Raw genomic sequence first — 88687 nt, 5'->3', positions numbered from 1 at the left:
GGCGCAGGGCGCGCAGCGCATTGGCGCACTGGCGGCGAGTGGTATTTGTCGTCTTCATCGGTCTGTTTCCCCTGCGGCCTACAGCATCTGCTGAATCTGTTGTTCCAGTTTCACCTGATCGACAGCAAACAGGCGGATCCCTTCCGCCAGTTTTTCCACTGCCATAGGATCCTGATGATGCTGCCAGAGAAACTCCGCCTGTGTCATCGGGCTGGGACGGGTTTCCGTCACGCAGCCGGGAGCCAGCTGACGGGTCAGCGCGCCTTCGCTGGCCGCCAGCTCGTCCAGCAGCGCCGGAGAGATGGTCAGGCGATCGCAGCCCGCCAGCGCCTGGATCTGCTCAATACGACGGAAGCTGGCGCCCATTACCACCGTGTCATAGCCATGGGATTTGTAATACTGATAAATCTGGCGCACGGAGACCACGCCCGGGTCGCTGTCCACCTGATAGGCTGACTGCGGCTGGTGCTTCTGATACCAGTCGTAGATGCGCCCCACAAAGGGCGAGATGAGAAAGACGCCCGCTTCGGCGCACGCCCGGGCCTGAGCGAAAGAAAACAGCAGCGTCAGGTTGCAGTTTATACCGCTCTGCTCCAGCTCTTCGGCAGCGCGAATGCCCTCCCAGGTGGCGGCGAGCTTAATTAAAATCCGCTCGGGACCAATGCCATTTTTTTCATATAACTGGATAAGCTTGCGCGCCTTCGCGACGCACATTCCGCGATCCCAGGCAAAGCGGGCATCCACTTCGGTGGAGATACGCCCGGGCACATGGCGCAGCACCTCGCTGCCGATATCCACTGCCACCTGATCGCAGGCGTTAATCAACTGCGTTTCTGCGCTGCCCCCCTGGCGGCGTGCCTTGCCAATCGCATCGGCAATCAGCGGCTGATACTGCGGCAACTGCGCGGCCTTCAGCACCAGCGAAGGGTTGGTGGTCGCATCCTGTGGAGCAAACTTTTTAATCGATTCAATATCGCCGGTATCAGCAACAACCGTGGTGTATTTTTTCAGTTCGTCTAACTGGCTCATCATCTGTTCCTTATCTTACGACTGCGGAGGTTAATCTCTGGCATGCTGGTGTTCGTAATAATCAATACGTTCCACTTTGGGCGCGGAGCCGCCGCCTTCATATTCGGACTCAAGCCATGCCTGAATAATTTTTTTGCCCAGCTCAGTGCCAATCACCCGCGCGCCGAGGGTAATAATCTGCGCGTTGTTACTTTTACGCGCTCGCTCAGCAGAGAAGGTATCGTGACACTGGGCGGCGCGGACCCCGGGGACTTTATTGGCCACAATACTCATCCCAATGCCGGTACCGCAGATCAGGATGCCGCGATCGTGTTCGCCCTGTTTAATCGACATCGCCACCGCATGGGCAACATCCGGATAAACGGTACTCCCCTGGCGTTTATCGCTGCTGTAATCCGCGACGTTAATTCCCAGCCCATTCAAATAAGCGACGATAGTATCGCGAAAAGCATAGGCGGCATCATCCGCACCAATAGCGATTGTTTTCATGGTTATTTCCTTAATTTAACAGTACGTCTTAATGACAATTCGGGTAAAACGAAATTTGATCGCCAGGCTGAATAATTTGTGGTGGTTCGCCGTAAAGGTGTACCGTCCCGGGTAATTCAGCGATATCTGCGCCATCAAAATTTAGCGTGATATGGCCAAGCTGTCGTAAATTTGCCGTTGCCACACTGCCTACCGCGGTCACCCGATAATTTTTATCATTTAATTTCATTCGCTGACCGGGCGATAACTCGGCGGTCAGTTCGCTGGCCTGGTGTACGGCGCAATAACTCGCAATATCGTCGGGAACGGCATCGGAGAATAAAATAAGCCGCTGCTCCCGCAGAGAGCACTCAACATATTCCCCGACGGCGGTAATTCGTAATGAATACAACGGCACGCTCATACTATTTGTGTCCTTTGGCGGCAGGGGAAGATAATGTCACGCTCTCTTCACTTTTCGCGTCTTGCAAAGGTTCAGCGGCTGGCGCCCGCTTTTTCAGCCGTTTATCAAACCAGGCGACCAGTATCGGCGCGGTGATCATGGTGATAATGCTCGCCGTCGCCAGCTGCGCGGTGGCAGCATCCACGTACATCGCCAGCGAAGGATCCGCCTGGGCAACCATCGCCGGCGTCAGCGCTGAGCTGGCGGCGGTGGTTCCCAGCGCGGCGCCCAGCGCGCTTTTCTTCTTCAAAAACAGGTTGTAGATAAAGTAGAACACAATCCCGGTGAGCGCGGAGATAATCCCCAACAGGATCCCGGACAGGCCGGCGGTAAACACTGTATTGATGCTGGAGTTGGCGCCGATGGCGAACGACATAATAATGATCACCAGCGGCTGCGCCGCGGCGCATAACTGTTTAAAACGTTCGTCCAGATTGCCCCACAGCATGCCAATCAGCAGCGGGATAAGCATCGACAGCAGCGCGGCGAAGGGAATATTGGCCAGGCCGCTGACGCCCAGCACCATCATGGTGACAAACGGACCATCCTTGATGCAGAACACGGAGATCGCCCCGGCATCACTGGCATCGCCATAGTTGCTGCACAATGCGATATAGAGGGAGCTGTTCGAGCTGGTCAGGCAGGCAATCAGCGCCAGGGTCGATATCCCGAGAAATCCGCTCGGGCCAAACAACGTTCCCGCGGCCCATACCGCCAGGGCCCCGGCCAGACATTTGAGAAACAGCAGCACCGCGCCTTTATAGAGCGGCAACCCGGCCTGACGGATATTGATCGAGGTTCCGCAAATGAGCAAAAATATGCCCATCATGGCGCTGGAACCGACTTTAAATAAAGCGGTGGTCGGGCCGCCAATACTGAGCACCTGGGGAGCAAAGGTATTAATCAATATTGCCACCAGCAGTGGAATAATGATTAGCCCACCGGGCACCTTATTCATTTTCTCAAGTATATTAATATTCATAGGGTGACTCTTAAATTAAGATTTAACAGAGATAACGACGCAATACTACCCTGACGACCATTACGTCGTTTATTAGTTATTAGATGACTGGGTTATTGCTGTGCTTCTTGATAAATTCGATCAACAATGGTGCTAATAATATCCTCCGGTCCGGTTAACCCTCCTTTTCCGACACAAATTAAGCCGGCATAATCGCCACCAATAATTCGCACCATATCGGTTTGTGGGATGACATAATCAATCATTTCTATTCCGGTGGCACCCAGCTCTTTTAGTACATTAACCATAGTGTCGCCGCCGGTCATATACAGTCCTTTAATTTCACCGGAGGCGCAGTTAAGCACCTCGCGCACAATACTGCCCAGCCCCTGGTTAATATTTTGCGCAGCCTCACCGTGGGCCAGAGCAAATCTCTGTTCCTCCTCCTGAAGGTTCAGCAACCGCCCGGTCAACGCGGACTCAAAAACAAAGAGCGCGTTGTGCTGCGCCGGAACGCACTGCCGGGCATGCTGTACCACGCGATTGACTTCAATTTCAGCGGCGTTTTTCCGGTCAACCAACAGCTCGGCATCCACCGGGATATGGCAGACCCGGGCATCCCTGGCGATTAAATACTGGAGCTGCTTTTTGGTTACGGGCGTTGCGCTGCCGGCGACGATCAGAATCGAGCCGCGCTGGCTGTCCGCTGTCAGGCTCGCGGGCGCACTGCTCCGCGCTTCGCGCATCAGACCGCGACGAACCGCCAGCCGTTCGGTAAAGGGCCCCGGATCGACGGCCAGTACGTTCCAGTTCAGGGCCACGACCGCCCCGGCGATGGCATCAACATCGTCGACGGTAATCGCATCGACCACTATCACCCGCACGCCGCGCTGCTGCTGTTCCTGTAAATCCTGCTGGATTTGCCCTTCGCCTTTCATCACCGACGTCAGCGCGATATGCCCGACCTGATGATGGGTCTGCGCCGCCAACAGTCCCGGCACCCACGACTCGGTGACCGGGGTACGTACATCGCGAGCCACATCGGTCCGCGACAGGGCTACCGAATCAATCACCGAATAACCGCCGACGAGAATACGCCGTGACTGCGGCATCGCCGGCACCACAACCGCCACCGTCTCCTGCGGCAGTTGTTCCAGCATGGCATCGATTTCAAATCCGATGCCGCCGCGCAGCGTGGTATCAATCCGCTTGGTGAAGTAGTGCGCGCCGCGAGCCTGCAGCTGTTTCACCGCAGCGCTCACTTTGTGCTGGGCCTCCGCTTTCGGCAATGGGCGGCTGTCGCTGCTGACCACCATCGCCGGATACTCTACCTCATTGCGGGCGAAGGATTCGGTATCGAAAAACGCGGCGGTTTTTAAACCGCTGCGCGCCAGCAGCACCCCGACGGTGGTCGCCCCGGTCAGATCGTCAGCCACGATCCCAAGCTTTCCGCCCTCCCCTTGCGGCCAGACCATCTCAATACAGGCAGGCGTTACCCCGGAGACGTAGATCCCTTCGAGTATAAATTCCGCCAGCGGGCCGCTTTTACCGGTGGGGTGCAGGTTAATGGTGGGAATTCCCCGCTTCGGATAGAGTCCGCAGCGCAACGTGCCGCCGCAGTCGATGACCATTAAACCAATCTCTTCCGCCGGCGGTTCGCCATTTTTGAATACATCAATGGAGGGCCAGCCGGTCAGTTCGCTCAGGCGGTCAACGACCGGAGGGCGGATGCCCCCGGTGATGTACGCAATCTTTTTCCCCTGACCCAGCGTGATAGTCAGTGGCCCGCCCCAGCCCTTACAGCCCTTGCTAATCAACAGATGTTTTTCCATTTCTCTGTCCTCGTGATTCGCATGAACCTCAGCGATTATTGATGCTTCATTTTCCAGTAACGGGCCGCCACCAGCGTCGACTCCAGCATACTGACGGTACCTGCCTTACCGGTACCGGCAATATCAAACGCCGTTCCATGGTCAACGGAGCTGCGCATAAACGGCAGACCGAAGGTAATGGTGATCGACCGTTCAAAGTCGAGGGTTTTGCAGGCGATATGCCCCTGATCGTGATACAGCGAGAGAATGGCGTCGTAGCGCCCCTGTTTGCCGAGATGGAACACGGAATCGGCCGGAACCGGCCCGATAGCGTTGATCCCCATCTCCTGAGCGGCTTTCACTGCCGGGATCAGATTGTCAGCCTCTTCGTGACCAAACAGACCGTTGTCGGAACCATGCGGGTTCAGCGCGGCCACGGCAATGCGCGGATTGTTGATGTTCAGGGCGGTAAATTCATGGTGGATCTGCTGAACGCAGGCCAGCACCCGCGCTTTGTTGGCATAGTCACAGGCTGCTTTTAGCGCCATATGACGACTCACGAAGAAGACGCGCAGGTTGTGGACGTGGAACATGGTCAGACCATAATCAGATTGGGTTTCCACCTGATAGATTTCGGTATGGCCCGGGAGCTTACATCCTGCCAGCTTGATGGCTTCCTTATGAATTGGTGCAGTCGAGACCACGTCGATCAGTCCCGCTTTGCCCAGCTCGATCGACTTCATCACATAGTCCAGCGACATTTGCCCCGCCAGCTTCTGCACCTTGCCCCATTCGATGCTGTCGCAATCGTAGTCGCCGGTTTCCAGAACATCCAGCGTCCCCCAGCTGAAACGGGCCTCCTGCGGATGGGCAATTTTATGGATAGCAAAATCGCAGCCCATGATTTTCATTGCCCGGGAGATAATCGGTACCGAGCCGATCAGGAACGGTTTGCACTCGTCATACACGCTTTTGTCCATCATGGTGGCCACGGTGATCTCGGGGCCGATCCCTGCCGGATCGCCGATGGTAATCGCCACAACGGGTTTTTTCTCTGCTGACATCATGCGCCTCTCATTGTCTCAGTTGATTGATCATATGTTCATTGCTAAATCATATGCACAAAACATTACCTGATGAATAACGCTTCATTGGTGATGGAGATCACATAAAAAAATTCATAGATTTTTTTTATCGAAAAATGTGATCTAACATATGTTCACTACGTGATAAAAAGTTCAACCTCAATACAGGGTATGGCACCCACATTTGGCAAGCGTTTGATTTTATTAACAGGAGAAGCAACGATGACCCCGATATGGTTAGGAACCAGCTGGAAAATGAATAAGCCGCTGTCGCAGGCCATGGCCTGGTGCGAAACGCTGGCAGCGCGGATGCCTGAGGGCTGTCACCCCGCTATTCAGCCCTTCGTCATTCCCCCCTTCACCGCGATCCAACCCGTCAGCCATTTTCTGCAAACGCATCAGTTACCGCTTCTGACCGGCGCGCAAAATATGCATGAAGCGGATCAGGGCGCCTGGACCGGGGAAATCTCAGCGGCCATGTTGGCAGAAACCGGCGCCACGCTTGTTGAGCTGGGACATTCAGAACGACGCGCCGCCTTCAATGAAAGCGATGCCGCGATTAATCGAAAAGTGCACAGCGCCTTAGGTCATGGCCTGCGCCCGCTGATCTGTATTGGCGATAGCGCCGAGGAGAAACGCTGGCAGGTGTCGCGGGAGAGCGTGGTGCGGCAGATGAAAATCGCCCTGTACGGCCTGAGCCACCAGCAGGCGCTGCAGACCCTGATTGCTTATGAACCAGTATGGGCCATTGGCGAACACGGCACCCCCGCCTCGCCGCAGGAGGCGGGCGTTATTCATCAGGCGTTGCGCCAGGCGCTCTGCGAGCTGTTTGGTCACGAGACGGGAACCCGTATCCCCCTGCTGTATGGCGGCAGCGTTACGCTGCAAAATGCGGTGGAACTGCTGCGCCAGCAGGAGATCAATGGGTTGTTTATCGGCCGCGCGGCCTGGGACGCGCAAGGATATTGCGACATTGTTCAACGCGTTACACAGGAATTTATTTCACAGGCGCAGTAATATAAAAGGGACATCAGAGATGGAAATGCCAGGCCATGATTGAACAAGACTCAGATTACGCCCTGCTCACTGAAATTGCGGTGGCTTATTACGACCAGGAACAAACGCAGGAAGAGATTGCCAGGCGATTTGGCATTTCACGTATCAAAGTCGGGCGCCTGCTGAAAAAAGCGCGTCAGGAAGGGATTGTTGAGATCAGCGTCAAATACCATCCGGTCTTCAGCTCCCAGATTGAGCAGCAGTTTATTTCGCACTTTGGCATTAAGCGCGCGCTGATTGCCCTGGATCACCATGATGAAGATGAGCAGCGCCAGCAGGTGGCGGCCCTGGTCAGTAACTATCTGGCTGGCGTGTTAAAAAACGATATGACCGTCACCGTTGGTCAGGGGCGCAATGTGGCCGCGGTGGCGAATCACGTCGGCGTATTTCCGGAGCGCCACTGCCGCTTTATCTGCGGCATCGGCGGAACCAAGCGCGACAATCAGCTGATTGACGCCGACCACATCAGCCGGAACCTGGCGCGCAAATTTAACGGCTTCAGCGAAACGCTTTACGCCCCGGCCTATGTGGAAACCCCGGAGCTGCGCGCCGCCTTTATGCAAAACCGCCTGATTAAGGCCACGCTCGAACAGGCCAGCAAAGCTGACGTGGCGATCATTGGCCTCGGCGATATGAATGAAAACAGCTTTATGGTCCAGCTCGGCTGGTTTACGCCGCAGGAAATTGCCACCGCGCGTCAGGAGCAGGGGGTGGTGGGCGATCTGGCGGGATACAGCTTTTTCAATATTCAGGGCAAACCCGTCGATACGGTGATGAATGACCGGGTCATTGGCTTAAGTCTCGAACAGCTGCGGGCCATTCCCTGCGTGATCGCTATCGCCTCGGAAAGCACGAAAGCGACGGCGATCCTGGGAGCATTACGCACCGGGGTTATCGATGTGCTGGCTACCAGCGCCTCGAACGCCCGTTCGGTCATTAATATGCAAAAGGCGCTATAGATAAGCCACGGCGCAGGCGGCGGCTCAGCGTCGACCGCCGTCGCGCTGGCCTTTGCCCTTCCCTTTTTCGGCTCGCCGCTGCATAAAATCTTCAATGATGCCGACGATCCCGTTGAGAGGTTTCCACAGTACCACCAGCAGCAGCATGGGGCCGTATATCCGCACACCCCCTGTCGCGACCTGACCGATGCACAGCAGGGCTAAGATATCCAGCAGCAGGCACAATGCGCTGCCAGTGCCGACGAACAGACACAGCAGGAAGAGGATCGGCCGGCTATCGGCGTGTAACGGTAAAGCGCGCTGGCTCCAGACGCCGACGATAATGGCCGCGATCAACATGATCGCTTCGATAACCAGCGGATTATGCATGGTCTGACTCCTGTCATGACGTATCATCCTTGTCAGCAGCGCGGCCGGCGGCGCTGGGCTACGCCCTGGCTACCGGCAGGCTGCTGCCGTTTACTGCGCATTTTCCTGCAACAGCTTATCGATAAAGGCGGGCACCACTTCGCTTGCCAGCCCGTAGTGCTTTTCGGCAAACTCGCTGCCCACCTGGCTGGGTTCCAGGTTCAGCTCAACGGTATGGGCGCCGTGCAGCCGCGCCTCGTGCACAAAGCCGGCCGCCGGATAGACATGGCCGGAGGTGCCGATGGCGATAAAAATATCCGCGTCGGCCAGCGCGCTGTAGATCTCATCCATCCCCAGCGGCATCTCGCCAAACCAGACCACGTGCGGACGCAGCGCCGCCGGGAACTGGCAGCAGTGGCATTTGTCCTCAGCGGTGACGTCGCCGGTCCACTCCAGCACCTGGCCGCTCCACGAACAGCGCACCTTCAGCAGTTCGCCGTGCATATGGATCACCCGGCGGTTGCCGGCGCGCTCGTGCAGATTATCAATATTCTGGGTGACCAGCAGAAAATGGTCGCCCAGCAGATCCTCCAGACGCGCCAGCGCCAGATGCGCCGCGTTCGGCGCGATCTCCGGGCTCTGCAGCTGGCGACGACGGGCGTTGTAGAACGCCTGCACCAGCGCCGGATCGCGGGCGAAGCCTTCCGGCGTCGCCACATCTTCTACCCGATGCTCTTCCCACAGGCCATCGGCCGCGCGGAAGGTTTTGATCCCCGACTCTGCCGAGATGCCCGCGCCGGTTAACACCACCACTCTCGGTTTTGCCATCGCTTCAGGTTTCATCCTGTCCTCCCTAAAGAAAATCCGCTGACGCAGACGGTCACGCAACCGACGTTTATTGCGACGAAAACGGCTCAATCGATGTAAACGGCGCGACTGCATAGCTACCTCTGTGGTTAATGGGTCAGATGAAGGAAAGCCGCACCGCGCATTCCCCCGGCATCGCCGTGGCGCGCGCGCTCAATGCGCGGTACCCTGGCGACCGGCAGAAGATGGCGCGGCAATCGCTGTGCCAGCCCTTCGCTAATGGCCGTAAAGTTAGATAATCCACCGCCGAGCACCAGCAAATCCGGGTCGACAATGGTCAGTATATTCCCCAGACACACCGCCAGCAGATCGAGATAGCGCTCAACGTGCGCCTGGGCGTGCGGATCGTGCTGCTGCCACTGCGCCACAATCTCCGGTGAGGAGAGCGATTGCTGATAAAAATGTTCGTACAGCCAGGCGAAACCGCGACCGGAGAGATAATTTTCAATGCAGCCCAGCTGGCCACAGCCGCAGCGCAGCAGCGGAAAATCGCGCCCGACCACCTCCAGGGCATCGACCGGCAGACGAATATGACCAAACTCGCCGGTGATATAGCTATGTCCGGTAATCGATTTACCGTTCAACACCAGGCCGCCGCCCACGCCGGTGCCGAGGATCAGCCCCATCACCAGCGGGTATTGCGTAAACTCATCGTCCCACGCTTCTGACAGCGCGAAACAGTTGGCGTCATTATCGAGGCGCACCTCGCGCCCCAGCCGCGCGCTGAGGTCGGCGCGCAGCGGCCGGCCGCTGGCGGCTGGCACGTTAGCGGCATACAGCGTGCCGTCTGCGGTTTCCGGCATCCCCGGAATACCGATCCCGACCGACCCCTGCTGGTCGAAGCGCTCATCGGCCTCGCGCACCAGCGCCTCTACCGCCTGGAGAAAATCCTCATAACTGCTTTTCGGCGTGGCGACGCGTTTTTCCCACTGCAGCCGCCGCTCCTGATTAAATACGCCCAGCGCTATCTTGCTGCCGCCAATGTCAAATCCATAATACATTTCAGCAATTCCTCTTGTGTCGTCAGCAAAGCCGACGATGACGATAAATTACTGGCCACTCAGCACCCTCGCCGGGTCGATACGGCTGGCGCGGCGGGCGGGATACCAGCTGGCCAGCAAACTCAGCAACAGTGCCGTCACCAGCACATAAAAGACGTCCAGCCAGTGCAGTTCTGACGGCAGGAAGTCAATAAAATAGATGTCGCCGGAGAGGAATTTATGCCCAATCAGGTATTCGATGCCGTTAATGATTGACGTCAGATTCAACGCGCAGATCACGCCGATCACCACCCCGAACAGGCTGCCTACCGATCCGGCTAATAAACCATACCACACGAAAATCGCGCGAATTAAGCCGTCTTTTGCGCCAAGCGTGCGCAGCACCGCAATATCACCGCTTTTGTCTTTGACCGCCATCACCAGCGTCGAGACGATGTTAAAACAGGCCACGCCGATCACCAGCACCATCGCCAGGTACATAATGGCGCGGATCATCTGGATGTCGCGATACATATAGCCATAGGTGCCGATCCAGCTCTTGATGTAGACGTAGCTGTTGGTCACCTCGCCGGCGTCGCGCACCAGCTTGTTCGCGTGAAAAACGTCGGTGACCTTGATGGCGATGCCGGTCACGCTGCCGCCCATCTCCAGATACTGCTGCGCATCCTGCATTGGGATCATGGCAAAACTATGATCGAGCTGGCCGCTCAGCTGTAAAATTCCGGTCACATGCAGCCTGACGCGTTTTGGCTGCAGCAGCTGATGGTCGGCGTCGGCGTTAGGGATCATGATCGACACCCAGTCCCCCTGCTTCACGTGCAGCGCATCGGCGACCCCTTTCCCCAGAATCACCTGCTGTTCGCCAGCCTTGAAGCCGGCCCACGCGTTGTTCTGAACGAAGGTAGGCAGCGCGCTGAGCCGGGTTTCCTGCTGCGGGTCGACGCCTTTCACCTGGATGGCGCGCATATTACTGCCGCTCTCCACCAGGCCGGTGAAGTTAATATAGGGCGCTGCCGCGACAATTCCCTTCACCTTCTGCACCTTCGCCAGCGCTTCCTGCCAGTTATTCCACGGCTGATTCACGGGTTCGATTTCACCGTGCGGCACCACCGCCAGCACGCGGTTGTTCAGCTCGCGCTCAAAGCCGTTCATCGCGCTGAGGCCGACGATCAGCACCGCCACTCCCAGCGCAATGCCGATGGTGGAGATCACCGAGATCAGCGACACCATGCCGCCGCGCCGCCGTCCGCGGCTGAAACGCAATGCAATCAGTAACGATAACGGAGACGCCATTACTCGGCCCCCATCAGGGTCAGGTCGGCGGTCAGGCGGCCATCGCGCATCTCCAGCTGGCGGCTCATGCGCTTCGCCAGCTGCAGGTCGTGGGTCACCACCAGAAACGCGGTGCGCTGCGCGACGTTCAGTTCGCCCAGCAGCTGGAAGATGCTGTCGGCGTTGCGGGCATCAAGGTTACCGGTCGGTTCATCCGCCAGCACCAGCCGCGGTTTATTCACCAGCGCGCGGGCAATCGCCACCCGCTGGCGTTCGCCGCCGGAGAGCTCCGACGGACGGTGATGGCTGCGGTGTTCAAGCCCGACCGCCTGCAGCATCGCTTTCGCCTGGCGTTCAATGTCCGCCGGCTTCTTTTTGCCAATCAGCAGCGGCATCGCCACGTTTTCCAGCGCGCTAAAGTCCGGCAGCAGATGGTGGAACTGATAGATAAAGCCCAGCTCGCGGTTACGCAGGTCGGCGCGCGCGGCGGTGGAGAGCTTACTCATCGGCTGGCCGGAGAAAATCACATCGCCAGAGGTGGGCGTATCCAGGCCGCCGAGCAGATGCAGCAGCGTACTTTTACCGGAGCCGGAGGTGCCGACAATGGCCATCATCTCGCCTTCGCCAATGCTGAAGCTGACATTGTGCAGGACATCGGTTTGCACATTGCCTTCCTGATAGCGTTTGCACAGGTTGTCGCATTGCAGCAGGATCTTATTCATAACGTAAAGCCTCAGCGGGTTGGGTGGCGGCAGCGCGCCAGGAAGGGTACAACGTAGACAACAGGGCCAGCACCATCGCCACCAGGGCGATAACAATGACCTGCAGCGGCTCAATAGCCACCGGCAGCGCCGCGCCGTCAAGGAAGGCGCCGATGATCGGCATTAAATTATTCAGCTGGCTGGCCAGCAGGGCGCCAAGCACCGCTCCCAGCAGCGCGCCGACGATCCCGGCGCTGGCACCCTGCACCATAAAGACGGCCATAATCTGCCGCGGCGTCAGCCCCTGAGTCTGCAGGATCGCCACTTCGCCCTGCTTCTCCATCACCATCATCCCCAGCGAGGTAATAATGTTGAAGGCCGCGACGGCGACGATCAGGCTCAGCAGCAGGCCCATCATGTTTTTCTCCATGCGCACAGCCTGGAACAGTTCGCCCTTGCGCTCGCGCCAGTCCTGCCACTGGGTACCTGGCGGCAGCGTCTGCTGGCTCAGGGTGTCGACCTGCAGCGGTTTATCCAGCCACAGGCGCCAGCCGGTGATATTGCCCAGCGGGTAGCGCATCAGACGGGAGGCGTCGTCGATATTGGTCAGCATCTGATAGCCATCGACTTCGCTGTTGGCGGCGAAGGTGCCGATGACCGTGAACAGACGCTGGCTCGGCACGCGGCCCATCGGCGTAAACTGACTGGCGGAAGGAACCATCACGCGGATTTTATCGCCGCGATTAACCCCCAGCTGGCCCGCCAGCTGCTCACCGAGAATAACGTTATATTTGCCCGCCTGCAGATCGCTCTGTTTGACGTTCACCAGGTACGGAGTCAGGGGATCGTTCTGCGCCGGATCAATGCCCAGCATCACCCCAACCGCCACGCTGCGCGCGCTCTGCAGCACCACGTCGCCGGTGGTGATCGGCGCTACGCGGGTCACGCCCTGGAGTTTCGCCTCGCGCTCCGGCAGTTGCTGAGGGTTCACCGAGCCTTGTTTAGCGCTAAGAATGGCCTGCGGCATCAGCCCCAGGATGTTGTTTTGCAGCTCGCGTTCAAAGCCGTTCATCACCGACAGGACCGTCACCAGCGCCATTACGCCAAGCGTAATACCGATAGTTGAGAGCCAGGAGACGAAACGACCGAAGCGGTCGGCTGCGCGCCCGCGCATATAGCGCAGGCCGATAAAGAGTGCGGCAGGTTGGTACATGTCATCCATCTGGTTGCTGATAGCCGATGCCCGAGTATATAAGCGATTAGGGGCAGCGTAAATGACTGATACCTGACGACTTTATTAGCAATAATCCTAAAAACCAAGCAAATACAAACGGATAGATAAGTACTTACTTATTTATCTTTACGCTTATCAACCGCGCTGACCTTTCTTCACCCAAAACCTGATGGCAATTCGGGTTGGCGAATCCAGGCCAATCGCGGATAATCTCACTATTGAATATCAGCGAGTTGCCCTCCATATCGGCAGAGCGAATCCCCAAGAGATCATGAAACCGTCTATGCCTGAACAATATCGATACTCATTGCCGGTCAAAGCCGGCGATCAGCGCCAGCTTGGCGAGTTGACCGGCGCAGCCTGCGCCACCCTGGTGGCGGAGATGGCCGAACGCCACAACGGCCCGGTGGTGCTGGTGGCGCCTGACATGCAAAACGCGCTGCGTCTGAACGACGAAATCAGGCAGTTTACCGACAGCATGGTGATGGGGCTGGCGGACTGGGAAACGCTCCCTTACGACAGCTTCTCGCCGCATCAGGACATCATCTCCTCCCGTCTTGCCACCCTTTACCAGTTACCCACTATGCAGCGCGGCGTGCTGATCGTCCCGGTCAGCACCCTGATGCAGCGCGTCTGTCCGCACAGTTTCCTTCACGGCCACGCGCTGGTGATGAAAAAGGGCCAGCGCCTGTCGCGCGATGCGCTGCGCGCTCAGCTGGAGGGCGCCGGCTACCGCCATGTCGATCAGGTGATGGAGCACGGCGAATATGCCACTCGCGGCGCGCTGCTCGACCTGTTCCCGATGGGCAGCGATCAGCCCTACCGCCTCGATTTCTTTGACGATGAAATCGACAGCCTGCGCCTGTTCGACGTCGACAGCCAGCGTACGCTGGAGGAAGTGGCGGCCATTAACCTGCTGCCGGCACACGAATTTCCCACCGACCAGACCGCCATCGAGCTGTTCCGCAGCCAGTGGCGCGATCGCTTTGAGGTGAAGCGCGATGCCGAACATATCTATCAGCAGGTCAGTAAAGGAACGCTACCTGCCGGTATCGAATACTGGCAGCCGCTGTTCTTCAGCGAGCCGCTGCCGCCGTTATTTAGCTATTTCCCGGCCAGCACGCTGATCGTCAACACTGGCGATCTGGAAGCCAGCGCGGAGCGATTCCAGAATGAAGCCCGGGCCCGTTTTGAAAACCGCGGCGTCGACCCGATGCGCCCGCTCCTGCCGCCTGAGCTGCTGTGGCTACGCAGCGATGAGCTGTTCAGCGAACTGAAAAAATGGCCGCGCGTGCAGCTGAAAACCGAGCGTCTGGCGGACAAAGCGGCGAATACCAATCTGGGCTACCAGACGCTGCCGGACCTCGCGGTGCAGGCACAAAACAAAGCGCCGCTGGATAATCTGCGTCGCTTCCTCGAAGCGTTTACCGGCCCGGTGATCTTCTCGGTGGAAAGCGAGGGTCGCCGTGAAGCGCTGAGCGAAATGCTGGCGCGGATCAAAGTTGCGCCAAAACACGTGCGGCGGCTGGAGGAAGCCACCGGCAGCGGCCGCTATCTGATGATTGGCGCCGCCGAGCACGGGTTTATCGACAGCCAGCGCGATCTGGCGCTGATTTGCGAGAGCGACCTGCTCGGCGAGCGGGTGGCGCGCCGTCGTCAGGATTCCCGTCGCACCATCAACCCTGACACTCTGATTCGCAACCTCGCCGAACTGCATATCGGCCAGCCGGTCGTTCACCTGGAACACGGCGTGGGCCGCTACGCGGGCATGACTACCCTGGAAGCCGGCGGCATCACCGGCGAATACCTGATGTTGACCTACGCCAACGATGCCAAATTGTACGTTCCGGTATCGTCCCTGCATCTTATCAGCCGCTACGCCGGCGGAGCGGAAGAGAACGCGCCGCTGCACAAGCTGGGCGGCGATGCCTGGACCCGGGCGCGACAAAAAGCGGCTGAGAAAGTACGCGACGTGGCGGCCGAGCTGCTGGATATCTACGCCCAGCGCGCGGCGAAAGCCGGCTTTGCCTTTAAGCATGACCGCGAACAATATCAGCTGTTCTGCGACGGCTTCCCGTTTGAAACCACGCCGGACCAGGCGCAGGCGATTAACGCCGTCCTCAGCGATATGTGCCAGCCGCTGGCCATGGACCGCCTGGTGTGCGGCGATGTGGGCTTCGGCAAGACCGAAGTGGCCATGCGCGCCGCCTTCCTCGCCGTGGAGAACCACAAGCAGGTGGCGGTGCTGGTGCCGACCACCCTGCTGGCTCAGCAGCACTATGACAACTTCCGCGATCGTTTCGCCAACTGGCCAGTACGCATCGAAATGCTCTCCCGTTTCCGCAGCGCTAAAGAGCAGGCGCAGATCCTTGAGCAGGCTGCGGAAGGCAAAATCGATATCTTAATCGGCACGCACAAGCTGTTGCAGAGCGAAGTGAAGCTGCGCGACCTCGGGCTGCTGATCGTCGACGAAGAGCACCGGTTTGGCGTTCGTCACAAAGAGCGCATCAAAGCGATGCGCGCCGATGTCGATATCCTGACCCTCACCGCCACACCGATCCCGCGAACGCTGAACATGGCGATGAGCGGGATGCGCGATCTGTCGATCATCGCCACGCCGCCGGCGCGCCGCCTGGCGGTGAAGACCTTTGTTCGCGAATATGACGCCCTGGTGGTGCGCGAGGCGATCCTGCGCGAAACGCTGCGCGGAGGCCAGGTCTACTATCTGTTTAATGACGTTAAGAACATCCAGAAAGCCGCCGACAAGCTGGCGGAGCTGGTGCCTGAGGCGCGGATCGCCATCGGTCACGGTCAGATGCGGGAGCGCGAACTGGAGCGGGTGATGAATGACTTCCATCACCAGCGCTTCAATGTGCTGGTGTGCACCACTATCATCGAAACTGGGATCGACATTCCCACCGCCAACACCATCATCATTGAACGCGCCGACCATTTTGGCCTCGCCCAGCTGCACCAGCTGCGCGGCCGCGTTGGCCGTTCGCATCACCAGGCCTATGCCTGGCTGCTGACGCCGCATCCGAAAGCGATGACTACCGATGCGCAGAAGCGCCTTGAAGCCATTGCCTCGCTGGAAGATCTCGGCGCCGGCTTTGCGCTGGCGACCCACGATCTGGAGATTCGCGGCGCCGGTGAACTGCTTGGCGAAGATCAGAGCGGCCAGATGGAAACCATCGGTTTCTCTCTGTATATGGAGCTGCTGGAAAACGCGGTGGATGCGCTGAAAGCCGGTCGCGAGCCGTCGCTGGAGGATCTCACCAGCCAGCAGACGGAGGTTGAACTGCGCATGCCTTCCCTGCTGCCTGACGATTTCATCCCCGACGTCAATACGCGACTGTCATTCTATAAGCGCATTGCCAGCGCCAAAAACGAACAGGATCTGGAGGAGATCAAAGTCGAGTTGATCGACCGTTTTGGCCGCCTGCCCGATGCCGCCCGCAATCTGCTGGATATCGCCCGTCTGCGTCAGCAGGCGCAGAAGCTGGGGATCCGTAAGCTGGAAAGCAACGAAAAAGGCGGTGTGATCGAATTTAACGAGAAAAACAACGTCAATCCGGTGTGGTTGATCGGCCTGCTGCAGAAGCAGCCGCAGCACTTCCGGCTTGACGGGCCGACGCGCCTGAAATTCATGCAGGATCTGGAAGAACGTAAGACGCGGATGGACTGGGTTCGTCAGTTTATGCGTCAGCTGGAAGAGAACGCCGTCGCCTGATTGACGGGAGATACGGCCCTCTGGCCGTATCTCTCTTCCTACATACCTGGCAATCTTTACAAACATTTTGCAATCCACCTGGATTTCCCCACACAGACTCACGCCATAATCTCATTTGCTTTTCGTATAAAAATAACCAGTTATATATTTTGGAGTTATGGTAATGAAAAACCGTTTCCCCGTGACGCTCTGGCTGACGCTGATCGCGCTGGTCGCCGCGCTGGCCCTCCCCGCGCGCGCTAATACCTGGCCCCTTCCCCCGCCGGGCAGCCGGCTGGTGGGTCAGAACCAGTTCCATGTGGTGCAGGATAACGGCGGTTCGCTGGAGGCGATTGCCAAAAAGTACAATGTCGGCTTTCTGGCCCTGCTGCAGGCCAATCCCGGGGTGGACCCTTATGTTCCGCGCGCCGGCAGCGTGCTGACCATCCCCCTGCAGACGCTGCTGCCCGATGCGCCGCGCGAAGGGCTGGTGATTAACCTCGCCGAACTGCGCCTCTACTATTACCCGCCGGGTAAGAATGAAGTGACCGTCTACCCGATCGGCATCGGCCAGTTGGGCGGAACCACCATCACGCCGACGATGGTCACGACCGTGTCCGACAAGCGGGCCAATCCGACCTGGACGCCAACCGCCAACATTCGCGCCCGCTACAAGGCGATGGGGATTGAGCTGCCGGCGGTGGTGCCTGCCGGTCCTGACAACCCGATGGGCCATCACGCCATCCGCCTCGCCGCCTATGGCGGAGTCTATCTCCTGCACGGCACCAATGCCGATTTCGGCATTGGCATGCGCGTCAGCTCCGGCTGCATTCGTCTGCGCGACAACGATATTAAGGCGCTGTACAACACCATCTCACCGGGCACTAAGGTGAATATTATCAACACGCCGATCAAAGTGTCGGAGGAGCCGGATGGCCGCCGTCTGGTCGAGGTTCACCAGCCGCTGTCAGAGCATATTGATGACGACCCGCAGACCCTGCCCATTACGCTTAACGCGGCCATGACCGCGTTCAAACAGGCGCCGCAGACCGACAGCATGGTGATGGAGCGCGCAATGAATTACCGCTCCGGTATGCCCATTGACGTCACTCGTCATGCCGCGCCCGGCCCGCAGTCGCTGTAAGCTCACGCAGCAGAAAGCAAAAAACCCGCCTGATGGCGGGTTTTTTGTTGGCAAGGGTCAAACAGGGGTACAACAGGGTCTTACTCATCGCTGACCGGTGAAGGGGGCCGGACAACGACGTTTCGGGCTTACTTATAGATAACAGCAGTACCGTGAAGGGTATTCGGACCGGTTACCGAAGTAATACGATATGAGGTGGCGCCCATCTCATCCGCTTTCTGCGCCAGCTGATCTTCCAGCGAGCCCAGGTTAGTCCCGGCAGAGGCAGAAATGGTGCCTACTTTATGCTGCCCGGCAGGGGTGGACTGCACTTCTACAGCGGCAAAGCTGGCGAAAGAGAGAGAGCTAAGAACGGCGGCAATAGCCAGAGTGTTAACGGTTTTCATGATTGTTATACCTGTGCAGATGAATTTTATAGTAGGGTCGCAAGCATTAACTTAACGATCGATAGGTAAATCATAATGTGATCCACATCACACGTCAACGCATTTTTATAACGATCGTTTAACTATTTATAAAATGCTTAAACTTCATACGCATATGAATTATTTATTTTTAAACCCACAGCGCTGGCTCCGGGGATCGTTTATTTTTATAATGGCCTTTCACCAAACCAACATAGGTACAACGGCATCATGACAACTGACGTTCAAAGTTGCGCCAAAAAAAGCCGTGGCCGACCGAAGGTGTTCGACAGGGATGCGGCGCTGGACAAAGCCATGACACTCTTCTGGCAGCACGGCTATGAGGCGACCTCGCTCGCCGATCTGGTCGAGGCGACAGGAGCAAAAGCCCCCACCCTGTATGCGGAATTTGTGAATAAAGAAGGACTATTCCGCGCAGTGTTGGATCGTTATATTTCGCGCTTTGCCGCGAAGCACGAAGCCGTGCTGTATGCCGAAGGGAAATCCGTCGATCGGGCGCTGCGGGAATACTTCACGGCCGTCGCTACCTGCTTCACCAGCAAAGACACGCCGGCCGGCTGCTTTATCATTAATACCTCCGCCGCCCTGGCCGCCTCCTCGACGGATATCGCCAATACCATCAAATCCCGCCATGCGATGCAGGAGCAGGCGCTAACCCAGTTTCTGCAGCAGCGGCAGGCGCAAGGCGAACTGCCCGCGGGCCGCGATGTCGCGCAGCTGGCGCAGTTTCTTAACTGTGTCCTGCAGGGGATGTCGATTAGCGCGCGGGAAGGCGCGGATTTCGACAAGCTGATGCAAATCACCGACACCACTCTCCGTCTCTGGCCGCAGGTTCTCGAGCCCTGATGCGCCCCGCTTCCGGCGGTATTCTGCCGCCGGATCCGCTCTCCCTCTCACGTTATCCCCACAAAATAGATTGATTTTTATTACCTTTTCTCGCGCAAGATAAACGCAAATGATATTGATTGCGATATTCATTATGTGCAAAATCCTTTTTTGAGTTTTTCAAGATGTTTCGCATTGTAACTAACGCCGGCCAGACATCGGCCTATAACAACGACAAAGCAACTCGCTCATAAAAGGAATGGATATGAAAAAGCGCCTCTGGGTGCTCCACCCTCTGCTGCTGGTCAGCACGCTGCCCGCGCTGGCGGCTCAGTCTGATGAAGACAGCATTATCGTTAGCGCAAACCGCACCCATCGCACCGTGGCCGAAATGGCCCAAACCACCTGGGTCATCGAGGGCCAGGAGATTGAGCAGCAGGTCCAGGGCGGAAAAGAGTTCAAAGACGTGCTGGCGCAGCTGATCCCCGGCATCGACGTCAGCAGCCAGGGGCGCACCAACTACGGGATGAACATGCGCGGACGCGCCATCGTGGTGCTGATCGACGGCGTCCGGCTCAATTCCTCACGCACCGACAGCCGCCAGCTCGACGCCATCGATCCGTTCAACATCGAACATATCGAAGTGATCTCCGGGGCCACCTCGCTGTACGGCGGCGGCAGTACCGGCGGGCTTATCAACATCGTCACCAAAAAAGGGCAGCAGGATCGCCAGGTCGATCTCGAGGTGGGCAGCAAGAGCGGTTTTGCCAACAGCAACGATCATGATGAGCGCGTCGCGGCGGCCGTCAGCGGCGGGACAGACCACGCATCCGGGCGCTTATCGGTGGCCTATCAGCGTTTTGGCGGCTGGTACGATGGTAATAATGATGCGCTGATCCTCGATAATACCCAAACGGGGCTCCAGCACTCTGATCGTCTGGACGTCATGGGGACGGGAACGATCGAGATCGACGACAACCGCCAGCTGCAGCTGGTCACCCAGTACTATAAAAGCCAGGGCGATGATGACTATGGCCTGTGGCTCGGGAAAAATATGTCCGCGGTCACCAGCGGCGGCAAAGCGTACACCACCGATGGGCTCAATTCCGATCGTATCCCCGGCACCGAGCGCCATCTGATCAGCCTCCAGTACTCCGATGCCGATTTCTTCGGCCAGAATCTGGTGAGCCAGGTGTACTATCGCGATGAGTCCCTCACCTTCTATCCATTCCCGACGCTCAGCAAAGGTCAGGTCAGCAGCTTCTCCTCGTCGCAGCAGGACACCGATCAGTATGGGGCAAAGCTGACCCTCAACAGCCAGCCGCTGACGGGATGGGATCTCACCTGGGGTCTCGACGCCGATCATGAGACCTTCAATGCCAACCAGATGTTCTTCGATCTGCAGCAATCGCTGGCGTCCGGCGGGCTGCACAACGAATCGATCTACACCACCGGCCGCTATCCGGGATACAGCATCTCCAACGTCGCGCCGTTCCTGCAGTCCAGCTACGATCTGAACGAGATCTTTACCGTCAGCGGCGGGGTACGATACCAGTGGACCGAAAATCGGGTTGACGACTTTGTCGGCTACGCCCAGCAACAGGATATCGCCAACGGCAAAGCGCGCTCCGCCGACGCTATCAAAGGCGGCAAAACCGATTACGATAACTTCCTGTTTAACGCCGGGATCGTGGCCCACCTGACCGAACGTCAGCAGACCTGGTTTAACTTCTCCCAGGGCGTCGAGCTGCCGGATCCCGGCAAATACTACGGCATCGGTAAATACGGCGCGGCGGTCAATGGCCATCTGCCGCTGATCTCCAGCGTCAACGTCGATGACTCGCCGCTGCAGGGGATCAAAGTTAACTCGTATGAGCTGGGCTGGCGCTATACCGGCGATAGTCTGCGTACCCAGCTGGCGGCGTATTACTCGACTTCAGATAAGACCATCGTCGTCAACCGCACCGACATGACCATTGACGTTCAGTCCGACAAACGGCGTATTTACGGCGTTGAGGGGGCGGTCGATTACTTTATTCCGGACAGCGACTGGAGCGTCGGCGGCAACTTCAACGTGCTGAAATCCCAGGTGCAGACCGATGGCCGCTGGCAAAAATGGGACGTTACCCTCGCCTCGCCGTCCAAAGCCACCGCCTGGGTGGGTTGGGCGCCGGATCCGTGGAGCCTGCGCGTGCAGAGCCAGCAGGTGTTTGACCTCAGCGACGCCGCCGGTAACAAGCTGGAAGGCTATAACACCGTTGATTTTATTGGCAGTTACGCGCTGCCGGTGGGGAAACTGACCTTCAGTATCGAAAACCTGCTTAATGAAGACTATGTCACCATCTGGGGCCAGCGCGCGCCGCTGCTCTACAGCCCGACCTACGGCAGTTCATCGCTGTACGAATACAAAGGCCGTGGCCGTACCTTCGGTCTGAACTACGCGTTAACTTTCTGATAAAAAAAGCCCCTCAGCCTGAGCGATTGAGGGGCTAATCACTACACAAATCTGTTTTTAGATTTTGTTGTTCAGGACCAGCTGGCCGTTGTTGTCCAGCGGGATCTGGCTGCCAGGATCGTGATCCATGCGGATTTTCCCCTGCTGATCGCCTATCTTATAGGTCACATCATAGCCCAGCATTTTATCGGATTTGTCATACACCGTTTTACAGCGCTGCTGGGTGGTGGTGTAAGTATCGTTGTCCTGCATCGCGCCCTGGATCTGGTTACCGGCATAGCCGCCGCCCAGCGCACCCACGACAGTCGCCACGCTGCGTCCGTGACCGCCGCCAAACTGGTGGCCAATCACCCCGCCCGCCACCGCGCCCAGCACGGAGCCAGCGATGCGGTTTTCATCCTGTACCGGACGACGATGGGTCACCGTGACATTGCGGCATTCCTGCCGCGGCGTTTTCACGGTTTCTTTAATCGGTGTACTGGAGACCACTTGCGCATACTGCGGGCCACGATCTAACACGTTGAGACCAGCGACAGCTGCAACGCCCAGCGCGGCAGCCACGCCTATCCCTATACCCGCCAACATAGATTTATTCACGGGAGATCCTCCTTTGTTGCTGTTGATACAATTTTGCAACCGGAGCCGGGAGGGCGCAAATCAGATAGTGGATGAAAAGTGCGAGAATTCGCTGCAAATCAAGGGGATTCAGAGGATTCCGAGCGGGATCGCCGCAGGTTTCAGCAGGTGAGCCCGGAGGCGCCGTCAAGGCGCGCTCCGGGTAGAGACAGGGATTAGTGCAGCTTCAGGCGCGGGCGAATGATGCGGTTGATGCGTCCGACCAGCATCATCAGGCCGGTCTTGAAGTAACCGTGCAGGGCAATCTGGTGCATACGGTACAGGGAAATGTACACGAAGCGCGCAATGCGCCCTTCCACCATCATCGAGCCGCGCATCAGGTTACCCATCAGGCTGCCGACAGTGGAGTAATTGGACAGCGACACCAGCGAGCCATGGTCTTTATAGGTGTACGCCTTCAGCGGTTTGCCTTTCATCTGCGCCAGGATGTTATTCAGCGCGCAGGTGGCCATCTGGTGCGCCGCCTGGGCACGCGGAGGAACAAACCCGCCTTCCGGACGCGCGCAGGAGGCGCAGTCGCCGATGGCAAAAATATCCGCATCGCGGGTGGTCTGCAGCGTCGGCTCGACTACCAGCTGATTGATACGGTTGGTTTCCAGGCCGCCGATCTCTTTCATGAAATCTGGCGCTTTGATCCCGGCCGCCCAGACCATCAGATCCGCTTCAATATATTCGCCATCTTTGGTATGCAGACCGCCTGCATCCGCGCTGGTGACCATGGTCTGCGTCAGCACCCGTACGCCCAGCTTGGTCAGCTCATTATGCGCCGCCCCGGAAATGCGCGGCGGCAGCGCCGGCAGAATACGCTCGCCCGCTTCGACCAGCGTGACGTTCAGCGCCTCGTTAGTCAGCCCTTTGTAGCCGTAGCTGTGCAGCTGTTTCACCGCATTATGCAGTTCAGCAGAGAGCTCCACGCCGGTGGCGCCGCCGCCGACGATGGCGATGTTCACTTTACCGTTGGCGCCGAGGTTGGCGGAGTATTTGAGGAACAGGTTGAGCATTTCCTGATGGAAACGACGCGCCTGATGCGGGTTGTCGAGGAAAATGCAGTTCTCTTTCACCCCAGGGGTGTTGAAGTCATTCGAGGTACTGCCCAGCGCCATCACCAGCGTGTCGTATGGCAGTTTACGCTCAGCCACCAGCAGCTCGCCTTTTTCATTGCGCAGCTCGCCGAGGGTAATGGTCTTCCCTTCGCGGTTGATATCGACGACTGACCCCAGCTGAAACTGGAAACCGTGGTTGCGGGCATGGGCCAGGTAGCTCAGCGCATCAACACCTTCATCCAGAGAACCGGTCGCCACTTCATGTAGCAGCGGCTTCCACAGATGGCTGTGGTTACGGTCCACCAGGGTGATTTTCGCTTTTTTATGGCGCCCTAACTTTTTCCCCAGCTGAGTGGCCAGTTCCAGTCCGCCAGCGCCACCACCCACAATTACGATTTTTTTCAATGGCGTAGTCATGTGTACCCCTAAAATTATTAACCAATTGTTAAATAAAAGTTATCTAAATAGCCTTTATTTAACAACAAGTTACGTCAATGAAACCATTCAGCACCGTCGAGAATACCATGAACGGTGCATTGGTCATACCAAAATTGATGTGCATCAAGTTTTGTCGCGTATTTTTTCAGCGAAAACCTATAAGTGTAGACATGAAAAAACCCGCGCGGAGAACCCGGCGCGGGTTTGGGAACAGGGGAAAAGGTTAACCGAGGGTTTTAAACGCTTTCAGCCGCTGCAGGTGCGGCGAGATATTTTTAAACTTATGGGTCTGCTCTTCATCCCAGATAATTTCATAATAATGGTGCAGAAGGTCAGCGGAACGCTGGCTGTCCAGCGCTTCGTCCTGCCGGGAAAGCACCACCAGGCAGCGATCGCGATTCTTCTCGCGGAAGTTAGTCACACACTTGGTGGCGATGTCAGCATACTCTTCCGGGCGGTCGATTTTGCCTTCCATGTTCTCGTGCGGAAACAGGTTAGGATTGAACACCGCCTGGCGAATATCACACAAAAAACCAATCCGCTCCGCCCAGTATCCGCCAAGCCCGACACCGCAGATCAGCGGCCGGTCATCAGCGGTAAGCTGCAGCATTTTATCGACCTCTTTCAGCAAATGCTGCATGTCGTGCTTGGGATGCCGCGTGCTGTAGCTTATCAACCGCACGTCCGGGTCGATAAACTGCAGTTGCATCACCTTCTCATGGTTACCGGGGCTGTTCGAGTCAAAACCGTGTAAATAGATAATCATCGCATCCTCACCATACAACAACGCCCCGCAGAGCGTTACGCGGACTTCGCCTCTTGCCAGCGCGCATGGAGCTGCTCCAGCTGGGCACTCACCGTTTTCCAACGGGCTGAATCCCTTAACTCCTGACGGGAAAAGGAACCTTTATGATACAATTTCGTAACACGCTCTGCTTTGATCGGCGACAGGTTATCCAGCACACTGACCGCGCCTTTACGATTATTGCAGACCAGTATCATATCGCAACCGGCGTCGAGCGACGCCTGTCCGCGTTCGGCATAGCTGCCCATGATCGCTGCCCCCTCCATCGACAGGTCGTCGGAGAAAATCACCCCGTCGAAGCCCAGCTCGCCGCGCAGCACCGTTTTTAACCAGTACGCTGAGCCGCTGGCCGGACGCGGGTCGAGCTCCGGGTAAATCACATGCGCCGGCATAATGGCATCCAGACGCTGCTCGGCGATAAGGCTTTTGAACACTGCCATATCGTGGTCGCGAATAACCGATGCCGGCCGCGGATCGAACGGAGTCTCTTTGTGTGAATCGGCGTTCACCGCCCCGTGACCCGGGAAGTGTTTGCCGGTGGTTTTCATGCCCGCGGCGTGCATACCGTCAATAAAGTGACGCGCCATCGCCAGCGCTTTTTGCGGATCTTCGTGATAAGAACGTTCGCCGATCGCGGCGCTAATGTGACCCACGTCCAGCACCGGCGCAAAGCTGATATCGATATCCATGGCGATCATTTCGCTGGCCATCAGCCAGCCGGCCTCGGCCGCCAGCTTGCCCCCTTCTTCCATTCCCAGCAGGGCGGCAAAAGACTGAGCCGCCGGTAAACGGGTAAAGCCTTCACGGAAACGCTGAACACGCCCCCCTTCCTGATCGACCGCCACCACCAGATGGTTCCGGGACGCGTCGCGGATCTGGCGCACCAGCTCCCGCAGCTGCGCCGGATCGTGATAATTCCGGGTAAAGAGGATCAACCCTCCCACCAGCGGATGCGCCAGAATCTCTCGCTCTTCCGCATCCAGTTCATACCCTTCGACATCCAACATCACTGGGCCCACACTGACCTCTCTTATCCTTTGCGTTCGTTGTCTAACTGACACCATGTTTCATCTGCCAGCGTGATAAATTGCCGCTCCCCGCTCTGCCGCCAGCGCATTTCATACCAGCCTGCCATCAACAGCAGTACCCACGGACGCCAGCGCGCAACCTGTCGCCAGAGCAGCTGCGCGTCGATGGCGGCCCGCCGGGCATACGCTGCCACCAGCTGACGGCGCTCGTCAGGGGTGACCCACACCGCGGCCAGCTCCAGCGCGATATCGCCATCACCGGCATATTCCCAGTCGATCAGCCTCAGGCCGGACTCGCTATGGATAATATTGCCGGCATGGATGTCCATATGCAGCGGCGCCAGCCGCAGAGGACGCGGTTCTCCCCGACGGCGCAGCCGCTGATGCCAGCGCAGCCACCGCGGCGTACGCCGTGCCGGATCGCACCTCTGCCAGTACTGGAGCAGCAGCGGCATGAGGCTAACACGCCAGCCAAACCGTGGTTGCTGATGCAAATCATACAATAAGCCTGACAGCTGCGGGGAGGCCGGTAACGCGCTTTTCACCTCACCCGCGCAATACTCCACCACCATCCAGCAGGGTGAATAAAACAACGGGGCTGGCGCCAGCCTGGCGGGCAGTTGGCGCAGCACATGATACTGGCGGCGAAAATAACAGGAAGCGGCAGACGGATCGTGCGGCTGGCGCAGCACGTGCCGACAGTCGCCGTCGCTGATAATCATACTGCCGCCGCTGAGGCCATGGTGGCTCAGCGAGGCGACAGGATGATAGCGGGGAAAGAAGCGCGACAAGAGTTCGTCGCGCGTCAGCTTATTGTTGCTGAACAGCACCTTTACCTGACCAGATAATCTCGCCGGTTTGCACCAGCATCAGCTGCATCTTCAGCTCGGGCGCGTTGACGTTGCCGGTAGCATTAGAGTAAAGCACATACTGCGCGCCTACGTTGCGGGCGATGCCCATGGCTTTGCTGCGGCTGCCAAGGCTATCCTGCGGCGACAGGCCCAGCTGTTGCTTGGCGACCGACAGCTGCTGCGCTGACACCAGGGTAAATTTGCCGTTACCGGCCAGCGCACTTCGTAGCGCGGTGGTGGCCTCTCCGGCGTTCAGCGAACCGTTGGTGCGGTTGTTTACGCTGTCAACCAGCAGAATACTGCCCGCATTGACCCCACCCGCCTGCAGCATCTGCCCGACCAGCGGCTGGACCGCGCCGTTCCAGTCATAATGACGCACGCGCGGCGCTGGCTGACCCGACTGCTGATCCTGATGCTCAATCGGCCCCGGCTGCGACGGTACGGATGGCACCGCCGGTACGGTCGGCACCGTTGGCTGCGGCTGCGCAGGCTGCTGCGGCTGTGGTTTGGCCTCTTCGACCGGCGCCGGCTGCTCACGTAACCCCGCACAGCCTGCGAGGAATATCGCCAGTGCTGTGATTAACGCATAGCGACACATTTTCATCATTATAATTACCCCTTACAGATAAAGATAAAGGCGGGCCTTATGCGCCCCCAGGATATTGGCGCTGCCGTACAACGTCACGGAAGAGCGAGCCGGAACCACAATGGTGCGCGGCGCCTCCAGAGGATGCATTTCGAGTCCGCGGGCGTCATACCAGAAAAAACGATAATGCACGGTGATCGGCTGCTGGCGCTCGTTGTACAGCGTTGAGGAGGCGGTGGCCTGGATCTCCGTCGCGACGACCGCGGGCTCGCTCGCGCTTATCCCGGCGGCCAGTACGCTCGATTCCATCACCAGCGCCTGCTGCTCAGACACAGGAATCTCCGGATGTGAACTACATCCGACCAGCAGCCCCGCCGCCAGACACGCGCCCAAGAGGGTCCTGAGCATGGCGTTAGCCTTTGTGCGCCAGCATCGGGCCCAGCGGACGGCCGCCCAGCAGATGCATATGGATGTGGTAAACTTCCTGGCCGCCGTGGCGGTTGCAGTTGACGATCAACCGGTAGCCATCGTCGGCGAGACCTTCATCGCGGGCAATCTTCGCCGCGACGGTCATCATCCGGCCCAGGGCCAGTTCATGTTCGGTGGTGACGTCATTTACGGTAGGAATCAGAACATTCGGGACAATCAGAATGTGGGTAGGTGCCTGCGGAGAGATATCGCGAAAAGCGGTCACCAGATCGTCCTGATAAACAATATCCGACGGGATTTCCCGGCGAATGATTTTGCTGAAAATCGTTTCTTCTGCCATGACTAATTCCTTATTAGTTTAATCCCATACGCTGGCCTGCTTCTGCAGATAAACGCGGACGCACAGGTTCAGATAAGAGTATGAGCGACATTCTCCCCCTCTTTCAACCTGAAAGCACTTTTTCTTATTCAACTATAGACTTAGCTGATGAGGGAATAAGCATTTGCCGGATAATTTTCAGGGTTATCGCCTGGAAAAGCCCCGACTGTAGACGTAAAAAAGGCAGCCATTTGGCTGCCTTAGTCTCCCCGATACTACGTCTTAACTGTTACGGATGTACTCATCCATTTCAGTTTTCAGGTTATCGGACTTGGTACCGAAGATGGCCTGTACGCCAGAACCTGCCACTACCACGCCAGCGGCGCCCAGTTTTTTCAGGCCAGCCTGGTCAACTTTCGCTACATCCGCCACGCTAACACGCAGACGAGTAATACATGCGTCGAGGTTGGTGATGTTCTCTTTACCGCCGAAAGCGGCAATCAGCGCCGGAGCCATCTCGCTGGTTGCGCCAGCTTTGCTCTCTTCGGTGGTATCTTCACGACCCGGTGTTTTCAGATCCAGAGCTTTAATCAGCACGCGGAAAATGACGTAGTACACGATCGCATAGCAGATACCGACAATCGGGAACAGCCACAGCTTGCTGCTGTTACCGGACAGCACGATAAAGTCGATCAGGCCGTGAGAGAACGATGTACCGTCACGCATACCCAGCAGGATACAGATCGGGAACGCCAGACCCGCCAGGATGGCGTGGATAACGTACAGGATCGGCGCCACGAACATGAACGAGAACTCGATCGGTTCGGTGATACCGGTCAGGAACGAGGTCAGCGCAGCAGAGATCATGATACCGCCCACTTTGGCGCGGTTTTCCGGTTTAGCAGAGTGCCAAATCGCAATAGCCGCCGCCGGCAGACCGTACATTTTGAACAGGAAGCCGCCAGACAGTTTGCCCGCGGTCGGGTCGCCTGCCATGTAACGCGGGATATCGCCGTGGAACACCTGACCAGCCGCGTTGGTGTATTCGCCGATCTGCATCTGGAAAGGAACGTTCCAGATATGATGCAGACCAAACGGCACCAGGCAACGCTCGATGAAACCGTAGATACCAAACGCCACTACCGGGTTCTGATAAGCAGCCCACTGGGAGAAGGTCTGGATCGCGGAACCGATCGGCGGCCAAATGAAGGAGAGGATCACGCCGGTAAAGATAGCGGCCAGACCGGAGATAATCGGCACAAAACGCTTGCCCGCAAAGAAGCCGAGATATTCTGGCAACTTAATGCGATAGAAGCGGTTAAACATGTACGCGGCGATAGCACCGGAGATAATACCGCCAAGCACGCCGGTATCAGCCAGGTGTTTTGCCGCAATCTCTTCAGCAGGTAAATGCAGCACCAGCGGCGCAACAACCGCCATGGTTTTCACCATGATGCCGTAAGCTACGACTGCAGCCAGTGCGGATACACCGTCGTTATTGGTGAAGCCGAGGGCGACACCGATAGCGAAGATCAGCGGCATGTTGGCGAAAACTGAACCGCCTGCTTCTGCCATAACGTGGGAGACCACGGCTGGCAGCCAGCTGAAGTTTGCGGAACCGACGCCCAGCAGGATACCTGCGATAGGCAGTACGGATACCGGCAGCATCAGCGATTTACCGACCTTCTGCAGGTTAGCAAATGCATTCTTAAACATAATTGAGAGTGCTCCTGAGTATTTGGTACTTTTTTACGTTTTCACGCATTGGCCCGGGGGGAGAACCGCGCCGTGGACAGGACATCTAAGCGCCCTTTATTTATTACACAGAGTAAAATAATTAACAGGATGATTGTTTGACGGCTATCACGTTTCAATCAGCCTTACGGTAAAAATTTACATCACCTTACATAAACTGTATCTGGATGTTGCAAAAAAACTTTCACCGCCACTTTTGTGGCGGTGAACTTTACTCGCTTTGACTATTAATTACGAGCCTTAAAATAATAAGCAGATCAAGCAGGTTGCAAGCGGGCGGGGTCAATGTGGAACAAAGTGGCAAAATTGTCGGTGGTCTGCCGGGCCAGCTCCTCCAGCGACACGCCTTTCAGCACCGCCATGTATTCCGCAACGTCACGCACCAGCGCCGGCTGGTTCTCTTTACCGCGATGGGGGACTGGCGCCAGGTACGGCGAGTCTGTCTCCACCAGCAGGCGATCCAGCGGAACATAGCGCGCCGCATCGCGTAGCTGCTCGGCGTTGCGGAACGTGACGATACCTGAAAACGAAATATAGAACCCCATGTCGAGCAATTTACCCGCGGTCTCCCTGTCTTCAGTGAAACAGTGTAGTACGCCACCGCAATCCGTCACCTTTTCTTCGCGCAAAATCGCCAAGGTGTCGGCGCGCGCGTCGCGAGTGTGGACGATCACCGGCTTATTCAGCTCACGGCCGATGCGAATGTGGTCGCGAAACGAGGTTTGCTGCTGGGCTTTAGTTTCCGGGGTATAGAAATAATCCAGACCGGTCTCCCCCATCGCTACAACGCCCTCTTCTGCCGCCAGCGCGCGAAGGGTCTCCACTTCGTAGGGTTCATCCTGGTTTAACGGGTGCACGCCGCAAGAGAAGACGACGTTGTCACGCGTCCCCACCAGCTCACGCATACTGCGGTAGCCAGGCAATGTTGTGGCGACCGCCAGGCAGAATTTCACATCGCGCGCGGCCGCTTTTGCCAGCACGTCGTCGACGTTTTTGTGCAGAGTTTGATAATCCAGACCATCAAGATGGCAGTGGGAGTCGACTAAAAACATAATGTCTCACTCAGAGATGCGAGACGGGTAAAACCGTCCCGGGTTGCAGGTAATGTTCCCAGCGCAGCAGGCGCTCGGTGAGCAGCAGTTCGCGGTTGACGCCGACGACGTTCAGCAATTGCTCGCGGCAGGTACAGACGTCATGGGCGATCGCCTGCAGCCGGGCGGCCGGCAGGCTGTGCGCCAGCTGCTCCAGCAGCGGCCAGACGTCCGGGTTACTTACCAGGGCAATCCCCTGCTGTCGTTTTTGCGCATCGACCAGCAGCGATGCCAGCCAGTGTAGGCGAACTGCCGCCTGTTCATGATTAAGTATCGCCAGCAGCGCCAGCCAGTCACCGCTCGCCAGAGTAGCCGACAGCGCCTGACACAGCTGCTGTCGCGCCGTCCACTGCGGCACCTGTAGTAGTTCGAGCGCCGCGGCCGGCGCGCCAGCGCACAAACGTAACGCCGTCAGCAACGCCTCCTGCGGCTGGTTCACTTCCCGCTCCAGCCAGGCCAGCGCATAAGATTCTGCAGGCGGCGCCAGATGGTACAGTCGACAGCGGCTGCGCAGGGTGGTCAGCAGACGCGCCGGCTCCTCGCAGGCGAGGAAGAACCAGGTATTCTCCGGCGGTTCTTCCAGGGTTTTCAGTAATGCGTTGGCGGCAGCATCGGTCAACAAGGCGGCATCGCTAATCCAGACCACTTTCGCTCCGCCGAGGCGCGCGCGCTCATAGAGTTTTTCGTTGACATCGCGCACCGCGTCAATACCCAGCGCACTCTTGCCTTTTTCGGGACTCAGCGAATAGTAATCCGGATGCGTGCCGGCCTGCATCAGCTGGCAGCTGTGGCAGTGACCACAGCTTTTATGCCCTTCGGGCTGACGGCACATCAGGAAGCGGCACAGCGCGTAAATTAACGCCTCGCCGCCCATCCCGCTCAGGGACTGTAACAGTAAGGCGTGGTGGCCTTGTCCGGCCTGATAGCTACCGACCAGTTGCTCGAACGCTGGGCGCAGCCACGGATACCATTTCATGCCGGCTGCTCCGCCATCCACTGGGCGATCGTGGCGCGAATGTCGTGAGCGACAGCCTCGAGCGGCTGGGTCGCGTCAACGGTGCGGATCGACGGGTCTGCAGCGGCCAGCTCAAGGTAGCGCGCGCGGGTGCGATTAAAGAAGTTCATCGACTCCTGCTCAATGCGATCAAGCTCGCCGCGCGCCCGGGCGCGCTGCAGCCCCACTTCCGGCGTGACGTCGAGGTACAGCGTCAGATTGGGGCGGAAATCGCCGAGTACCGCATCGCGCAGCGTCGCCAGCATCGTGCGGTCAATCCCGCGGCCGCCGCCCTGATAAGCCTGAGTCGACAGATCGTGGCGATCGCCGATCACCCACTGGCCGCGGGCCAGCGCGGGCTTAATCACGGTCTCCACCAGCTGGACACGTGCCGCGTAAAACATCAGCACTTCTGCTTTATCGTTAATGACTTCATCGCCTGTGGACTGGATATCCAGCACCAGGCTACGCAGTTTTTCGGCAAGGATGGTGCCCCCCGGCTCGCGGGTAAACACCATATCGTGAATACCTGCCGACTGCAGCGTCTCCACCACCAGTTGACGTGCGGTGGTCTTCCCGGCGCCCTCCAGCCCCTCGATGACGATATAGTTACTGCGCATTTTTTTCCTTAAGTACTTTCAGATAGTCCTGCACCGCGCGGTTATGGCTGACCAGGTTTGTGGTAAACGTATGGCCCCCTTTCCCGTCGGCGACAAAATAAAGGTAGGGCGTTTTCGCCGGATGGGCGGCCGCCTTCAGCGACGCCTCACCCGGCACCGCGATAGGGCCGGGCGGCAGGCCGCTGATGGTATAAGTATTGTATGCGGTCGGCGTTTCCAGATCCTTACGCGTTAACTTACCAGTATACCCCTCGCCCATCCCGTAGATCACGGTCGGATCGGTCTGTAAGCGCATACCGATGCGCAGGCGGTTAATAAACACCGAGGCGACGCGGTCGCGCTCTTCCGCCACTGCGGTCTCTTTTTCAATAATCGAAGCCATCGTCAGCAGCTGATTCTGATCGGCATAAGGCAGATTATCCATCCGCCCCTCCCAGATCTTCGCCACCTCGGTGACCATTTTCTGATGCGCGCGCTTGAGGATGGCGATATCGCTGGTATTGGCGGTGTACATCCAGGTATCCGGCCAGAACCAGCCCTCCACCCAGTCGGCATGCTCAAGCCCTAACGCCTTAGCCACTGTCGCGTAGCTATCGTCATCGAGAGTGTGCTTTACGTACGGGGCGTCACGCAGCTGGCGAAGGTAGTCGCTGACGCGCATGCCTTCGACAAAGCGCAGCGGAAACTGCGCCTCTTTACCGCTGGCCAGCAGCTGCAGCATCTCGCGCACCGTCATCTGCGGCGTGAAGCGATAGGTCCCGGCTTTGAAGTGAGACAGCTCAGGCTCTACCCGCAGCAGCCACTGGAAAACACGCGGGCGATTGATCACTTTCTCGCGATAAAGATCCTGGCCCAGCGCCAGACGACCGGTGCCGGCCTCCAGGGTGAAGATGGTCTCTTCTTTGATCAGCAGTTTGCTGTCCGCCAGCTGGCGTACTTTCCACATGCCTGCCGCCGCGGCGATGCCCAACACCACCACTAACAGCAGAATAAAACGTAACATTTTCTTCATACTAACCAGACAGCTCACACAAAGGGGCTAAAAAATGGTAAAGCTCGCGCGAGGACCAGACGGTCTCGTCCCAGCGACGAACCGGCACCAGCGGCATCAGCGCATTGCAGATCAGCACTTCATCGGCTTCCCGCAATGCTTCAGGACGCGCTGTCACTTCGACAACGCGAAACGTCGATGGTGCCAGCTGCGCGATACAGCGCTGGCGCATAATACCGTTGACCCCGGCGTAATCGAGTCGCGGAGTAAACACAACCTGTCCCTGACGCCAGAATAAATTCGCGGCACAGCATTCCGTAAGCCACCCGTCACTGTCAAGAACCAGCGCCTCATCGGCGTCCGTCTGTTCAAGATGAGAGCGGATCAGCACCTGCTCAAGGCGATTAAGATGCTTCAGCCCAGCCAGCCAGGGGTTGCGGCCCAGAGGCACCGGGCTCTGGGTCAGGGTAATACCCTCTTCCCGCCAGCGCGCATAATGTGCCGGGAACGGAGAGACGCTGAGAATACGCGTCGGCGACAGGCAGCCTGCCGTGCTGTATCCCCTCCCCCCGACGCCGCGAGTGAGGGTCACTTTCAACACACCCTGCGCATGCGGCCGCGCCAGACGCTGCATCTCATCGCTCAACGTCAGCCAGTCATCAAACGGGATGCGTAATTTTTCGCAGGTCGTCTGCAAACGCTGCAGATGGGCATCCAGTAGCACAACCAGCCCGTGCTGGATGCGGGCGGTGGTAAAACAGCCGTCGCCAAACTGGGTGGCGCGATCGTTCGCCGCCAGCGTGTCCTGTTCAACGCCATTTATCAACAACATAAAGGACTCCTTTTCACTGGTCAGTGAGTGTCTCAGGACCCAGGGCAGAGGACAAGCGGAGAAAACTGAATAAAAAAGGCCCGACAAACGGGCCTTTTGTTAAAGCAGTACCGGGGCAAGCCCTGTCACACTTTTTTGAAGATCAACGAACCGTTAGTGCCGCCAAAGCCGAAGGAGTTGCACAGAGTGTACTCCATACCGGAAACCTGACGCGCTTCGTGCGGAACGAAGTCGAGATCGCAGCCCTCATCCGGGTTGTCGAGGTTGATCGTCGGCGGAACCGCCTGATCGCGCAGCGCCAGGATAGAGTAGATCGATTCTACCGCCCCTGCCGCGCCCAGCAGATGCCCGGTCATGGATTTGGTGGAGCTCACCATGACGCGGCTCGCCGCATCACCGAAGACTGACTTAACGGCCTGCGCTTCTGCTTTATCGCCAGCCGGCGTCGAGGTGCCGTGGGCGTTGACGTAGCCGATCTGGCCCGGTTCGATGCCCGCATCGCGAATGGCATTCACCATCGCCAGCGCGGCGCCAGCGCCATCTTCCGGCGGAGACGTCATATGGTAAGCATCGCTGCTCATACCAAAGCCGACGATCTCAGCGTAAATTTTCGCGCCGCGTTTTTTCGCATGCTCGTACTCTTCCAGCACCACCATGCCCGCGCCGTCGCCCAGCACAAAGCCATCGCGATCTTTATCCCACGGACGGCTCGCCGCCTGCGGGTTGTCATTGCGCGTGGAGAGCGCACGCGCTGCGCCAAAGCCGCCCACGCCAAGCGGGGTACTGGCTTTCTCCGCACCGCCTGCCACCATCGCATCGGCATCGCCATAGGCGATGATGCGCGCGGCCTGGCCGATGTTGTGCACACCAGAAGTACATGCGGTCGCGATAGAGATACTTGGCCCACGCAGACCAAACATGATGGTCAGATGCCCGGCCACCATGTTAACAATTGTGGAGGGAACGAAGAATGGGCTGATCTTACGCGGTCCGCCGTTGACCAGCGAACTGTGGTTTTCTTCGATCAAGCCGAGGCCGCCAATACCAGAGCCGATAGCGGCGCCAATACGGGTTGCATTCTCTTCCGTCACTTCAAGGCCAGAATCCTGCATGGCCTGAACGCCAGCGACAATTCCATATTGAATGAAGGCATCCATCTTGCGCTGCTCTTTGCGCGAGATAATGTCATCACAGTTAAAATCCTTTACTAAGCCAGCAAATTTCGTTGCATAGGCGCTAGTATCGAAATGGTCGATCAGGCTGATGCCACTCTGACCGGCAAGGAGAGCTTTCCAGGTAGACTCTACGGTATTGCCGACAGGAGACAACATGCCCAGTCCGGTCACAACTACACGACGCTTAGACACGTTTGTCCTCCAGGGAGGGAAAATAGATTCTTGTGGGACAAAAAAAAGATAAAACTCAGGCGGTCGAATGACCGCCTGGAGATGTTCACTTACGCCTGGTGGCCGTTGATGTAATCAATGGCAGCCTGAACGGTGGTGATTTTCTCAGCTTCTTCGTCCGGAATCTCAGTATCAAACTCTTCTTCCAGAGCCATTACCAGCTCAACGGTGTCAAGAGAATCAGCGCCCAGGTCTTCAACGAAGGAAGCATTGTTGGTAACTTCTTCCTGCTTAACGCCCAGCTGCTCGCCGATAATTTTCTTAACGCGTTCTTCGATAGTGCTCATACTCTTAAATTTCCTATCAAAACTCGCTTTCGCGATGGTTTTCGTAGTGTATAAAATGTTGAAAAATTTGCAACTAAATCCCGGCAGGTCTTACCACGATTTTGCGCTATTTTGAGGCCGTTTGCCCTAAGAACGCAAATCTTTTCGCACAAAACCGCACATGAAACCGTGCGAGGTGCGCGGTTCCTGAACGTTTTGCACAAATCTCGGTCAGACCATGTACATTCCGCCGTTGACGTGCAGCGTTTCACCAGTGATGTAACTTGCTTCGTCAGAGGCTAAAAATGCAACCGCGCTGGCGATTTCATTTGGGGTGCCAAGGCGCCCCGCAGGAACTGCCGCCAGCGTACCCGCACGCTGCTCATCGGTCAGCGCACGCGTCATGTCCGTTTCAATAAAGCCCGGAGCAACAACGTTTACAGTAATACCGCGGGACGCAACTTCACGTGCCAGTGATTTACTGAAGCCGATCAGACCCGCTTTCGCCGCAGCGTAGTTAGCCTGACCCGCATTTCCCATGGTACCAACCACAGAACCGATAGTGATAATACGTCCATGACGCTTTTTCATCATAGCGCGCATTACCGCTTTTGACAGACGGAAAACCGATGACAGGTTGGTTTCGATAATATCGTTCCACTCGTCATCTTTCATGCGCATTAACAGGTTGTCACGAGTGATCCCGGCATTATTCACCAGGATATCAACTTCGCCAAACTCTGCGCGAACATTTTCCAGAACAGATTCAATAGATGCCGGGTCGGTCACATTCAACATCAGACCTTTACCGTTGGCGCCTAAATAGTCGCTGATGGCCTGCGCGCCGCTTTCGCTGGTCGCAGTACCGATAACTTTCGCGCCGCGGGCGGCGAGCGTTTCAGCGATTGCACGGCCAATACCGCGGCTTGCACCGGTAACCAGCGCGATTTTTCCTTCAAAACTCATGGTTTTCCTCTTTTATTGCTCAAGCGCCGCAGACATCGCCGCCGGCTCGTTAAGCGCGGAAGCGGTCAGGGTGTCAACAATACGTTTGGTCAGGCCGGTGAGGACTTTACCCGGGCCAACCTCATACAGGTGCGTTACGCCCTCGGCAGCCATCAACTCAACGGTTTTAGTCCATTGAACCGGGCTGTACAGCTGGCGCACCAGCGCGTCGCGAATGGCGTCGGGCGCGGTTTCGCACTTCACGTCGACGTTATTCACGACAGGAATCGTCGGCGCGTTGAAGGTGATTTTCTGCAGCTCTACCGCCAGTTTTTCTGCGGCTGGCTTCATCAGCGCGCAGTGGGACGGCACGCTCACCGGCAGCGGCAGTGCGCGCTTGGCACCAGCGGCTTTACAGGCAGCACCCGCACGTTCAACGGCCTCTTTGTGCCCGGCGATAACCACCTGGCCAGGCGAATTGTAGTTCACCGGAGAAACGACCTGCCCTTCGGCAGACTCTTCACAGGCTTTGGCGATAGAAGCGTCGTCCAGACCGATAATCGCGGACATGGCGCCGGTACCTTCCGGTACGGCCTCCTGCATGAATTTCCCGCGCAGTTCAACCAGGCGAACGGCATCAGCGAAATCGATAACGCCTGCGCAAACCAGCGCGGAGTATTCGCCGAGGCTGTGCCCCGCCAGCAGCGCCGGCGCTTTGCCGCCCTGCTGCTGCCAGACACGATACAGCGCCACAGAGGCGGTCAGCAGCGCCGGCTGGGTCTGCCAGGTTTTATTCAGCTCTTCTGCCGGCCCCTGCTGAACCAGCGCCCACAGATCGTAACCCAACGCTGCGGAAGCTTCACCGAAGGTCTCTTCAATCACCGGCCAGGTCGCCGCCATATCGGCCAGCATACCTACGGCCTGAGAACCCTGTCCCGGGAACACAAAAGCAAATTGCGTCATGTTTAAATCCTTATACTAAAAACGAACCAGCGCGGAACCCCAGGTGAAACCACCACCAAAGGCTTCCAGCAGAATCAGTTGACCACGTTGAATACGGCCATCGCGAACGGCCTCATCCAGCGCGCAAGGAACTGACGCCGCGGAGGTGTTACCGTGACGGTCAAGCGTCACGACGACGTTATCCATCGACATGCCCAGTTTTTTCGCTGTCGCACTGATGATCCGCAGGTTTGCCTGATGCGGTACCAGCCAGTCCAGCGCCGAACGCTCAAGATTATTCGCCGCCAGCGTCTCATCAACAATGTGCGCCAGCTCGGTGACCGCCACTTTGAACACTTCGTTGCCGGCCATCGTCAGATAGATCGGATTTTCCGGATCGACGCGATCGGCGTTCGGCAGGGTCAGCAGTTCGCCATAGCTGCCGTCGGCATGCAGATGCGTTGAAATAATTCCCGGCTCTTCGGAGGCGCCCAGCACCACTGCACCCGCGCCGTCGCCGAAAATAATAATCGTGCCGCGATCGCTTGGATCGCAGGTACGCGCCAGCACATCGGCGCCGACAACCAACGCATAATCAACCGCGCCGTTTTTCACGTACTGATCGGCCACGCTCAGCGCGTAAGTGAAACCCGCACAGGCGGCGGCGACATCAAACGCCGGGCAACCTTTAACGCCCAGCATTGACTGGATCTGGCATGCCGAACTCGGAAACGCGTGCGTGCCGGAGGTGGTCGCAACAATAATCAGACCAATTTGCTCCGCGGACACGCCCGCCATCGCCAGCGCCTGCTTTGCGGCTTCAAAGCCCATCGTAGCAACTGTTTCATGCGCTGCGGCAATACGACGCTCACGGATACCTGTGCGGGTGACAATCCACTCGTCAGAGGTCTCTACCATATTTTCCAGGTCGGCGTTTGTACGCACTTGCTCGGGCAGATAGCTGCCGGTACCAATAATCTTCGTATACATGTACGCTCAGTCACTCTTGGGTGATATACCCGCCTCGTTCAACTTGCCGGGCGTCAATGATGGCCATTCGTCCCGCTTTGCTGTCGGGCGTTCAGGTCACTGTCGCTTTCCGGCAGCTCGAAACCAGCTGGGTATAAAGATTCCAGGCGCGCGGCGATCCGTTGAGGAATTTGCCGCTGCACCGCCTGCACTGCCTGCTCTATCGCGACGCTAAAGGCGCGTTGATTGGCAGCACCATGACTCTTGATCACGGAACCGCGCAATCCTAACAGACAGGCGCCATTATACTGGTCGGGGTTGAGGTGACTGAATCGCCTCGCCAGGCTTTTTTGTAACCAACGTTTTAGTAACAGCAGCCACCACGACCGTTTTTTGCCCTCTCCCTGAGATTTCAGCAGCGAAAGGAACATTCTGACAACACCTTCCATGGTTTTTAATGTGACATTGCCCGTGAATCCATCACAAACCAGCACATCGGTTTTTCCGGTCAACAATTCATTGGCTTCAAGATAGCCGATGTAGTTGAGGGAAGGCAGCGTTTTGAGCACTGCGGCAGCATCGCGAATGCTGCTGAGACCTTTCATCTCTTCTTCGCCAATATTCAGCAAGGCGACACGGGGGCTGGCTATGCCGAGCACTTCTTCCGCCAGCACCGCGCCCATCACGGCAAACTGCACCAACATCGTGCTGTCGCAATCGACGTTGGCGCCGAGATCCAACACCACGGTTTTGCCCTTCTGCTGGTGAGGCAGGACCGTCACCAGCGCCGGACGCTCAATACCTTCTATCGGCTTGAGCAGCAGCTTCGCCAGGCCCATCAGCGCGCCGGTGTTACCGGCGCTGACGCAGGCTTGCGCCCGCCCTTCTTTCACAAGCTCCAGCGCCACGCGCATTGAGCTTCCGCGACTACTGCGGATAGCCTGTGCGGGTCGCGCATCACTGGCAATAACTGACTGCGCAGGAATAACCTGCAGACGCGAACGTTGTTCGAAGTCAGCTTTGGCGAGTAATGGCGTGATGGCGTCGGGATCGCCGACTAAAAGAAGTGTGAGTTGCGAATTAGAGTTCAGTGCCTGCAGTGCTGCAGGCACTGTCACGGATGGGCCAAAATCGCCCCCCATGACATCTAACGCCAGGGTTAGACGTGTCAAGGTATCGTCGCTGCCCGGTTCGGTGATTCCCCAGTTACCCGGGGAGTCCTCACTAAGCTTCATCACGCTGGCACCCGCGAATGTTCACGCTGCAGACGCAACAATTCGGGCATTGATGCCCCTGATGACCGGATTAACCGAATCTCCAGGGACGCACACGCCCGTCATGGTCTGCAACGGGAAATCCTGCGAGTATCGCGTGATTACTTAGCGATAACCTTGCGACCGCGGTAGAAACCGTCGGCAGTGATGTGGTGACGCAGGTGTTTCTCACCAGAAGTTTTGTCTACAGACAGGCTGGTGACTGCGGTCAGCGCGTCATGGGAACGACGCATGCCACGTTTGGAACGGGTTGGTTTATTCTGTTGTACGGCCATGGACCTTACTCCTCAATTACTTACGCTTTAAGCTGGCTAATACGGCAAATGGGTTTGGTTTTTGTGCCTCTTCAGGCAGTTCGCCAAAGACCATGTCCGCGTCGGACACTTCACAGTGTTCAGAATCATGCACCGGAACTACGGGCAGGGAGAGGATAATTTCATCCTCGACCATTGCCTGCAGGTCGATTTCACCGAATTCGTTAACCTCAATCGGCTCATACGCTTCCGGTAGTGCTTCGGCCTGTTCGTCATTTCTGACGGGGCTAAAACAATACGTGGTGTGGACGTGATGAGAGAACGGTTTCCCGCAACGCTGGCATTCGAGGGTTACCGTCACCTTTGCATCGCCAGTGATGACGGCGAGACGCTGGTTATCGATAGCGAACGACATGCTGCATTCCACATCGCTGTCCACGCTGACTACAGAATCGGCTACACGTTCAACCTGATCGCCGGCATAGATGCCTTCGTAATCAAGGCGTTTTTGAGCCGTGCGGACCGGATCAAGAGTCAGGGGTAATTTTACCTTTTGCATAGGGCGCGCATATTAACTTTGTAATGTCATAGAGTCAAAGAAAAAGGCAGCCTCAGGTTGCCTTTTGCCATTTATTCGCACACATTGCGGCGCATAGTTTAAGATGATGCTCTGCGAAGCGCTATATGTGGATGAAAAAATATGTCTGAACTTATCCTGGCGTCAACCTCTCCCTGGCGGCGCATGCTGCTGGAAAAACTGGGTCTGCCATTTGAATGTGCCGCGCCTGACGTTGACGAAACGCCGCTGCCGGAAGAATCCGCGCGTCAGCTTGTCGCCCGACTGGCACAGGCTAAAGCGCAAAGTCTGGCCACCCGCTATCCCCATCACCTTATTATAGGATCCGATCAGGTTTGCGTATTAGACGGTGCGATCACCGGCAAACCGCACACCGAGGAAAACGCCCGTAAGCAGCTGAGAAAAGCCAGCGGGACCATCGTCACTTTTTACACTGGTCTGGCGCTGTACAACTCCGCCACCGGCCATCTGCAAACCGAATGCGAGCCCTTTGACGTTCACTTTCGCCATCTCAGCGATAAAGAGATTGAACACTATGTGCGCAAAGAGAACCCGCTGCAGTGCGCCGGGAGTTTCAAGAGCGAGGGGTTAGGGATAACGTTGTTCGAAAGACTGGAAGGCCGCGACCCGAACACTCTGGTCGGTTTACCGTTAATCGCGTTGTGTCAGATGCTGCGTCGCGAGAATAATAATCCGCTGTTACGCTAAATCTAAAACGGCGGAAATTAATCCGCCGTTGTGCTTATTTGCTCTTGCGCAGCACCTGTAAGCAGTGCTTCAACTGGTTATCCAGCGGCGCCTCAACGCGCATCACCTCCCCGCTTCCCGGGTGGGTAAACTTCAGCGCCGCCGCGTGCAGGAACAGGCGGTTTAAGCCGGTACCGGAGAGCTGCTTGTCGAATTCGCGGTCGCCATAGCGATCGTCAAAAGCGATAGGATGGCCGGCATACTGGGTATGAACGCGGATCTGATGCGTCCGCCCGGTGACCGGACTGCAGCGCACCAGCGTGGCGAATTCGTAACGCTCTTCCACTTTAAAGCGCGTCTCTGACGGCTTGCCTTCCTGACTGACGCGGACGATCCGCTCCCCACTCTGCAGGATGTTCTTCAACAGCGGGGCCTGCACCACTTTGGTATGCGACTGCCACTGGCCGCGCACCAGCGCCAGGTAGTCTTTTTGCATACCTTTATCGCGCAGTTGCTCGTGCAGCGAGCGCAGCGCTGAGCGCTTCTTCGCTACCAGCAGTACACCGGAGGTATCCCGGTCGAGCCGATGCACCAGTTCAAGGAAACGTGCCTCCGGGCGCAGCGCGCGCAGCCCTTCGATCACGCCAAAGCTCAGGCCGCTGCCGCCGTGTACCGCAGTACCGGAAGGTTTGTTGAGCACCAGAATATGATCGTCTTCATAGAGGATCACCTCAGAGAGCGCCGCTACTTTCTGCAGATGCGGCGATACCGCCTCTTCTTCACGCTCCGCCACGCGCACCGGTGGGATACGGACTTCATCGCCTGCTTCCAGCTTATACTCTGGCTTCACGCGCTTTTTGTTTACCCGCACCTCGCCTTTACGCAGGATGCGATAAATCATGCTCTTCGGTACACCTTTCAATTGGGTACGCAAAAAGTTATCGATACGTTGCCCCGCTTCATCAGCAGCAATGGCAACCATTTTTACGGTTGGGGTCTCAGTTTTCATGGTGCGCGATTCTAAATAGCCGGACGCATTAGCGCCACTCATTTTTATATGCTTATATTTATCATTATCCTGTTTTCACGGTTTACCTGACCGCCATTTTGTTTGTTATTAGAACAATCTGTATGGGCAGGTGATAAAACTGTGAGTAACCGGGTGATAAAAGGTGAAAGTCAACTTGCTATAACAAGGTTAGCAATGGAATAATGAGACCGTTTTCCGTATTGCCTCTTGTTAGAACAAGACATTAGCGGAATGACCAATTTTGTCTGACCGATCGCCCACGCAGCAATGGCGTAAGACGTTGTGATCTTTCAGACAGTTAGCGGGCTGCGGGTTGCAGTCCTTACCGGTACAGGCTCTATGGATTTCTAGTCGCAGGAAGGCGTCAACTCCGGGACTCCCGGGAGCTCATCTGGATCCTCAGATCGAGGTGAGCAGGTTAAGCCATCACGCCTGCAACGCGAAAGACGACGAGTATAAATGGAATATTCTCTGGTGATACATCCCAGGCTGTTCCCCTGAATAATTGCGCTGTGTTTCCGTTTGAAACACAGGCGACCGACACTCTGCGCCTCTTAAGCGCGCGACAACCGTGAGGTTGGCGACGTGAACCAGACACGAGGCCATCGGTTTTCCCCCGGAAAGGCATTACTCTGCCCGCAGCTTAGTCGTCAATGTAAGAATAATGAGTAAGTTACGATGAAAAGAATGTTAATCAACGCAACTCAGCAGGAAGAGTTGCGCGTCGCCCTTGTTGATGGGCAGCGCCTGTACGACCTGGATATCGAAAGCCCCGGGCACGAACAGAAAAAAGCGAACATCTACAAAGGCAAGATCACCCGCATTGAACCCAGCCTTGAAGCCGCGTTTGTCGATTACGGCGCCGAGCGTCATGGTTTCCTCCCCCTCAAAGAAATCGCCCGCGAATACTTCCCCGCCAATTACAATGCGCATGGCCGTCCTAATATTAAAGACGTCCTGCGTGAAGGTCAGGAAGTTATCGTGCAGATTGATAAAGAAGAACGCGGCAACAAAGGCGCGGCGCTCACTACCTTTATCAGCCTGGCAGGCAGCTATCTGGTCCTGATGCCGAACAACCCGCGCGCCGGGGGAATTTCCCGTCGTATTGAGGGTGACGATCGCACCGAACTGAAAGAAGCGCTGGCGAGCCTTGAGCTGCCGGACGGCATGGGGCTTATCGTGCGCACCGCAGGCGTCGGCAAATCAGCCGAAGCGCTGCAGTGGGACCTGAGCTTCCGCCTGAAGCACTGGGAAGCCATCCAGAAAGCCGCTGAAAGCCGCCCTGCCCCGTTCCTGATCCACCAGGAAAGTAACGTCATTGTTCGTGCTTTCCGCGACTATCTGCGCCAGGACATCGGCGAAATCCTGATCGATAACCCGAAAGTGCTCGAGCTGGCCCGCCAGCATATCGCCGCGCTGGGTCGTCCGGATTTCAGCAGCAAAATCAAACTGTACACCGGTGAAATCCCGCTGTTCAGCCATTATCAGATTGAATCGCAAATTGAGTCCGCCTTCCAGCGTGAAGTGCGCCTGCCGTCCGGCGGGTCTATCGTTATCGACAGCACCGAAGCGCTGACCGCGATCGATATCAACTCCGCCCGCGCCACCCGCGGCGGCGATATCGAAGAGACGGCGTTTAATACCAACCTTGAAGCGGCTGATGAGATTGCCCGCCAGCTGCGTCTGCGCGACCTCGGCGGCCTGATCGTTATCGACTTCATCGATATGACGCCGGTTCGCCATCAGCGTGCGGTGGAAAACCGCCTGCGTGAAGCCGTTCGCCAGGACCGCGCGCGCATTCAAATCAGCCATATCTCCCGTTTTGGTCTGCTGGAGATGTCCCGTCAGCGCCTGAGCCCATCGCTGGGCGAGTCCAGCCATCACGTCTGCCCGCGCTGCTCCGGTACCGGTACCGTGCGTGACAACGAGTCGCTGTCGCTCTCTATTCTGCGTCTGATTGAAGAAGAAGCGCTGAAAGAGAACACCAAAGAAGTTCATGCCATCGTGCCGGTGCCGATCGCCTCTTATCTGCTGAACGAAAAACGTGCCGCGGTGAGCGCCATCGAATCCCGTCAGGGCGATGTACGCGTCATTATTGTGCCAAACGATGAAATGCAGACGCCGCATTACTCCGTTCTGCGCGTGCGTAAAGGTGAAGAAACCTCAACGCTGAGCTATCTGCTGCCGAAACTGCATGAAGAAGAGATGGCGCTGCCTGGCGAAGACGAACCGGCAGAGCGTAAACGTCCGGAACAGCCTGCTCTGGCCGCCTTTGTCATGCCTGACGCGCCGCCGGCCCCGATGCCGGAAGAGCCTGCTGCCGCGCCTGTCGCCGCAGCGGCACCGGTCGCGGCAGCCGCACCGGCACAGCCTGGATTGCTCTCTCGCTTCTTCAGCGCGCTGAAAAATATTTTCTCTGGCGCCGAAGAGACCAAACCGGCTGAAGTTCAGGTCGAAAAGAAAGCGGAAGAAAAACCGGAGCGTCAGCAGGAGCGCCGTAAACCGCGTACCAGCAACCGCCGCGATCGCAACGATCGTCGTGACAACCGCGATAATCGAGATAACCGCGACGCCCGGGCTGAGAATAACGAAGGCCGTGAGCCGCGCGAATCACGTGAAGAGAATCGTCGTAACCGTCGCGAAAAACAGCCACAGAACGTGGAAACCCGTGACGTTCGCCAGACCGCAGGCGACGACGCCGAGAAAGCGAAATCCCGTGACGAACAGCAGCCACGTCGCGAACGCACTCGCCGCCGCAATGACGACAAACGTCAGGCGCAGCAGGAAGCCAAAGCGCAAACTCGCGAAGAGCCAGTTGCGCAGGAGACAGAGCAGGAAGAACGTGTGCAGACCCTGCCGCGTCGTAAACCGCGCCAGCTGGCCCAGAAAGTGCGCATTGAGTCGGCCGTTGCTGAACAGGCTGTCGAGAGCGTGCCAGAAGCCGTTGTGGCTGAAGTGGTCGCTCCGCGCAGCGAGCCGGTGAAAGCCGAACTGCCAGCGGTAGTGGAAAACGTGGCTGACCACGACGAAAATGGCGAATCCCGTGAAGCTAACGGTATGCCGCGTCGTTCACGTCGCTCCCCGCGTCATCTGCGCGTAAGCGGTCAGCGTCGTCGTCGCTATCGTGACGAACGCTATCCGACGCAGTCGCCGATGCCGCTGACCGTCGCCTGTGCATCGCCGGAAATGGCTTCTGGTAAAGTCTGGATCCGTTACCCGGTGGTCCGTCCGCAGGATCAGCAACCGGAAGAGGTTCAGGACACCAGCGTCGCGGAAACCGTGGCGGCCCCGGTTGCCGCCGTTGAAACCGTTACCGCTGCGCCAGTGACCGTCGAACCGAACACCATGGAGCCGGTAACCGCTGAGCCAGTGGTTGTCGAGCCGGTCGTCGCCGCCGAACCGGTGGTGGTTGATACTGCGGACGTTGTCGAGCCAGCAGCCGTCGAGCCAGCGCTGCAGGAGCCGGTGACCGAAGCCCCGGTGGTGGAAGAGCCTGTGGCCATCGCGCCAGTGACGATCGACGCCGAACCGGTAACGGTCGAACCTGAAGTGGTGCAAACGGCGCCGGTAGTTGAAGCGCCAGTGGTTGAAGCGCCAGTCGACGTCATCGCGCCGGCGGCAAAAACCGTCGTGGAAGCGCCGGTCGTCGACACAGCACCTGTCGAGCCGGTAAAAGCCGAAGCCCCGGTGAGTCAGCCGGTTGTCGTGGCGAGTCATCGCCATGCCACTGCGCCGATGACCCGCGCGCCAGCGCCGGACTACGTTCCGGAAGCGCCGCGCCACAGCAGCTGGGTGCGCCCGCCGTTCGCCTTTGACGGTAAAGGCGCCGCCGGTGGTCATAGCGCGACCCATACCGCGACCGCTGAACCGACCCGGCCACAGCCCGTCGAGTAAGCGTGCTCCATAAAAAACCGGCCTCTGGCCGGTTTTTTTTATGCGCTTTGCGGAGGCTGCATCCCGGCGAGGTCCGGCATGATCTCCCGCATCAGATCGAGGAATTTACGCAGTCGGGTTGGGTAATAGCGCGCCCAGGGGTAAACCAGATGCACCGGTAGCGAGGCGGGGCGCCACTGCGGGAATAGCTCTGTCAACCTTCCGGCGGCGAGATCCTCCGTCACCGCCCAGCTGGACACCATCGCCACCCCCAGCCCTGCCAACGCGGTATTGCGCGCGACGTACAGGCTGTCAGTGCTCAGACAGGGCGTTATCGCCGTGGAGACAATTTGCCCACTTTTCTGATGCCGGAGTCTCACCTCATGCTGATAAAAGGTGTTGATGGCGATCCACGGCAGAGCGGATAAATCATCCAGCGTGGATAAGGGCGGGAACTTCGCCAGCAGTTCCGGGGAAGCCACCACGCAGCGCGGCACTTCCGCCAACAGCACGGATACCGTGGCTGGATCCACCTCCGCACCCACGCGGATGGCGCAGTCGATATTATCGCTGAGAAAGTCGACGGTATTATCGTTCAGCATCCACTCTACCGACAGCTGCGGATGACGCTGCAGAAATGCCACCAGCGGTTCCAGCAGTTGCTGCTGGCCAAAAGCGTGGGGCGCCCGGACCCGCAGCACGCCCACCGGCCGATCGTCGGCAATACGCAGGTCATCCTCCAGCGCCAGCCAGGCATCCACCACCTGACGGGCGTGACGATAACAGCGTTCACCATCGTCAGTGAGCTTCATCGCATGGGTGGTACGCAGGATAAGCTTCACCCCCAGCAGACTTTCAAGGGACTGCAGACGGCGGCTGACGGTCGCCTGGGTGGTATCCATCTGCCCCGCGGCGGCGGAGAGTGAACCGGCCTCTATAATACGAATATAGGTGCGCATCAGCTCAATGCGGTCTATACGCTCCTGTCTTTTCATTTTTCTTTTGCCTATACGTGCTACGTATAACCGTTTTACCACCAGCCTGGCTACCGCACCAGCCGCATTCAGGGAAAAATAGCGCCATCGCATCTAAGAGGTATTGATCATGACACCGACTTCCCTTTCCACCCGCGACGCGGGCTGGATTATCTTCATTCTCGCGCTCGGCGCTGGCTTTAGCGTCGCCTCGATTTACTACGCGCAACCGCTGCTGCCGCTGATGGGCGCTAACCTTCATCTGACGGTGGAAGGAATGGGTCTGGTCCCTACCCTGACGCAGGCCGGCTACGCGCTCGGCATTCTGTTCCTGCTTCCCCTCGGTGACCGCCACGACCGCCGCCGGCTGATTCTGGTGAAAAGCGCGCTACTGGCGATCCTGCTGCTCCTGTGCAGCCTCACCGGCCAGCTCAGTTCCCTGCTGGTTGTCAGTCTGTTGATCGGTATGGCGGCGACCATGGCGCAGGATATCGTCCCGGCGGCAGCGATCCTCGCCCCCGCGGGCAAGCAGGGAAAAATGGTGGGCACGGTGATGACCGGGCTGCTGCTGGGGATCCTGCTCTCACGGACGGTCAGCGGCGTGGTGGGCGCCGTATTCGGCTGGCGGGTGATGTATCAGGCAGCGGCAGTCAGCGTTGCACTGATTGGCCTGGTGATGTGGCGGGTCCTGCCGCGTTTCGCCATTCACTCGACGCTAAGTTATCCGCAGCTGATGGCCTCGATGGCGCATCTGTGGCGCCGTTACCCGGCGTTACGCCGCGCTGCGCTGGCTCAGGGCGCGCTCTCCATCGCCTTTAGCGCTTTCTGGTCGACGCTGGCGGTGATGCTTTCCGAACACTATCACATGGGAAGCGCGGTGGCCGGGGGGTTTGGCATCGCCGGGGCCGCCGGGGCGCTGGCCGCACCGCTGGCTGGTGGGCTGGCCGATAAGTTTGGCGCAGGTAAAGTCACTCAGATGGGCGCGGCGCTGGTCACCCTCTCCTTCGCCCTGATGTTTATGCTGCCACTGCTGCCTCTGCATGGCCAGCTGGCGCTGATTGCCCTGTCGGCTATTGGCTTCGACCTTGGTCTGCAGTCAAGCCTGGTGGCGCATCAGAACCTGGTTTATGGCCTGGAGCCGCAGGCCCGTGGACGTCTGAACGCCCTGCTGTTTACCGTGGTCTTTATCGGTATGTCGCTGGGGTCGGTGCTGGGCAGCAAGCTGTACGTGCTGGCCGGCTGGAACGGGGTAATCACGCTGGCCGTCGTCAGTGGGGCAATCGCCCTGGCGATCCGCCTGCTGGAGAATGCCCGTATCGTCGCTGCCGAACGCAGCACGTCATAATTAAACCCGCGTCGCCTCAGGCGACGCGGGTTTAATTTTTCCCGCATAATCGCTTACGCCGTGCGGCGAGCAAACTCTTTGACGCGGAAGCCCAGCACCAGCAGCGTGGCGAAATAAGCCACCACGCCGGCGACCACCACTACCAGCAGGCGCATCAGACGGAACGGCATCGTCCCCTGCGACCATTCCGGCATGATATGCATGACGCCCAGCAGCGCTGCGGCCATCACCACCACCGCCGCAATCAGGCGCAGCAGGAAAGTCAGCCAGCCGGGCTGTGGGGTGAAAATTTTCTGTTTACGCAGTTGCCAGTAGAGCAGCGCGGCATTCAGGCAAGCCGCCAGCCCGATGGACAGCGACAGGCCCGCGTGTTTGAGCGGGCCGATAAACGCCAGGTTCATCACCTGGGTCATAATCAGGGTGACAATGGCGATCTTGACCGGCGTTTTGATGTCCTGACGGGAATAGAAGCCCGGCGCCAGCACTTTCACTACGATAAGCCCCATCAGCCCCACGGAGTAGGCCACCAGCGCGCGCTGAGTCATCGCCGCATCAAAGGCGCTGAATTTCCCATACTGGAACAGGGCCACGGTCAGCGGTTTGGCGAGGATCCCCAGCGCCACTGCGCTCGGCAGCGCCAGCAGGAAGCAAAGGCGCAGGCCCCAGTCCATCAGGCGGCAATATTCGTCATGGTTACCGCTGGCGAAGCTTTTCGACAACGACGGCAACAGGATGGTGCCAAGCGCCACCCCCAGCACGCCGGATGGAAACTCCATCAGACGGTCGGCATAGTACATCCAAGACACCGAACCAGACACGAGGAACGAGGCAAAGATGGTATTGATGATAAGCGAGATCTGGCTTACCGACACACCAAGGATCGCCGGCCCCATCTGCTTCACCACCCGCATCGCGCCGGCATCTTTCAGATTAATGCGCGGCAGAACCAGCATGCCAATTTTCTTCAGGTGCGGCAGCTGGTAGGCCAGCTGCAGCACGCCGCCGACCGTCACCGCCCAGGCCAGAGCCAGCACCGGCGGATGGAAGTACGGCGCAGCAAACAGTGCGAAGCTAATCATGCTGACGTTAAGAAACGTCGGGGCAAAGGCCGGCACCGAGAAACGGTTCCAGGTATTGAGGATCGCCCCCACCAGCGAGGCCAGGGAAATCAGTAAAATATAGGGGAAGGTAATGCGCAACAGCTGGGTGGTCAGCGCAAATTTATCGGCGGTATCGGCAAACCCGGGGGCGGTGATGGTGATCACCCACGGAGCCGCCAGCATCCCGATAACGGTAACGATCGCCAGGGCCAGGGTCAACAATCCGGAGACGTAAGAGACAAACACCCGGGTGGCATCTTCGCCCTGCTTGCTTTTATATTCGGCAAGGATTGGCACAAATGCCTGTGAGAAAGCGCCTTCGGCAAAAATACGCCGCAACAGATTAGGCAGTTTGAAGGCGACAAAAAAGGCATCGGTCGCCATCCCGGCGCCAAAAATGCGCGCCACAATCGCATCGCGGGCAAAGCCCAGCACGCGCGAAAACATGGTCATCGAACTGACTGCCGCCAGTGATTTTAAAAGGTTCATTACGCTGTTATTCCAAACCCTGGAGTAAAACGCCCGCAAATGCGGGCGCTGGAAAGTGGCGATAGTCTACCGGGTTCAACATGAATTACTACTGTCAGTTGTTACAACGGATTATTCACTAATGGCGTCGCGCCAGAGTTTATCGACCACCCGCTGAGCTAACAGCGCCTGTTCGCCTGCGGTTTCAGGAACCGTCTGATTTTGCACGCATTCGATAAAATGGCGCGCGCAGCCGACAAAGCCGCGCTGCTCAAGGGTGGTTTGCCAGCCGGCGACCGGGCGCTGAACCACGCCATGACCACACTCCTCCTGCCATTCGCGCATCTCGCTCACCGCATATAACCCGCCATCCGTAACCGCCTGCACCCACTCACGCTGGCTGCCAGCGCGGCGATGCATACTGGTGGTGACCTGCAGCCTGGGTGAACTAAACTGGTGTTCGGCATAGAGCATTTCGCCCTGAGGGGTGATCTGCAACGCGCCACCGCGCAGGCGCGCCTGGCCGTCGGCCAGCCACAGCGCGGTATCCACTACGTGCAAATAGTCATCGAGCAACGTAAAGCGCAAATCGTTGCCCACGCTATCACTCCGGTGCTTATCCATCCGCAGCGACGCCGCCTCGCCCAGCCGTCCCTTTAGCTCACGATAAAGCGGCGCAAAGCGGCGATTGAACCCGACCATCAGCGTCAGATGACGCCGCGCCGCCAGCTCGACCAGCGCCTCTGCCTCGCTTAGCTTGTCCGCCAGCGGTTTATCGACACAAACATGAACTCCGGCATTCAGCAAGTGATTCACTACTTCATAATGTGAAGCCGTCGAAGTATGAACAAAAACCGCATCGCACTGCGCCGCCAGGGCATCCAGCGAATCGGCATACGGGATGCGCCAGGTTTCACAGACGCGCAGCGCCTTCTCTCTTCCCGGCGACCAGGCCGCCTGCAGCGTCCAGTTTTCCGCCGCCCCCAGCACCGGCAACCACGCTTTCTGCGCGATGCCGCCTAAGCCAACCACCCCGATGCGCAATTTGGTGCCCACATTTAATCTCCCAGATGGTGTAACAGAGAGTCGAGGCGCGCTTTTAACTCCGCCACCTCACCTTCCAGTGCTTCAACCCGGGCACGCAGATCGTCATCACCTTCCAGCGGCGCGAGTGCTTCCACCGTGGTGATCAGCGTGTCCATATCATCGCAAAACAGATGCATATAACGGCTTTCCCGTTTCCCCGGTTCCCGTGGCAGGCGGGCAACAAAAGGACCATCCTCGCGCGTCGCTAGCCCTTCCAGCACGCTTTCCACTTCCGCCATATCGCTGAACTCATGCATCCGCTGCGCGCGGCTACGGAGTTCACCCGGCGTCTGGGCGCCGCGTAGCAGTAGCGTCGTCACCACCGCTACTTCGCCGGCGCTGAGTTTCAGATCGCCAAATTCAGAGTTGCAAAAACGCTGCTCATACTTGGTCACTCGATTGCCGAATCCGCTTACCGTACGCAAATAGTGGCGCTTCACCAGGGTATCCAGCAGCGACTGGACCTCACCTTCGCTCAGGGACATCACCGGTTCGCGGTTGCTTTTCTGATTGCAGGCGGTGACCACAGCGTTCACCGACAGCGGATACTGTTCGGGCGTGGTGACCTGCTTTTCCAGCAAACAACCAATGACGCGCGCTTCATGCGCGGTTAATTGATATTTCATCCTCTCTCCTTAGCGCCCTGCTGACCAGTCTGACGTCGTTAACGCCGTTAACACATGGTCACGCCACTGCCCGTCAATCAGCAGATAATCTTTGGCGTAACCCTCCTTTTCGAACCCCAAGCGCGCCAGCAGCGCGCCGCTGCGCTGATTATGCGGCATATAGTTGGCCATGATGCGATGAATATGCTGCGTGCGCTGCATATAGCGAATTGCCGTGGTCAGCGCTTCAAACATCAGCCCCTGCCCCTGCCACTTCTCGCCAATGGAGTAGCCGAGATAGCAGGCATGAAATGACCCGCGCACCACGTTGGAGAAGTTCGCCACGCCGACGATCTCTTTTTCTTCTGGATCGAGCAGCGCGAAATAGAATGCTGAACCCTGCTTATGGAATTCGGCAATCATTGACAGGCGCGCCTGCCATCCGGAAGGATAGCAGTGGCTGTCGTCACGTACCGGCTCCCACGGTTTTAAGAACGCTTTATTCTCGGCGTAATAATCGGCCAGACGCCAGGCGTCACGATCGTGAACCAGGCGCACCACCAGCCGGTCCGTCGTCAAACGCACCTTCGGCACGTTACTGCGATAGCCAAACATTTCCTCTTCAGTCCCCCTGACTTGAATCTTGCTTTCATCACTATACCTGTCCTGCGCGGCGGTGTGAAAACAGCAACATACCATTTTCTGCGCCATCTCCTCTTTTCGATGAATAGCCTCAATCGAACTTGCATTTTGATAAAAAAATATTGTCGCAAGGGCGCTGGGAAAAGCAGCAGATTGCCCGCAGAATATCTTCGCTTATCTCTCTTTTTCCCTGGAGGGGAAATGTCCCGCGTATCGCAGGCAAGGAGCCTGGGTAAATATTTCCTGTTAGTCGATAACATGCTGGTGGTGCTGGGCTTTTTTGTCGTCTTTCCGCTGATATCCATCCGCTTTGTCGATCAGATGGGCTGGGCGGCGCTGATGGTCGGCATTGCGCTTGGCCTGCGCCAGCTGGTGCAGCAGGGATTAGGTATCTTTGGCGGCGCCATCGCCGACCGCTTCGGCGCAAAACCGATGATCGTCACTGGCATGTTGATGCGTGCTGGCGGCTTCGCGGCGATGGCCGTCGCGCATGAGCCGTGGGTGCTCTGGCTCTCCTGTATTTTGTCCGGGCTGGGCGGCACGTTGTTCGATCCGCCACGAGCCGCCCTGGTGGTCAAGCTGGTGCGCCCGCATCAGCGCGGTCGCTTTTTCTCCATTCTGATGATGCAGGATAGCGCCGGGGCAGTAATTGGCGCCCTGTTGGGCAGCTGGCTGCTGCAATATGATTTCCGTCTGGTGTGCAGCGCCGGCGCCGCGCTGTTTATCGCCTGCGCGGTGTTTAATGCCTGGTATCTACCGGCATGGAAGCTGTCTACGGTGAAAACGCCGGTGCGGGAAGGGCTGGGGCGGGTGCTGCGGGACAAGCGCTTCGTCACCTATGTCCTGACGTTAACGGGTTATTATATGCTGGCGGTGCAGGTGATGCTGATGCTGCCGATCATGGTGAATGACATCGCCGGCTCGCCGACCGCCGTGAAGTGGATGTACGCCATCGAAGCCACCATTTCACTCACCCTGCTCTACCCCATCGCTCGGTGGAGCGAAAAACGCTTCCGCCTTGAGCACCGGCTGATGGCCGGTCTGCTGGTGATGACCCTGGCCATGCTCCCCATCGGGATGACCAGCAGTTTGCAGCAGCTGTTTACCCTGATTTGCCTGTTTTACATCGGCTCCATCATTGCCGAACCTGCCCGCGAGACGCTGGGCGCTTCGCTGGCGGACGCCCGTGCACGTGGCAGCTATATGGGTTTCAGCCGTCTGGGCCTCGCCTTCGGCGGCGCGCTGGGTTACGCAGGCGGTGGCTGGCTGTTTGATGCCGGGAAAGCCGTGGGCCAGCCCGAACTGCCGTGGCTAATGCTGGGTGTCATTGGGTTTATCACCTTCCTGGCACTATGGTGGCAGTTTAGTCCAAAACGCTCTGCCTCCGGCATGCTGGAGCCGCGTACCTGAAGGTATACCCGAGCTTTCAGCCTATTCTGCTGGCATCAAGGGTGCTGACAGGTCATGATGCTTTGTGTCAGGATGAATGAAGGTATGAGCTTGAGGAACCCCATGAAAAAGATTTTGATCGCCGCCGCGCTGATTGTCAGCGGCCTGCTGAGCGGCTGTAATCAGCTGACCCAATACACGGTAAGCGAGCAGGAGATTAACCAGGCCCTGCAGAAGCGAAACCATTTCGCCAAAGATATTGGTCTGAAAGGCGTTGCCGACGCCCATATCGAACTGCAGAACCTGACCAGCGCTATCGGGCGCGAGGAGCCGGGCAAAGTCACCCTGAGCGGGATCGCCAACGTCGATCTTAACTCCCTGTTCGGCACGCAGAAAGCGACGATCGATCTGAAGCTCAAAGCGCTGCCAACCTTTGACCGAGAGAAAGGCGCCATCTTCCTGCAGGAAATGGAAGTGGTCGATGCCAAAGTGGCGCCGGAGAAGCTGCAGTCGGTTATTCAGGCCCTGCTCCCCTACCTGAATCAGTCTCTGCGCAGCTACTTCAGCCAGCAGCCGGCTTATGTCCTGCGTGAGGACGCCAGCACCGGCGAAGCGCTGGCGAAGAAATACGCCAAAGGTATAGAGGTGAAGCCAGGCGAGATTGTCATCCCCTTTACCAATTAATCTCCAGGGCGCTACGGCGCCCTGAATTTTTTACGGAAATGAGTGCAAAGGAAAACGTTTACGCTTATCCTTAGTGCCCGGCAAAAAACAGCCCTGATGACTGAACCTATTAGCCGGAGCCTTCCATGACAGCACAATCCCAGGTATTGAAAATCCGCCGCCCAGACGACTGGCATATCCATCTGCGCGATGACGATATGCTGAAAACCGTCGTGCCTTATACCAGTGAGTTTTATGGCCGGGCGATCGTGATGCCGAATCTGGTGCCGCCTGTCACCACCGTCGCGGCGGCTATCGCTTACCGCCAGCGCATTATGGACGCCGTGCCGGCCGGGCATGATTTTACCCCGCTGATGACCTGCTATCTGACAGACTCCCTCGACCCAGCGGAGCTGGAACGCGGCTTTAACGAAGGGGTTTTCACCGCCGCCAAGCTCTACCCGGCCAATGCCACCACTAACTCCAGCCACGGCGTCACCAGCACCGACGCCATTATGCCAGTGCTGGAGCGGATGGAAAAACTGGGGATGCCGTTGCTCGTTCACGGCGAAGTCACTCACGCCGAGATTGATATTTTCGATCGTGAAGCGCGCTTTATTGAGACGGTGATGGAGCCCCTGCGCCAGCGCCTGCCCGGCCTGAAAGTGGTTTTTGAACATATCACCACCAAAGACGCCGCCGAGTACGTGCGTGACGGTAATGAACTGCTGGCTGCTACCATCACCCCGCAGCATCTGATGTTCAACCGCAACCATATGCTGGTGGGCGGCATTCGCCCTCACCTGTACTGTCTGCCGGTACTTAAACGCAATATTCATCAGCAGGCTCTGCGGGAGCTGGTCGCCAGCGGCTTCAGCCGCGCCTTCCTCGGCACCGACTCCGCACCGCACGCCCGCCACCGTAAGGAAGCCAGCTGTGGCTGCGCCGGCTGCTTTAACGCCCCGACCGCCCTCGGCAGCTACGCCACCGTGTTTGAAGAAATGAACGCTCTGCAGCACTTTGAGGCTTTCTGCTCGCTGAACGGCCCGCGCTTCTACGGTCTGCCGGTCAATGAGAGCTACGTTGAACTGGTGCGTGAAGAGACGACCGTTGTGGACAGCATTGCCCTGCCTAATGACACCCTGGTGCCCTTCCTGGCGGGTGAAACCGTTCGCTGGACCGTGAAGAAATAAAAACGCAGCCCCCTGTTGTCAACGCTAACCGGATACTGTATAAATAACCAGTATCGAACGCAGGGGGCAATTATGCGCATTGAAGTGTCTATCGCCAAAACGACCGCCTTACCTAACGGCGCGCTGGAAGCGCTGAATAACGAACTCTCTCGCCGTATCGCCGAGCAATTCCCGGCCATCGATAGCCAGGTGAGCGTCCGCTACGCCAGCGGCAATCAGCTCTCGGTGTTTGGCGCCCTGAAAGAAGACAAAGACCGGATAAGCGAAATCCTGCAGGAAACATGGGAAAGCGCGGACGACTGGTTTGTCCACGATCTCTCCTGAAGCATGGCGGGATCCAGTTACTCTGGTTTGCTCCCTCATTGTGCTTTTTTTGCCGGGTCGCCCCGGCTTTTTTTATCCCCTCTTCTGTTCAGAATAGTCCTGATTATTCTGCTCAATATCGACTAAAGTGGCCATTTTACGCGCTTATCTTGAGTAAAAAAGCGGCAAAAGAAGAAAATCATGCTGCCTTTCATTTAATTTCTCGAGTTTATTCTTGATCCCTGATATAATTAACTTGCTTCAAAAAATATGCATTAAACCTCGAGAATTGTTGTCTTTTAACATATGAATAAGGGGTTATGATGGAAAAAAATAATGAAGTCATTCAGACCCATCCCCTCGTTGGATGGGACATCAGCACCGTTGATAGCTACGATGCGCTGATGTTGCGCCTGCACTACCAGAACCCCACTCAAGAAAACAGTAATGATGCTGAGATCGGCCAGACGCTATGGCTAACGACGGACGTCGCACGTCAGTTTATTTCAATCCTGGAAGCAGGTATTGCGAAGATTGAATCTGGCGAATACCAAGAAAACGAGTACCGCAGGCATTAACGCGGCGCACGGAATGACTTAAATATAATCTTAACAGGCACCTGCGGGTGCCTGAATTATTTTCGGGCTTGTATAAGCGCAGGGAGTTAATTACCCTGCTAACAAGGCAATTACCCGGAACTCACCATGCAATACGATCTTATTATTATCGGCAGTGGCTCTGTCGGTGCTGCTGCGGGCTATTATGCGCGTCGTGCCGGACTCAATGTTTTGATGACCGATGCCCATCAACCGCCCCATCAGGAAGGCAGCCATCACGGTAGCAGCCGTCTTATCCGTCACGCCTATGGAGAAGGTGAAAAATATGTTCCGCTGGTGCTGCGTGCCCAGCAGCTATGGGATGAACTGGCTGAGATCAGTGGCGAACCTGTTTTCGAACGTACCGGCGTCATTAACCTTGGCCCTGCCAGTTCCGCTTTCCTCGCCAACGTCGCCGCCAGTGCCCGAGCTTTCCAGCTTGAGGTAGAAGAGCTGGATGCGCAGGCCGTGATGCAGCGCTGGCCGGAGATACGCCTTCCCGATGACTATCGGGCAATTTTCGAACCCGCATCAGGCGTACTGCGCAGCGAACTGGCTGTCGAAACCTGGATCCGTCTGGCTCGGGAAGCCGGTTGCGCGCAGTTGTTCAACTGTCCAGTCTCGGCCATTCATCACCATGAGGACGGCATCACCATTGATACCCTCGACGGTGAATATCATGGTAAAAAACTGCTGATCAGCGCCGGCACCTGGGTCACCCGCCTGCTTCCGGACCTGCCCATCCAGCCGGTACGCAAGGTCTTCGCCTGGTACCAGGCCGATGGCCGTTACAGCAGCAAGAATCATTTCCCGGCATTTACCGGCGAGCTGCCCAACGGCGATCAATATTACGGTTTCCCGGCGGAAGATAACGAGCTGAAGATCGGTAAGCATAATGGCGGGCAGCCTGTCTCCACGCCGCAGGAGCGGGTGGCGTTTGGCGCCGTCGCCAGCGATGGTTCCGAATCCTTTCCGTTTTTGCGTAACGTCCTGCCGGGCATCGGCGGCTGCCTACACGGCGCCTCCTGTACCTACGACAATACCGTCGATGAGGACTTTATCATCGATACGCTCCCCGGCAGACCTGACACACTGCTAATCACCGGACTGAGCGGTCACGGCTTTAAGTTTGCGCCGGTGCTGGGGGAAATTGCCAGTCAGTTTGCCCAGGGACAGGCGTCGACCTTTAACCTGGCGCCTTTCTCGCTGGCGCGCTTTAGCGCATAATGGAATGCGGCACACTTGCCGCCGGGAAAAAACGGCCTCTGTCGAGGCCGTTAGTCATTGAGAAAGGTTATGCGTCGCCTGTTTAATATGCTGGTCAACAACGTGCGCGAGCACTTTATGATCTACCTTGCGCTCTGGCTGCTGCTGGCGATCATCGATCTCGTCTGGTTATGGTTTTTCTGACGGCTCCGGCTCGGGGATCCCGAGTTTGGTGTTCAGTCGGCCACGCGATTTGTTAAAGATTTTATTGCCGTTTTCGCGTCCGGCGCGCAGCTGGCGCTGCTCCTCTTCCGGCAGCTTATGCTCTTCCATACAGGCTTCACTACAGCAGCCGGCAAACTTCTCAGCGCAGCTCGGGCACTGAATAAACAGCAGATGGCAGCCATCATTCAGACAATTGGTATGGGTGTCGCAGGGCGCGCCACATTGATGACAATGCGCGATGACGTCATCGGAGATCCGCTCGCCCATCCGCTCATCAAAGACAAAGTTTTTGCCAATGAAACGGACCGGCAGCCCTTGTTCACGGGCGCGGCGGGCGTACTCAATGATGCCACCCTCGATGTGCCAGACCTTATTGAAACCATTGTGCTTCATCCAGGCGCTGGCTTTTTCACAGCGAATTCCGCCGGTGCAATACATGACAATTTTCTTGTCTTTATGGTCCTGCATCATGTCAACAGCTTTCGGCAGCTGGTCGCGGAAGGTGTCTGCCGGGATCTCCAGCGCGTTTTCGAAATGACCCACCTCATATTCATAGTGGTTGCGCATGTCGATAAACACCGCGTCCGGATCGTCAAGCATCGCGTTGACTTCAGCCGCCTTCAGATATTCCCCCACATTGGAGGCGTCGAAGGACGGATCGTCGATGCCATCAGCGACGATGCGGTCACGCACTTTCAGGCGCAGTACCCAGAAAGATTTCCCATCGTCCTCCAGGGCGATATTGAAACGCAGCCCCGCCAGCGCCGGGTCGAAGCCATAGAGAAATTCACGTAACGCTTCAACGTTGCTTTCCGGCACGCTAATCTGGGCGTTAATACCTTCCCGAGCCAGATAAATACGGCCAAAAACCTTCAACTGCGTTAAGCCAATCCACAGGGCATCGCGGGTCGCCTGCGGGTCGACGATGGTGAAATATTTATAGAACGAGATCGTCGTGCGCGGCTCGGTCTCAGCCAGCATTTGCGCCTTTAACGTCTCATTTGAAATGCGGTTGTGTAACACTGGCATGGTGTACCTGCTCGACATAGAAATGAGGAAATAAACGGCGGGCATGATATAGCAAAGCCAATTAATTTACATCCCTACATTTTACGCTACATTTCTCTCACTCGGCTGCGCCTCACTTAACAAAACCGATGCCCGCTCAGCGCCTTTGGCTGGGCGGTAAAAAAATGCGATAATATAAGACGTTGCTCACTGATACGGGTATGAAATGACTCATTTGCCTAAATTTTCTACGGCGCTGCTGCATCCGCGCTATTGGCTGCTGTGGCTGGGTATCGGCCTGCTGTGGCTGGTTGTCCAACTGCCCTACCCGCTAATCTATCGCCTGGGGAACGCCATCGGCCGGCTGGCCATGCGCTTTATGAAGCGCCGGGCAAAGATCGCCTATCGCAACCTTGAGCTCTGCTTCCCGGAGAAAAGCGAGCAGGAACGCCACCGGATGGTGGTGATGAACTTTGAATCGGTGGGCATGGGACTGATGGAGACGGGGATGGCCTGGTTCTGGCCGGTTCGTCGTATCGCCCGCTGGACCGACACCATCGGCTTTGAGCATATCCGAGATGTGCAGGCGCAGCAGCGCGGTATTCTGCTGATCGGTATTCATTTCCTGACCCTCGAAATGGGTGCGCGAATGTTCGGTATGAACGAGCCGGGAATTGGCGTCTATCGCCCCAACGACAACCCGGTGATCGACTGGCTGCAGACCTGGGGCCGCTTGCGGTCTAACAAGGATATGATTGACCGTAAGGACCTGAAAGGGATGATCCGGGCACTGAAAAAAGGTGAAGTGGTGTGGTACGCACCGGATCACGATTATGGTCCAACCGCCAGCGTCTTTGCTCCGCTGTTTGCCGTTGACCAGGCAGCAACCACCTCCGGTACCTGGATGCTGGCGAAAATGTCTAAAGCCTGCATCGTCCCCTTCGTCCCGCGACGCAAACCGAACGGTAAAGGTTATGAATTGATTATCCTGCCGCCGGAGTGTTCCCCACCGCTGGATGACGCGGAAACCACCGCCGCCTGGATGAATAAGATTGTCGAGCAGTGTATCTTGATGGCCCCGGAACAGTATATGTGGCTCCATCGTCGCTTCAAAACCCGCCCCGAAGGCATGCCCTCCCGCTATTGATCCCCTTTCCCGGCCGCGCATGTGGCCGGGAATGCGCCTGTCGCTCATGCTTTACGCTCTCCTTTAGCTTTAAAAGCTCTCCTCCATTGCGGCATCTATTTCTCAGGCGCATAATTAGCATGCTCATATTTTCTCTTAATTTGACCTGCCGCGCAGGCCAGTGGAACCCTATGTCGTCTGCTGAAACCCCCATTAACTGGAAACAAAACCTGACCGTGACCTGGCTTGGCTGCTTTTTAACGGGCGCCGCCTTCAGCCTGGTCATGCCCTTTCTGCCACTCTACGTCGAACAACTCGGCGTTACCGGGCATAGCGCCCTGAACATGTGGTCCGGGCTGGTCTTTAGTATTACCTTTCTTTTCTCCGCCATCGCCTCGCCATTCTGGGGCGGTCTTGCTGACCGCAAGGGGAGAAAAATCATGCTGCTGCGTTCCGCCCTCGGTATGGCCATTGTGATGATGCTGATGGGAATGGCGCAAAATATCTGGCAATTTTTGCTGCTGCGCGCTTTGCTCGGCCTGCTGGGTGGTTTTATTCCTAACGCCAATGCTCTGATTGCCACGCAGATCCCGCGCCATAAAAGCGGCTGGGCGCTGGGGACGCTGTCGACTGGTGCGGTGAGCGGCGCCCTGCTCGGTCCGTTGGCAGGCGGTTTTCTGGCCGACCACTGGGGACTGCGTACCGTCTTTTTTATGACTGCGGCGGTGCTGTTTATTTGCTTCCTGTTCACTCTATTCTTAATTCGCGAAAATTTTGCCCCGATCGCTAAAAAAGAGATGCTCAGTGCCAGAGATGTTTTTTCCTCGCTACAAAACCCCAAACTGGTGCTCAGCCTGTTTGTCACCTCACTGATCATTCAGGTGGCCACCGGCTCGATCGCGCCGATCCTGACGCTTTACGTACGCGACCTTGCCGGCAACGTCAGTAACATCGCCTTTATCAGCGGGATGATCGCCTCGGTGCCGGGGATTGCCGCGCTGATGAGCGCCCCGCGGCTGGGCAAACTGGGGGATCGTATCGGGCCGGAAAAAATCCTCATCGTGGCGCTGATTATCTCAGTGCTGTTGTTGATCCCGATGTCATTTGTTCATACTCCGCTGCAGTTAGGCATCCTGCGCTTCCTGCTCGGTGCGGCGGACGGTGCGCTGCTGCCAGCGGTGCAAACCCTGCTGGTGTATAACTCCACCAGCCAGATCTCCGGGCGGATCTTCAGCTATAACCAGTCGTTCCGCGATATTGGCAACGTCACCGGACCACTAATTGGCGCGTCAGTTTCCGCTAACTATGGCTTCCGTGCCGTGTTCCTGGTCACCGCAGGGGTGGTGCTGTTTAACGCCATTTATTCAACCCTCAGCCTGCGCCGGCCTGCCACGGATACCTCGCATTCAGTAAATTAACGTCCAGAGGGGCTCTGCCCCTTGACGCCGTGCTAACTGCCTTCTATAGATTGAATCGTGTTCAATTCATATTCTTCTCAGGAGATTCGCTATGCCAAAGGATTCGATGTTCTATGCCACGCTCGAAGAAGCTATTGATGCAGCACGTGAAGAATTTCTCGCCAACAACCCTGACAGCGATGAAGAGAGCGCCAACGTTGAGCAGCTCAATATTCAAAAGTATGTGCTGCAGGATGGCGATATCGCCTGGCAAGCCGAATTTTTTGCTGATGAAGATGAACAAGGCGAATGCCTCCCGATGCTCAGCGGCGAAGCCGCACAGAGTGTTTTCGACGGGGATTATGATGAGATAGAGCTGCGCCAGGAGTGGCTGGAGGAAAATACACTCCATGAATGGGATGAAGGTGAATTCCAGCTCGAACCCTCGCTGGACACCGAAGAGGGGCAGACGGCAGCCGACGAGTGGGACGAGCGTTAATCAGTTATAGGGGCCGTGGCTGGCGTCCAGCGGCAGCAGAAGCGTATCAAAGACCAGGGAGAACGGCAGGTCCAGAATGGTGAGATAGCGCCATGCCGAATCGCGAACATCCCACTGCACGCCCGGGTAATATTGATTGCCATGCCCCTGCCCGGGCACTGTTCGACTGATAATGCTGCCGCAGCCGCTGAGCAGCAGTACTATGGCAATGATCGGTAATATTCGCATTCACAACCTCATGTTGCAGATAAAAAAATACCGGCATCGCTGCCGGTATTTTCCTTTACGTACGGCTTATTTTGTTTTCAACGCCAGCGGGTTAAGCGCCAGCTGCTCATAAGCATTGACCCACGAGGAGTATTTCTCCGGTGCGGCCCACACGCGATAGTGCAGACGCGACATAGTAACCGGATCGCTCAACAGCACCAGTCGACGATCGCGGTTCAGCTTATCCGGCGTTTCATTCAGCGCCTGCTCAACGTGGCGTTCGCGGGCGATCTCGAGGATATGCCCCTGACGGTGGCGCGCGGTGGCCATCGCGGTGGCGAGAGCGTTAAATGACGGGTTGAATACCGCGTGCATAAAGCCATCGTCCAGCGAACGCTGACGGTTCAGCGTCAGATACGCATCGGTATCCTTGAGCACCTGCGGCGGCGAATACTCTTCCGGGATCAGGAACAGCTTCCATCGCTTGGTGCGCAGGCCTACCGTCGCCCGGCTGGAGATCGCCGACACGAACGGCGAGAGGATCAGCGAGACGACGATTGGCGCCAGCCAGAACAGGAAGCGCAGATCCAGCCATGCCATCCCAACCGCCCACACCAGGCCCAGCAGTAGCTGCGAGCCGTGACGCATAAAGGCTTCCCCCCACGGCGTGGAGTCATCATCACGCTGCGGCGAATTCCATACCACTTCCCAGCCAAGGAAGGCGCTAACCACGAAAACGGTGTGGAACAGCATCCGAACCGGCGCCAGCAGGACCGAGAACAGGACTTCCAGCAGCAGGGAAAGTGTCACACGGATAAATCCGCCGTACTCCTTCGGCCCTTTACACCACACCAGAATAATACTCAGCAGCTTCGGCAGGAACAGCAGCACCATGGTCGAGGCAAATAGCGCAATAGCCAATTCCGGACGCCATTGTGGCCACACCGGGAACAGCTGACGCGGCTGCAGGAAGTACTGCGGCTCGGTCAGGGCGTGCACCACCTGTAGCGCTGTCGACAGGGCAAGGAACATAAACCACAGCGGTGCCGACAGATAGGACATCACGCCGGTGAGGAACACCGCCCGGTGAACCGGGTGCATCCCTCGCACGAGGAACAGGCGGAAGTTCATCAGGTTACCCTGGCACCAGCGGCGATCGCGTTTCAGCTCATCCAGCAGGTTCGGCGGCAACTCCTCATAGGAGCCCGGCAGATCGTAGGCGATCCACACGCCCCATCCGGCACGGCGCATCAAGGCCGCTTCGACGAAGTCGTGCGACAGGATCGACCCGGCAAAATTACCCTCGCCTGGCAGCGGCGCCAGCGCACAGTGCTCGATGAAAGGCTTCACGCGGATAATGGCGTTATGACCCCAGTAGTGGGACTCCCCCAGCTGCCAGAAGTGCAGACCCGCCGTAAACAGCGGACCATACACCCGGGTGGCAAACTGCTGGCAACGCGCATACAGCGTGTCCATGCCAGAGGCGCGCGGTGAAGACTGGATGATCCCGGCGTTTGGGTTCGCTTCCATCAGGCGCACCAGGCTGCTCAGACACTCCCCGGTCATCACCGAGTCAGCGTCAAGCACCACCATGTAGCTGTACTGGCTGCCCCAGCGGCGGCAGAAATCATCGATATTGCCGCTCTTACGCTTCACACGACGACGACGACGACGGTAGAAGATCTGCCCTTCGCCCTGCACTTCGGCAATCAGCTCCATCCACGCCTTTTGTTCCGCAACACAGATATCGGGGTTATAGCTGTCGCTGAGGATATAGACGTCGAAATGTGCGGCGTTGCCGGTGGCTTTCACCGATTCCCAGGTCGCCCGCAGCCCGGCGAAAACGCGGTCAACGTCTTCGTTACAGATCGGCATAATAAGCGCCGTACGGTGCGCCGGGTTCAACGGTTCGTCACCGACCGTCGAGGCGGAAATACTGTACTTATCGCGGCCAATCAGTAGCTGCAGGAAACCCATTAACGCGGTCCAGAAGCCGGCGGAAACCCAGCAGAACAGCACCGCAAAGAGGATCAAAATGCCGCTCTGCAAGACGTATGGCAGCAGCTGCATGAAAGAGATCCACAGGTTCTGTCCCACCATGTCGGCCGGGTTAATCAGCGCCCAGCCCTGATAAGGCAGAATGGTTTTCATATACCAGGTGGCCACCACGGTCTGCGACAGCGTCAGCAGCAGCAGGATATAGCGACGAATAGTGCCGACGGTACGCCATTTTTGCTCACTCTCACGCTCTTCTTGCGTCAGACGGGAGAGATAGCGCGGCGTGACATCGCGTCCGCGCAGACGGTCCCAGAAGCGGCCGACCGGGTTGGTACGCCACGGATCCGGGATCATCGAGGAGCGTTTGGCTTTTGGCATCGCATGCAGCTGGGTACGGCCTTCGTCATCCTTCACCAGCTGATCGCCAGCAAGGGAATCCGGCCAGCTGTGCGCCAGACGCGCCTTGACCGACCCCAGCGGAGCGTCATCTTCGCGAGCGAAGGTCCGATGTTCGTCATCCAGGGCCTGATGAACGGCCTGCAGGCTGGTGTCCGGCAGCGCCGATTTCTCGGCGTCCGACAGCGGCAATGCGTCAATGTACTTCGTTATCTTATTCATTGGCAGGCAGCTGATAGCTCCAGGTTTCGCTCAACGTGTCATCACCGTTAACCAGTGCGGCGCGCATTTCCGTCGTTTTCTTCGGATCTTTCACCTTCAAACGCAGGATCATCCGCCAGCCTTTGGTTACCGGGTTATAACGCACGGTATTTTCAACGATTTCGGCATTATCACCGGTGCTCGCCTGCGCGGTGACTGGGGTATCCGCCGGCAGTTTTTTCATATCGGCGCCGGTGAAGTCAACAATGAAGGCAATCGTGCCGTCCGACTGACGGATCAGGTTCGACTGCTTAACGTCGCCGGTAGAGCGGCGGGTCTGCATAACGTAAGCGTTATCCGGCGCATGCAGCTTGTCTTCATCGCGGCTGAAGGTGATGGTGTATTTGAAGTTCATCTCCTTGCCCGGCTCCGGCAGCTGATCCGGCGTCCAGTAAGTCACGATGTTATCGTTCGTTTCATCGTTAGTCGGGATTTCAACCAGCTCGATTTTCCCTTTACCCCAGTCCCCTTTCGGCGTGATCCAGGCACTCGGACGCAGGTCATAACGATCGTCAAGATCTTCGAAACGCGAGAACTGACGGCCGCGCTGCAGCAGACCGAACCCTTGCGGATTTTCCATCGCATAGCTGCTGACGGCCAGATGTTTCGGGTTGTTCAGCGGACGCCAGATCCACTCGCCGTTGCCGGCCAGGATCGACAGCCCGTTGGAATCGTGCAGCGCCGGGCGATAGTTCAGCGCCGGAGAAGGCTGGTTGGAACCAAACAGGAACATGCTGGTTAGCGGCGCCACGCCCAGTTTACCCACTTTGTCGCGCAGATAAACTTTAGACTGAACGTCCACCACGGTGTCACGACCCGGCATGATCACAAAGCGATAAGCGCCAGTTGCGCGCGGCGAATCCAGCAGAGCATAAATGGTCAGACGCTTGTCAGTGGCTTTTGGACGTTCGATCCAGAACTCACGAAAACGCGGGAATTCTTCGCCAGACGGCAGCGCGGTATCAATAGCCAGACCGCGTGCAGACAGACCATAAACCTGACCCTGACCCAGCACGCGGAAGTAGCTGGCACCGAGCATGCTGACGATTTCATCGTTCTTGTCTTTGCTGTTGATCGGATACAGTACTTTGAAACCGGCGAAACCGAGGTCTTTCACCGTGTCTTTATCGTGCTGAACGTTACCGAAGTTAAAATAGTCCGCGTTATATTTAATTTTACGCACGCTGGTGGCGGTCACTTCATTGATGGTGACCGGCGTGTCGAAGTACATACCCTGATGGTAAAATTCAAGCTTGAATGGGGTTTTCTGGTTATTCCAGTAAGCTTTATCGTGATTAAACTGAATTTGCTGGTAGTCCGCGTATTTCATATCGCGGAAAGCGGAGGGCAGGTTACTTTTCGGCGCTTCATAGCCTTTCCCGGCTAATGTCTTGGCCTCTTTTGCAACGTCATCAATGCTAAACGCCCATGCAGATGAAGTACACAGGGACAACATTACGGCTGCGCTTAACCAACGCATTTTCATCATCTGTGGTTTATGTTTCATATAAGTAAGCACTTCCCCCTTTGTGTGCTTAAATCGATCCGATCTATTTTAATGGAAACTCAGGCAATCCGACAACATAATCCCTGCTTTGTTCAGCCCAGCGGCACAGGGAATAAACAGTTCGCTGTCCCGTTTGCACTTTGAGTGCTTATCCTGGAGACAGATACCCCGAGTTCATGTAGGGTTGCTGATAATGTAAACGTTATCATCTTGAGTGATAAGCCGAATTATCTGAGATTATTGTGAATCGTATGAATAATACTCCGGTGCAGCGTGAATATTTCTTCGACAGTATCCGTGCCTGGCTGATGCTGTTGGGGATCCCTTTCCACATTTCGCTGATCTATTCCAGCCATACATGGCATGTCAACAGCGCCGAGCCCTCATGGTGGCTGACGCTTTTTAATGACTTCATTCATGCCTTTCGCATGCAGGTCTTTTTCGTCATTTCGGGCTATTTTTCCTACATGCTTTTCCTGCGCTATCCGCTGAAAAAGTGGTGGAAAGTACGCGTTGAACGGGTCGGTATACCAATGTTAACCGCCATCCCGCTGCTGACGCTGCCGCAGTTTATTATGCTGCAGTATGTCAACGGCAAGGCGGAAAACTGGCATACCCTTTCCGGATACGACAAATTTAATACCCTGGCGTGGGAGCTTATTTCCCACCTGTGGTTTTTACTGGTGCTGGTGGTGCTGACCTCGTTGGGGGTGGTGCTGTTCAAATGGCTGACCCGCCGTCCGGCAGGCGGAGTTCACACCTTTGGTGACACTGTCACTATGGGCCAGCTAACGATGATTTTTCTCGCGCTGGGGGTCTTTTATGCCCTGATCCGCCGGTCGCTGTTCCTGGTTTACCCGCCACTGTTAAGTAATGGTCTGTTTAACTTTGTGGTGATGCAGACACTGTTCTACCTGCCCTTCTTTGTGCTGGGTGCGCAGACCTTTATTAACCCACGTTTAAAGGCGATGTTCACCACCCCGTCACCGTGGTGCTGCGCGGCGGCGCTGCTGGGATTTATCGCCTACCGGCTGAACCAGCAGTACGGGTCCGGCGATGGCTGGATGTATGAAACGGAATCGGTGATCACCATGGTGCTGGGGCTGTGGATGGTCAATGTGGTCTTTTCGCTCGGCCATCGACTGCTGAATTTCCAGTCGGCGCGCGTGACCTATTTCGTCAATGCCTCGCTGTTTATTTACCTGGTGCACCATCCGCTGACGCTATTGTACGGGGCGTGGATCACCCCGGTCATCAAGTCGAATACCTTAGGCTTTATTGGCGGGCTGGTTTTTGTGGTGGGTATCGCACTGATCCTGTATGAAATTCACCTGCGTATTCCGCTGCTGCGTTTCCTGTTCTCTGGTAAACCGATGAACAAACCGGCCAAAACTCCGGCTTCGGCCAGCTAATTTGCAGCGGGTGCGGCACACCAGATGTGCCGCACTGCCTTACTCATCAAACAGTCGTTCGAAGATCATGTTATACAGTGCTTCTAAATCGGCTTTATCTACCGGAGTGGAGGCGCTCAGCTCGCCGCGGTAGGCAGCCCCTTCCGTCAGAACGGCGATCAGCTCTGACGCGGCATTGCGTCGCGCATCGCTGAGCCCGGGATGGTAGCGCTGCGACAGACGCCCTCCCTCTTCTTTCAATCGCCGGTCGGCCTGCACCAGAATCTCGCGCAAGCGCGGGTTACGCGAAGCTTCAGCGTTGATCTCCATCAGCAGATAATTATCGCTTTTGGTCGCCGCCGGGGTTGGGATCCTGCCGGCCAGAACCGCCGCTTTGCGTGCCAGGTTGTGGTTCTCATCGATCATCTCACCGACTCTGGCGTTAACGATTTCACTGACAATCGCTTCAATGATCGCTTCCTTGCTGGCAAAAATGCGATACAGCTGACCGACGCTCAGGCCAGCCTCGCGGGCGATATCGGCAACGGAAGCGCCGTGCAGCCCCTTTTCAGCGAAACATTTTTGCGCAGCGGCAACGATCTCCGCGCGGCGCGCCTGCTGTTTCTGCCGGACTTTTCCTTCTGACACCTGCTCCCTCCTGCTATCCATCATTCCCGTCACTCTCGGCGGTTATCATAGCCTATTCTGCCGAATCAGGGATATGCCGCCAGCAGGCGACGATAGATAGCCGCCGTTTCCTCGTCAAAACAGACGAACAGGACGCGCTCAAGCGGGTTATAGCGAGTGAGAAATGCGGTGACGGTGCGCACGGCTATCTCCGCCGCAGCCTCTTTTGGATAGCCATATACGCCGGTACTTATCGCCGGAAACGCAATAGAGCGATAGTTATTTGCCGAGGCCAGCTGCAGACTATTTTTGTAAGCATCGGCCAAAGTTTGCGCTTCCATCCGGTCGCCGCCGTGCCAGACTGGTCCTACGGTGTGGATCACCGCGCTGGCAGGCAAATTACCCGCGGTGGTAATCACCGCATGACCAGGAGGACATTCGCCCTGCTGCTGCAACACTTGCTTGCAGGCCGCCAGCAGCGCGGGGCCAGCCGCCCGATGGATCGCGCCATCAACTCCGCCCCCGCCCAGCAGCGAGGGATTTGCCGCATTAACAATCACATCGACATCAAGTGTCGTAATATCGCCGAGCATTACCTCAGGTTTAACAGCCATTTCTCCTCCTGTCGGCATCGCGTGTGGATACGACTTTCTGCCGATACTAGGGCATTCGCGTCTCCGGGAGCAAGGTTATCGCTTTGCCCGGTGACGAGAAGATAAAAAAACAGGACCCGTGAGGTCCTGTTTTTTACTCGTCCTGCCGGTCAGGCGTTGTCGTTGGCGAACGATTTATGTTTATCCGCACGGGCCGCCAGCCACAGGCCACTATTCTTCATGGCATATCCAAAGACCAGGCCCAGCGCCAGAGAAGGCACTACCAGTCGCCAGTCACCGTCCGCCGCGAAGGTCGCGCAGGCGCCGATAAAGGTACCCGGGACAAACGACAGCAATGTCTGTCGCGCCTGAATGCACATCAAAAAGGCCACCACACCGGTCATCATATAGCTGAGGATCTGCAGCTGCGGGGCCAGCGCACTACCGTGGATAATCACTAATGCCCAGACCACGCCGCTCATGACCGTGCAGGCCGAAATTGCCAGTCCTTTCAGACCGCCCTGCGGGCAGGCGAAATAGGCCGTACAGCCGAGGAAGCCGGCCCAGCTCAGCAGGCCGAGAGCGACCGCCACCCATCCCCAGATCCCGGAGAGAATGCCCGTCGTTAATGCGATTGCGAAAAGTATGTTCATGACGCGTATCCTAGCAGATACGCGGCTCAAGAATGAGATCTAAAACACAGTATATGAATGATGACTTTTTCAGTTGCATTCAAATAGTGATTTAAATCACATTTTATTGTTCGTCTTCTTCCTGAAGCTCATCCCACATCGCGGCGATGGCATCGCGGGTCAATGGCGCCATGGTGCGCCAGAACGGCGTGTGCGCATGGGCTTCGACTTTCCCCAGCATGGTTCCGCACCAGGGCAGGATATAGTCAGCAAACAGGAGCTCCAGCGTCTCGCTCTGCTCTTCGGTGGCATGATCCTCCAGCCACGAGGCGGCCAGCAGCAGCGATCCAAGATGATCTGCCGGACCTTCCCCCGTCGGGATACCATGTTCACTCAGAAAAGCCCTGACCTCCGCTTCCGAGGAACCCTCCACCCACGCACTACGGTACGGCGGCACGCTGCAGGCTTCGCCGACGAACAGGGCATTATAGTCTGTCGCCAGGGACTGCATATCGCAGCTTTTCTGCAGACGCGCCAGCAGCTCGTCCTGCTCAAGCGGCCAGCTGGCGGCCAGTTTGCCCTCACGGATCAGGGTAAACAGCGGCACCAGCAGCGGGTCCTGCGGTTGACGGTAATACAGCGAACCCAGCACGCGGCAGAGGATTGAAAACTCGTTCATTCAGTTATTCCAGTTATACAAATTAAAGGTCAGCAAATTCGGGGATCGCCGGCATGCCCCGCGACTCGAGGAAGTTGAGCAGGCGACGCGGAGAAACGTTGAGGATCCTCTCCTCCGGGAAATCGACTGCATCGAGGATCTTGCGGCATTCGGTAAAATCCCCAAGGGTAAACGCGGTGTGGGAATCCGAGCCCAGCGCCACCCATCCTCCGGCATCACGCACCGCGGCGGCGATAGCCCGGCAGTTATCTTCACTACCCACGCGCGACGAAACGAAAGAGGAGTTGTTGATCTCCAGCGCCACCTGATAGCGAGCTGCCGCTTCGGCAATAGCCGGAATATCCACCGGGAATTTCGGGTTGCCGGGGTGGCTAATCATATGCACTTTACCGCTGGCCATCGCAGCGATCATCGCCTGCGTATGCGTGTCACGATCCTGCGGCGGGAACACTGGCTCATGAAACCCGGCAATGATCAGATCAAGCGAGGTCAACATCGGCCCGGAACAGTCGATCTCGCCTTCGATATTTTTAATATTGGACTCAATACCGCGCAGGATCCCGATACCGTCCACCAGGCGGGGCCAGATGCGCATATTAACGAAGTGCCAGTAGTGCGGGGCATCCGCCATGTCCGGGCCGTGGTCGGTGATGGCGAAGAGTTTGATCCCTTTACGCTTTGCTTGCGCAATATAATCGTGCAATGTGCTATAGGCGTGGGTGCTGGCGACGGTATGCATGTGCAGGTCAACGGGATACATCACATTCTCCTCTTCTGTTTGCCGCAAGAATAGCAAAAATCCGGGCACTTGATTAGCAAAAACCCCGCTGGAGCGGGGTTTGTTTGTCTTAATAACCGCGCTGACGATCGACCTGACCACTCACCGGCTCCCCTCGCTCCAGTCGGCTAATGGTCCCGGCGATATAGGCGATAGCTTCCAGTGGACGTGTCACCGCTGCCACATGGGGGGTCATGGCCACCCGCGGATGTGCCCAGAGCGGGCTATCCTGCGGCAACGGTTCGCGACTGAAGACATCGAGCATCGCTCCTTTGAGCTTACCGCTGTTCAGCGCCGCCAGCAGATCCTCTTCAACGACATGCACGCCGCGGGCAAGATTAAGGACGTAGCTCTCATCCGGCAGCTGCGCCAGCAGCGTCTGGTTAATAATGCCGGCGGTTTCAGCGGTATTCGGCAGCAGGTTGATCAACACGCGAGTGCCCTGCAGGAATTCACCCAGCTCAGCCTGACCAGCGAAGCTCTGCACCTGCGGCCAGGATTTGCGGCTACGACTCCAGACACGAAGCGGAAACCCCCAGGGTTGCAGACTTTCCGCAACCTTCGCCCCCAGCACCCCGGCGCCCATAATCCCGACGGTGAATTCGTCAGCGCGGTACTCGGGCAACGGCTGCCAGCGGGAAGCCAGCTTCAGCGCCTGATAGTCATCAAAACGGCGGAACCAGTGCAGCACCTGGCTTACCGCATACTCCTGCATCTGGCGCCCCATGCCGGTATCTTCGAGACGAAACAGCGGAATCGACAACGGCAGCATATCCGGATGGTCGCGCAGCTTACTGAGGATAGAATCCACCCCTGCCCCAAGGGCGAACACGGCCTTCAGCGACCTGCCCTGCAACATTTCCACCGGAGGATGCCAGGCCAGTGCATAGTCCGCCGGCTGGTTATCGCCCGCTTTCCACTCGCGCACCCGCGCGCCGGGTAACTGCTTTTCCAGCTCATGGATCCAGTATTGGGTATCAAAGGTCGGATGGTAAAAAAGAATCTCCATAGGGGCTCCTGATAGCAGACGCCCAGGGCAGGTTAGCGCTGGCGTCTTGTTTTACTCATTGTTTTCTATTGGTTTGCCAGCATAACAAAATTATCCCGAGCGAAAAGGGAAAAGGGACTGGCGACAAAAAAAACGGATTTCGCGCGTTTAAGGAGCAAGTTGCTCGAAGTTTGTCTAAACGCGCTTTTTTTGCAAAAAGTTGATTGACGGGCGATACGTATTTCCCTACATTAGCGCCCGTTCCCGATAACAACGGGAAAGACAATATGGTGAGGTGTCCGAGTGGCTGAAGGAGCACGCCTGGAAAGTGTGTATACGGCAACGTATCGGGGGTTCGAATCCCCCCCTCACCGCCATATTTTAAGAAGAGCTCGTACGCAAGTACGGGCTTTTTTTTCGCATGTGGCACCCGCCGGGGGGGATGAGAACCCCCGACCGGGGTTCGACAACTGGCAACGCCAGTTGGACAGACCGCGAGCCTGCGAGCGGGCTGCCCCGCAGGGGCGAGCGAAGCGAGTCAATCCCCCCCTCACCGCCATATTCGAGATGAGAGCCTGTACGAAAGTACGGGCTCTTTTCACATGTGAGTTCCGACAAAAAACCGCTACCCCCCATCAATCCTCCTCCATCCGCTGATACTCTTCGCTGAGATAGTCCACCAGCGCCCTGACAGAGGGCAACAGCCCGCGCCGAGAAGCAAATACCGCGTGAATCACTTCCCGCCGCGGCTGCCACTCATCCAGCACTACCTCTAATTCTCCTGACGCCAGCTGATCGCGCACCATTAATAAAGGAAGCTGCACCACGCCTACGCCGGCCATCGCCGCCTCGCGCAGCGCCAGCATATCGGTGGTGACCATTCGCGGCGTAAAGAACACTTCCGCTCTTGCCCCCTCCGGCCCGGTGAGCTGCCATTTATGTTGATGCTTGTTCGCCCCCAGGCTGAGCCCCGGCCAGACGCTCAGCTCAGACGGCGCCTGCGGACGTCCGAGCCGGGAAATGAGATCCGGGCTGGCCACCAGCCGGTGCCCGCGGTCCGCCAGCACGCGCATCACCAGGTCGCTATCCTCGATGGGCCGGGGACGGACGCGGATCGCCACATCAATGCCCTCCCCGACTACATCCACCCGGCGGTTGGTCGCCTCAAGATGCAGCGTTACCCCGGGATAGCGCGCCATAAATCGTGCCAGCATCGGACCGATATGGACATGCAGCAAGGTGACCGGACAGGTGATCCTCACGCTGCCGCGCGGCTCGGCGCGCAGCGTCTCGACCGCCTGCTGCGCCGCCTCGGCCTCTATCAGCATCGCTTTGCAATGCTGATAAAAGGTCTGCCCAACCTCGGTGACCGCAAACTGGCGGGTGGTTCGCTGAATCAAACGCACGCCCAACCGCTCCTCGAGTTGCGCAATGCGACGGCTGAGCTTGGATTTCGGCTGGTCAAGCGCTCGCCCCGCCGCGGCGAAACCGCCATGGTCTACCACCTGGACAAACCAGGCGAAGTCATTGAGATCCTGCATCCTTCCTCCATTGTTCCATTTTTGGAACAGTATAGGTCATTTTTGCTCACTACCGCACACGTCGTCCCGGATATAAGCTTATTCACATCAGATACCGACACACAGGAGAAAGCCATGAAACAGATTACAGGAGTCTACACCGCGCCTGCGCAGCATTGGGTAGGCGACGGCTTCCCGGTTCGCTCGATGTTTTCCTATCAGACGCACGGCCAGCAGCTGAGTCCCTTCTTACTGCTTGACTATGCCGGGCCGTACACCTTCCCGGCGGGCAGCGAGAAACGCGGCGTCGGTGAGCATCCGCATCGCGGATTCGAAACCGTCACCATCGTTTACGCCGGAGAAGTAGAGCATCGCGACTCCACCGGACGCGGCGGGGTGATTGGCCCGGGCGACGTGCAGTGGATGACGGCGGGCGCCGGGATCCTGCATGAAGAGTTCCACTCGGAAGCCTTCACCCGCAGCGGCGGCGAGCTGAAGATGATCCAGCTGTGGGTCAACCTGCCCGCCAAAGACAAAATGACGGCCCCCGGCTACCAGAGCATTACCGCCGGGACGATCCCCACCGTCGCGCTGGCGAACGGCGCCGGACAGGTTCGGGTGATTGCCGGCCAGTATGACGACGTCAGCGGCCCGGCCCATACCTTCTCACCGCTTAACGTGTGGGATCTACAGCTGAATCAGGGGCACGACCTCACGCTGCGCCAGCCGGAAGGATGGAGTACCGCGCTGGTTGTGCTGGAAGGGGAAGTGATCATTAACGGTTCCGAGTCCGCCCGCGAAGGCCAGTTGGCCGTCCTGAGCCAGACAGGAGACGCCCTGCATCTGGAGGCGACAGCCCAGGCAAAAGTTCTGCTGATGGCCGGTGAACCGCTACAGGAGCCGATTGTGGGCTATGGCCCCTTTGTCATGAATAACAAAACCCAAATCGCAGAAGCCGTTCGCGATTTTAACAGCGGCCGCTTTGGCCAAATCTAACTGATTGAGGTGAATACTATGTCTACTCCCGCTAACTTTAACGGTGCTCGTCCGGTGATTGATGTTAACGATACCGCAATGCTGTTGATTGACCATCAGAGCGGTCTGTTCCAGACCGTCGGCGATATGCCGATGCCAGAGCTGCGCGCTCGCGCCGCCGCGCTGGCCAAGATGGCGTCACTTGCCGGGATCCCGGTGATCACGACCGCCTCGGTGCCGCAGGGGCCGAACGGTCCGCTGATCCCGGAGATTCACGAGAACGCGCCGCATGCGAAATACATCGCCCGTAAAGGCGAGATCAACGCCTGGGATAACCCGGAATTCGTCGCCGCGGTAAAAGCGACTGGCCGTAAAACGCTAATTATCGCCGGGACTATCACCAGCGTCTGCATGGCCTTCCCGGCGATTGCCGCCGTCGCCGATGGCTATAAGGTGTTTGCCGTAATCGATGCCTCCGGCACCTACAGCAAAATGGCGCAGGAGATTACCCTGGCTCGCGTGGTACAGGCCGGTGTGGTGCCAATGGACACCGCCGCCGTCGCCTCTGAGCTGCAGCGCACCTGGAATCGCCCGGACGCCGCAGAATGGGCTGAGGTGTACACCAAAGTCTTCCCGGCCTACCAGCTGCTGATTGAAAGCTACAGCAAAGCGCAGGACGTGGTGAAGAATAACGAACAGCTGGATTCCCAGCGCTAAAACGCCCGCCCCGCTGCGCCGCAGCGGGGCATTGTTCAATGCGTGAGCGAACGGTAAAGAAAGAATAAAATATGCTTGACCGTTTTAACGCAACTCCCTATAGTAGCGCCCCGTTGCCCACCCAAGGTGAGCAGCAAGACAATATGGTGAGGTGTCCGAGTGGCTGAAGGAGCACGCCTGGAAAGTGTGTATACGGCAACGTATCGGGGGTTCGAATCCCCCCCTCACCGCCATATTTTAAGAAGAGCTCGTACGAAAGTACGGGCTTTTTTTTCGCATGTAGCACCCGCCGGGGGGATGAGAACCCCCGACCGGGGTTCGACAACTGGCAACGCCAGTTGGACAGACCGCGAGCCTGCGAGCGGGCTGCCCCGCAGGGGCGAGCGAAGCGAGTCAATCCCCCCCTCACCGCCATATTTTAAGAAGAGCTCGTACGAAAGTACGGGCTTTTTTTTCGCATGTAGCACCCGCCGGGAGAATGCCCCAAAAAACAAAGCCCGGGCTAGCCCGGGCCTTGCTCACAGTATGACGATCAATAATAGGCTTTCAGCGTCCGCTGGCAGAGGGCCGAGCGCACGCAGTCATCGGTGGTGAAACGCACGATGCCGATCATCTCGTCTTCCTCAAAACGCGCCAGCGCATCGCTCAGGCCAGATCTCACGCCAGAGGGCAAGTCGCACTGGGTGATATCGCCATTGACGATAACCGTCACGTTCTCCCCGAGGCGGGTTAAAAACATCTTCATTTGCGCTGCGGTCACGTTCTGGGCCTCGTCCAGGATCACCACCGCATTTTCAAAGGTACGTCCGCGCATATAGGCGAACGGCGCGATTTCCACCTTGCCGATTTCCGGACGCAGGCAGTACTGCATAAAGGAAGCCCCCAGCCTTTTCACCAGCACGTCGTAAACCGGTCGGAAATAGGGAGCGAACTTCTCGGCGATATCTCCCGGTAAGAAGCCGAGATCTTCGTCGGCCTGCAGAACGGGACGGGTAACAATAATTCTGTCCACATCCTTATGGATCAGAGCTTCAGCTGCCTTCGCCGCACTGATCCAGGTCTTGCCGCATCCGGCTTCGCCGGTGGCGAAAATCAGCTGTTTATTGTCGATGGCATTCAGATAATGCGCCTGAGCCTCATTGCGCGCCTCAATTGGGGAAGTATCACGGCTGTCCCGCGCCATGCCAATTGCTTCTACGCCACTCATTTGCACAAGCGATGTGACCGATTCTTCTTCACGCTGCTTATGGCTGCGTGAATCCCGTCTCAGCACACGTTTTGCTTCACGACGAGCTTTGATCACTGCTTTTTGTCTTCCCATGGATAGCACCTTGCGTTGTTGGTTTACATCACACGCGTCAACATCGACGCGACTATGCGCACGAACGATTGAGGTTTGGCTTCCTTGTAAGCCATTGCTTGCCGGTAGAACTGACAACGAGTCGCGGCTACGCGCACCGCGTACCCTGCCAAGGTGGTAATAATTCGAAGCGGAGAGAGAAAGAGTAAGAAAATCGCTGCCGGAAGCGGAGCTTCCGTGCTGAAGAGTACGGTCTGTGGTTTTACGTTGTCCGGTACGGGACCTTACCATTCGCGATCTCCATAGTGAAACGTCACACTGCCGGGAACTACCGCGTATGTAATAAGTACATCAAAAAAGATTCTTAATGCAACTTATTTTTCACAATGACGCAACAAATAGTTCTTAAGCAAGTGTAGGAGACTATCGGTCATTTGTATTACAGAAATATAACACATGGCAGGAAATATAAGAAAAAAGAGAAAAACAGCAGAAAACGCCCTGCCCTTACGGACAGGGTCGGTATCAGGCCTGCAGTAGCGACTGTCCCAAATAGTGTTTTTCATCCACTACGCCGGGTAAAACAAAGAAGTAGCCCCCGCCGATGGGTTTGACGTACTCCTCCAGCGCCTCGCCGTTAAGCCGTTTCTGCACCGTCAGAAAACCCTTTTCCAGATCGTGCTGATAGCAAACGAATAACAGCCCCATATCCAGTTGTCCGGCATTAGTGACTCCCAGCGAATAGCTGTAGCCGCGGCGCATCATCAGGCTGGACTGGGTTTCCGGCGTGCGTGGATTGGCCAGACGAATATGGCTATCCAGCGCAATGACTTCGCCGTTAGGATCTTTACTGTAATCCGGGGTATCGTGTTCGTTTTTCATCCCCAGCGGCGCACCGCTGTGTTTGTCGCGGCCAAAGATGGTCTGCTGCTCTTTGAGCGGCGTCCGGTCCCAGAACTCGACGTGAAACTGGATGATGCGCGCCGCCTGATAGCTGCCGCCCACGGTCCAGGCCGGCTCGTCCTGATCGGCTGTCACCCACACGACGTTATCCATCAGCGCGCTGTCGTCGCTCGCCGGGTTAGCAGTACCATCTTTAAAACCCAGCAGATTGATGGGAGTCTCTTTGCCTTTACTGCGCGCCGCGCTGTCGGAGATAAACCCTTCCCGCTTCCAGCGCACGCTCAGCAGATCCGGCGTATGTTTGATGACATCACGCAGGGCATGGATCACCGTATCCTGGGTATTGGCGCAGATCTGCAGCAGCAGGTCGCCATGGCACAGGGCGGCATCCAGCGAATCGTTGGGGAAGCGGGTCATCGGCTGCAGCTTTTTCGGCGCTTTATCCGCCAGGCCAAAACGCTCATCAAACAGCGAATGGCCGACCGAGACGGTCATGGTCAGGTTATCCGGGGCAATCCACGGCCCCAGGATGCCGGAATCCATCGGCGGCAGCCGCGGATTGGGTGTGTCCGGCGCCGGGCCGCCCTGGGTTAAAAAGGCGATACGCTGGGTCAGCAGTCGAAACAGACGCTCGAGGTCGGCTTTATCGGCCGCCAGCACATCGAAGGCCACCAGCATCATCGAAGCCTGCTGCGGCGTCAGAATGCCCGCCTGATGCCGGCCATAGAATGGCTGCTTTTCCTGGCGCGCGTCGGGTGTGAGCGTCCCCGGAGAACTTTCCGCTTTTGCCGCATGCGCTACCGGGCAGCCGCCGGTGATGGCCAGCGCGCCGCCAAGCGCGCCGATCCCTTTCAGTAAGCGACGACGTGACGGCTCGTTCACGTCGTGGGGTTTCTGCTGTGCCATCGACTTAGTCCAGCCCCAGGATCCCGCGCAGCTGAGCCAGATCTTCCGCCAGGGTGGTGATCGGCCCTTTCAGCGCATTACGGTCGGCGGTGGTCAGCTTATCGTAGGTCTCGAAACCGTCTTTGGTGCGATATTTGCTGAGGATGCTGTCCACTTTCTTAAAGTTGGCGTCCACTTTCGCCAGCAGCGCGCTGTTCTCTTTTTGCAGCTGCGGGCGCAGCAGGTCGACAATTTTCTGCGCGCCGTCAATGTTGGCCTGGAAGTCCCACAGATCGGTATGGCTGTAGCGATCTTCTTCACCGCTGATCTTGCTGGCCGCGACTTCCTCAATTAATCCTGCCGCGCCGCCCACCACTTTTGATGGCGGGAATGCCAGCTCGCTGATGCGTTTTTGCAGCTCCAGCACATCGCTGTTCAGCTGATCGGCATATTTTTCCATGCCCTTGACGCTGTTATCGCCAAACAGCGCTTTTTCCAGACGGTGGAAACCGGTGAATTTCGGATCTTCTGCTTTTTTCTCGAAGTCGTCTTCGCGGGCGTCGATGCTTCCGTCAAGATCAGAGAACAGCTCGGCAATGGGCTCGATGCGCTCGTAGTGCTGACGGGTTGGGGCGTACAGGGCTTTCGCTTTTTCGATATCGCCGGCTTTCACCGCGTCGGTAAAGGCTTTAGTACCGCTGACCAGCTGCGCGGTTTCCGCCGTCACATAGGTTTTATAAGCGGTGATCGCTTCGCCGAGGCTCAGCACCGCATCGGCTTTCGCCGCGTCTTTGGTGGCGGCGCCGGTAACGATAAGTTTGCCTTTCGGGTTGGTGAGCAGGCCGCAGGTCATGTCATATTCGCCCGGCTGCAGGTTCGCGGTGAGCTTCTGGGTAAAGCCCGGCGCGATGTTTTCACGCTCTTCCACCACCATCACCCCTTTCAGAATCTCCCACTCCAGCGCTTTCTGGCTATGGTTCTGAATAATAAACTGGGTTTTACCCGCTTTAACGGTCACCTGCATCGGCTCGCACTGCTTGTCGTTGACGGTGACTTTGACCTGCGGGATATCCGCAGCCTGAGCACCCAATGCAGAGCTGAGCAGCGCGGCCACGGTCGCCCGCAGCGCATTACGGCGAAAATGAATCATCATGATCATCCCTTTCGGTAAGTAGAGTGTCGCTTATAAGCTCGCAGCGCCCGGTCAGGCGGCCCGCGAGGCAGTCGTATTATTCCGCGGCGGCAGGGCAAACATCACCAGCGCCGGGATCAGGTAAAGCAGATAAACAGTCACTTCGCTGACGCTCGGGGCCTCCTGGTAGCCAAAGATCCCCTCCAGCAGCGTGCCGAACAGCGTATGCGTTGACAGCACGTTACTCAGATCGAAGGCGGTATCCTGGAACAGGTTCCACAGGCCGGCCTCGTGGAAGGCGCGGATCGCCCCCGCGGCCAGGCCAGCGGCCACCAGCAGAATAAACAGGCTGGTCCATTTGAAGAACACACCGAGGTTGAGGCGGATACCGCCCCAGTAGAGCAGGAAGCCCAGCACAATCGCCGTTGCCAGACCCAGCAGCGCCCCCAGCGGCGGCCAGATGCCAACGTCCTGCTGGAATGCCGCCAGCAGAAAGAAGACCGACTCCAGCCCCTCACGGGCAACCGCGAAAAAGACCATCATCACCAGCGCCCAGCCATGGTGATTGCCGCGCTGCAGCGCCTTGTCCACGGCCTGCTCCAGCTGCTGTTTGACGTTGCGCGAAACATTGCGCATCCAGAAGACCATCCACGTCAGGATCACCACCGCGATGACCGCGACGATCCCTTCGAACAGTTCCTGTTCGCGCTGAGGAAATTCACCGGTGGTTTCGTTGATAAAAATGCCTAAGCCAAGACACAGCGCCGCTGCGAGGATCACGCCAATCCACATCACGGCAATCCAGTTTCCGCGCTGGGTGCGTTTCAGATAGCTGGCGATCAGGCTGACAATCAGCGCAGCCTCAAGGCCTTCGCGTAACATAATGAGAAATGGGACAAACATGCCAACACCCTTAAATGTAAATCACCGTCAACGAATGCAAAAACAGGTAATATTTATGATAGTGATTATCATTACAATACTCAGAAACACAAGCGGAATGTGCAGAGAATGATGACTAGTTGTAAATAAATTGCTGACAAATAATGACTTGCGAAAATATTCGCCTGTTATGAAGGAAAAGAATAAGCAAAGGATTTTTTACGCCAGATATTTACCCGCCGCGGCGGCTATGGCTAAATGGCGGCCTTATTGACCTGCGAAAAGAACAACATGACTGCACTTTTTCATTTCCTGCTGGCGCTGGTGGTGATCCTCGCCCTGGCCTGGCTTGTCAGCTATGACAGACAAAAAATTCGTATTCGTTATATTCTCCAGTTGATTATTATCGAAATAGCGCTTGCCTTCTTTTTCCTGCACGCCGAAAGCGGCCTGTGGCTTGTAAAAAATATTTCCGGCTTTTTTGCTTCACTGTTAGGTTTCGCCGCCGAAGGAACCAATTTCGTGTTTGGCGGCATGAGTGAAAAAGGGTTAGCCTTTATTTTCCTGGGCGTCCTGTGTCCGATTGTGTTTATTTCCGCGCTGATTGGTATTCTTCAGCACTGGCGGATCCTGCCGATTTTTATTCGGGTGATTGGCACCCTGTTATCAAAAGTAAACGGCATGGGTAAGCTGGAATCTTTCAACGCCGTCAGCTCGCTGATCCTCGGCCAGTCGGAGAATTTCATCGCCTACAAGGGCGTACTGGGCGACCTCTCCTCACGCCGACTGTTCACCATGGCGGCGACGGCCATGTCGACCGTATCGCTGTCGATTGTCGGCGCCTATATGACCATGCTGGACGCCAAATATGTCGTCGCGGCGCTGATCCTCAATATGTTCAGCACCTTTATCGTGCTGTCGGTGATTAACCCGACGCGGCCGGGCAGCGAGCAGGAAATAAAACTCGAGAAGCTACACGAATCGCAGAGTTTCTTTGAAATGCTCGGGGAATATATTCTGGCCGGCTTTAAAGTGGCGATGATTATTCTGGCGATGCTGATCGGTTTTATCGCTCTGATCAGCGCCATTAACGCGCTGTTCGCCACCCTGTTTGGTCTCAGCTTCCAGCAGATCCTCGGCTACGTCTTCTACCCGCTGGCGTGGCTTATCGGCATCCCGCTGAGCGATGCGCTGAACGCCGGCAGTATTATGGCCACCAAGCTGGTCGCGAACGAATTTGTGGCGATGATTGAGCTACAAAAGATTGCCGCCAGCATGACCCCTCGCGGGCTCGGCATTCTCTCGGTCTTCCTGGTGTCGTTTGCCAACTTTGCCTCGATCGGCATTATCGCCGGGGCGATCAAAGGCCTGAATGAACCGCAGGGCAATATCGTCTCCCGCTTCGGCCTGCGGCTGGTGTATAGCGCCACGCTGGTGAGCCTGCTTTCCGCCAGCTTCGCCGGGCTGGTGCTGTAAGACAAACGGCGGGGCTGCCCCCGCCGTTTACTCAGAACTGCACGCAGACCGGCTGGTCGACACGCATCACCGACTCCTGCGCGAAGCGTGATTTATAACCCTGGCGCAGGGCTTCAATACCGGCCTCGCTCTGCGCGTCATGCCCATGGATCACCATCAGCGCCTTGCTCTGCTCCCGCACTACCTGACCATTCTGGCCTAGCCACTGACCGCGGGCATCAAACACCGTCAGCCCATCGCGAAAACGCGGCGTCACGTCGCGGTCGACAAACTGCTGCCACTCTTCAGCAGTGATGTCTTTCCCCGCCGGGCGGCTCAGGCCGAAATAAAGCGTGGTTTGCACCATGGACCGATCCGCCGGGCAGGCGCCGGGCTTCGCCGCGCGGGTCGACGAACTTTCCCCCGCCACGCAGCCGCTGAGTAACCCTGCCAGCACCAGCGCCATTGCACCCTGTCTGAACGTCATCTTTGCTATCCTCATTGTTATTAGTCAGGAAATATCAGCGGATTTTCAAATAATTAGCAAGGGTTATAATATTCCAGCCCGGCAACAGGCACAAAAAAGCCCGCCAGCGGCGGGCTCGTGAACGTCAGATGATCTTATTCAGCCGTGGCACGTACCGGCGCCGGCGTATGGTAGTGGGCATCCGCTTCGGCGAAGCGCTGCTGCATGCTGGCCGACGGCGCTTTATCCAGCAGGCTGAAGACCACAATTCCCAGGCTACCGAAGATAAAGCCCGGAATAATTTCATACAGACCCAGCCAGCCAAATTGCTTCCAGACGATCACGGTCAGGGCGCCAATCACCATCCCGGCCAGCGCGCCGTTACGGGTCATGCGTGACCACATCACCGAGAACAGGACTACCGGACCAAAGGCGGCGCCGAAGCCAGCCCAGGCGTAGCTCACCAGACCCAGCACGCGGTTTTCCGGATTGGCCGCCAGGGCAATCGCCACCAGAGCGACCACCAGCACCATCATACGGCCCACCCACACCAGCTCTTTCTGGCCGGCGTTTTTGCGCAGGAACGCTTTATACAGGTCTTCGGTAATTGCGCTGGAGCAGACCAGCAGCTGACAGCTCAGGGTGGACATCACCGCCGCCAGAATCGCCGACAGCAGGATCCCGGCAATCCACGGGTTAAACAGGATTTGCGCCAGTTCGATAAACACGCGCTCGGCGTTCTGGTTCACCGCGCCCGCCAGGCTCGGGTTGTTATTGAAGTAGGCGATACCAAAGAAGCCGACCGCCACCGCACCCGCCAGGCACAGGATCATCCAGGTCATACTGATGCGACGCGCGTGAACGATACTGTGGTGCGAATCCGCCGCCATAAAGCGCGCCAGAATATGCGGCTGGCCGAAATAGCCCAGTCCCCAGCCCATCAGCGAAATAATCGCCACGAAGTTCAGCCCTTTAAGCATGTCGATATTTTCGATGCTCTTTTGCTTAATGACTTCCAGCGAATCACCAAAGCCGCCGACGGAAATAATGACGATCACCGGGGTGAGGATCAGGGCAAAAATCATCAGGCTGGCCTGCACGGTATCGGTCCAGCTGACGGCGAGGAAGCCGCCGACGAAAGTATAGATAATCGTTGCCGCCGCCCCGGCCCACAGCGCGGTTTCATAACTCATACCGAAGGTGCTTTCAAACAGACGCGCCCCCGCCACAATTCCCGAGGCACAATAGATAGTAAAGAACAGCAGAATAACCAGCGCCGAAATAATTCTCAGCACCCGGCTTTTATCTTCAAAACGGCCGGTAAAATAATCGGGCAGCGTCAGGGCGTTATTATTCACCTCGGTATGCACGCGCAGGCGACCGGCCACCAGCTTCCAGTTAATCCACGCCCCCAGCGTTAAGCCAATGGCGATCCAGCTTTCGGAAATCCCGGAGAGGAAAATCGCCCCCGGCAGGCCCATCAGCAGCCAGCCGCTCATATCCGACGCCCCTGCGGAAAGCGCGGTCACAAATGGCCCCAGACTCCTTCCCCCAAGAATATAATCATCGAAGTTTTTGGTCGAACGCCAGGCAATAAACCCTATCAATACCATACCAAAAATATAAACAATAAATGTCACCAGCATCGGTGTGCTAATAGCCATGCAAAGTCTCCAGAATTTTTATCGACAGCGTCCAACTTCGTCGTTTTTTTCCACTACCGGAACGGGGTAATGGCGCATTGTTTAATTGGGCGACCGTATCCTGACGGAAGCTTCGGTTTTTCACAAACGATTTAACACAGCATTTACACGAAAAACCGACGGCGCAAAACGTCAATTTATGAGAGGTTGCACTCTCTCACGTTTTTAAGGGTTGCACCAAACAAAAGTGTTAACTCACGCATACAAATACCCTATGAGGCCGGGGTTAAATTTCTGCTATTTTAGGTGTTATTTTTAACAAATACGCCATTTCACGGCTTTCGTCACAGGTCACAATTAACAAGGTTGCACAAAGTTGCAACATAGTGGATATTTCCCTGCAACCGCATAAGCCTAACGATAAATGACAGGAGTTCTGAGCATGGGCACCACCACCATGGGTGTTAAGCTTGACGACGCAACCCGCGAGCGCATTAAGTCCGCCGCGAGCCGTATTGACCGCACGCCGCACTGGCTGATTAAACAGGCCATCTTCAACTATCTGGAAAAACTGGAGAACGACGAGACGCTGCCTGAGCTGCCGGCGCTTCTGAACGGCGCCGCTAATGAAAGCGATGAAGCGGGTTCCCCGGCGGAAGAGCCGTATCAACCATTTCTCGAATTTGCCGAGCAGATCCTGCCGCAGTCGGTGAGCCGCGCAGCGATCACCGCCGCTTGGCGACGTCCGGAAACCGACGCGGTGCCGATGCTGCTGGAGCAGGCCCGCCTGCCGCAGCCGCTGGGCGAACAGGCGCACAAGCTGGCGTATCAGCTGGCGGAAAAACTGCGCAACCAGAAAACCGCCAGCGGCCGCGCCGGCATGGTGCAGAGTCTGCTGCAGGAGTTTTCCCTCTCTTCACAGGAAGGGGTGGCGCTGATGTGCCTGGCGGAAGCCCTGCTGCGTATTCCGGATAAAGCCACCCGCGATGCGCTGATCCGCGACAAAATCAGCAACGGCAACTGGCAGTCGCACATCGGCCGCAGCCCGTCGCTGTTCGTCAACGCCGCCACCTGGGGGCTGCTGTTTACCGGCAAACTGGTGTCGACCCATAACGAGACCAGCCTCTCCCGCTCCCTGAACCGCATCATCGGCAAAAGCGGCGAACCGCTGATCCGCAAGGGCGTGGACATGGCGATGCGCCTGATGGGCGAGCAGTTCGTCACCGGCGAAACCATCGCCGAAGCGCTGGCCAACGCCCGCAAGCTGGAAGAGAAAGGGTTCCGTTACTCCTACGATATGCTCGGCGAAGCGGCCCTGACCGCCGCCGACGCCCAGGCCTACATGGTCTCTTATCAGCAGGCGATCCATGCCATCGGCAAAGCCTCCAACGGCCGCGGCATTTATGAAGGCCCGGGCATCTCGATTAAACTCTCCGCGCTGCATCCGCGCTACAGCCGCGCGCAGTATGACCGGGTAATGGAAGAGCTTTACCCGCGTCTGAAATCGCTGACCCTGCTGGCGCGCCAGTACGATATCGGCATCAACATCGACGCCGAAGAGGCCGACCGCCTGGAGATCTCCCTCGATCTGCTGGAAAAACTGTGCTTCGAACCGGAGCTGGCCGGCTGGAACGGCATCGGCTTCGTGATCCAGGCCTATCAGAAGCGCTGCCCGTTCGTCATCGATGCCCTGATCGACCTCGCGACCCGCAGCCGCCGTCGCCTGATGATCCGTCTGGTGAAAGGCGCCTACTGGGATAGCGAAATCAAACGCGCGCAGATGGAAGGCCTTGAAGGCTATCCGGTGTACACCCGCAAGGTTTACACCGACGTCTCCTACCTCGCCTGTGCGAAAAAACTGCTGGCGGTGCCGAACCTGATTTACCCGCAGTTCGCCACCCACAACGCTCATACCCTGGCGGCTATCTACCAGCTGGCGGGCCAGAACTACTACCCGGGCCAGTATGAGTTCCAGTGCCTGCACGGCATGGGCGAACCGCTGTACGAGCAGGTGGTGGGCAAAGTCGCCGACGGCAAACTGAACCGGCCGTGCCGGATCTACGCCCCGGTGGGCACCCACGAAACGCTGCTGGCGTATCTGGTGCGCCGTCTGCTGGAAAACGGCGCCAATACCTCTTTCGTCAACCGTATCGCGGACAATACCCTGCCGCTGGACGAGCTGGTGGCCGATCCGGTCAGCGCGGTAGAAAAACTGGCGCAGCAGGAAGGCCAGGCCGGCCTGCCGCATCCGAAAATCCCGCTGCCGCGCGATCTCTACGGCAGCGGCCGGAGCAACTCCGCCGGTCTCGATCTGGCGAACGAGCACCGTCTGGCCTCCCTCTCCTCCTCCCTGCTCAACAGCGCCCTGCATAAATGGCAGGCGCTGCCGATGCTGGAGCAGCCGGTGGCCGAAGGCGAAATGCAGCCGGTGGTTAACCCGGCAGAGCCGAAAGATATCGTCGGCTACGTCCGCGAAGCCAGCGATGACGAAGTGCAGCAGGCGCTGACCAGCGCTATCAACAATGCGCCGATCTGGTTCGCCACCCCGCCGCAGGAGCGCGCCGCCATTCTTGAGCGCGCCGCGGTGCTGATGGAAAGCCAGATGCCGACCCTGATGGGGATCCTGGTGCGCGAAGCGGGTAAAACCTTCAGCAACGCCATCGCCGAAGTACGCGAGGCCGTCGACTTCCTGCACTATTACGCCGGCCAGGTGCGCGACGATTTCGATAATGAAACCCACCGCCCGCTGGGTCCGGTGGTCTGTATCAGCCCTTGGAACTTCCCGCTGGCGATCTTCACCGGCCAGATTGCCGCCGCGCTGGCGGCCGGCAACAGCGTGCTGGCAAAACCGGCCGAACAGACGCCGCTGATCGCCGCCCAGGGCGTGGCGATTCTGCTCGAAGCCGGCGTGCCGCCGGGCGTTATTCAGCTGCTGCCGGGCCGCGGGGAGACCGTCGGCGCCGCGCTAACCTCCGATGAGCGCGTGCGCGGCGTGATGTTCACCGGCTCCACCGAAGTGGCAACGCTGCTGCAGCGCAATATTGCCAGCCGCCTCGATCCCCAGGGTCGCCCGACGCCGCTGATCGCCGAAACCGGCGGGATGAACGCGATGATCGTCGACTCGTCGGCGCTCACCGAACAGGTGGTGATCGACGTGCTGGCTTCCGCGTTCGACAGCGCCGGCCAGCGCTGCTCCGCCCTGCGCGTGCTGTGCCTGCAGGAGGAGGTTGCCGACCATACGTTAACCATGCTGCGCGGCGCCATGAGCGAGTGCCGGATGGGCAATCCGGGCCGCCTGACCACCGATATCGGTCCGGTTATCGATGCGGAAGCGAAAGAGAATATTGAACGCCATATTCAGGCAATGCGCGCCAAAGGCCGCACCGTCTACCAGGCGGTGCGCGAGAATAGCGAACACGCAAGCGAATGGCGCCACGGGACCTTCGTGCCGCCGACGCTTATCGAACTCGATAGCTTCGACGAGCTGAAAAAAGAGGTCTTCGGGCCGGTACTGCACGTGGTGCGCTATAACCGTAACGAGCTGGACAAACTGGTCGAGCAGATTAACGCCTCTGGCTATGGCCTGACCCTCGGCGTGCATACCCGCATCGACGAGACCATCGCCCAGGTCACCGGCAGCGCGAAGGTGGGCAACCTGTACGTCAACCGCAATATGGTTGGCGCCGTAGTCGGCGTGCAGCCGTTCGGCGGCGAAGGGTTGTCCGGTACCGGTCCGAAAGCCGGCGGTCCGCTGTATCTGTACCGTCTGCTCTCCAGCCGTCCGCAGGACGCGGTTGGCGTGACCTTCTCCCGCCAGGATGCGGAGCGCCCGCTGGACGCCCAGCTGAAAACGCTGCTGGAAAAACCGCTGCTGGCGCTGCAGCAGTGGGCCGCGGGCCGTCCTGAGCTGCAGGCGCTGTGCCAGCAGTACAGCGAGCAGGCGCAAAGCGGTACCCAACGCCTGCTGCCGGGGCCAACCGGCGAGCGCAATACCCTGACGCTGATGCCCCGCGAGCGCGTGCTGTGCGTGGCGGATAACGAACAGGATGCGCTGATCCAGCTGGCGGCTGTGCTGGCGGTGGGTTGTGAAGTACTGTGGCCGGACAGCGCCCTGCAGCGCGATCTGGCGAAGAAGCTGCCGCGGGAGGTTAGCGAGCGCATTCGCTTTGCCAAAGCGGAGCAGTTACCTGGTCAGGCCTTCGACGCGGTTATCTACCACGGCGATTCCGACCAGCTGCGCGAGCTGTGCGAGCAGGTGGCGGCACGCGACGGGGCGATTGTCTCCGTGCAGGGCTTCGCCCGCGGCGAAACCAATCTGCTGCTGGAGCGCCTGTACATCGAGCGCTCGCTGAGCGTTAACACCGCGGCGGCAGGCGGTAACGCCAGCCTGATGACCATCGGCTAAAACGGGCTCCCCGGTGGCGCTGCGCTTACCGGGGCTACCTGTCTCATGGCACGGGGGCGGCCAGTATT

At 57.5% G+C, this 88687-nt stretch carries 85 protein-coding genes and 2 tRNA genes; 27 read left to right on the top strand and 60 right to left on the bottom strand.

Annotation, left to right across the window (positions count from 1 at the left end; translation table 11 throughout):
• Positions 1-78: 78 nt before the first annotated feature.
• From tal to pdxA, 6 genes are all read right to left on the bottom strand, one after another.
• Positions 79-1029, bottom strand: coding sequence for a transaldolase (gene tal, locus ACKLKD_RS17440; RefSeq protein ID WP_060656446.1), 951 nt, complete (start codon positions 1027-1029; stop codon positions 79-81).
• A gap of 30 nt (positions 1030-1059) precedes the next feature.
• The gene (rpiB, locus tag ACKLKD_RS17435) at positions 1060-1518 is read right to left on the bottom strand and encodes a ribose 5-phosphate isomerase B (RefSeq protein WP_025712368.1); all 459 of its coding nucleotides are present in this window, start codon (positions 1516-1518) and stop codon (positions 1060-1062) included.
• A gap of 28 nt (positions 1519-1546) precedes the next feature.
• On the bottom strand, positions 1547-1921 hold the full coding sequence (locus ACKLKD_RS17430; protein WP_023297368.1) for a PTS glucitol/sorbitol transporter subunit IIA: 375 nt from the start codon (positions 1919-1921) through the stop codon (positions 1547-1549).
• Between the two features lies 1 nt (position 1922).
• Positions 1923-2942: a 2-keto-3-deoxygluconate permease gene (locus ACKLKD_RS17425; protein WP_025712370.1), complete on the bottom strand. Its 1020-nt coding sequence runs from the start codon at positions 2940-2942 to the stop codon at positions 1923-1925.
• A gap of 92 nt (positions 2943-3034) precedes the next feature.
• Positions 3035-4753, bottom strand: coding sequence for a four-carbon acid sugar kinase family protein (locus ACKLKD_RS17420; RefSeq protein WP_080924860.1), 1719 nt, complete (start codon positions 4751-4753; stop codon positions 3035-3037).
• 35 nt (positions 4754-4788) lie between these two features.
• Positions 4789-5796 carry a 4-hydroxythreonine-4-phosphate dehydrogenase PdxA gene (pdxA, locus tag ACKLKD_RS17415; protein ID WP_008806010.1) on the bottom strand — a complete coding sequence of 336 codons (1008 nt, stop codon included), beginning with the start codon at positions 5794-5796 and terminating at the stop codon, positions 4789-4791.
• A gap of 243 nt (positions 5797-6039) precedes the next feature.
• On the opposite strand from pdxA, the gene ACKLKD_RS17410 reads away from it, so the two are divergent.
• Together ACKLKD_RS17410 and ACKLKD_RS17405 are read left to right on the top strand one after the other, a co-directional pair.
• Positions 6040-6834, top strand: coding sequence for a triose-phosphate isomerase (locus ACKLKD_RS17410; protein WP_087805430.1), 795 nt, complete (start codon positions 6040-6042; stop codon positions 6832-6834).
• A 35-nt stretch (positions 6835-6869) separates the two neighbouring features.
• Positions 6870-7832 (top strand): sugar-binding transcriptional regulator, encoded by a 963-nt coding sequence (locus ACKLKD_RS17405; RefSeq protein ID WP_004204597.1) that lies wholly within the window; start codon positions 6870-6872, stop codon positions 7830-7832.
• A 24-nt stretch (positions 7833-7856) separates the two neighbouring features.
• On the opposite strand, the gene ACKLKD_RS17400 is transcribed toward ACKLKD_RS17405, so the two are convergent.
• The 7 genes from ACKLKD_RS17400 to ACKLKD_RS17370 form a co-directional block, all read right to left on the bottom strand.
• The gene (locus tag ACKLKD_RS17400; RefSeq protein WP_080897946.1) at positions 7857-8201 is read right to left on the bottom strand and encodes a hypothetical protein; all 345 of its coding nucleotides are present in this window, start codon (positions 8199-8201) and stop codon (positions 7857-7859) included.
• Between the two features lie 90 nt (positions 8202-8291).
• Complete coding sequence (cobB, locus tag ACKLKD_RS17395; RefSeq protein WP_080897947.1) at positions 8292-9122, bottom strand: Sir2 family NAD+-dependent deacetylase; 831 nt, start codon at positions 9120-9122, stop codon at positions 8292-8294.
• Positions 9123-9136: 14 nt separating this feature from the next.
• Positions 9137-10048 carry an N-acetylglucosamine kinase gene (gene nagK / locus ACKLKD_RS17390; RefSeq protein ID WP_025712374.1) on the bottom strand — a complete coding sequence of 304 codons (912 nt, stop codon included), beginning with the start codon at positions 10046-10048 and terminating at the stop codon, positions 9137-9139.
• Positions 10049-10096: 48 nt separating this feature from the next.
• A complete protein-coding gene (gene lolE, locus ACKLKD_RS17385; protein WP_008806005.1) occupies positions 10097-11341 on the bottom strand; it encodes a lipoprotein-releasing ABC transporter permease subunit LolE in 1245 nt (414 codons plus the stop codon).
• On the bottom strand, positions 11341-12042 hold the full coding sequence (gene lolD / locus ACKLKD_RS17380) for a lipoprotein-releasing ABC transporter ATP-binding protein LolD (RefSeq protein WP_002900798.1): 702 nt from the start codon (positions 12040-12042) through the stop codon (positions 11341-11343). The genes lolE and lolD overlap by 1 nt, the downstream gene beginning before the upstream one ends.
• Positions 12035-13234 (bottom strand): lipoprotein-releasing ABC transporter permease subunit LolC, encoded by a 1200-nt coding sequence (gene lolC / locus ACKLKD_RS17375; RefSeq protein ID WP_042929337.1) that lies wholly within the window; start codon positions 13232-13234, stop codon positions 12035-12037. Before lolC ends, lolD begins: the two co-directional genes overlap by 8 nt.
• Before the next feature lie 133 nt (positions 13235-13367).
• Positions 13368-13499: a hypothetical protein gene (locus ACKLKD_RS17370; RefSeq protein ID WP_165931812.1), complete on the bottom strand. Its 132-nt coding sequence runs from the start codon at positions 13497-13499 to the stop codon at positions 13368-13370.
• A 39-nt stretch (positions 13500-13538) separates the two neighbouring features.
• Here ACKLKD_RS17370 and mfd point away from each other — a divergent pair, with 39 nt between their 5' ends.
• Positions 13539-16985, top strand: a complete 3447-nt coding sequence (gene mfd, locus ACKLKD_RS17365; protein ID WP_087805428.1) for a transcription-repair coupling factor — start codon at positions 13539-13541, stop codon at positions 16983-16985.
• Positions 16986-17148: 163 nt separating this feature from the next.
• Positions 17149-18108, top strand: coding sequence for a L,D-transpeptidase LdtC (ldtC, locus tag ACKLKD_RS17360; protein ID WP_080924855.1), 960 nt, complete (start codon positions 17149-17151; stop codon positions 18106-18108).
• Between the two features lie 128 nt (positions 18109-18236).
• Here the strand turns inward: ldtC and bhsA are convergent, their stop codons facing one another.
• On the bottom strand, positions 18237-18494 hold the full coding sequence (bhsA, locus tag ACKLKD_RS17355; RefSeq protein WP_002900788.1) for a multiple stress resistance protein BhsA: 258 nt from the start codon (positions 18492-18494) through the stop codon (positions 18237-18239).
• A gap of 133 nt (positions 18495-18627) precedes the next feature.
• Between bhsA and ACKLKD_RS17350 the strand changes: the two genes are divergently transcribed.
• On the top strand, positions 18628-18747 hold the full coding sequence (locus ACKLKD_RS17350) for a hypothetical protein (RefSeq protein WP_165931813.1): 120 nt from the start codon (positions 18628-18630) through the stop codon (positions 18745-18747).
• Positions 18744-19379: a TetR/AcrR family transcriptional regulator gene (locus ACKLKD_RS17345; RefSeq protein WP_080897951.1), complete on the top strand. Its 636-nt coding sequence runs from the start codon at positions 18744-18746 to the stop codon at positions 19377-19379. The genes ACKLKD_RS17350 and ACKLKD_RS17345 overlap by 4 nt, the downstream gene beginning before the upstream one ends.
• 52 nt (positions 19380-19431) lie before the next feature.
• On the opposite strand, the gene ACKLKD_RS17340 is transcribed toward ACKLKD_RS17345, so the two are convergent.
• Positions 19432-19554, bottom strand: a complete 123-nt coding sequence (locus ACKLKD_RS17340) for a hypothetical protein (protein WP_042929333.1) — start codon at positions 19552-19554, stop codon at positions 19432-19434.
• A 69-nt stretch (positions 19555-19623) separates the two neighbouring features.
• Between ACKLKD_RS17340 and ACKLKD_RS17335 the strand changes: the two genes are divergently transcribed.
• Positions 19624-21813 carry a TonB-dependent siderophore receptor gene (locus ACKLKD_RS17335; protein ID WP_087805426.1) on the top strand — a complete coding sequence of 730 codons (2190 nt, stop codon included), beginning with the start codon at positions 19624-19626 and terminating at the stop codon, positions 21811-21813.
• Between the two features lie 57 nt (positions 21814-21870).
• Here the strand turns inward: ACKLKD_RS17335 and ACKLKD_RS17330 are convergent, their stop codons facing one another.
• The 22 genes from ACKLKD_RS17330 to yceD form a co-directional block, all read right to left on the bottom strand.
• Positions 21871-22410 (bottom strand): glycine zipper 2TM domain-containing protein, encoded by a 540-nt coding sequence (locus ACKLKD_RS17330; RefSeq protein ID WP_002900781.1) that lies wholly within the window; start codon positions 22408-22410, stop codon positions 21871-21873.
• 194 nt (positions 22411-22604) lie between these two features.
• Positions 22605-23909: an NAD(P)/FAD-dependent oxidoreductase gene (locus tag ACKLKD_RS17325; RefSeq protein WP_008805997.1), complete on the bottom strand. Its 1305-nt coding sequence runs from the start codon at positions 23907-23909 to the stop codon at positions 22605-22607.
• Positions 23910-24153: 244 nt separating this feature from the next.
• Positions 24154-24696, bottom strand: coding sequence for an alpha/beta hydrolase YcfP (ycfP, locus tag ACKLKD_RS17320; protein ID WP_002900775.1), 543 nt, complete (start codon positions 24694-24696; stop codon positions 24154-24156).
• Positions 24697-24731: 35 nt separating this feature from the next.
• Positions 24732-25742: a beta-N-acetylhexosaminidase gene (gene nagZ / locus ACKLKD_RS17315; RefSeq protein WP_165931814.1), complete on the bottom strand. Its 1011-nt coding sequence runs from the start codon at positions 25740-25742 to the stop codon at positions 24732-24734.
• 23 nt (positions 25743-25765) lie between these two features.
• A complete protein-coding gene (gene thiK / locus ACKLKD_RS17310) occupies positions 25766-26593 on the bottom strand; it encodes a thiamine kinase (RefSeq protein ID WP_025712383.1) in 828 nt (275 codons plus the stop codon).
• The gene (gene lpoB / locus ACKLKD_RS17305; RefSeq protein WP_165931877.1) at positions 26574-27212 is read right to left on the bottom strand and encodes a penicillin-binding protein activator LpoB; all 639 of its coding nucleotides are present in this window, start codon (positions 27210-27212) and stop codon (positions 26574-26576) included. Before lpoB ends, thiK begins: the two co-directional genes overlap by 20 nt.
• Before the next feature lie 21 nt (positions 27213-27233).
• On the bottom strand, positions 27234-27608 hold the full coding sequence (locus ACKLKD_RS17300) for a YcfL family protein (protein WP_025712385.1): 375 nt from the start codon (positions 27606-27608) through the stop codon (positions 27234-27236).
• Positions 27609-27612: 4 nt separating this feature from the next.
• Positions 27613-27969, bottom strand: a complete 357-nt coding sequence (gene hinT / locus ACKLKD_RS17295; protein WP_025712386.1) for a purine nucleoside phosphoramidase — start codon at positions 27967-27969, stop codon at positions 27613-27615.
• A 261-nt stretch (positions 27970-28230) separates the two neighbouring features.
• Complete coding sequence (gene ptsG, locus ACKLKD_RS17290) at positions 28231-29664, bottom strand: PTS glucose transporter subunit IIBC (RefSeq protein ID WP_008805993.1); 1434 nt, start codon at positions 29662-29664, stop codon at positions 28231-28233.
• A gap of 296 nt (positions 29665-29960) precedes the next feature.
• Positions 29961-30755: a metal-dependent hydrolase gene (locus ACKLKD_RS17285; RefSeq protein WP_087805424.1), complete on the bottom strand. Its 795-nt coding sequence runs from the start codon at positions 30753-30755 to the stop codon at positions 29961-29963.
• A gap of 10 nt (positions 30756-30765) precedes the next feature.
• Positions 30766-31770: a DNA polymerase III subunit delta' gene (gene holB / locus ACKLKD_RS17280; protein ID WP_087805422.1), complete on the bottom strand. Its 1005-nt coding sequence runs from the start codon at positions 31768-31770 to the stop codon at positions 30766-30768.
• Positions 31767-32408, bottom strand: coding sequence for a dTMP kinase (gene tmk / locus ACKLKD_RS17275; protein ID WP_087805420.1), 642 nt, complete (start codon positions 32406-32408; stop codon positions 31767-31769). The genes holB and tmk overlap by 4 nt, the downstream gene beginning before the upstream one ends.
• A complete protein-coding gene (gene yceG / locus ACKLKD_RS17270; protein WP_080897954.1) occupies positions 32398-33420 on the bottom strand; it encodes a cell division protein YceG in 1023 nt (340 codons plus the stop codon). Before yceG ends, tmk begins: the two co-directional genes overlap by 11 nt.
• Position 33421: 1 nt before the next feature.
• On the bottom strand, positions 33422-34231 hold the full coding sequence (gene pabC / locus ACKLKD_RS17265; protein ID WP_025712389.1) for an aminodeoxychorismate lyase: 810 nt from the start codon (positions 34229-34231) through the stop codon (positions 33422-33424).
• 125 nt (positions 34232-34356) lie between these two features.
• Positions 34357-35598, bottom strand: coding sequence for a beta-ketoacyl-ACP synthase II (gene fabF, locus ACKLKD_RS17260; RefSeq protein ID WP_012542241.1), 1242 nt, complete (start codon positions 35596-35598; stop codon positions 34357-34359).
• An 89-nt stretch (positions 35599-35687) separates the two neighbouring features.
• Positions 35688-35924, bottom strand: coding sequence for an acyl carrier protein (acpP, locus tag ACKLKD_RS17255; RefSeq protein WP_000103754.1), 237 nt, complete (start codon positions 35922-35924; stop codon positions 35688-35690).
• Between the two features lie 210 nt (positions 35925-36134).
• Complete coding sequence (fabG, locus tag ACKLKD_RS17250; protein ID WP_025712390.1) at positions 36135-36869, bottom strand: 3-oxoacyl-ACP reductase FabG; 735 nt, start codon at positions 36867-36869, stop codon at positions 36135-36137.
• 12 nt (positions 36870-36881) lie between these two features.
• Complete coding sequence (gene fabD / locus ACKLKD_RS17245; protein WP_025712391.1) at positions 36882-37811, bottom strand: ACP S-malonyltransferase; 930 nt, start codon at positions 37809-37811, stop codon at positions 36882-36884.
• A 15-nt stretch (positions 37812-37826) separates the two neighbouring features.
• On the bottom strand, positions 37827-38780 hold the full coding sequence (locus tag ACKLKD_RS17240) for a beta-ketoacyl-ACP synthase III (protein ID WP_087805418.1): 954 nt from the start codon (positions 38778-38780) through the stop codon (positions 37827-37829).
• A 53-nt stretch (positions 38781-38833) separates the two neighbouring features.
• A complete protein-coding gene (plsX, locus tag ACKLKD_RS17235; RefSeq protein WP_201758029.1) occupies positions 38834-39931 on the bottom strand; it encodes a phosphate acyltransferase PlsX in 1098 nt (365 codons plus the stop codon).
• Between the two features lie 203 nt (positions 39932-40134).
• On the bottom strand, positions 40135-40308 hold the full coding sequence (gene rpmF / locus ACKLKD_RS17230) for a 50S ribosomal protein L32 (protein WP_000290724.1): 174 nt from the start codon (positions 40306-40308) through the stop codon (positions 40135-40137).
• A gap of 16 nt (positions 40309-40324) precedes the next feature.
• Positions 40325-40846: a 23S rRNA accumulation protein YceD gene (gene yceD, locus ACKLKD_RS17225; RefSeq protein WP_025712394.1), complete on the bottom strand. Its 522-nt coding sequence runs from the start codon at positions 40844-40846 to the stop codon at positions 40325-40327.
• A gap of 141 nt (positions 40847-40987) precedes the next feature.
• Here yceD and ACKLKD_RS17220 point away from each other — a divergent pair, with 141 nt between their 5' ends.
• Positions 40988-41572: a Maf family protein gene (locus tag ACKLKD_RS17220; protein WP_025712395.1), complete on the top strand. Its 585-nt coding sequence runs from the start codon at positions 40988-40990 to the stop codon at positions 41570-41572.
• 34 nt (positions 41573-41606) lie between these two features.
• Here the strand turns inward: ACKLKD_RS17220 and rluC are convergent, their stop codons facing one another.
• A complete protein-coding gene (gene rluC / locus ACKLKD_RS17215) occupies positions 41607-42560 on the bottom strand; it encodes a 23S rRNA pseudouridine(955/2504/2580) synthase RluC (RefSeq protein ID WP_012542245.1) in 954 nt (317 codons plus the stop codon).
• Positions 42561-43259: 699 nt separating this feature from the next.
• On the opposite strand from rluC, the gene rne reads away from it, so the two are divergent.
• Positions 43260-46475 carry a ribonuclease E gene (gene rne / locus ACKLKD_RS17210; protein WP_080897955.1) on the top strand — a complete coding sequence of 1072 codons (3216 nt, stop codon included), beginning with the start codon at positions 43260-43262 and terminating at the stop codon, positions 46473-46475.
• 38 nt (positions 46476-46513) lie between these two features.
• On the opposite strand, the gene ACKLKD_RS17205 is transcribed toward rne, so the two are convergent.
• On the bottom strand, positions 46514-47542 hold the full coding sequence (locus tag ACKLKD_RS17205; RefSeq protein WP_165931816.1) for a LysR family transcriptional regulator: 1029 nt from the start codon (positions 47540-47542) through the stop codon (positions 46514-46516).
• Between the two features lie 16 nt (positions 47543-47558).
• Here ACKLKD_RS17205 and ACKLKD_RS17200 point away from each other — a divergent pair, with 16 nt between their 5' ends.
• Positions 47559-48773 carry an MFS transporter gene (locus ACKLKD_RS17200; RefSeq protein ID WP_087805416.1) on the top strand — a complete coding sequence of 405 codons (1215 nt, stop codon included), beginning with the start codon at positions 47559-47561 and terminating at the stop codon, positions 48771-48773.
• 53 nt (positions 48774-48826) lie between these two features.
• Here the strand turns inward: ACKLKD_RS17200 and murJ are convergent, their stop codons facing one another.
• The 4 genes from murJ to rimJ form a co-directional block, all read right to left on the bottom strand.
• Complete coding sequence (gene murJ, locus ACKLKD_RS17195; protein WP_025713925.1) at positions 48827-50362, bottom strand: murein biosynthesis integral membrane protein MurJ; 1536 nt, start codon at positions 50360-50362, stop codon at positions 48827-48829.
• Positions 50363-50473: 111 nt separating this feature from the next.
• Positions 50474-51385: a Gfo/Idh/MocA family protein gene (locus ACKLKD_RS17190; RefSeq protein ID WP_025713924.1), complete on the bottom strand. Its 912-nt coding sequence runs from the start codon at positions 51383-51385 to the stop codon at positions 50474-50476.
• A gap of 14 nt (positions 51386-51399) precedes the next feature.
• Positions 51400-52053: a YceH family protein gene (locus ACKLKD_RS17185; RefSeq protein ID WP_025713923.1), complete on the bottom strand. Its 654-nt coding sequence runs from the start codon at positions 52051-52053 to the stop codon at positions 51400-51402.
• Positions 52054-52062: 9 nt separating this feature from the next.
• Positions 52063-52647: a ribosomal protein S5-alanine N-acetyltransferase gene (gene rimJ / locus ACKLKD_RS17180; protein WP_025713922.1), complete on the bottom strand. Its 585-nt coding sequence runs from the start codon at positions 52645-52647 to the stop codon at positions 52063-52065.
• 228 nt (positions 52648-52875) lie between these two features.
• Between rimJ and mdtH the strand changes: the two genes are divergently transcribed.
• The 7 genes from mdtH (at position 52876) to ACKLKD_RS17145 (ending at position 58228) form a co-directional block, all read left to right on the top strand.
• Positions 52876-54084 carry a multidrug efflux MFS transporter MdtH gene (mdtH, locus tag ACKLKD_RS17175; RefSeq protein ID WP_025713921.1) on the top strand — a complete coding sequence of 403 codons (1209 nt, stop codon included), beginning with the start codon at positions 52876-52878 and terminating at the stop codon, positions 54082-54084.
• A gap of 102 nt (positions 54085-54186) precedes the next feature.
• Positions 54187-54747 (top strand): lipoprotein, encoded by a 561-nt coding sequence (locus ACKLKD_RS17170; RefSeq protein ID WP_004150824.1) that lies wholly within the window; start codon positions 54187-54189, stop codon positions 54745-54747.
• A 125-nt stretch (positions 54748-54872) separates the two neighbouring features.
• Complete coding sequence (gene pyrC, locus ACKLKD_RS17165; protein ID WP_004176586.1) at positions 54873-55919, top strand: dihydroorotase; 1047 nt, start codon at positions 54873-54875, stop codon at positions 55917-55919.
• 72 nt (positions 55920-55991) lie between these two features.
• A complete protein-coding gene (gene dinI, locus ACKLKD_RS17160; protein ID WP_004140729.1) occupies positions 55992-56243 on the top strand; it encodes a DNA damage-inducible protein I in 252 nt (83 codons plus the stop codon).
• 302 nt (positions 56244-56545) lie between these two features.
• Complete coding sequence (gene bssS, locus ACKLKD_RS17155; RefSeq protein WP_002898992.1) at positions 56546-56800, top strand: biofilm formation regulator BssS; 255 nt, start codon at positions 56546-56548, stop codon at positions 56798-56800.
• A gap of 126 nt (positions 56801-56926) precedes the next feature.
• Positions 56927-58045, top strand: coding sequence for an N-methyl-L-tryptophan oxidase (gene solA, locus ACKLKD_RS17150; protein WP_080897956.1), 1119 nt, complete (start codon positions 56927-56929; stop codon positions 58043-58045).
• A 69-nt stretch (positions 58046-58114) separates the two neighbouring features.
• Entirely contained in the window at positions 58115-58228 is a 114-nt protein-coding gene (locus tag ACKLKD_RS17145; protein WP_002898988.1) for a DUF2770 family protein, read from the top strand.
• Here the strand turns inward: ACKLKD_RS17145 and ACKLKD_RS17140 are convergent.
• Positions 58214-59278, bottom strand: coding sequence for a rhodanese-related sulfurtransferase (locus ACKLKD_RS17140; RefSeq protein WP_025713919.1), 1065 nt, complete (start codon positions 59276-59278; stop codon positions 58214-58216). The genes ACKLKD_RS17145 and ACKLKD_RS17140 overlap by 15 nt on opposite strands.
• Before the next feature lie 205 nt (positions 59279-59483).
• On the opposite strand from ACKLKD_RS17140, the gene ACKLKD_RS17135 reads away from it, so the two are divergent.
• The 3 genes from ACKLKD_RS17135 (at position 59484) to ACKLKD_RS17125 (ending at position 62279) form a co-directional block, all read left to right on the top strand.
• On the top strand, positions 59484-60404 hold the full coding sequence (locus ACKLKD_RS17135) for a Kdo(2)-lipid IV(A) acyltransferase (RefSeq protein WP_025713917.1): 921 nt from the start codon (positions 59484-59486) through the stop codon (positions 60402-60404).
• Positions 60405-60574: 170 nt separating this feature from the next.
• Positions 60575-61801, top strand: a complete 1227-nt coding sequence (gene mdtG, locus ACKLKD_RS17130) for a multidrug efflux MFS transporter MdtG (RefSeq protein WP_025713916.1) — start codon at positions 60575-60577, stop codon at positions 61799-61801.
• 91 nt (positions 61802-61892) lie between these two features.
• On the top strand, positions 61893-62279 hold the full coding sequence (locus tag ACKLKD_RS17125) for a MysB family protein (RefSeq protein WP_012542251.1): 387 nt from the start codon (positions 61893-61895) through the stop codon (positions 62277-62279).
• Here ACKLKD_RS17125 and ACKLKD_RS17120 read toward each other — a convergent pair whose 3' ends face one another.
• From ACKLKD_RS17120 to mdoG, 3 genes are all read right to left on the bottom strand, one after another.
• Positions 62280-62507, bottom strand: coding sequence for a YceK/YidQ family lipoprotein (locus ACKLKD_RS17120; protein ID WP_025713915.1), 228 nt, complete (start codon positions 62505-62507; stop codon positions 62280-62282).
• A gap of 66 nt (positions 62508-62573) precedes the next feature.
• Positions 62574-65102, bottom strand: a complete 2529-nt coding sequence (gene mdoH / locus ACKLKD_RS17115) for a glucans biosynthesis glucosyltransferase MdoH (RefSeq protein WP_025713914.1) — start codon at positions 65100-65102, stop codon at positions 62574-62576.
• The gene (gene mdoG, locus ACKLKD_RS17110) at positions 65095-66648 is read right to left on the bottom strand and encodes a glucans biosynthesis protein MdoG (RefSeq protein ID WP_025713913.1); all 1554 of its coding nucleotides are present in this window, start codon (positions 66646-66648) and stop codon (positions 65095-65097) included. The genes mdoH and mdoG overlap by 8 nt, the downstream gene beginning before the upstream one ends.
• Before the next feature lie 251 nt (positions 66649-66899).
• On the opposite strand from mdoG, the gene mdoC reads away from it, so the two are divergent.
• Positions 66900-68060 carry a glucans biosynthesis protein MdoC gene (mdoC, locus tag ACKLKD_RS17105; protein ID WP_025713912.1) on the top strand — a complete coding sequence of 387 codons (1161 nt, stop codon included), beginning with the start codon at positions 66900-66902 and terminating at the stop codon, positions 68058-68060.
• Positions 68061-68099: 39 nt separating this feature from the next.
• Here the strand turns inward: mdoC and ACKLKD_RS17100 are convergent, their stop codons facing one another.
• From ACKLKD_RS17100 to ghrA, 6 genes are all read right to left on the bottom strand, one after another.
• A complete protein-coding gene (locus tag ACKLKD_RS17100; RefSeq protein ID WP_025713911.1) occupies positions 68100-68687 on the bottom strand; it encodes a TetR/AcrR family transcriptional regulator in 588 nt (195 codons plus the stop codon).
• 65 nt (positions 68688-68752) lie between these two features.
• The gene (ymdB, locus tag ACKLKD_RS17095; protein ID WP_025713910.1) at positions 68753-69280 is read right to left on the bottom strand and encodes an O-acetyl-ADP-ribose deacetylase; all 528 of its coding nucleotides are present in this window, start codon (positions 69278-69280) and stop codon (positions 68753-68755) included.
• 149 nt (positions 69281-69429) lie between these two features.
• Positions 69430-69912 carry a DUF1097 domain-containing protein gene (locus tag ACKLKD_RS17090; protein WP_025714731.1) on the bottom strand — a complete coding sequence of 161 codons (483 nt, stop codon included), beginning with the start codon at positions 69910-69912 and terminating at the stop codon, positions 69430-69432.
• A gap of 103 nt (positions 69913-70015) precedes the next feature.
• Positions 70016-70570 (bottom strand): TorD/DmsD family molecular chaperone, encoded by a 555-nt coding sequence (locus tag ACKLKD_RS17085; protein ID WP_080924847.1) that lies wholly within the window; start codon positions 70568-70570, stop codon positions 70016-70018.
• Positions 70571-70592: 22 nt separating this feature from the next.
• Positions 70593-71330, bottom strand: a complete 738-nt coding sequence (locus ACKLKD_RS17080; protein ID WP_025714729.1) for a phosphatase — start codon at positions 71328-71330, stop codon at positions 70593-70595.
• Between the two features lie 88 nt (positions 71331-71418).
• Entirely contained in the window at positions 71419-72357 is a 939-nt protein-coding gene (gene ghrA / locus ACKLKD_RS17075) for a glyoxylate/hydroxypyruvate reductase GhrA (RefSeq protein ID WP_025714728.1), read from the bottom strand.
• 268 nt (positions 72358-72625) lie between these two features.
• Here ghrA and ACKLKD_RS17070 point away from each other — a divergent pair.
• Positions 72626-72713: transfer RNA gene (locus ACKLKD_RS17070), tRNA-Ser, on the top strand.
• A 258-nt stretch (positions 72714-72971) separates the two neighbouring features.
• Here the strand turns inward: ACKLKD_RS17070 and ACKLKD_RS17065 are convergent.
• Entirely contained in the window at positions 72972-73877 is a 906-nt protein-coding gene (locus tag ACKLKD_RS17065) for a LysR family transcriptional regulator (RefSeq protein ID WP_025714502.1), read from the bottom strand.
• A 114-nt stretch (positions 73878-73991) separates the two neighbouring features.
• Here ACKLKD_RS17065 and ACKLKD_RS17060 point away from each other — a divergent pair, with 114 nt between their 5' ends.
• The 3 genes from ACKLKD_RS17060 to ACKLKD_RS17050 all read left to right on the top strand — a co-directional run bounded on the left by ACKLKD_RS17060 (position 73992) and on the right by ACKLKD_RS17050 (position 75781).
• On the top strand, positions 73992-74852 hold the full coding sequence (locus ACKLKD_RS17060) for a pirin family protein (RefSeq protein WP_025714501.1): 861 nt from the start codon (positions 73992-73994) through the stop codon (positions 74850-74852).
• 18 nt (positions 74853-74870) lie between these two features.
• Entirely contained in the window at positions 74871-75548 is a 678-nt protein-coding gene (locus tag ACKLKD_RS17055) for an isochorismatase family protein (RefSeq protein ID WP_002898927.1), read from the top strand.
• Between the two features lie 145 nt (positions 75549-75693).
• A tRNA-Ser gene (locus ACKLKD_RS17050) sits at positions 75694-75781 on the top strand.
• 299 nt (positions 75782-76080) lie between these two features.
• On the opposite strand, the gene phoH is transcribed toward ACKLKD_RS17050, so the two are convergent.
• The 4 genes from phoH to efeU all read right to left on the bottom strand — a co-directional run bounded on the left by phoH (position 76081) and on the right by efeU (position 80671).
• Positions 76081-76869: a phosphate starvation-inducible protein PhoH gene (gene phoH / locus ACKLKD_RS17045; protein ID WP_002898923.1), complete on the bottom strand. Its 789-nt coding sequence runs from the start codon at positions 76867-76869 to the stop codon at positions 76081-76083.
• 504 nt (positions 76870-77373) lie between these two features.
• Positions 77374-78657 (bottom strand): iron uptake transporter deferrochelatase/peroxidase subunit, encoded by a 1284-nt coding sequence (gene efeB / locus ACKLKD_RS17040; RefSeq protein ID WP_025714500.1) that lies wholly within the window; start codon positions 78655-78657, stop codon positions 77374-77376.
• A gap of 4 nt (positions 78658-78661) precedes the next feature.
• Positions 78662-79789, bottom strand: a complete 1128-nt coding sequence (gene efeO, locus ACKLKD_RS17035) for an iron uptake system protein EfeO (protein WP_025714499.1) — start codon at positions 79787-79789, stop codon at positions 78662-78664.
• Between the two features lie 51 nt (positions 79790-79840).
• Complete coding sequence (efeU, locus tag ACKLKD_RS17030; RefSeq protein ID WP_025714498.1) at positions 79841-80671, bottom strand: iron uptake transporter permease EfeU; 831 nt, start codon at positions 80669-80671, stop codon at positions 79841-79843.
• Between the two features lie 270 nt (positions 80672-80941).
• Between efeU and ACKLKD_RS17025 the strand changes: the two genes are divergently transcribed.
• Positions 80942-82126 carry a NupC/NupG family nucleoside CNT transporter gene (locus ACKLKD_RS17025; protein WP_025714497.1) on the top strand — a complete coding sequence of 395 codons (1185 nt, stop codon included), beginning with the start codon at positions 80942-80944 and terminating at the stop codon, positions 82124-82126.
• Between the two features lie 31 nt (positions 82127-82157).
• Here the strand turns inward: ACKLKD_RS17025 and ACKLKD_RS17020 are convergent, their stop codons facing one another.
• Entirely contained in the window at positions 82158-82592 is a 435-nt protein-coding gene (locus ACKLKD_RS17020) for a DUF3574 domain-containing protein (protein ID WP_042929903.1), read from the bottom strand.
• A 134-nt stretch (positions 82593-82726) separates the two neighbouring features.
• Positions 82727-84235, bottom strand: a complete 1509-nt coding sequence (putP, locus tag ACKLKD_RS17015) for a sodium/proline symporter PutP (RefSeq protein ID WP_025714495.1) — start codon at positions 84233-84235, stop codon at positions 82727-82729.
• Positions 84236-84656: 421 nt separating this feature from the next.
• Between putP and putA the strand changes: the two genes are divergently transcribed.
• On the top strand, positions 84657-88619 hold the full coding sequence (putA, locus tag ACKLKD_RS17010; RefSeq protein WP_087805414.1) for a trifunctional transcriptional regulator/proline dehydrogenase/L-glutamate gamma-semialdehyde dehydrogenase: 3963 nt from the start codon (positions 84657-84659) through the stop codon (positions 88617-88619).
• Positions 88620-88687 lie beyond the last annotated feature (68 nt).

Source organism: Klebsiella sp. 10982, from assembly GCF_048589245.1.
Lineage (GTDB): Bacteria > Pseudomonadota > Gammaproteobacteria > Enterobacterales > Enterobacteriaceae > Klebsiella > Klebsiella quasivariicola.
This window is presented reverse-complemented; position numbering and strand designations above follow the sequence as displayed.

Bases quoted from the DNA above. Each gene is read 5' to 3' on its own strand.
- tal (WP_060656446.1), bottom strand. From the start codon at position 1,029: ATGAGCCAGTTAGACGAACTGAAAAAATACACCACGGTTGTTGCTGAT.
- rpiB (WP_025712368.1), bottom strand. From the start codon at position 1,518: ATGAAAACAATCGCTATTGGTGCGGATGATGCCGCCTATGCTTTTCGC.
- ACKLKD_RS17430 (WP_023297368.1), bottom strand. From the start codon at position 1,921: ATGAGCGTGCCGTTGTATTCATTACGAATTACCGCCGTCGGGGAATAT.
- ACKLKD_RS17425 (WP_025712370.1), bottom strand. From the start codon at position 2,942: ATGAATATTAATATACTTGAGAAAATGAATAAGGTGCCCGGTGGGCTA.
- ACKLKD_RS17420 (WP_080924860.1), bottom strand. From the start codon at position 4,753: ATGGAAAAACATCTGTTGATTAGCAAGGGCTGTAAGGGCTGGGGCGGG.
- pdxA (WP_008806010.1), bottom strand. From the start codon at position 5,796: ATGTCAGCAGAGAAAAAACCCGTTGTGGCGATTACCATCGGCGATCCG.
- ACKLKD_RS17410 (WP_087805430.1), top strand. From the start codon at position 6,040: ATGACCCCGATATGGTTAGGAACCAGCTGGAAAATGAATAAGCCGCTG.
- ACKLKD_RS17405 (WP_004204597.1), top strand. From the start codon at position 6,870: ATGATTGAACAAGACTCAGATTACGCCCTGCTCACTGAAATTGCGGTG.
- ACKLKD_RS17400 (WP_080897946.1), bottom strand. From the start codon at position 8,201: ATGCATAATCCGCTGGTTATCGAAGCGATCATGTTGATCGCGGCCATT.
- cobB (WP_080897947.1), bottom strand. From the start codon at position 9,122: ATGCAGTCGCGCCGTTTACATCGATTGAGCCGTTTTCGTCGCAATAAA.
- nagK (WP_025712374.1), bottom strand. From the start codon at position 10,048: ATGTATTATGGATTTGACATTGGCGGCAGCAAGATAGCGCTGGGCGTA.
- lolE (WP_008806005.1), bottom strand. From the start codon at position 11,341: ATGGCGTCTCCGTTATCGTTACTGATTGCATTGCGTTTCAGCCGCGGA.
- lolD (WP_002900798.1), bottom strand. From the start codon at position 12,042: ATGAATAAGATCCTGCTGCAATGCGACAACCTGTGCAAACGCTATCAG.
- lolC (WP_042929337.1), bottom strand. From the start codon at position 13,234: ATGTACCAACCTGCCGCACTCTTTATCGGCCTGCGCTATATGCGCGGG.
- ACKLKD_RS17370 (WP_165931812.1), bottom strand. From the start codon at position 13,499: ATGGAGGGCAACTCGCTGATATTCAATAGTGAGATTATCCGCGATTGG.
- mfd (WP_087805428.1), top strand. From the start codon at position 13,539: ATGCCTGAACAATATCGATACTCATTGCCGGTCAAAGCCGGCGATCAG.
- ldtC (WP_080924855.1), top strand. From the start codon at position 17,149: ATGAAAAACCGTTTCCCCGTGACGCTCTGGCTGACGCTGATCGCGCTG.
- bhsA (WP_002900788.1), bottom strand. From the start codon at position 18,494: ATGAAAACCGTTAACACTCTGGCTATTGCCGCCGTTCTTAGCTCTCTC.
- ACKLKD_RS17350 (WP_165931813.1), top strand. From the start codon at position 18,628: ATGCTTAAACTTCATACGCATATGAATTATTTATTTTTAAACCCACAG.
- ACKLKD_RS17345 (WP_080897951.1), top strand. From the start codon at position 18,744: ATGACAACTGACGTTCAAAGTTGCGCCAAAAAAAGCCGTGGCCGACCG.
- ACKLKD_RS17340 (WP_042929333.1), bottom strand. From the start codon at position 19,554: ATGCGAAACATCTTGAAAAACTCAAAAAAGGATTTTGCACATAATGAA.
- ACKLKD_RS17335 (WP_087805426.1), top strand. From the start codon at position 19,624: ATGAAAAAGCGCCTCTGGGTGCTCCACCCTCTGCTGCTGGTCAGCACG.
- ACKLKD_RS17325 (WP_008805997.1), bottom strand. From the start codon at position 23,909: ATGACTACGCCATTGAAAAAAATCGTAATTGTGGGTGGTGGCGCTGGC.
- ycfP (WP_002900775.1), bottom strand. From the start codon at position 24,696: ATGATTATCTATTTACACGGTTTTGACTCGAACAGCCCCGGTAACCAT.
- nagZ (WP_165931814.1), bottom strand. From the start codon at position 25,742: ATGTTGGATGTCGAAGGGTATGAACTGGATGCGGAAGAGCGAGAGATT.
- lpoB (WP_165931877.1), bottom strand. From the start codon at position 27,212: ATGTGTCGCTATGCGTTAATCACAGCACTGGCGATATTCCTCGCAGGC.
- ACKLKD_RS17300 (WP_025712385.1), bottom strand. From the start codon at position 27,608: ATGCTCAGGACCCTCTTGGGCGCGTGTCTGGCGGCGGGGCTGCTGGTC.
- hinT (WP_025712386.1), bottom strand. From the start codon at position 27,969: ATGGCAGAAGAAACGATTTTCAGCAAAATCATTCGCCGGGAAATCCCG.
- ptsG (WP_008805993.1), bottom strand. From the start codon at position 29,664: ATGTTTAAGAATGCATTTGCTAACCTGCAGAAGGTCGGTAAATCGCTG.
- ACKLKD_RS17285 (WP_087805424.1), bottom strand. From the start codon at position 30,755: ATGTTTTTAGTCGACTCCCACTGCCATCTTGATGGTCTGGATTATCAA.
- holB (WP_087805422.1), bottom strand. From the start codon at position 31,770: ATGAAATGGTATCCGTGGCTGCGCCCAGCGTTCGAGCAACTGGTCGGT.
- tmk (WP_087805420.1), bottom strand. From the start codon at position 32,408: ATGCGCAGTAACTATATCGTCATCGAGGGGCTGGAGGGCGCCGGGAAG.
- yceG (WP_080897954.1), bottom strand. From the start codon at position 33,420: ATGAAGAAAATGTTACGTTTTATTCTGCTGTTAGTGGTGGTGTTGGGC.
- pabC (WP_025712389.1), bottom strand. From the start codon at position 34,231: ATGTTGTTGATAAATGGCGTTGAACAGGACACGCTGGCGGCGAACGAT.
- acpP (WP_000103754.1), bottom strand. From the start codon at position 35,924: ATGAGCACTATCGAAGAACGCGTTAAGAAAATTATCGGCGAGCAGCTG.
- fabG (WP_025712390.1), bottom strand. From the start codon at position 36,869: ATGAGTTTTGAAGGAAAAATCGCGCTGGTTACCGGTGCAAGCCGCGGT.
- fabD (WP_025712391.1), bottom strand. From the start codon at position 37,811: ATGACGCAATTTGCTTTTGTGTTCCCGGGACAGGGTTCTCAGGCCGTA.
- ACKLKD_RS17240 (WP_087805418.1), bottom strand. From the start codon at position 38,780: ATGTATACGAAGATTATTGGTACCGGCAGCTATCTGCCCGAGCAAGTG.
- rpmF (WP_000290724.1), bottom strand. From the start codon at position 40,308: ATGGCCGTACAACAGAATAAACCAACCCGTTCCAAACGTGGCATGCGT.
- yceD (WP_025712394.1), bottom strand. From the start codon at position 40,846: ATGCAAAAGGTAAAATTACCCCTGACTCTTGATCCGGTCCGCACGGCT.
- ACKLKD_RS17220 (WP_025712395.1), top strand. From the start codon at position 40,988: ATGTCTGAACTTATCCTGGCGTCAACCTCTCCCTGGCGGCGCATGCTG.
- rluC (WP_012542245.1), bottom strand. From the start codon at position 42,560: ATGAAAACTGAGACCCCAACCGTAAAAATGGTTGCCATTGCTGCTGAT.
- rne (WP_080897955.1), top strand. From the start codon at position 43,260: ATGAAAAGAATGTTAATCAACGCAACTCAGCAGGAAGAGTTGCGCGTC.
- ACKLKD_RS17205 (WP_165931816.1), bottom strand. From the start codon at position 47,542: ATGCGATGGCGCTATTTTTCCCTGAATGCGGCTGGTGCGGTAGCCAGG.
- ACKLKD_RS17200 (WP_087805416.1), top strand. From the start codon at position 47,559: ATGACACCGACTTCCCTTTCCACCCGCGACGCGGGCTGGATTATCTTC.
- murJ (WP_025713925.1), bottom strand. From the start codon at position 50,362: ATGAACCTTTTAAAATCACTGGCGGCAGTCAGTTCGATGACCATGTTT.
- ACKLKD_RS17185 (WP_025713923.1), bottom strand. From the start codon at position 52,053: ATGAAATATCAATTAACCGCGCATGAAGCGCGCGTCATTGGTTGTTTG.
- rimJ (WP_025713922.1), bottom strand. From the start codon at position 52,647: ATGTTTGGCTATCGCAGTAACGTGCCGAAGGTGCGTTTGACGACGGAC.
- mdtH (WP_025713921.1), top strand. From the start codon at position 52,876: ATGTCCCGCGTATCGCAGGCAAGGAGCCTGGGTAAATATTTCCTGTTA.
- ACKLKD_RS17170 (WP_004150824.1), top strand. From the start codon at position 54,187: ATGAAAAAGATTTTGATCGCCGCCGCGCTGATTGTCAGCGGCCTGCTG.
- pyrC (WP_004176586.1), top strand. From the start codon at position 54,873: ATGACAGCACAATCCCAGGTATTGAAAATCCGCCGCCCAGACGACTGG.
- dinI (WP_004140729.1), top strand. From the start codon at position 55,992: ATGCGCATTGAAGTGTCTATCGCCAAAACGACCGCCTTACCTAACGGC.
- bssS (WP_002898992.1), top strand. From the start codon at position 56,546: ATGGAAAAAAATAATGAAGTCATTCAGACCCATCCCCTCGTTGGATGG.
- solA (WP_080897956.1), top strand. From the start codon at position 56,927: ATGCAATACGATCTTATTATTATCGGCAGTGGCTCTGTCGGTGCTGCT.
- ACKLKD_RS17145 (WP_002898988.1), top strand. From the start codon at position 58,115: ATGCGTCGCCTGTTTAATATGCTGGTCAACAACGTGCGCGAGCACTTT.
- ACKLKD_RS17140 (WP_025713919.1), bottom strand. From the start codon at position 59,278: ATGCCAGTGTTACACAACCGCATTTCAAATGAGACGTTAAAGGCGCAA.
- ACKLKD_RS17135 (WP_025713917.1), top strand. From the start codon at position 59,484: ATGACTCATTTGCCTAAATTTTCTACGGCGCTGCTGCATCCGCGCTAT.
- mdtG (WP_025713916.1), top strand. From the start codon at position 60,575: ATGTCGTCTGCTGAAACCCCCATTAACTGGAAACAAAACCTGACCGTG.
- ACKLKD_RS17125 (WP_012542251.1), top strand. From the start codon at position 61,893: ATGCCAAAGGATTCGATGTTCTATGCCACGCTCGAAGAAGCTATTGAT.
- ACKLKD_RS17120 (WP_025713915.1), bottom strand. From the start codon at position 62,507: ATGCGAATATTACCGATCATTGCCATAGTACTGCTGCTCAGCGGCTGC.
- mdoH (WP_025713914.1), bottom strand. From the start codon at position 65,102: ATGAATAAGATAACGAAGTACATTGACGCATTGCCGCTGTCGGACGCC.
- mdoG (WP_025713913.1), bottom strand. From the start codon at position 66,648: ATGAAACATAAACCACAGATGATGAAAATGCGTTGGTTAAGCGCAGCC.
- mdoC (WP_025713912.1), top strand. From the start codon at position 66,900: ATGAATAATACTCCGGTGCAGCGTGAATATTTCTTCGACAGTATCCGT.
- ymdB (WP_025713910.1), bottom strand. From the start codon at position 69,280: ATGGCTGTTAAACCTGAGGTAATGCTCGGCGATATTACGACACTTGAT.
- ACKLKD_RS17090 (WP_025714731.1), bottom strand. From the start codon at position 69,912: ATGAACATACTTTTCGCAATCGCATTAACGACGGGCATTCTCTCCGGG.
- ACKLKD_RS17085 (WP_080924847.1), bottom strand. From the start codon at position 70,570: ATGAACGAGTTTTCAATCCTCTGCCGCGTGCTGGGTTCGCTGTATTAC.
- ACKLKD_RS17080 (WP_025714729.1), bottom strand. From the start codon at position 71,330: ATGTATCCCGTTGACCTGCACATGCATACCGTCGCCAGCACCCACGCC.
- ghrA (WP_025714728.1), bottom strand. From the start codon at position 72,357: ATGGAGATTCTTTTTTACCATCCGACCTTTGATACCCAATACTGGATC.
- ACKLKD_RS17065 (WP_025714502.1), bottom strand. From the start codon at position 73,877: ATGCAGGATCTCAATGACTTCGCCTGGTTTGTCCAGGTGGTAGACCAT.
- ACKLKD_RS17060 (WP_025714501.1), top strand. From the start codon at position 73,992: ATGAAACAGATTACAGGAGTCTACACCGCGCCTGCGCAGCATTGGGTA.
- ACKLKD_RS17055 (WP_002898927.1), top strand. From the start codon at position 74,871: ATGTCTACTCCCGCTAACTTTAACGGTGCTCGTCCGGTGATTGATGTT.
- phoH (WP_002898923.1), bottom strand. From the start codon at position 76,869: ATGGGAAGACAAAAAGCAGTGATCAAAGCTCGTCGTGAAGCAAAACGT.
- efeB (WP_025714500.1), bottom strand. From the start codon at position 78,657: ATGGCACAGCAGAAACCCCACGACGTGAACGAGCCGTCACGTCGTCGC.
- efeO (WP_025714499.1), bottom strand. From the start codon at position 79,789: ATGATGATTCATTTTCGCCGTAATGCGCTGCGGGCGACCGTGGCCGCG.
- efeU (WP_025714498.1), bottom strand. From the start codon at position 80,671: ATGTTTGTCCCATTTCTCATTATGTTACGCGAAGGCCTTGAGGCTGCG.
- ACKLKD_RS17025 (WP_025714497.1), top strand. From the start codon at position 80,942: ATGACTGCACTTTTTCATTTCCTGCTGGCGCTGGTGGTGATCCTCGCC.
- ACKLKD_RS17020 (WP_042929903.1), bottom strand. From the start codon at position 82,592: ATGACGTTCAGACAGGGTGCAATGGCGCTGGTGCTGGCAGGGTTACTC.
- putP (WP_025714495.1), bottom strand. From the start codon at position 84,235: ATGGCTATTAGCACACCGATGCTGGTGACATTTATTGTTTATATTTTT.
- putA (WP_087805414.1), top strand. From the start codon at position 84,657: ATGGGCACCACCACCATGGGTGTTAAGCTTGACGACGCAACCCGCGAG.